The following is a 113889-nucleotide window of genomic DNA, read 5'->3' on the forward strand; positions in this document are numbered from 1 at the left end:
TGCTGTTCGGCGCCCTGGCTGGCCTGGGCATCGCGCACCTGCCCACCTGGCTGATCAGCGAGTACCTGCTGCGCGGCGACCTGCTGCCGCTGTTCTGCGAGAACGGGCTGCCCCCGGCCGAAACCAGCGGTGTCTATGCATTGCGCCTTGAACATGAAACGAACTCTCGCAGCCGTTTGCTGCTCGAATTCCTCAAGAGCCGCTTCAGCCCCATCCCTCCCTGGGACCTGGCACTGCAGAGCGAGCTGCGCTGGCAATAGCGCGCATAGCATGCGCGCCACCATTTCATGGACCAGATAGAAAGGAGCCGCATGAACGCCACCTCCAAAGCGCCCGTTTACGATGAGCTGCTGCTCGACAATCAGGTGTGCTTCGCCCTGCACTCCACGTCACTGCTCATGACCAAGGTGTACAAGCCACTGCTGCAGGCACTGGGCCTGACCTACCCGCAGTACCTGGCCATGCTGGTGCTATGGGAGCAGGACGGGCTGACCGTCGGCGAAATCAGCCATCGCCTGCTGACCGACCCCGGCTCGCTCACGCCCTTGCTCAAGCGCCTGGAAGCCGAGGGCCTGCTCAAGCGCACCCGCAGCCGCGAGGACGAGCGCGTGGTGATCGTGCAACTGACTGCCCAGGGGCGTGCCCTGCAAGCGCAGGCACGCTCGATACCGCCGTGCATCCTGGGCGCCAGCGGCCACTCGCTGGAGCGCCTGCAACGCTTGCAGGCCGAGCTGCTGGCGCTGCGCGACAACCTGCAGAACAGCCTCTGACGGCGCCGCAGCCGCGCACGCAGGGCATAAAAAAACCCGGCCTTGGCCGGGTTTTCGTGTTCGCGCAGATCGCCAGGTTTAAACCTTGGCGCGGCCCTTGTAGGAGCCACCTTCGCGGGTGTCGATCTCGATCCAGTCACCGATCTCGATGAAGTCGGCAACCGACAGCTCGGTACCGTTCTTCAGTTTGGCAGGCTTCATGACCTTGCCGGAGGTATCGCCACGGGCGGAACCTTCGGTGTAGTCGACCTGACGCACGATAGTGGTCGGCAGCTCTACGGAAACCAGGCGGTCTTCGAAGAATACGGCTTCGCACACATCGGTCATGCCTTCTTCAACGAAAGGCAGAACGCTTTCGATGTCTTCGGCGTTCAGCTCGTACATGGTGTAGTCGGTGGTGTCCATGAACGTGTAGGTGTCGCCGCTGATGAAGGACAGGGTCGCTTCTTTGCGGTCGAGGATCACGTCGTCCAGCTTGTCGTCGGCGCTGTAGACGGTTTCGGTCTTGTAGCCGGTCAGCAGGTTTTTCAGCTTGGTCTTCATGATCGCGCTGTTACGGCCCGATTTGGTGAATTCAGCTTTCTGAACCAGCCAAGGGTCGTTGTCGATACGGATCACGGTACCGGGTTTCAGCTCTTTACCAGTTTTCATTGCGAGATATCCGAATTTGGATGGATTTACAAAAATCGAGGCCGCATATCATAGCGAATTTCGACAAAACTGTACCAGCGCCGTGGCAAGGTCCGGCTGAGCGGCCTGCGCGGCGCACCAGCGCTCGGCGTGGGCGCTCAGTTCCGGCCAGTGCGCCAGCAGCTCGCGCCACGCCTGGCCCATGTCGCGATCCATGTTCCAGGCCCGCCACAGCGCCACCAGCGCGGCGGCTGCCGGGGCCGACAGGCCCTGGGTGTAATGGTCCAGAAAGGCCTCGAGCTTTTCCCAGTGGGCGTACTCTTCCTGCACATAGATATGCCACAGCAGTGGCCGCCCGGCCCACTGAGCACGCACGAACGAGTCCTCGCCGCGCACCGCATTGAACTCGCAGCACCACAGCAGCCGATCATAGTCATCCTGGCTGACGAAGGGCAGGATCTGCACCGTCAGCGCCCCACGCTGCGTCACACTGCCCACCCCCAGCCCGCTCTCGCCCAGCCAGGCCTGCACATCCCCCAGGATGCGCCCCTCGGGCACCAGCAGGTGACTGGGGCGGGTGTCGGCGGCCAGCACATCGAGCCAACTGGCCAGGCCCGGGTTCTCATAGGCGAACAACGAGATCAGCCGTGCACCCTCATGCACCCTCACGCCCAGGCCGCGCAGGAATGCCTGACGGGCCTGCGGGTCGTCTTCGAACGCCTTGCGCCGCGCCAGCAAAGTGGCTTCGCGCAGCAACCCGCCGGTACCGGGCGTGAACCCCGGAAAGAAGAACACCTTGCGCAGACCATTGGCCTGGGGCGACGGCAGGCCGTGGCAGCCTTCCACCCAGCCCTCGGCGCTCAGGTACTCCAGGTTCAGCCACACTGCCGGCACGGTGCGGTCCTGCATGGCCTGGACATAGGCCGCTGGCAAGTGGCAGCCGAAGGCGCCGATCACCACGTCCGGCACTGCCGTCGGCTGCCAGTCGGCCGGCCACAGGCACACCTCGACGCCTTGCTGCCATTGCTGCCGGGCCTGGGCGTCCGCCTCGGGGCACAGGCGCACGAAGGCCGCCAGTTCATCCACCCACAGGCGCACCGCCACGTCGTGTTCGGCCACCAGTTGCCGGGCCAGGCGCCAGGTGACGCCGATGTCGCCATAGTTGTCGACGACGCAACAGAAGATATCCCAGGTCGGTTTCATGGCAGGCACCTCGCGTTGAGCCGGAAACAAAAAGCGCCGATTGTCCGGGTTAATCATTGCAGACAACAGTAGCGAGGCTGAATAAAACCCGCGCTGCATGCGACAATCGCCGCCATTGTCCTGGCCAGGAGGCTGCCATGTCGTACCGTGCGCGTCGCCGTGAACTGAAAATTTCGCAAAACCCGCTGCAACTGATCCTGTGCGTGGCCATCGGCCTGTGGCTGGGTTTCGTCGCCATCATGCTGACCCTGTGGCTGGGCTGGCAGTACCTGCCCGACCTGCGCCAGCCACTGCACGAGGTGATCGCCCCGCCCGCGCCGGCCCTGGCGCCGCAGCAGTCGCCGGAGCAGAACCGCATGTTCGAGCAGTACAAGCAGATCCTGCACGATCAGGCGGTGCAGCAGGCCGAGGAGCAGGCCCAGGGCAGCCCGCGCAACCTGTCCAACCCCAGATGCCAGTTCTGGCTGCAACAGAACCGTACCGCCCCCACCGAGAAAAGCCGCGCCAATGTCCTTGAGTTCTGCAACTGAGATGAACAAGACCGACCTGCTGGCGCGCATCATCGAGCGCCTGGGCGTCGACCTCGACGTGGCGCAACGTGCTGCGCAGACCGCGTATGAGGCGGCCACTGCCGAGGAGAACATCGCCGAGAACAAGTACGACACCCTCGGCCTGGAAGCCTCGTACCTGGCCACCGGGCAGGCCCGGCGCATGGAGGAGATTCGCCAGGCACGGCTGGCGTACCAGCAACTGACCCTGCGCGACTACGACCCCGAGGCCGGCGTGCAACTGAGCAACCTGGTGCTGCTGGCCGACGAACAGGATCGCCAGCAGCGCGTGTTCCTGGGGCCGGAAGCGGCAGGGCTGAAAATCGGCGAAGGGCAGGCGCTGATCACGGTGATCACCCCGCGCTCACCTTTGGGGCAAAGCCTGATGGGCAAGCTCGAGGGCGACGAGGTGGTGCTGGTACTGGGCAATGGGCGCCAGGTCTACGAACTGGTGGAAGTGCTCTGAAGCACTTCGCTGGCTTGCCAGCAAAGAGGCTGCCACGGCTAATGGCTTGCCCTTGCCGCCAGGTTCTGCTCCAGCAACTGGACGAAGGCCCGCGCCGCCGGCGTCGGGGTGGTCGACCAGATCGCGTACAGGTGGCGCACCGGGGCATCGCACACCGGTACTGCGGCTACGCCCTTGAAGCCTGCGGCGATCCTTGCCGGCACCAGCCCCAGGGCCAGGCCACGCTGCACGAACTTCTCGATCAGGCCGATACTGCCCACCTCGAACTGCACCCGATGACGCACCCCTGCGGCGGCAAATGCCTCGTCGGTCTGTCGACGCGCGCCGCTGCCAGCCTGGAAGTCCACCAGAGGCTGGTCTTCCAGTTGCTCCAGCGCCAGACGCCCGATGCCTGCCAGCGGGTGCTGCAGCGGCAGCACCGCCACCAGCTCCTCGGCCGCCAGCAGGCGCGACGCCACCCCCGCCAGCGGCTCCCCCGGCCAGACGCCGATGAACGCCACATCCAGGCGCCGTTCGCGCACATCGGCAATCAGCAGCTCGCTCTTGCCGATCAGCCAGCGAATGTCCACCTGCGGGTACTGCCCGTGAAAACCGGCCAGCAGGTCCACCAGGTCCAGCTCGGTCAGCGAGCTGATCTCGCCGATGGACAAGCGCCCGCGCACTTCGCCACAGGCTGCGGCCACGTCCTCGGCGATGCGCCGGGTGGCCTCCAGCGCCGTGCGTGCGCTGAGCACGAAGGCTTCGCCGGCAGGTGTAAGGCGCACCCGGCGCGAGCTGCGCTCGAACAGCAAGGTGCCCAGTTGCGACTCCAGGCGCGCCACCTGATGACTCAAAGCCGACTGCACCACATGACAACGTTCGGCCGCACGGGTGAAACTACCGGTATCGGCCACCGCCAGCGCGTATTCGATCTGCTTGAGGTTCATCTTTCCATCTGCATAAGAGATTGATGGGATCTAAACGATTCATTGGCGTCATGCTAGCGCATTTTCGATAATGCACTCCCCTTCCCCCCTGACAACGAGACGGTCCATGGCCCCCGCCACAACTCACCTGAGCCGCGCCCTGATTCTGCTGATGGCCACCGCCACCGGCCTGGCCGTGGCCAGCAACTACTATGCGCAGCCCTTGCTGCACAGCATCGCTCAGCATTTCGGCCTGACCACCGCCACCGCCGGCAGCATCGTGATTGCCGCCCAGCTGAGCTACGGCGCCGGCCTGTTGCTGCTGGCGCCGCTGGGTGACCTGTTCGAACAACGCCGCCTGATCGTCAGCATGATCGCCATCGCCACGGTCGGCCTGCTGATCAGCGCCTTCGCCCCCAGCCTGATGTGGCTGCTGATCGGCACCACCCTGACCGGACTGTTCTCGGTGGTGGCGCAGGTACTGGTGCCGATGGCCGCCGGCCTGAGCGACCCGTCCGAGCGCGGGCGAGTGGTCGGCACGCTGATGAGCGGCCTGCTGCTGGGCATTCTGCTGGCGCGCACCGCTGCCGGGTTCATGGCGACCCTGAGTGACTGGCGCAGCATCTACCTGCTGGCCGCTGCGCTCATGGCCCTGAGCGCCATCGCCCTGGCCAGGGCCCTGCCCGAGCGCCACCAGCACGCCGGGCTCAAGTACCCCGCACTGATCGGTTCGGTGTTCCGCCTGTTCGTGGATGAGCCGGTGCTGCGCCTGCGCTCGTTGCTGGGGCTGCTGTCGTTCTGCCTGTTCGCGCTGTTCTGGACACCCCTGGCGTTTCTGCTGGCAGCCGAGCCTTACCACTACTCCGATGCGGTGATCGGGCTGTTCGGCCTGGCCGGTGCGGCCGGCGCCCTGGCCGCCAACTGGGCCGGGCGCCTGGCCGACCGCGGCAAGGGCTCGCTGGGCACCACCGTGGGGCTGCTGGCCCTGGTGCTGGCCTGGGTACCGCTGGCCTTCGCCCAGGTGTCGCTCGCCGCCCTGCTGATTGGCGTGCTGGTACTCGACCTGGCGGTACAGCTGGTGCACGTGAGCAACCAGAACGCGGTGATCGCCCTGCGCCCCGAGGCGCGCAACCGACTCAATGCCGGGTACATCACCTGCTACTTCATCGGTGGCGCACTGGGCTCGCTGCTGGGCACGCAGTTGTTCCAGGCCCACGGCTGGAACGGCATCGTGGTGGCGGGGCTGGTGATCGGCGGCGTGGCGCTGGTGGTGTGGCTGTGGGTGGAGCGCCGCTCGGCTCAGGTGAAGGCCGCCTAACGGCGTTCGCCAGCAAGGCTGGCTCCTACCCGCAGGCCCCCTTCAGGTAACATGGCGCCCCGCCTGCCGGCGCGCCTGTTGCTGGCCTTCAAGGAACCTGCGCATGACCCTGCACCACCCTCGCCTGCCCCTGGGGCTGCTGAGCCTCGGCCTGGCCCTGAGCTCGTCCACCACCCTGGCCGACAGCGGCATCACCCTCGCGCCCCTGAGCGTGTCCGATGTGCTCGAGGACGGCTACCAGCCACGCCAGGCCTCGGTGGCCGGCTTTGGCGCGGCGCCGTTGCTCGACACCCCCGCCTCGGTGTCGGTGTTCACCGAACAGTTGCTGCAGGACCGCCAGGTGCGCCTGCTCAGCGAGGTGCTGCAAAGCGATGCCTCGGTCGGCGAGAGCTATGCGCCCATCGGCTACTACGAGAACTTCAACGTGCGCGGCTTCGAACTGGACGCCGCCCACAGCTACACCATCAACGGCCAGACCATCGCCGGCGAGCAGAACGTGGCGCTGGAGAACAAGCAGCAGGTCGAGTTGCTCAAGGGGCTGTCGGGCCTGCAAAGCGGAGTAGCTGAACCCGGCGGGCTGATCAACTATGTGACCAAGCGCCCGCAGGATATCCGTTCGCTCACGGTATCGAGCACGGCCCTGGGCGAGCGCTACATCGCCACCGACCTGGGCGGCTGGTTTGGCAGCGAACGCCAGTTCGGCCTGCGCGCAAACCTGGCCCATGAAGATATCCGCTCCTACGTCGACCATGCCGACGGCCAGCGCGACTTCGCTTCGCTGGCCTTCGACTGGCAAGTGAACCCGGATGCGCTGCTGCAACTGGATGTCGAGTACCAGCAGCGCGAGCAGCGCTCGGTGCCCGGCTACCAGTTGCTCGGCGGCAACCGCCTGCCCCACGGAATCGACCCCGACGATCGCCTGGCCTATCAGCACTGGGCCAAGCCGGTGCAGATCGACTCGCTGAACCTGGGCGGTCGCTTCGAATACCGCTTCAGCGACACCTGGACCGGCAGCGTGAGCGCTTCGCGCAGCCGCGTGGTGATCGACGACTACAGCGCGTTCGCCTGGGGTTGCTACGGCGCCGCCAGCTGCGCAGGCTCGAAGGTGCCGAACTACTTCAGCCCCGAGGGCGACTACGACATCTACGACTACCGCAGCCCGGACGATACCCGGCGCACCGACGAGGCACAGGTCACTCTCAACGGCTTGTTTGCCCTGGCGGGCCTGGAGCACGAGCTGACGGTCGGCAGCAGCGCGCAACGGCGCACTGTCGACCAGCGACCGACGTTCAACGAGTGGATCGGCAGCGGCAACATCTACCAGCCTACGCCGGCACTGGAGCCCTTCGACGGCAGCCCGGGCCACCGCGAACGCCGCCTCGACAGCCGCCAGTACGGCCTGTTCGCCAGCGACCGGATCAGCTTCGACGAACACTGGCAGACGGTACTCGGTGCGCGCGTTGTACGCCTGGACGAGCAGGCCTTTGGTGAAGATGGCAACCTGCGCCGGCATACCCGGCAATATGAACTGCTGCCCAACGCCGCGCTGATCTACAAGCCGCGCGCGGACATTTCGCTGTACGTCAGCTACAGCAAGGGGCTGTCGTCGGGCAATGCCGCGCCGTGGTTCGCGCTCAACAGCCAGGACATCCTGGCCCCCACCACGTCACGCCAACTCGAACTGGGTATCAAGCGTGATTGGCAGCGCATGAGCCTGAGCGCGGCGCTGTTCCAGCTGCGCCAGGGGTATCAGTATGCCCAGCCGGATGGCAGCGGTGACTTCACCTACGTGCAGCAGGGGCAGCAGAAGAACACCGGCCTGGAGCTGGCGGCCAGCGGCTGGGTAACGTCGAACCTGCAGATCAACGCCAGTGCCGCGGCCATTCGTGCACGGGTCGGCGGCAGCGGCACGCGGGCGTACGACGACCATCAGGCGCTGAACGTGCCGAATCTGCGCGCGGCGCTGCAGGCCGACTACAGCCTCCCGGGAGTACCGGGGTTGGCGCTGCTGGGTGGGGCGCGCTACAGCGCGAGCAAGTATGCCAACCAGGCAGGTACGGTGGCGGTGGGTGGCTATGCGGTGTTCGACATTGGCAGCCGCTATCGCACGCGCATCGGCGGGTATGACACGGTGCTGCGCCTGACAGTGGATAACGTGTTCGATCGGCGCTACTGGAGGGACGCGGGGGAATATCTGGGCGACGGCTACCTGTTTCAGGGCGCGCCGCGAACTGCGCGGGTGTCGGCTGCTGTGAGCTTCTGAGAATGCGTTCGCCGGCAAGGCCGGCTCCTGCACAGGCGTTCGCGTTGCCTGCAGAAGCCAGCCTGGCTGGCGAACAGCGCGCCGCCGATCAGAACGGCTCGCTACCCTCGCGGAACTGCACTTCCAGTATCCCGGCGATTTCGCTCAGGTCGGCCGCCGCGGCCGGGGTGGTGATGAAGCCGCTGTAGCAGTCCTCCAGCGTCGACCAGTTCCACAGCACCAGGCCCTGCTTCTGAAGCTCGGCATGGGCCAGCACCATCAGTTGCGACACGCTGTGGTTTTCCAGGAAGTCTTCATCTTCCGGGTCATCCACGCCAAAGGTCACCTGGGCGTCACGTGCTTCTGCCAGTTGCTGGACGCTTTGCACGAACGACTCGGTGTCCTTCCAGTCGACGTAGAACACCGACTCCCAGTCGGCGATGTCCTTGACCATCCACATCAGTTGCTTGGGATCGTCCTCGAACTCTTCGATGTCATCCTCGTCCAGCTCCAGCTCGCGAAACGCCTGAAGATGCTCGGCGGCCATTTCGGGCGTGGGGCTGACAAGAGCAATCAATTGCTCGGCGGCAAGAATCTGCTGTTCGGAAAAGCACTCTGCAAGCATCTGAAACTTCCTTTTCAATGGCCCAACAAAAAGCCCCCGGACTCTTTCAAGTTCGGGGGCTCTTCGCGTATCTGAATATGGCGGTGAAGAAGGGATTCGAACCCTTGATACAGTTTCCTGTATACACACTTTCCAGGCGTGCTCCTTCAGCCACTCGGACACTTCACCGGTTCTCGCCAAGCTGTTCAGCCTGTCGAGGCGCGCTAATGTAGTCGAAAGCACTTTGAATGGCAAAGGTTTTTTTCAGAATATTCATGCGCTTAAGCCAGCAGTGGCAAAGCTGCCAATCTCTGGCGTGGTTCGGCTGTGGTCCATGCACGAAGCCCGTGGTGCCGGGGCCGGCGTGCTGCGCCTGACTCATCGGTCAGCCTTGGTGCTTTACCTGACCGCGGCAGCTGGGTAACGTCAGCCCCACTCCACCTAAAGGAACTCTGTCATGAGTGAGCTGGTTACCTACCAACTGGAAGACGGCATCGCGACGCTGACCCTGAACAACGGCAAGGTCAACGCCATTTCACCGGACGTGATCGCAGCCTTCAACGATGCACTGGACCGTGCCGTGCAGGATCGCGCCGTCGTCATCCTCACCGGCCAGCCGGGCATCCTCTCCGGTGGCTACGACCTCAAGGTGATGACCTCTGGGCCACAGGCCTCCATCGCGCTGGTGACCGCCGGCTCGACGCTCTCCCGGCGCCTGCTGTCGCATCCGTTCCCGGTGATCGTCGCCTGCCCTGGCCACGCCGTGGCCAAGGGTGCATTCCTGCTGCTGTCGGCCGACTACCGCATCGGCGTCGAAGGCCCGTTCCGCATCGGCCTGAATGAAGTGCAGATCGGCATGACCATGCACCACGCCGGCATCGAGCTGGCGCGTGATCGCCTGCGTCGCTCGGCCTTCCACCGCTCGGTCATCAATGCCGAGATGTTCGACCCGGCCAGTGCCGTGGATGCCGGCTTCCTCGACAAGGTGGTGCCGGTGGAGCAGTTGCACGCAACCGCCCTGGCAGCGGCGCAGCAACTCAAGACCATCAACATGAACGCGCACAAGAAGACCAAGCTCAAGGTGCGCAAGGCGCTGCTGGACCTGCTGGACGACGCGATCATTCGCGACCAGGAACACCCGGTCTGATAGCGGGTCGCGCCATTCGCCGGCAAGGCCGGCTCCTGCAGGGGACGCAACCGTTGCAGGAGCCGGCCTTGCCGGCGAAGCTTTAAGTTTGCCCCGGGCTGTGCACAACCGTACACTGCGCCGCGTTTTGTCCGGGGTTAACCACAATGCTGTTTCTGATCCGCATGCCCCTCCTGGGCCTGCATTTTGTTCTGGTGGGCATACTGGGTGTGCTCATCGGCCTGTGTCGGCCTTTCAACCCCGACAACAGCCGCGTGTTCGCGCGCCTGTATGGCTGGCCCGCCACCTGGCTGATGCGCCTGCAGGTACAGGCCGAAGTCGGCCCGCTGTTCGACCAGCCCCCGGGCTGCGTGATCGTGGCCAACCACCAATCCAACCATGACCTGTTCGTGCTCGGTCACGTGGTGCCGCCGCGCACGGTGTGCATCGGCAAGAAGAGCCTCAAATGGATCCCCCTGTTCGGCCAGCTGTTCTGGCTGGGCGGCAATGTGCTGGTCGATCGCAGCAACGCCTACCAGGCCCGACGCGCCATGCAGACCACCACCCGCACCCTGCAGGAACAGGACACCTCGATCTGGGTATTCCCCGAGGGCACGCGCAACGCCGGCGATCGGTTGCTGGCCTTCAAGAAGGGCGCGTTCCACATGGCCATCGAAGCCGGCGTGCCCATCGTGCCGGTGTGCGTGAGCCGCTACGCCAGGCGCCTGAACCTCAACGGCTGGCGCAAGCAGAAGGTGATCATCCGCTCGCTGGCGCCGATCTCCACCACCGGCATGACCCACCAGGATGTTCCCGCCCTGGCCGAGCAGTGCCGCGAACAGATGCAGCGCTGCATCGACCTGATGGAAAAAGAACTGCAGGCCAGCCGCGCAGTTGCCGATTTGTCGTAGTCATACCAAGCTAGGGGCATGACAACGGGGGAAAGGCACAACCATGGGTCGAGTCGTAGCGGCAGCGGTCTACAGCGCCGGTAGAAAAGTCACCAACATCAGCCTCGACGAGGGCGCCGAGTGGGCCAGCAAACCGGGGCACTTCGTGTGGATCGGGCTGGAAGAGCCCTCCGCGCAGGAACTGGCCAATCTGCAGCGCCAGTTCAACCTGCATGAACTGGCAATCGAGGATGCGCTGGAAAAGCACAGCCGGCCGAAGCTTGAAACCTTCGGCGATGCCTTGTTCATCGTGACCTATTCGCCGGTACGCCAGGACGGCAGGCTGGAGTTCATCGAAACGCATATCTTTGCCGGCAACGGCTACATCATCACCTGCCGCAACGGCCACTCCAAATCCTATGCCCTGGTACGCCAGCGATGCGAGGCCCGGCCGCTGCTGCTCGAGCACGGCGAAGACTTCGTGCTGTATGCACTGCTCGACTTCGTCACTGAAAACTACCAGCCGGTGAGCGAGGCGATTCACAGCGAGATCGAAGAGCTGGAAAACAACGTACTCAGCAGTTCGCTGCAGGAAGACGATATCCGCCGCCTGCACGGCCTGCGTCGCGACATCCTGCGCCTGCGCCGCTATGTGGCACCGATGGTCGAGATCAGCGAAGAGCTGCAGCGCCTGGCCTTCCCGTTCATCGACAAGAACATGCGCCCGTATTTTCGCGACGTGCAGATCCACGTGACGCGGCAGATGGAAGACCTGTCGAGCATCCGCGACATCGCCAGCCAGACCATCGAGATCGGCATGCTGCTGGAGTCGTCACGCCAGAGCATCACCCAGCGCAAGTTCGCCGCCTGGGCGGCGATCCTGGCCTTCCCCACCGCCGTGGCGGGTATCTACGGGATGAACTTTCAGAACATGCCGGAGCTGAGCTGGCACTACGGCTACTTCACCGTGCTGGGGGTCATCGCCCTGGGCTGCACGGCACTGTTCGCCAGCTTCAAGCGCTCCGGCTGGCTGTAGGCCTCAGGCGGCGCTGCCCTGTGGCTTGTGCGCGACAAAGCGCATCATCCACTCGGCCACCGTGGTGCCCTGGTGTTGCTGGTCGAGGCTGGCCACGCCCTTGCTGTAGACCTCCGGGCCCAGGTGCTGCTGGCGCAGCTCGAGCAAGGCACGGGAATAGTCGTAGATGAACTCGGGGTGGCCCTGGAAGCACAGCACCTGGTCGCCAATGTGATAGGCGGCATAGGGGCAGAAGTCGCTGGAGGCGATCACTGTGGCGTTTTCGGGCAACTGGGTAACCTGGTCCTGATGGCTGATCAGCAGGGTCAGTTCCTCCACCTGCGGGCTCATCCACGGCGCCTTGGCCGCCATCACGTAGCGGTGGGTTCCCACCCCCCAGCCCTGGTGCGCGCGCTCGCTGCGCCCGCCCAGCAACAGGGCCAGCAACTGGTGGCCGAAGCATACGCCCAGCAGCTTGTCGCCGCGCTTGTAGCGGTCCAGCAGAAAGGTCTTGAGCCTGGCGATCCACGGGTCGTCGCCAAACGAGTCGGCCTTGCTGCCGGTCACCAGGTAGGCGTCGAACACCTCGTCGTCGTCGGGGTATTCACCGTTCATCACGTTGTACACGCGAAATTCGGCGGCAATCGGCTGATGGGTGAACAGGTGCTCGAACATCCGTCCGTAGCCCTGATACTGATCGACCAGCTCGGGTCGCAGGACATCGGTTTCCAGGATGCAGATGCGTAACGACATAGATTTAGTCCCGAACGACATGAGGCACAAAGTGTCGCTAGAGCCTGCCGCGAATGGCGCTCGGAGGCAAGTGTTCACTCGGACGAACGGTCACACTGTGCAGGCCATGCCCCGGAGCGCACGCACGTGTCTAGCTGAAGGGATGGTCGCCGGATGGCCCTTGGCCTCATAGCCGTAGGGCCTTAGAACCAATTATTTAATACGAAAGCGTTCTAAAACACGGGTGACGTTGACCCTAAGGTTAGTTGTATATCGAAGCAAAGCAGGTCCGATGCGGGGGCAACGCGGACATTTCGACAGCGCTCGCGGGTTATCACGGACCCTGGCCAAGGACGCCACACGGCATTCAGGAATAACAACAAAAAGGCAGACCGCCATGTTCAAGCACTCCAAAGTACGTCAAGCCGGCCTCATCCTCTTCGCCACGACGCTGCTGCTGATCGTGCCCAACCTCACACGACTGTTCGGCTGAAGCCCACCCGTTCTGTAACCAGGCATCATCGCAACGCTGGTGTATCCTGCCGGCCTGAATGGTTGGAGAACGCCCGATGCGTCATTGCCTTGCCCTGATCCTGCTGTTGAGCCTGCCCCTGCACGCCGCACAGCTGACCCTGAACCTGGGCGGCGCCGAGCGCCAGTGGAGCACCGCTCAACTGCTGGCTCACCCGCAGGCGCGGGATATCCGCATCGACGGTGACGTTTCCTACAAGAAGACCATGCACTACCGCGCCGTGCCCATGGTGGCGCTGCTGGAGGGCGTAGCCCCCGGCGATCATCTGCAGGCCGTGGCGCTGGATGGCTTTGCCGCCGAACTGCCCGCTGCCCCGTTGCTCGGCAACGGCCCGGCACGCGCCTGGCTGGCCATCGAGGACCCCGCCCACCCATGGCCAGCCCTGAGCAAGGGCAAAGGCAGCGCCGGGCCCTTCTACCTGGTGTGGACCCAACCGCAGGCAGGCCGGATCAGCCCCGAACAATGGCCCTTCCAGCTTGCCACCATTCGCCGCCTGGCCCCTGTGGCATCGCGCTTCCCGGCACTGCTGCCAGACCCGCAACTGCGTGAGGACGACCCGGTCAACCTGGGCTTTGCCGTGTTTCAGAAAAACTGCCTGGCCTGCCACCGACTCAACGGTGCCGGCGATGCGCAGTTCGGGCCCGACCTGAACCTGCCCTTCAACCCCACCGAGTACTTCCAGCCGGCGTTCTTGCGCCGTTACATCCGTAACCCGCAAAGCCTGCGCCAGTGGCCACAGGCGCGCATGCCCGGCTTTGCCGAAACGGTGATCAGCGACGCAGAACTGGACCAGTTGCTTGGGTACCTGGCGCACATGGCCAGCCGCAAGCGGTCCGGGGTGGAAGTACCCTGAAAATGGATGGGGGCGGCATGGCCGCCCCGCGGATACACAGGTTCAGGCGAGCAGTCGCTCCTGCTTGACGCCCCAGCCCTGTATCTGGCCGCCCAAAGGGGAAACTGCCAGCTCGAAGTCATGCTCGAACTCGCCGATGCCGCCATAGGTGGCGAACATCAGTTTGCTCAACTCCAGCTGCCACCCCTCGTCGCTTTCGCGTACCTGGGTGTTGATCGATTCACCACGAAACTTGCCTGCGGCCCTGCGCGCCCGCTCCTCGTCCGGGAACACCGCATAGAACTCGATGGGATGGATCTGGGCAAAATCGAAACCGCCTTCTTTCATGCGGCGTAGAACCGTGCTGCTGATGTCCTCATACGGGCTGCTCATGAATCGTCCTCCTCGTCGCGATGGATAGACTTTCAGTGCATTACGCACTGACCCACCCTGCCAAACGTGGGTGGGCAACTCGAGCGGATGTAGCGGATGCAGCGATGGTTTAAGGGAAAAGGGCCGGCTGGGTAAATAACCCGTGACCCTGGCTGCAGACTAGCGCCAATCACCAGGGTATGCCAGTAGCGCGAGCGCTCAGGGCTGTTCTTTGATTTCCTTGATCTCCACGCCGCTGTCCTGCTTCAGCCATTCGGCAGTGGGCATCGACACGCGGCCCTCGAAATCATTGAGGTCCGCCTTGTCCACGACAGGATAGAGGTGGGCGCGAATCACCCGAGCCGCCTCTTCGATACTGGGCTGCTGCTCGGCGTCAAACGACAGCGAGGTCCTTTCGCCTTTCTGGTCAACAAAGGTAATTACCCACGCTTTCATTGGATTCTCCTCAGTAACGCGACTCAGGGTGAATCAGCCTTACCTTCCGTTGACCCCGCGCCTGGGCGGTTGTTCAGTCGGCCTGCGGCGCAAAACGATGGCCGCCCGGCAGCGCCCGGATGCTTTTCAGGGTCTGCAGCATATCGACGCGGGTGCGCTCGAACGCAAGCTGCGGCTGGGAATGATCATCGAGCACCGTCAGCCCTACGCCAGGCTGGTATCCAGTGGGCGGAGCGTCGCCGTCGAGCGTGAACGTTTCGTAATCCACCGGCTTGTGGTACGCATCATAGGCCTTGTAGCGCGCACCGCGAAGGTTGCCGTCGAGGGCGCCGACAAGCACGCGCAGCGGGCCGAAGATGTCGGTCTGGACGAGCGTTGGAAACCGCCTGGAGATCACCTGCTCCAACAGCTTCGGCATGAAATCGGCGTCTTTCCTGATCTCGCGCCCCATGCTCAGGCGGTGCAGCAGGTGCGGGTTGCCCACGGGGTTGAAGCCCAGCGTTATCGAATGATGCGGGGCGCCATCGTCGGCAATGAACCCGAACGGCAGGCAAAAGCCGCGCTGCTGCGGGATTTCGTATTGCTCGCGGGTTCGAAAGGCCGCCAGCAAGGCACGTGCCCTGGGCTCGACACGTTCCAGTGAGACCGGTACGCCGGCAGCGTCCGACCCTGCATGAAATACAAAGCGATAGATGCGCTGGTTACGCCAGAGATGGGCCGTCATCTCACCCGGCACCCAGTCGGCGAACGTATCTGCTATCCCCAGGTCCAGAAAGCGCTCTTGCTCGAACAATGCGTCGGTCGGCCACTTGGCCTGTTCCTCGAGATAAGCTGCGCGTTCAGCCTCCAGTTTGACGGTGGGGCGCCCCGTGGCCGAGAACTCGCGGATCATGTCGTTGAGTACGAACAACTCGGTGCTCACCCAGTTGATTCGCGTAATGGTGTCGTCCAGGGCGCGATGCTGTTCAAGCAACGCGGAATAGTCTTCGTCGTCAGCCTTTTTTGCATCGATCTGGGCTTGCAGCGCGTCGATCTGCGCACGTACCACGCGTGTTTGCGCCGAACCGCGATTAGGCCCGTGGATAAGCTGCAGGCGATCGAAGACATTGCGATCCGTCACGGGGCTGACTTCGATCTTCACCAGGTAGGTCTGCTCGGGTGTCACGCCCTCGCCATACATGATCTGCTGGCCACCCGGGGCGATGGTTGGGCGCACGGGGTCGAAGTCCGGCTTTTGCCAGTAGCCCCCGGCAAGGTGCCAGGCAATCTCCTTGGGCACATCGAACTGCACCCGCCCCATGCACTCGGTACGCCAACCCGGCGGCGTCTGGTAATCCGGCTCACCCAGCGCCGACAGGGGCGTTGCCAGCAACGCCAGCCACATCCAGCTCATGTGTAACGACTTCATGTACGTTTCCTTTTCTGTGCCACTTGCGGTGCGTTCGGCAGGGCCTGCACCTGCCCCAGTATCTCGACGGCTTCTGTCTCCAACAGCTTCAGGCTCAGGCCGTCGCGGCTGTGCAACTGGTCCACCTGCAGGATCATCGAAGGAACGGGCGTGGCGCCCAGGTGCGCTGCGCGCAGCTGGAATGTTTCGCGGCGATCCGTTTCGTGTTCGAGGTACCACTTGGTCAGCGTGGTGGTTTGCAGGATGGTCATCTGCCCCAGCCGGAACTGGCGTTCCGGCAGTTGCTCAAGTACGGGGAAATCAGCGCGATCGAGCGACAGGTCGGCGGCCCGCCGGGCCTCGAACTGCTCGCGCAGCGACTGGCTGGCCACCTGAAGGTCGTAGCGGACCGCCTCCTGGTGCCGCCCGAACCACGCGGCGCGCACCACATAGGGGGCTGTGCCGTCATCGGCCAGAAAGCCGAACGGCAGGCATATACCCGGTTGCCGAGGCACTTCGAAGGCGGCGCGGGGACGCAAGGCGGCGAGCACACGGCGCACATGCGGGTCCAGCCGCTGCAGCACCTGCTCGTTGCTCACTCCACGTTCGATGTAACCGAAGTTGAGCTTGTAGACGCGCGACTGGCGCCACAGCACCACGGTCAACCCATGCTCGTTGTACACCGCATAGCCATCCTCCAGGGCAAAGTCCGGCAGGACTTGCCACTTGAAGCGATCGGAGACGGGGTACCCCGCGTCTTCACGGTTGAGCCGCTCAAGCCGTGCCTGCAGCGTGTCCACTGGCCAGCCCTTGCCCGCGAAGTCGGCGATCATCGCCTCGAGCGACGCCCGCTCACCGGGGATCTTGTCGATGCGCTCGAAGGTGCGCGCTAGTGCCTTGTACCGTTCGTTCAAGGCGTAGTACTCGCTCGGCTTCTGGGCCTTTAGGTACGGGGTCATCAGGTTCCCGATGCGTGTCTGCTCGGCCATGATGTACTCGCCCTGCGCATTGGCCCGGCTCAGGACCAGACGATCCTTGAGGCGGTCGTACAGCTCACGGGTAGTGAGCGGGCTCACATCGATGGTGACCAGGTGCGATTCCCCGGAGAACACCGGCGCGCCATAGTCGGCCTGCCACGTATCGCCACCAGGCATGAAGCGGGCGAACGGCTCGCCCAGGCGAAGACCGCTCATTTGCCACTCCAGGCTGGCCGGTACCACAATGCGCGAGCGCCCTACACATTCCTGAGCCATCTGGGGCGCAGGCGATACGGCATCAGCCACCGCCTGGATCGAATGGCACAGGCAAACCAGCAACACGAACACACGCACGCAAACATCCTTTTTGCGGGACCGCTGTCGGCCCCTCTTGCTGAGGCGCGTGATTTGAGCACCCACGGCCCGAAAAGCCAAGACCCCGGCAAGCCGGGGTCCTGGTCAGTGCAACAGCCCGTGCGTCATTGCGGCGTGCTGTGGGTCACGCCGGCAGTGTTGTCCAGCAGGCTCTTGGTCGCGGTCTGGATGTAGGACTCCAGCTTGCGGCTCAATTGTGCCTGGTCCGGGCTTTCGATCACCTCGGCCTTGAAGTTGGCCCCAAGCTGGTAACGGTACATGCGCGGCGACATGTCCTTGGACTGGATCAGAATGCGATCGCCCTGCACCAGACCGACGATCTGCTCACTGCCCGATGGCTTGATCATGCCGATGCCTTCATCGCCGGCCGGCAGGTTGAGCAGGTCACGCCCCCAACACTGATGACGGGTTTCGCCCCCCAGTCGGCCCATGATGGTCGGCACGATGTCGACCTGGGTGCCCACGGTGTGGCTGACCGCACCGAACTTTTCCTGGATGCCCGGCGCAATCAGCAGCAGCGGCACGTTGAAGCGGCCCAGGTCCAGTTCGGTGACCTGCTGGGCATTGCCGAAGCCGTGGTCGCCGACGATCACGAACAGGGTTTCCTTGAAGTACGGCTCCTTGCGCGCCTTCTCGAAGAACTGGCCCAGCGCCCAGTCCGAGTAGCGCATGGCGGTCAGGTGCTCGTTCAGGCGGCCCTGGTCGGTCACCGGCTGCACCGGCAGGTCCTTGGGCAACGCATACGGAGTGTGGTTGGACAGGGTCTGCAGCAGGGCATAGAACGGCTTCTTGCCATAGTTGTGCGCAAGCTCCTGTGCGCCGCGGTCGAACATGTCCTGGTCGGACACCCCCCACGTCGGGTCGGAGAACACCGGGTTGACGAAGTCATTGCGGCCGATGAAGGTGGTCATGCCCTGGTTGCCGAAGAACCCGGACTGGTTGTCCCAGGCAAAGTCGCCGTTGTAAACGTACACGTCGTCATAGTCGCGGGCGCTGAGCAGCGCCGGCAGGCCGGACAGCTTGTGGCCGCCTTCCGGCGTCTGCATCAGGTATTCGAAGCCTGGCAGGTTCGGGAAGCAGGCCATGGTGGCGAACATGCCCTGGTGGGTATGGGTGCCGTTGGAGAAGAAACGGTCGAACAGCAGACCTTCCTTGGCCAGCTTGTCGAAGTACGGGGTGATGTTGGTGGTACTGCCCAGCGCGCCCACCGAGTGGCCGGCGAAGCTCTCCATCAGGATTACCACGACGTTCTTGATCGGCAGGCTGTTGGCCGCAGGCGGGGTGAAGTCACGGCGGATCGCCGTGCTGTCGGCATCCACCAGCTGGTCGTGCTCGGTCAGGATCATGTCGCGCACGGTCTGCTGGGCCTGGCTCTGGTCGAGGGTGGCCTTCCAGATGTTGCCGCGGTCTTCGCCAAAACGGCTGTGGGCGGCGTCGATCAGGGTCAGGGTGCCGTTAAGGCCCAGCTGGTTGACGAAATTGGAGTCGGTAGTGAACGCGTCACCCCAACGCATCGGCGGGCCCTGGCGCAAGGTGCCACGGGCGGCGATCACGGCCACCAGCAGGATCACCACGAATACCGCGCCACGCAGGTACCAGGGCGCCACGCTGCGCAGGCCGGCGACGTTGCTGGAGTACTCGCCGCGCGGGCGGGTAAGACGATCGATGCCCTTGAACAGCAGGCTCAGCACCCAGGTGCCAAAGGCCCAGGCCAGCAGGTAGCGCACCACCGGAAAGCCATACCAGAGCATGCTCAGAACGGTCTTGGGGTCTTCCTTCACATACTGGAACACCAGGCCGTTGAGGCGCTGGTGAAACTCGCGGTAGAAGTCCATCTCCATCAGGCCGAGGAACATCACCACGCTGGAAGCCAGGGTCAGCCATACGCGAAACAGGCCACGGGCGGCCATGGCGCGAGCGCTGAGGATCGCCAGCAGCAGCGGAATGCTCAGGTATACCACCACGCGCAGGTCGAAGCGCAGGCCGTTGAGAAAGCCTTCAGCGACGGTCGAGAGTGGGGTGTCGCCGATCATGTCGCTGTTGTAGAGCAGCAGCGCCAGGCGCACGAGGCTCAGCATCAGCATGATCACCAGGCCGCACAGCAGGGTATAGGCGAGGTGTGATTTGAGCGTTGGTTGCAGCAACGGGCGCGAAGCGGCTCGCTGATGACTCAAGGCATCCGTGTTAGCCATGGACAGGAAGATCCCTAGGGTTCAGATTTTTATGAGGGCCGGGACATTGCGTGGCCCTTGGACGAACGGAAATTCGCGCGCGGATTGTCAGCAATCGAATGTGAAAATTATGTTGAAAACCGCGCCTCGAACAATAGCTCAGTGTTCGGGTATCGTGTGGGCCAGACATGCCCGGAGCCACTCACCATGTACTTTCGCTACCACCCCAGCCCTATCGGCCAGTTGCTGCTGGCCGGTGATGAACAAGGTCTGCACCTGCTGCACATGGACAGCGCCCACCCCTGGCAACTGGCCGAAAGCTGGCAGCCGGCGGGCGCGCAGCTGGATACGGTAGCGCGACAGCTCGATGAGTATTTCGAAGGCCGGCGCCAGCGTTTCGAACTGCCCCTGGCGCCACGGGGTACCGAATTCCAACGTGCGGTGTGGTGGGCGCTGCAGCAGATTCCGTATGGCACCACCACCAGCTATGCACAACTGGCGCAGCGCGTCGGGCGGCCGAAGGCGATACGCGCGGTAGGCACGGCCAACGGCGCCAACCCGGTGGCGGTGATCGTGCCGTGCCACCGGGTGATTGGCAGCGACGGCAGCCTGACCGGGTTTTCAGGTGGCCTGGAGCGCAAGCAGCAGTTGTTGCAGCTTGAGGGCGCCTGGTTGATCTGAGCCGCCGCATCGCCGGGCAGGCCCACGCCCACAAGAGCCTGGACTGGCGCTACAGCCTTACGTTGCCCCGTGGCCCGGCAATCGCCCAGATGATAAGGCCCAGCACCGGCAGCAGCAGGATCAGCAGGATCCACAGCACCTTGGCCCCGCCACTGGCGCCGCTCTTGATCACGTTGATGATCGCCCAGATATCCAGCGCCAGAATGACCAGCCCCACCAACCCATTGAACGTCGACCCCATGGTGATACTCCCATGATTGAACCTGCCTTCAGCGTAGCTGGCTATCGGCCCCATATCGGCGAACCGCTCGTCGCACACGCCGCCCAGTGATTACACTCGATTGATCGACTCCGTACCACAGAGGCCTCCATGCCACCCGCCCAAAGCTCCGCCAACGCCAACCCGACCTCCCTGCGCAGCGCCTGGCTGCACCAGGTTCAGGCCACCCCATGGCTCAGTGCCGGCCTGGCCCTGAGCCTGCTCGCCGTGCTCGGCCTGCTGGTCGCCAGTGCCTGGAACGCGGTGCACGGCGACAACAAGGACAACCTGCACATGGCCCTGCTCGGCGGCCTGGCAGGGTTTGGCGCCACGGCGCTGGGCGCGGTGCTGGCGGTGGTGCTGCGCGACGTCAGCGCCCGCTCGCAGGATGTGATGCTCGGCTTCGCCGCCGGCATGATGCTCGCCGCCAGTTCGTTTTCGCTGATTCTGCCGGGCCTGGAGGCTGCGCGTGAAATCACCGGCAACGGACCTTTCGCGGCCTTGACCGTGGTGGTCGGCATGGGCCTGGGGGTGCTGCTGATGCTGGGCCTGGACCGCTTCACGCCCCATGAGCACGAAAGCACCGGCCCCTGCGGCCCACAGTCGGAACGCATCAACCGGGTGTGGCTGTTCGTGCTGGCGATCACCCTGCACAACCTGCCCGAGGGCATGGCCATCGGCGTGGGCTTTGCCAACGGCGACCTCAACGTGGGCCTGCCGCTGACCACCGCCATCGCCATCCAGGACATTCCCGAAGGCCTGGCCGTGGCACTGGCGTTGCGCGCCACCGGCCTGTCCAACCTCAAGGCTGCGCTGGTAGCGGTCGGCTCGGGGCTGATGGAGCCGATCGGGGCAGTGATCGGCCTGGGCATTTCCACCGGTTTCGCCATCGCCTACCCGGTGAGCATGGGCCTGGCGGCCGGAGCGATGATTTTCGTGGTATCCCACGAGGTGATCCCCGAAACCCACCGCAATGGCCACCAGACCTCGGCCACCCTGGGCCTGATGGGCGGCTTCGCGGTGATGATGTTCCTGGATACCGCGCTGGGCTAGACGTGTACCGCGACCCGCAGCGCCTCCAGGGCAGGCGCCGCGGCGATGCCGACCTCGGCGCACAGCTCCAGCACCCGCGGCACGTCGTTGCCGTACACCAGCACCATCTGCAATTCGTCGTCCAGCAACTGGCTGATGTTGACCAGGGTGTAGCCGCCGTTTTCCTTGTTCATGCTGCCCATCTGCACCTGGATGCGGTTGAGTGCCGTGAGCGGCTCGACCTTGACCAGTTGCTTGGGCTTGATGTTGAAGGCAACGTCCTTGCCGAACGAGTCGGTGATCTGCTGGAACAGGTCACTGTAGGTGTCGGCCTGGAACAGCACGGTATCGGGCAGGCTGCCGATCACCACCCACTCCCCCAGCGGGATCGGAAAGGTGTCGTCGTAGTTGATGTCGGGGTTGGCCGCCAGGAACGCCTGCGGGTCGGCATAGGCCTGCGCCGCTTCGTCGGCGATGCGCTCGATTTCGGCGTCCGGAAGGCAGCCGGAGCTGATTTTGCCGATGAGTTCGACCAGTTGGTTTTTCATGCGGGGGCCCTGCGAGGCGAAAAAAGTCGCCAAGGATAGCCGCAAAAGCCCCCTGGCAGTTAGCCGGCCAGCGCCTGCAACTGGGCGACGGTGTCGGGTGCGCCCATGGTTTGCGCGGCAACCAGTGCGGTGGCGCCCTGCGCGTCGCGGTGATTGGGGTTCGCGCCCTTGCCGAGCAAGTAGGTGACGATGGAGGTGCGGTTGAACATCGCGGCCAGCATCAGCGCGGTACGGCCATCGGCAGACGCTCCATCGATCAGCGCGCCCTTCTCCACCAGCAGCTCGATCATCGCCTGGTTGCCCTTGAAAGCGGCACCGGCAATCGGCAACTGGCCCTTGTCATTGGCAATCTGCGGGTCTGCGCCGTGCTCAAGCAGCACCCTCACCGCTTCAAGGTGGCCGTGGTAGCTGGCAAGCATCAGCAGCGTGTCGCCGTTGCCATTGCGAAGGTTGACCGGCAGGCCCTTCTCCAGCAGACGGCCAAGCATGTCGGCGTCCCCCTTGCGCGCCCGATCGAACACTTCTTCGGCAAAGGCTGCGGCTTCATCGTCGTTCATCGGGGTGGGGGTTGGGTGGTCGGTCATCGGGAACCTCCTGGCTGCGGTAGAGCCCAAGTCTTTGTCAGGGAAGGCTTTGGGTCAACCTCGCAAATCCCATGAGGACGACAGAGCGAATCTATTGGCCGCAAGGCACTGCAAAATGCACTGTGCAAATTGCACGACCATGCAGAATGCACGGCACCCATTGCGCACGACAACTTTAAGTCATTGTTTTATAAGATTTTTTTAATCAAGGAAAACTGGCACGGTCGCTGCACCTATCACTTCATGTCTGCCACACAACAGTCAGGAGCTGATATGGACCTCATCCAGCAAAAATTCGCCTCGGTATTTTCCGCCTACGACGTCACCACCCAGGCTCGCCCTGATGGCGGTGTACTGCTGACGTTGCGCGCCGCCGACGGCAAACAGGTCAAGCGCTCGATTTCGTATGGCCAGCTGCACAGTGCCGAGCAACTGTCGTGGGCGATCAGCGCGATTCGCCGCGACCTGGCCGAGCAGGCCAGCGAGCTGCCGGTGATCTCGATGCTGCAAAGCCAACAGCGGTTCGCACTACCGACCTATCGCTGAATCGCGTAGCGGCCTTTGCTGGCAAGCCAGTGCCCACAGGATCATCTTGGTTCCTGTGAGCGCTGGCTTGCAAGCCAGTGGCCTCGGCGTTATCAATCGTCCAATCGCGCGTAACGCTCGGCCAGCTTCTCCCCCGTGAACTGCGCCACCACCCCTTCAGGCTGATTGAACAGTCGCACCGCCACGAAGTGCGGGTTGTCCCCGCCATCGATCCATACCCGCAACCCCGCCGGCACCACGATCAGATCCCCCTTCTCGCACACCACCGCATGCACGTACTCCCCTGCCCGCACGCTGACCAGGCTGCGCCCGGCTGCGAAGAAACGCACCAGGTCATCCGAATACACATGTTCGTCCAGCAGTTCACTCATCGGATCGCCACTGGCGCTGATCACGTCGACGGCGCGGTAACCGCCTTCATGTTGCAGCCGGTCGATATGCGCCTGGTAGGCGGCCAGCACACCGGCCTGGCCAGTATCGGCCTGCACAGGCGACTGCGCCGTCCAGCGCTCGAACCTTACTCCCTGCTCGGCCAGTGTCGCGGCGATGTCTTCAAGGTGGGTCAGCACCTTGTTGGGAATGTCCGGGGTGGACTGGTGAAACACGCTCAGGCTGCTCATGGGGCCTTTCCTCTTTCATTCGAAACGCGATGATAACGGCTGCGACCAGCGCCGCGACGCTGGCAATACTAAAGGTGATGGTGGCGCCCAGGGCGTTCCAGCTGTAGCCCGAATACAGGGCACCCAGCGCACCGCCAGTACCGGCCAGGGCCGCATACAGCGCCTGCCCCTGGCCCTGCTGGCGAGCGCCGAAGCTGCGCTGCACGAAGGCGATGGCGGCCGCGTGAAAACTGCCGAACGTGGCGGCGTGCAGCAACTGGGCGAACAGCAGCACGCCCGGATACTCGGCAAAGGTCCCCAGCAGCCACCAGCGCAAGGCCGCCAGTAAGAGGCTCGCCAACAGCACCCGACGCAACGAGAACCGCGCCAGGATCCAGCTCATGGCCAGGAACATCAGCACCTCGGCCACCACCCCCAGCGCCCACAACATGCCGATGGTGCCGCGGGCATAGCCCAGGCGCTCCAGGTGCAGGGTGAGAAAGGTGTAATACGGGCCGTGACTCAACTGCATCAATGCCACGCACACGTAGAACGCGGCCACGCCAGGGCTGGCCAGTTGCCTGAGAAAGCCGCCACCATCGCTGCGCTCGTGCTGGCCTGGCGGCTGGGCATTGGGCACCCACAGGCTGGCCAGCACGATGCCGGCCATGATCGCCACCAGCGCCACCGGGTAGATGTCCAGGCTCAACCATTCGAACAATCGCCCCAGGGCCACCACGGTGAGGATGAAACCGATCGACCCCCACAGCCGCACCTGGCTGTAGCGCGCAGTCTGACCTTGCAGGTGGGCCAGGGTGATGACCTCGAACTGCGGCAGTACCGCATGCCAGAAGAACGCGTGCAGGGCCATTACCAGCGCCAACCAGGCGTAGCTCTTGGCCACGAAGATCAACGAGAAGCTGGCCAGGGTGCACAAGGCCCCCAGACGCACGATCAGCAGGCGCTGGCCGCTGCGATCGCCCAACCAGCCCCACAGGTTCGGTGCCACGCAGCGCATCAGCATGGGGATGGCCACCAACTCGCCGATGCGCGCGCTGGAAAACCCCAGGTGATCGAAATACAGCGCCAGAAACGGCGCTGTCGAACCCAGCAAGGCGAAATAGAACAGGTAGAAGCTGGACAGCCGCCAGTAGGGAATCGGCGCCACGGCTCAGCGGGCCGTGGCGTCGACGTCGGGCAGGTGCACTACAGCTGGCCCAGCACCGGGGTGGCTACCCGCACATCGGCGTTCTGGCCGCGGTGGCGCAGCAGGTGATCCATCAGCACGATGGCCATCATCGCCTCGGCGATAGGGGTGGCACGGATGCCGACGCAGGGGTCGTGACGGCCCTTGGTGATGACCTCCACCGGGTTGCCATCCACATCGATGGAACGGCCCGGGGTGGTGATGCTGGAGGTCGGCTTGAGTGCCAGGTGCGCAATGATCGGCTGCCCCGAGGAGATGCCCCCCAGGATGCCGCCGGCATTGTTGCTGAGGAACCCTTCGGGGGTGAGTTCGTCACGGTGTTCGGTGCCGCGCTGGGCCACGCTGTCGAAGCCGGCACCGATCTCCACGCCCTTGACCGCGTTGATGCTCATCAGCGCATGGGCCAGCTCGGCGTCGAGGCGGTCGAAGATCGGCTCGCCCAGGCCGGGCATCACGCCTTCGGCGACCACGGTGATCTTGGCACCCACCGAGTCCTGGTCACGGCGCAGCTGGTCCATGTAGGCCTCCAGCTCCGGCACCTTGTCCGGGTCGGGGCTGAAGAAGGCGTTGTGCTCCACCGACTCCCAGGTCTTGAACGGGATTTCGATAGGGCCCAGCTGGCTCATGTAGCCGCGGATGCGGATGCCCTGGGTGGCCAGGTACTTCTTCGCGATGGCACCGGCAGCCACGCGCATCGCGGTTTCACGGGCCGAGCTGCGGCCGCCGCCACGGTAGTCGCGCTCGCCGTACTTGTGGTGATAGGTGTAGTCGGCGTGGGCCGGGCGGAACAGGTCCTTGATCGCCGAGTAGTCCTTGGACTTCTGGTCGGTGTTGCGAATCAGCAGTCCGATGGCGCAGCCGGTGGTACGGCCCTCGAACACGCCAGAGAGAATCTCGACCTCGTCGGGCTCCTGGCGCTGGGTGGTGTGCCGGCTGGTACCGGGCTTGCGCCGGTCCAGGTCGTGCTGAAGATCGGCCAGCGAAAGCTCCAGGCCCGGAGGGCAGCCATCGACAATGGCGACCAGCGCCGGACCATGGCTTTCGCCAGCGGTGGTGACAGTGAACAGCTTGCCGTAGGTATTGCCGGACATGCAGGGCGCTCCGCGTTCAGCCTGATTTTTAACTGGATGGTAACAAGGCCAACCAGTATACGCAGGGTATACCCTTAGATCACCTCCAGGCGCGAACCTAATGCCGCCGGACGAGTCAAAACGCCACCTCCTCCCTAATGGCCTGATGATGCTGCGCACGTTCGCCCTGTTGTTCCTCCTGTTTACCGGCCTGGCCCAGGCCGCGGCCCCCACGGTACTGCAACGACCGATCAGCCTGGTGACCGACGACGGCACCCTGCAGGGCAGCCTGCTGTTGCCGCGCAGCGACACGCCGCCACCGGTGGTGCTGATCATCGCCGGCTCCGGCCCCACCGACCGTGACGGCAACAATCCCGCCGGCGGACGTATCGACAACCTCAAGCGCCTGGCCCTGCTGCTGGCCAACAACCGCATTGCCAGCGTGCGCTACGACAAGCGCGGGGTGGCCGCCAGCCACGCGGCAACCCCCGACGAGCGCAACCTCAGCGTCGAGCGCTATGTGGCCGATGCCGTTGCCTGGGGCCATCTGCTCAAGGCCGACCCGCGCTTCGGCCCGCTGATCGTGCTGGGTCACAGCGAGGGCGCACTGATCGCCAGCCTCGCGGCCGAACAGGCCGGCGCCAGCGCGGTAATTTCAGTGGCAGGCAGCGGGCGCCCGGTCGATCAGGTGCTGCGCGAGCAACTGGGTGAGCGCCTGCCGGCGACCGAGCGGGCCCAGGCCGTACGCCTGATCGAGCAGCTCAAGGCCGGCCAGCCCAGCACCCAGGTACCGCTGCACCTGCGCGACGTGTTTCGCCCCAGTGTGCAGCCGTACCTGATCTCGCTGTTTCGCCAGGACCCGGCCGCCGCCTTCGCCCGCCTCCACTTGCCGGCGTTGATCGTGCAGGGGCGCAACGACGTCCAGGTCGAGGTCGAGGATGCCGAGCGCCTGCACGCTGCCAAGCCGGACGCCGAACTGGCACTGATCGACGGCATGAACCACATGCTGCGCATCAGCCCGCGTGCCATGAGCCAGCAGCGCGACAGCTACAACAACCCCGAGCTGCCCCTGGCCAGTGCCCTGGGCGAGCGGATCGTCGAGTTCATTCGTCGATTGCCGGCGGCATGAAGCGAATTGGCGCAAATTGTGTCTCCAGTCTTGCGCAAAGCGGCCGATAAGCCGGTGCAGGCGTCGCCCTTGCGACCCGCCTGCTGTGCACAAAAGGACCGCCGTGATGACTGAAGCCACCCCCCAGGACGCCCCAGACGCGACCGACGAATCGCCAGCCCCGGAAGCGGCCCCGCTGCCCTGGGCGGACGTTGTGCCCGAGCATTTCCAGATGCTGCGCCTGTCCCCGCAGCCCACCGACCGCAACACCGGCGCGCGGCCGCTGCGCTTCGTGCAGTACGGTTATGCCGAACGGCACAACAAGACCCACAGCCTGCTGCGCATGGAAGTGCGCCTGCCTGGGCAGAAGGTGCGCAAGGAGCAGAATCGCCTGGATATCTGGGTGGACCATGAGTTGCACCAGATCAAGATCGGCCCCGACAGTGGCTTGCAGATCGAGCCGGTCAGCCGTGGCCTGGGGCGCTTCCTGTTGTCGCAGGCGGTGCACTGGGTACAGCGCAAGTGGTCGCACTACCGGGTCGAGGGCATGGCCCTGGCCAACAAGGACGCACTCAACGAAGACACACGCCTGCGCCGCGACCAGGTGCTGCGCAGCCATGGCCTGGAGGTCGAGTACGCCGATGCGCAGCACCTGAAGGGGCGCTGCGTGGAAGTCCAGGCAGGTCAGCTCAAGGGTGGCTGGAATACCGACAAGGTACAGAAGGTAGACATCCTGGATGCTGCGGGCATGCTGCAGCAGGCCGAGCAGAACCTGCAGGAGAAGGAAGCACAACTGCGCGAGCGCGATGAGCGGGTCAACAAGTACCGCCGCGAAGACAGCGGGTTGCGCTTCACCATCACCTGCCTGGTGGCCTTTGCGGTGTTCCAGGCCGGGCTGCTGATCTGGATTGCCACCAACCGCTGAAAGCGATGCGGGTCAAGCCCGCCCCAACACGGCAATGCGGCCCTGTTGGGGCGGGCTTGACCCGCGACAGGCTTGAAACCTGTATCCCTTACACCCGCGAAGCAAACAGCGCCTGATGCTGCCGGCATTGTTCGGCCGTGAGCATGAACACCCCGTGCCCGCCACGTTCGAACTCCAGCCAGGCGAAATCCACCTCCGGGTACAACTGCTCGACATGCACCTGGCTGTTGCCGACCTCGACGATCAGCAGGCCCTTCTCGGTCAGGTGATCCGCCGCCTCGGCCAGCATGCGCCGTACCAGGTCCAGACCGTCATTGCCGCAGGCCAGGCCCAACTCCGGCTCGTGGTGGTACTCCTGGGGCATGTCGGCGAAATCCTCGGCATCGACATACGGCGGGTTCGACAGGATCAGGTCGAAACGCTGCCCCGGCAACCCCTCGAACCCATCGCCCTGCACGGTGAACACACGTTCTTCAAGACCATGGCGCTCGATGTTCTGGTTGGCCACTTCCAACGCCTCGAACGACAGGTCGGCCAGCACCACCTCGGCCTCGGGGAACACGTCGGCGCTGACGATGCCGATGCAGCCGGAGCCGGTACACAGGTCGAGAATGCGCGCGGGTTCGGCAGCCAGCCATGGCTCGAAGCGTTTTTCGATCAGTTCGCCGATGGGGGAGCGCGGGATCAGCACGCGCTCGTCGACGATGAACGACATGCCACAGAACCACGCCTCGCCAAGCAGATACGCGGTCGGCACGCGTTCTTCGATACGTCGCTTGAGCAGGCGCTGCAGCTTGACCAGCTCGTCATCTTCAAGACGGCAATCGAGATAGGCGTCGGCCACTTCCCATGGCAGATGCACCGAACCCAGCACCAGCAGGCGTGCCTCGTCCCAGGCATTGTCGGCGCCATGCCCGAAAAACAGCCCCTGCTCATGAAAACGGCTGACAGCCCAACGGATGTGGTCGCGCAGGGTGCGCAGGCGGGAAGTGATCACGGGCAGACTCCTTTAAAGACGACCGGCAATTCTAACAGCCTGGAACACAAATGGGCCCGCCAATACGCCTCTGGCCGCAATTGTGCTCATGCCTGCAGGCCGCTATCCACGCCGCATGCACGCTAAGCCATTCACATAAGTCGCCAAGCAGGGGACAATAGGTGAAAAGCCCTATCCAAAGGAGCCCCTGATGTCCGTTCCAACGACGATGTTCCACCTCAGCGGTCGCGGTTATCCGCCGGCCAAGCTTAGCAACGCCAGCCTGGTGATTATCGATGCGCAAAAGGAGTACCTGAGCGGGCCCCTGGCGCTGTCGGGCATGGACGAAGCGGTGGCCAACATCGGCAAACTGCTCGAGGCTGCACGCAAGGCCGGCCGGCCCGTGGTGCATGTGCGCCACCTGGGCACCGTGGGTGGCCTGTTCGACCCACAGGGCTCGCGCGGCGAGTGGATTCCGGGCCTGGAGCCGCAGGGCGATGAAGTCGTCATCGAAAAACGCATGCCCAACGCCTTCAAGAACACCACCCTGCACGAGACGCTGCAGAAGTACGGCCACCTGGACCTGATCGTGTGCGGCTTCATGAGCCACTCCAGCGTCAGCACCACCGTGCGCCGCGCCAAGGACTACGGCTATCGCTGCACCCTGGTCGAAGACGGCTGCGCCACCCGCGACCTGCCGTTCAAGGACGGCGTGATTCCGGCCGCACAGATCCAGCAGAGCGAAATGGCGATCATGGCCGACAACTTTGCCTGTGTCGCACCCGTCAACAGCCTGATCTGACCACCCGACAGGCAAGTGGAACCACTCTGGGGCGTTCGGGTCCAACCCCGGATACCCTTTGAGGAAAGTCGGAATGAAGTTATCCAGTTTCGACGCCAGGCGCCTGCGTCCCCGGGAACAACGCAATTGGGGCGCACGCCTGGCCACGGCGTTCTCGGCACTGCTGGCGATACTCGGCGTGCTCCTGACCATGGCCGGCGTCGCTGGCCTGCTGGGCCATGCCGAGGCGCTGGGCGAGCTCAACAACAACCGCCCCGGCGCTGCCGTGGTGCTGGGCCTGGGCTTGCTGTCGCTGTACCTGGGCGTCTGGTCCTGGCGCCGCAGCCGGTTGCGCCTGCGCCGTGCCAGGGGGCTGAACCTGTCGCCGCACCTGATGAAGAAACACGATTGACTGCAACCCTGTGGGGAGTCGCGTAAACTGCGCCGCCCAGGCGGAGGCTTACATGCAAGACGACGATTTTTCCCTGTTCAAGAGCCAGATGCACGGCGTCAAGCCGATCCGGCATGATCGCGCCGACACCGGCAAACCCAAGGCCGACCGCAAGCAGCTGGCCAGCCTGCGCCAGGCCGCGACCGTGCGCAGCGACCAGACGGTGATCGACGGCCTATCCGATCAGTTCGTCATCGACGTGGGCCCGGAAGACGACCTGCACTGGAGCCGCGATGGCGTGCAGGAAAGCCAGATGCGCAAGCTCAAGCTTGGCCAGATCGGTTTCGAAGGCAGCCTGGACCTGCACGGCATGACCGTGGAGAAAGCCCGCGAGACCCTCTGGGCATTCCTGGCAGAGGCCACGCGCTTCGAGGTGCGCTGCGTGCGAGTCACCCACGGCAAGGCGGTGCGGCTCGATGGCAAGCGTCCGATGATCAAGAGCCACGTCAACACCTGGCTGCGCCAGCATGCCCAGGTACTGGGTTTTACCTCGTGCCAGGCGCGTCACGGCGGCACCGGCGCGGTGTATGTCATGCTCAAGCGGACCATGCTCGAAGGGCGTGACGAGTAACGCCGCGCTTGCAGCGCCGTCACAGCCGCCGTACCCTTCGCTTTTGCGATAAATCCCACAGGTAGATCCATGTCCCTGGAACAGCACTACACCGCGATTCTCGGCCAACTCGGCGAGGATGTTTCCCGCGAGGGCCTGCTCGATACGCCCAAGCGGGCTGCGAAGGCCATGAAGTACCTTTGCCGCGGCTACGACCAAACCCTGGAAGAGGTGACCAACGGCGCCTTGTTCAGCTCCGACAACAGTGAAATGGTCCTGGTCAAGGACATCGAGCTGTACTCGCTGTGCGAACACCACATGCTGCCGTTCATTGGCAAGGCGCACGTCGCCTATATCCCGAGCGGCAAGGTGCTGGGCCTGTCCAAGGTGGCGCGCATCGTCGACATGTACGCTCGCCGCCTGCAGATCCAGGAAAACCTCAGCCGCGAGATCGCCGAGGCGGTTCAGCAGGTGACCGGCGCGCTGGGCGTGGCCGTGGTGATCGAAGCCAAGCACATGTGCATGATGATGCGCGGTGTGGAAAAACAGAATTCGTCGATGATCACCTCGGTGATGCTCGGCGCCTTCCGCGACAATGCTGCCACCCGCAGCGAGTTCCTCAGCCTGATCAAGTAATCGGCCGAGGTTCTGCGAGCCGACCTGCCCAGGTCGGCTTTTTTCATTGTGAGGAGTTGCCATGATCGTCAAAGCACTGCGGGTTGGCCTTGGCCAGCTGATCGTCTTCCTCGACTGGGTCAGCCGCCCGAGCAAGCTCAAGCGTGATGCGGCCGCCCAGGCGAATGTCGAGCAGCAGGCCAAGGGGCTGAGCCTGTATCAGTTTCACGCTTGCCCCTTCTGCGTGAAGACCCGCCGTACACTGCACCGCCTGAACGTGCCGGTGGCACTGCGTGACGCGAAGAACAACGAACAGGATCGCCAGGCCCTGCTGGAGCAAGGCGGCAAGATCAAGGTGCCGTGCCTGCGCATCGAGGAAGACGGCAAGACCACCTGGATGTACGAGTCCAAGGTGATCATCGACTACCTGAACCAGCGGTTCTCGGCGGTCTGACAGCGCTTGGCCGGCAGGGCTGCTCCCTGCCGGCAAAACACCATCAATCGATCATGGGCACATGCCGCGGATGCGAGGCCACGCGTTCCAGCCAGGCGCGAATCTTCGGGTAATCATTCAGCAGGAAGCCGGCTTCGTGGGCCACATGGGTGTAGGCATACAACGCCACATCGGCAATCGAGTACTGGTCACCGACCAGGTAGGGCGTTTCCTGCAACTGTTTCTCCATCACCTTCAGCGCCTTGTGCCCGCCCTTCTGCAACGACTTGTATTCATCGACACGATCTTCGGGCATGCCCAGATAGAACTGGATGAAACGTGCCACGGCAATGTAGGGCTCATGGCTGTACTGCTCGAAGAACTGCCACTGCAGCACTTGCGTACGTAAACGCGGTTCACTCGGCAGGAACAGGCTACCTTCGGCGAGGTAGTTAAGAATGGCGTTGGACTCCCACAGATAACTGCCGTCCTCCAACTCCAGCACCGGCACTTTGCCGTTAGGGTTCTTGACCAGAAACTCAGGGCGCTCGGTCTCGCCATTGAGGATGTTCACGGGACACCATATGTACGGAATATCAAGCAAGTGCAACATCAGCTTGACCTTGTAGCAGTTGCCCGACTGGTAATCCCCGTAGACCTTGTACATTGTTCCCCCCTCTCCAAAGCTGAAACGAAACCGCCGTCCATAGTTGGCGACTGTACGGTTAAATGCAATGGTTGCTGTATGGCAAAACTCGCCCTATCGCAGCGTAGTCTGAAAAACCCGCTTACACCCGCACAAGGATTACTGCATGCCTGACGCCACCTCTGCGCCAATGCGTCCGCTGGCCGACACCTCCCCCTCGGCGGTGGTCGCCGGTTTCATTGCCATGCTCACGGGCTATACCAGCTCGCTGGTGCTGATGTTCCAGGCGGGCCAGGCGGCCGGCCTGACCACCACGCAGATTTCCTCGTGGATCTGGGCGCTGTCGATCGGCATGGCGGTATGCAGCATTGGCCTTTCACTGCGATATCGCACGCCCATCACGGTCGCCTGGTCGACCCCCGGCGCAGCCTTGCTGATCACCAGCCTGGGCGGCGTGAGCTATGGCGAGGCAATCGGCGCCTACATCACCTGCGCCGTACTGGTGGTGATCTGCGGGCTCACAGGCAGTTTCGAACGCCTGGTACGGCGCATTCCGGCATCGCTGGCCGCGGCCCTGCTGGCCGGCATTCTGTTCAAGATCGGCAGCGAGATCTTTGTTGCGGCCCAGCATCGGACCGCCCTGGTGCTGGGGATGTTCTTCAGCTACCTGCTGATCAAGCGGTTGTCGCCGCGCTATGCGGTACTGACCGCGCTGGTGGTGGGCACCGCGATCGCCGCAGTGATGGGGTTGCTGGACTTCAGCGGCTTCCACCTGGAGGTGGCGACACCGGTATGGACCACGCCGTCGTTCTCGCTGGCCGCGACCATCAGCATCGGCATCCCCCTGTTCGTGGTGGCGATGACTTCACAGAACATGCCGGGTGTGGCGGTGCTGCGTGCGGACGGGTACCAGGTACCTGCCTCGCCGCTGATTTCAGTGACGGGCCTGGCCTCGCTGCTGCTGGCCCCGTTCGGCTCGCACGGCATCAACCTGGCGGCCATCAGCGCCGCGATCTGTACCGGGCCGCATGCCCATGAAGATCCGAGCAAGCGGTACACCGCGGCGGTCTGGTGCGGGATTTTCTATGGTATTGCCGGCGTGTTCGGCGCCACCCTGGCGGCACTGTTCGCCGCGTTGCCCAAGGAGCTGGTGCTGTCGATTGCCGCACTGGCGCTGTTCGGCTCGATCATGAACGGCCTGACGGTCGCGATGAGCGAGGCCAGGGAGCGCGAGGCGGCCTTGATCACATTCATGGTCACGGCCTCGGGCTTTACCCTGTTCTCGATCGGCTCGGCGTTCTGGGGGATTGTGGCGGGGGTACTGACGCTGATGATCCTGAACTGGCGCAAGCCTGCCTGATCGACACGGGAGGGCCTGGCCCTCCCCTGCCCCACCCGCTAGATAGCGGTGGCACCACCATCGATTGCCAGAGCCTGGCCAGTGGTGAATGCCGCACCGTCGCTGCACAGGTACAGGACCGCTGCAGCGACTTCCTCGACCTTGCCCACGCGGCCGACCGGGTGCATGGCGGCGGCGTATTCAGCCTTGCGTGGATCGGCCTCGTAGGCACGGCGGAACATGTCGGTGTCGATCACCGCCGGGCACACCGCATTCACCCGGATCAGTTTCTTGGCGTACTCGATGGCGGCCGACTTGGTGAGCCCGATCACGGCATGCTTGGATGCGCTGTAGATGCTCATCTTGGGCGCAGCCCCCAGGCCGGCGACCGATGCGGTGTTGACGATCGCACCGCCGCCCTGGGCGAGCATCAGCGGCAACTGGTGCTTCATGCACAGCCACACGCCCTTGACGTTGACGCCCATGATCGCATCGAATTCGGCTTCGCTGCCGTCGGCCAGGCGCCCCTGCTCGATTTCTATACCGGCATTGTTGAAGGCGTAGTCCAGACGACCGTATGCCTCGACAGTGCGCGCCATCAACTGCTGCACGTCCTGCTCGCGGGTAACGTTGCAAGGTACGAACAGTGCCTGGCCGCCGGCGGCCTGAATCAACCCGACCGTGTGTTCGCCACCGGCGACGTCCAGGTCTGCCACCACGACCTTCAGGCCTTGTGCGGCGAATGCCAGCGCCGTGGCCCGGCCGATGCCGGCGCCGGCCCCGGTGACCAGGGCAACCTGGCCGGAAAAAGTCATGCTCATCGATAACTCCCGCAACGTAGTGAGGACAATGGCGGGAGTCTAGTCATCGGCGGTGGCTCCTGGGCAGCATCATCAGGCACGCAGTGAACACACCATCGAACCGGGTGATTTTAGCTGCTAGGCTCAATCATCCAGATGGATCAATCACCATTCGCCACAAGGCTGGACCTTGCCGATTTGCCGATGCAGGCCTATCAACAGGGTTTGCCTTCCAGAGAGAACCTTGCCATGACTGACAGGACCAACCGCCGATTCCTGCTTGCCAAGCGCCCCACCGGGGCAGTGACACGTGATGACTTTACCTTTGAAACCGTGCCTGTGAGCGAGCCTGTCGAGGGACAGGTAGTGGTGAAGAACCTGTACCTGTCGCTGGACCCGGCCATGCGCGGGTGGATGAACGAGGGCAAGTCCTACATTGCGCCTGTAGGTATCGGCGAGGTCATGCGCGCACTGGGTGTCGGTGAAGTGGTGGCGTCCAGGCACCCTGACTATGCCGTGGGTGATACGGTGAGCGGAGCCCTTGGTGTACAGGATTACTTCATTGGCGAGCCCAAGGGCCTGCATAAGGTCGACCCTAGGCTGGTACCGTTGCCACGCTATCTCTCCGCCCTGGGCATGACCGGAATGACGGCCTACTTTGCCCTGCTGGAAGTGGGTGAGCCCAAGACGGGCGAAACCGTGGTGATCTCGGGTGCAGCGGGAGCGGTCGGCAGCATTGCCGGGCAGATCGCCAAGCTCAAGGGCTGTCGTGTGGTCGGGATTGCCGGCGGCGAGCAGAAATGCCGCTACCTGGTCGATGAACTGGGCTTTGACGGGGTTATCGACTACAAGGCCGAAGACGTACTGGAGGGACTCAAGCGCGAGTGCCCAAAAGGGGTGGATGTGTACTTCGACAACGTCGGCGGGGACATCCTCGATGCAGTGCTCAGTCGCCTGAATTTCAAGGCGCGGGTGGTGATCTGTGGTGCCATCAGCCAGTACAACAACAAGCAGGCGGTCAAGGGCCCGGCCAACTACCTGTCGCTGCTGGTAAACCGCGCGCGCATGGAAGGTTTCGTAGTGATGGACCATGTGGCCAAGTACGGCACCGCAGGCAACGAAATTGCCGGCTGGCTGGCCAGCGGCAGGCTCAAGAGCAAGGAGGATGTTGTCGAGGGGCTGGAGACCTTTCCCGAAGCGCTGCTGAAGCTGTTCAGCGGGGAAAACTTTGGCAAGCTGGTGTTGAAGGTATAAGGGGAACGCCTTCGCCAGCAAGGCCGGCTCCTCCTTGTAGGAGCCAGCCTTGCTGGCGAAAAACCGGGTCGCTTAGCCGCGAATTTCGGCTACCACTGCAGCCAGCGCTTGAGCAGGGTCAGCCGCCTGACTGATCGGGCGACCGATTACCAGGTAGTCGGAGCCGGCGTCCAGCGCCTGGCGCGGGGTAAGGATACGACGCTGATCGTCCAGGGCGCTGCCGGCAGGACGAATGCCCGGAGTCACCAGCTGCAACGACGGGTGCGCGGCCTTCAGGGCCGGGGCTTCCAGGGCGGAGCACACCAGGCCGTCCATGCCGGCCTTCTCGGCCAGGGCGGCCAGTCGCAGCACCTGCTCCTGCGGCTCGATGTCCAGGCCAATACCGGCGAGGTCTTCACGCTCCATGCTGGTCAGCACGGTCACACCGATCAACAGCGGCTGTGGCCCGCTGCGCTGGTCCAGCACGTCGCGACAGGCCGCCATCATGCGCAGGCCGCCAGAGCAGTGCACGTTGACCATCCACACGCCCATTTCGGCTGCGGCCTTCACGGCCATGGCGGTGGTGTTGGGGATATCGTGGAACTTGAGGTCCAGGAACACTTCGAAGCCCTTTTCACACAGGGTTTCAACGATGCCCGACGCACTGCTGGTGAACAGCTCCTTGCCGACCTTGACCCGACACAGCGCGGGGTCCAGCTGATCGGCCAGTTTCAGGGCGGCGTCACGGGTAGGGAAATCCAGGGCGACGATGATAGGCGTCTGACAGGCGGACATGGGCAGGCTCTCTGGGCAAGTCGAAATCGGCGCGCATTGTAGCCGATGCGCAGTGCCAATGGGGGCCGGTGATCGCGAATTCGCCCCCAGGTGGTGGGCCTCTTATACTTGAACCATCGACGCTCGTGTCGAGTCCAACATCACAGAGGCGGCGCCATTCGCCGTCGATAAGGAGAAGCTCATGCCCTGGTATGCCTGGTTGATCTTGCTGGTTGCCATCGGCTCGATTGTCGGTGGCTTGATGATGCTGCGTGATACGGCGAAGAAGCTGCCCTTGACCGAAGAGCAACTCAAGCGCGTGCATGAGCGCAATGCCGAAGCCGATGCCAAGGACGCGCAAGACCGATAAGCGTGGCGCTTCCCCGCCTTCTGCAGGCGCCGGCATTGCCGGCGATGGGCCCATGCCATTTGATGATAAAAACGGATCGAGCATTGCCCGACCCGCCCCTCCTCAGGTCACTTGACCGCCAGTTTTTCCCGGTTGCGCTCGATCAGCGCCTGGCCGATCCCCTTCACCTCCAGCAACTCATCCACTGACTCGAACGCGCCGTTGGCTTCGCGGTAGGCCACGATCGCTTCAGCCTTGGCCTTGCCGATACCTGCGAGCGACGACTGCAGTGTCGCCGCATCGGCAGTGTTCAGGTTGACGGTGGTTGAGGCGAGCGCTGCGCTGACTGTAGTGACTGGCAAGTCGCCCGCGGCCTTGGTGGCCGCCGCAAACGACGGCAGCGAGAACGCGCTGAGCAGCGCGAGCAGCAGAGAAACAAGAAAGGTATTGCGCATAACGGTGGCACTCCTTGGTGTGTGAGCTTGCTAAGGCAGCGATTCCTTGGCTGCCTGTAAAACCTAGCGGCTCAAGAACAACTGATCCACAGTCAAGGTCAAAAGGATTCAAACAAGATGTGAAAGAAATGTAAAAATGTGTAGGAAATGTTACCGTTTTGGCCGTCGAAAAACTCTTACACGGGATGTGCAGCGGTGCGCGAAGGGAAGAACAAGCTGGTTGATGGATTTCCGTTTACATTCAAGCATCATCGCTCGACAGTTCATCTGAACGCGCCTGTGAGCACTGCGCTGGCGGCAACGCTTACGCTGTTGCTTGGCCAGGAACGCCCGTCAAACCGGACAAGCGCGCCACTATCTACAGGCGATAGCCCATTGTTTGCCAAGCGCCAAGCGATTGAGACCCTCCCAAAGAGGATCCGCTTTACGCGCGGTACCCGCAAAAGCTGTGGCATGTTCGACTGGCCAATCGAAGAGCTGATAAACACTGCGGAAGCGCACCGCCGCGGCGCGAGTGTGCCCGGCGTGGTTGGCTATGGGTATACCAGGTCACGCATGGGGTTGATGAATGACTTCGTCATCATCACAGAACTGTTGCAGAACTACACAGACGGCTATCAGTGGATACTCGCCAAGCCTGAAGAAGTGGAGCGGGTGATCGGTGCGGCGTTCGAGTTGTTGCTTTCGCTGAACAGCAGCGGGATCTATCACATGGATCTATGGGCGGCGAATGTGATGATGTGTAACGACGGGGTGGGGGCAACGCATGCGATCGATTTAGAGAATTGCTTTGCCGCCGCACCACGGTTTTTGAGTGAAACCCTGGGCTTTCAACTGGGGTTCTTCTATCGCAGAGAGGTAGGGGGGCTGGTTGGGGAGTCGGCGTACGACGCTTTAGTAGCGCGAGCCCTGGAAACCTGCGAGGGGATTAATCGGGAACGATTTCATGCTGTGTACCAAATGGCCAAGCACCATCATATTGGTCGCAAGGAACGACGGGATATTTTTTTGAGTGGGCGAGTGGTATTGGGGTGACGACGGGGCGCAGCCCCGCGTGACCATTCTTTTTGCGCGATCAAATCTTTATAGAGCCGGAGAGCGGAGATGGCATAATTCAGGAATACGGTAATAGTCGGTGAGTGGGTGACTTATGAGCAATCTGACGGAATTTAGGCCACTACCCGTCTCGGAGCTATAGCGGTAGCTCGAATATTAATTGAATCAATAAATTCTACCTCCTTACATCACTAATACCCCCAATGGGGATACCCTATACAAACGCCCGTCAAAAGACGGGCATTTGTTTGAGCCATTTGTTACACCATCCTTCTCTACAATTAGGGGTTGTGATTGTGCATCGTCGAGCGCCACGAGACCGCTAACAAAATTGCAATCGGAAGCCAGAATACGGTCCAGTAATCTCCTGGGCGAGTAAAGACTCGTTCGACATCTGTCATCATGGAAATCAGCGCGAAAATCAACGCAGGTGTCGCTAGACGCACCCACTTATCTTTGCGTAACTTCAACGCTTTGTAGGCGACTCCTAACAGTCCGGCAGCCATCAAAGCAAGCGAAATCAGACCACTATCATATACCTGTTGAAAATAAAGACTGTGTGCATGGGGAGAAATCAAATCCCGGTCAGGCCAAACATAATTAAATGGTGTTCCCAAACCATGCCCCACCAACCAATGTCCCGGCATGGTTGAAAAAAAGTAATCCCATATCGGGCCACGGCCAGACAACTGACGTTTAGTGACCTCAAATATTAAATTATCCCACCACATAAACGTCGCTATCGCCGCAAGAATTGCACTTCCCACAAAGAACAACCAGCCACGGCGAGAGTTTTGCAATATTACAACAGCTAGGCAGCTCGCGGCCACGCCGAACCATGCCCCGCGGGTATAGGTCAACAACACATAAATCACAAGTATGCAAAAAGCTAACAGCCAAAAAGCACAGGAAAGTATATTCCTTCTTCTATCTAATGCAAAACCCAATGCCCACGTTGCTGCCGCACCATGAAAAATACCTGCTGCTACGGGCCAGCCATAATTTGCAAAGTCCCGTATCCCCGACCGGTCGATTCGGAATGCCCGATAGGCAAGCGGTTGCTCCAATACCAAAAACTGATAAATTAAACTAACCAATGCTCCAAGCGTGATCATGGCGACACCTGCCATCAATACACGCAGTAACGTCGACTCATCACGGCGCATGAACAGTAGAATCGATACCAAATAAAGGGCAATGAATAAGCCACGCTTCATCAAGGAAAATGCTGGGTCTTCTGAACCCGTTGACCAGAGAACGCTAATCGCTCCCCAGAGCAAAAAGCACGTCCAAGGAAGATACTCCCAACTGAAAGCAGAAAACGCCCTTCGAAAAGCAATGTCCAAGAAAAAAATGGCGGCAGGCAACAGCAGCCAGATGTAAACCTGAGTATTTTGAGCACTGTTTGACTCTAGCCAAACCTTTCCGCTCAGCTGAACAAACAAACCAATTGCTAATATCCAAACAACACTTCGCGACCAAAACGAACTGCCTCTATTCTGTTTCAAATCCATGCTGCCGCCTTCCCAAAGTTCCCGATAAACCGCTATCAAAAAGCATTCTTATTGATAAAACCCTTGAGCGCCGTGAGAAATATTATTCTTACATCCAACGAAAGCGACCAATTGTCAATATACCAGAGGTCAAACTCCACGCGCTTCTGCATTTTCTCCAGCGTATCAGTCTCCCCTCTATATCCGCTTACCTGTGCCCACCCGGTAATGCCTGGCTTGACTTTGTGTCTCTGCATGTAAGACTCAACCAGATCTTTATAATATTCATTGTGCGCCAGCGCATGTGGGCGCGGACCGACAATCGACATGCGCCCCTGCAGGACGTTGAAGAATTGAGGCAGTTCATCAAGGCTGGTACGACGCAAGAACGCACCCACACGGGTCACTCGCGCGTCATTACGCTTAGCTTGGGTCAATGTTCCGCTATTTTCGTCGTGCACAACCATGGAACGAAACTTGTAAACCTTGAATCGTTTACCGTTGATCCCCATCCGCATCTGTTTGAACAGAACGGGACCTGGAGAGGTAACCTTTATTACCAGTCCAATGATCATACATAGCGGCAGAATCATCAGACTGATCAGGCCACCAATCAGGACGTCTTCCAATCTTTTAATAACTCGTGCAGGGCCATCCATCGGGCTGCAACTTAAGTCTAAAGAGTAAACACCTGCAATGCGGCTGACCTTGTGATTCAGCAAGGGTATATCACCCCACTCGGGTATAAATCGCACAGCAACGGTGTAGTGGCGCAGTGCATAGAGAATAGAGCGCACAGCACCGCCTTCGCTCAGCGGCAAGCACAACCAAACTTCATGAACGCCATGCTCATTAACTTTTTCGACTAATGTCTCCAGCCATTGACCGCCAGCATTGTACGTCAAGTTTTTCTCAACTTTGAATCCGTACTCCCCCAGAGCTTGACCTGCATTCAGTTGCCCTGCAGACTCGCCCCCCGAGTCCACCAGCAATACTGACTTGAGATTCATTCCGGATGAACGCAACTGCCTAAGAAGGAAAAAAACAAAGACTCTTAACAAGAGACACAGCGAACCACCAATAACCAATATCGCAGTGAACCAGATACGAGAATAGTTTTCAGACAACTTCAAAAAAAAGGTAAGGGATAAAATAATTCCAGTAGCGGCTAGCCAGCACATTAATAAGACACTAAACTGCCGGGCGAAGGAATACCCCCTTTGCGATCCATACACACCACCAAACGACATACATAACACCACGACAACACTGGTAACCAGGGTCGCCGTACTGTATCGACCGCTCATTTCAAATGAGTTATAACGATACCAATAGGCCAGCACGCCAGCTATTACAACCACACCCAAGTCAAGCAGAGCGACAAATAAGGGTACAGGATAGCGCTCTGCAAATGTTGGATGGTAACGCTGAATGACTTGCATGTTATCTTATAACCCTAAGATATAGATTTTTTATAAAAAAATAAAAAATACAAATTCTATAAATTACAAACGCTCGCTGACTACCTAGCTGTCCAAATGCCCTAAGGATTCAGGCACACCCAGCCTTGTACGGAAACGTCGCGAGTAGATCATGTTCACCATGAATCTAACGACGGTATCCGTTAGGGTTATTTTTTTGCCACCTCCATGCATCTTTCATCATTTCCTCTAAGCCTCGTTCCGCTCGCCAGCCTAGCTCATTTTCCGCCTTCGAGACATCTGCCCAACATTCTGCGATGTCACCGGGGCGGCGAGCCGTCACACTATAGGGTATTACCAGACCACTGGCAGCCTGAAATGCATCGAGCAGCTCAAGGACGCTGTAGCCTTTGCCCGAGCCAAAATTCCAAATATGAAAACCTGCACGCAACTCAATGGCTTGAAGTGCCTTGAGGTGGCCATTCGCAAGGTCTACAACATGCACATAGTCACGCACCCCAGTGCCGTCGCGGGTCGGGTAATCGTTGCCAAATACTTTCAGCTCAGCAAGCTTGCCAATAGCCACTTGGCCAAGGTAGGGCACGAGATTATTGGGAATACCCAAAGGGTCCTCACCAATCAACCCGCTAGTGTGTGCACCGACAGGATTAAAGTAACGAACAGTGGCGATACTCCATCGACTGTCGGCCTTGGCCATATCCGACAATATCTCCTCGACCATCAGTTTTGATCGACCATATGGATTGGTAGGGGTAGCAATGGGAGTAAGCTCACTCAGTGGCATGCGCCCTGAATCCCCATAAACCGTGGCAGATGAACTGAAGACCAGACGAAAAACGCCCGCTTTATACATGGAGTTGAATAAACTCACACTCCCAGAGACATTATTAGAAAAGTACTTAATCGGTGATTTTACGCTTTCACCTACCGATTTTACTCCGGCACAGTGAATCACTGATTCAATCTGATACGTTGCGAAGAGACGATCCAAAACCTTGGCATCACAGATGTCACCTTTTACAAAAAAAGGTGCTGCACCCGTATAGCTCCCCACACGCTCTATTGACTCGACAGAAGCGTTTGAAAGATCATCCAACACCACAACATTCAAACCACTTTCCAGCAGCGACAGGACAATATGAGAGCCTATGTAACCAGCTCCGCCGGTTACTAGAATATATTTCCCCACGCCTGTCTCCCTACCTTTTTTCATAGTTTTATCTTGATGGCTCTCTACGCAGCATGATACGTATATCACTATACGCGACCATACTTGTCTTCAAATCGCACGATGTCATTTTCACCCAAATAAGAGCCCGATTGAACCTCAATCAACTCCAGCGGAATGACGCCTGGATTCTCCAAGGCATGGACCTGGCCAATGGGTATGAAAGTCGATTGATTTTCGGTCACAAGGTACACTTTTTCGCCATTCGTGACTTTAGCTGTGCCACTGACAACAATCCAATGTTCCGCACGGTGATGATGCATCTGAACCGAAAGCTTGGCGCCCGGCTTGACGGTAATCCGCTTGACCTGATACCTGTGGCCTGCGTCAACGGAGTCATACACGCCCCAAGGGCGGTACACCTCACGATGATTGACGTGTTCATTGCGGCCCGACGACTTTAATCTGGAAATCAGGGTTTTAACATCTTGCGCACAAGACTTATCAGCGATCAGTACCGCATCCTTGGTCTCAACGATAACTAAATCCTTGACACCAAGCGTCGCGACTAGCCGATGGTCAGAGTGAATATAGCTGTCGGACGTCGCCTCGCAAATAACGTCACCCTTGCTCACATTCCCCCATTCATCTTTGCTCCCCAACTCCCAAAGTGCGGACCACGACCCGACATCACACCAGCCTGCGTCCAATGTAACCATCACGGCTTGATCAGTATGTTCCATAACAGCGTAGTCAATGGACTCATCAGGGCATTCCAGGAACGCTTCTTTGTCTACCCGTGTAAAATATAGATCCTGCGCACCTTTCGACAGCGATAAACGACAGGCTTCAAGAATATCTGGTCTGAATATTTCGAGCTCTTCCAGGTAACGTTTTGCTCGGAACATGAACATTCCACTGTTCCAATAATGCAAGCCTCCCGCCACATAGGTCTCTGCTGTTGAGATATCTGGTTTCTCTACAAACGCGTCGACAAGGAACCCACTTTCCCCAATGGACTTCCCCTTCTTGATATAACCATATCCCGTTTCCGGCTTGATCGGGACAATTCCAAACGTCACCAACTTTCCCGCCACCGCATGAGCAACAGCAGTGTTCAAAGCACCTTGGAAAGCGTTTATATCTTGAATAAAGTGATCTGCTGCCAACACCAGCAGTATGGGATCTTCTTCCTGATTGCATAAGTTCAAGGCGGCAAGCGCTATAGCGGGAGCTGTATTACGACCTTCTGGCTCAAGAATTATATTTGATTGTTCCAAGCCAATTTGGCGTAACTGTTCTGCCGCCAGAAACCGATGCTGTTCATTGCATATAATTAACGGCGGTGCCATCTCCACGCCTTTCAATCGCTGACACGTATCCTGCAGCATTGAAATGTTCTCTTTCACCAACGGTATAAACTGTTTTGGGTGAAGCTCACGTGACAATGGCCACAACCTGGACCCGTAACCACCCGCTATAACGACAGCATGTAACATAATAGATTCCTACGCTATGAAATCAAACTAGAAGCATAAACCTCTGTCATCCTACATAGTCATCAGAAACTCATAAAATAGCCCGCGCCTTCCAGCGCGGGGACATCGAAAATCCCCTCAACCCCTCACGGAGTCAATATTTTCCACGTACCATCTGTAAGCATCACGCAATCCATCTTCCAACGTGATTCGAGCTTTCCACCCCAACGATTGTATTCGTTGAACATCGAGCAACTTTCTGGGCGCACCATCTGGCTTAGAGGTATCAAACACAAGCCTGCCAGAGAAGCCCGTCACTTTGGCAAGTGTCTGCGCAAGCTCACGTATTGTGCAATCGACGCCTGTTCCAACGTTGATATGAGACAGCATATCCTGTGTTGCACCTTGATACTGCTGCCTGTCTAACTCCATCACATGCACACATGCTGCTGCCATGTCATCAACGTGTAAAAATTCCCGCATCGGACTACCACTTCCCCAGATGGAGATTTCGTCGTCCTGTCGCACTACAGCCTCGTGATAACGTCGAAGCAAGGCGGGAATCACGTGGCTATTCAGCGGGTGATAGTTATCATTAGGACCATATAGATTTGTCGGCATGACGCTGCGATAGTTTCTACCGTGTTGACGATTGTAACTTTCGCATAACTTTATTCCCGCAATCTTTGAAATAGCATAAGGCTCATTCGTCGACTCTAACGCACCGGCTAACAATGCCTCTTCGTTCATCGGCTGCGGCGCATGCTTTGGATAGATGCATGAGGAGCCTAAAAACAACAGGTTCTGCACATTATTATTATGCGCCGCACTTATAACATTCGCCTCGATCATTAAATTATCGTATATAAAATCAGCAGGGTATGTGTTGTTAGCGTGAATACCGCCAACTTTAGCTGCTGCAAGATAAACCTGATCAATTTGGTTTTCCGCGAAAAACTGTTGAACTGCGCGCTGGTCAACCAAATTCAGTTCATCTTTCGTTGCAGTCAGTATGTTGACGTAGCCTCGTTCAACCAACTGTCTTACGATCGCTGCGCCCACCATACCCCGATGACCAGCAACAAATATTTTCTGATCGAAATTCTGCATTATTTCTAGTTCTCCACTGCCACAGAAACGTCATATCCGTGCTGTTTCAGCAGCGCGTGCCGTTGGGCAATCTTCAAATCTTCCGAAACCATCTCCGCGCACATCTCTTGCACCGTTATTTCTGGAACCCATCCCAGCTTCTCTTTGGCCTTGGTAGGGTCCCCGAGAAGCGTTTCAACTTCGGTCGGCCGGAAATAACGAGGGTCCACACGCACAATGATATCCCCCACCTTGAGAGCCGGGGAGTGAGTACCATCAATTTTTTCGACAATCGCACGCTCCTCAATGCCTTCCCCTTCAAACCTGAGGGTCACACCGAGCTCTTCTGCCGACCATCGAATGAAATCTCGCACCGAATACTGAACACCGGTAGCAATTACAAAATCATCAGCTACATCCTGTTGCAACATCATCCATTGCATACGCACGTAATCCTTGGCATGCCCCCAATCGCGCAAGGCGTTGAGATTACCGAGGAACAAACATTGCTCCAATCCCAATGCGATATTCGCCAAGGCTCTGGTAATCTTGCGTGTCACGAAAGTTTCACCACGCCGGGGAGACTCATGATTGAACAGGATACCGTTACATGCGTACATACCATAGGCTTCACGATAGTTTACCGTTGCCCAGTAGGCGTACAGTTTGGCCACTGCGTAGGGGGAGCGTGGGTAAAAAGGCGTTGTTTCCTTCTGCGGTGTTTCTTGCACCAGCCCGTACAGCTCAGACGTCGACGCCTGGTAGAAACGTGTCTTCTTTTCGAGCCCCAAAAGTCGGATGGCTTCAAGAATACGCAATGTTCCTATAGCATCGACGTCAGCTGTATACTCTGGAGACTCAAAGCTAACCGCCACATGTGATTGCGCACCGAGGTTGTATACTTCGTCAGGCTGAATATCTTGAATGATACGGGTTAGGTTAGACGAATCCGTCAAGTCGCCATAGTGCAGTACAAAGTTTCGGTTATCGACATGCGGATCTTGATAGATATGATCAATACGTTGCGTGTTAAAAGAAGAGGCACGACGCTTCAGGCCATGAACTTCATAGCCTTTTTCGAGCAAGAACTCAGCGAGGTACGATCCATCTTGCCCCGTTACACCGGTAATAAGCGCCTTCTTTTTGTTCATTTTTCCATCCTGATCAATCATCAAAAATTCTATTAAGAGTGTGCTTTACTTCTTCAATAGCTGACGGACTGCGTAATAGATAAACCAGCTATTTGTCGACAGATAACGCTTAAATAAACGTTTTGGCTCACTACTAAGACGGTGTAGCCACTCCAACCCCGAATGCTGCATCCACAGCGGCGCGCGCTTTATGACCCCTGCGTGGTAATCAAATGCCGCCCCTACTCCAATCATCACGGCATTGACTCTGTCGCGATGCTCGGCCATCCACAGCTCCTGTTTGGGGCAGCCCAAGCTAACCCAAACAGTTTTCGCACCAGATGTGTTGATAGCCTCGACGATCTGTTCATCCTCCTGCGCTGTCAGCTGACGGAACGGCGGCGAATAAGCGCCCGCGATCACCAAGCCAGGCATGCGCTCAGGCAGCACCTTGGTAAGAATGTCCAACGTTGACTGTGCACCGCCGTACAAATAGACCGGTTCACCACACGTAGCCGCTTCAGACAGGTACTTCCACATTAAATCCGGACCATTGATGCGCGCCTGCCCCTCAACGCCTAACCGACGCATCAGCCAAGCCACCGGAGCGCCGTCGGGAGTGGCCAAGTCAGCGTTGCGCACGACGTCGCCAAACTCTCGATCTTGCGTGGCCGTTACCACGGAATGCACGTTGCAAATACAGACGTAATAGCCTTTCCCCGTCTGTGCCATTTCGGCAACACTATCGAGGACGCTGGGCCAGCTCAGTACATCAATAGGCACGCCAATGACAGAGCTTGTAGTACGTTGCCTGCATCCCAATTGTTCACTCATTGCGCGAAACCCTAATTGCCTGCGTATAGATGTCCATCAACATTGAATAGTTGGCGTCTTCAGTATAATTGCTTTCAAATGCCCGCCTGGCGCCTTTACCCAAACGCTCCAATAATGTCGGCGTCGACCAGGCCTCACGTACAACCTGCAGCAGTGACTGGGGGGTCGCGGGGCGGAATACCACGCCATTGTCGCCGTCTTGTACGATAGAAGCCAGCGGTCCTATATCCGATACGGCTGCTGGTGTACCAAACGCAAAGGCCTCTCGGATCACCATCGGGAAACCTTCGAACCACTCCGACGGTAAAATTTGTAGGCACGCATGGGCAATCTGATATTCGGCTTCCTGTGACGATACTTGCCCAAGAAATCGAATGGGCAGGCCACGTGCCATCAGCTCAAGCTCGGGTCTTAGCGCTCCGTCCCCCACAATACGAAGCTCAGGTGCCGAAGCCCCCCATTCCTGCCATGCCCGCAGCAGAGAAACGACCCCTTTTTCAGCCGTCAAGCGACCGACGAATACGACATAAGGCTGGCGCTGCTCCCACGATACAACCTTAGGATTACCCGGGTAAAAGTTGGGTTTCACGTGCACTTTTTCACGTGGCAACCCTGCCGTTATCATCAGCTCTTTTTGAAACTCCGACAGCGCAATGAATGCATCTACCTGATGTGTCCAGGTACCTAAAGCACGATGCAGTTCGACGTTTATTGCCATGGGAATCGTCGCGACACGGCTATTTCGATAGCATCCGTGAAGCAGAGACGGTAACGCCGAGTGCCTATCAATGCACTCTGTACATACACGCCCCTCGCGCATCGGTATCGCAGCCGGACAAAACAATCGATAGTTGTGCAAAGTAAGGACACGAGCAGCGCGTTTGCCTATCGCATGGAAGACAGCCGGGGACAGCAAAGGAAAGGTATTGTGAACGTGCACAATATCAGGCTTGAAGGAATTAACAGCACTGCAAATGTCACGCTTTATACCAAGGCTCCAAGGTGTACCCAGTGCGGCCTTGACTACGCCAATCTTACCCTGTGCTGTAATTGCATCACTGTGCTTAGTAAAAAGTCGCACATCATCACCCCGACTAGCTAACAACATTTTCTCAGCCTCGAAAACCTGGTTTTCGCCCGAGGGAGTTGCTGAACTGTAGAAGTTATGCGTTAGAAGAACTCGCAACGTGCTGGCCCCTTATTAATTTTTCGCAAATAAAAATGGTGATAGCGATGCCTGACTGCGTAAAAAACACTCAGCAGGCATCGTATACCACCACCTACAGCACAACCTTAACTAAACCTCACCCAGCCATCCGCGAATTGTGGGTTCATCCAACTCGCTCACATTGCTCACGTTGGTGCTGCCAAGGCTGTCAAATAGACCAGCCACCTTTCCGCGTCCACCTACCTGATAGTCAATCCCATAAACATCCAAACCACTCGACAAACCAAATATGCAGGCATGAAACCTCATCGCGAGTAAATGAGTACATTGACCCAGCATATCAAGCATGATCGGAACACCGGGCTCATACTCGACGACATAATAATCGCGACTTGGCAGGACACCCTTGACCACTTGGTAAAAGGAACTAAAGTCAGAAAAACCGTAAGTGTCTGGGTTGAACGGAATGAACACCACCGCCCACTCGGCGCCCAGTTGGTTGATCACAGAAGTCACGTTCCGGGTCATACTGTCCACTATGCGACCCACACTGCCTTCGCTACCTTTTGTAGCGTAAGCACTCCAAATAGGCCGTAAATTGACGAACAATACTTTCTCACGCCCGGCGATATAATCTTTCAGCGAAGAAAGCTCTGTTCTTTCACGAGCACTGTAATTGATCTGGGGAAGCATAAACCTGTAGTAGTGAAGGTAATCAAACGCAGGATCCTGATCAACCTTTAAAACTTCAATTTTATTGTAAAATGGCAAACTTTCAAAATTGCTCTTGCTACGCAATGTAATTTGCTTGGCAAGCAGCAACATCAAAGAAGCAAAATATTTGCTTACTGTTCTTTTGTACGGCCCTAGACCGACCCCCTCGACAACAAAAGGAATCTTTTTCCACGTAGCCAGAAGAGAGGCATAAAGATAGAAACTCAAATTAACAGGTATATCCATGATTGGCCCGCCTGCGTACACCAGACCATCGCTTTGACCCAATGCAGTTCGTAAACTGCTACGCGAAAGCTTTACCACGGAAAAATCCACGCCATCAATTTTCAACGACTGAACCCACTTTTGAGTTCGGTCGGGCCTGAAGCTGAGAATGAAAAACTTTTGAGTCTGAAATTGTTTTTTCAGCCTCAATATCACACCACCAAGAATAGCGGCATCACCAACGTGCTCCCCACCGTAGGCACCCATAATGGTGACTACCGGCATCGCGTCCAGCGCTAAACCTTTAGGTGCTTTGATTTTTCTCAGCAGTGCAAAGGGGGCAATGGCCACAGCATTAAGAAGATTATCCGCCAACCGCAAAACCTTCCTAACAACAACGGTACCTTTCCACTGATTAATTTTATAGGCGAGGATAGAAAAGGGGCTCCAGGCACCGCTTTGATCATGGATACAGCTATCACAGTATTTATTTTTTGTAACTTCTCTAGCGACTTCAATCCCCTTCTCCGAAATACTGAAGTCGGATGCTCGCAGATCCTCAACTACTGCCGTTTTAGCAACCGAACAGGGGTAGAGCGCCAATTTCGATGTTAGCAACATGCCTTGATCTTTAAAGTAGCAGGGCATGGCTCTTGCGCCACCACCGGATGAAAGCCATCGCTGCATCCGACTATAGTAAAGCTTCCTCGACAGCGACCTGGTTTGAGCTAGCAATTCGCCAGAAGAAAAGAAGTCCGCGACAAAGGAGCGCTCTTCATTATCAATGAATACTTCAGAGCGATCAGCATTGTAGAGACGCTCAATATTTGTTGCTAATCTAAAGATTATTTCTATATTTTTATCACGCGCATAATCCAATGCAAGTTGCATCGAATAAACGTTCATTGTTGAGATCGTGTACTGAAGCTGAAGCTTCACATTCAACGCTTGTGCTATCTCGATAGTTTTAGTGGCCTTTGAAAATGCACCACTGATGCCTCTAATCAGGTCATGACGCTCACCGTACCCATCAATGGATATGTTCAAACTAAACGAAATACCTCTGCGCTGAACAATCTCCTTAATCAAGGGAAGAAATCGTCTCCATCGCGAGTTACTGTAGCCGTGCGAAGTAATAGAAAGTGTTTCGAGTAATGGGAGAGCATCTACGATAGCACCGACACACCTGACGAGGTCTTTGCGTAACGTCGGCTCACCGCCTGATATCCCTAGATGCTTAACTTTCGAAAACCTTGAATGAGACAACACTTTTGTTATCTCTTCCGGGCTTATTTCGTCCACAATATTGTTCTTCCAGATGTTACACATCGTGCATCTGGAATTACAGTTGTCCGTGATAGGAAAATTAACGACCCTTACATCCCGATTCAAACCAGCATAATCCTTCAGGTATTCTAAAACCTTCAAAACTTTCAACGGGTCCACCTCGAAATTCTTTTATCGTTAACAAAAAATATATATAGGAAGAGCGCACTCAGCGCATAGGCAGCAGCCATTGAGACCAAACTATCGGTCACACCAACGCCACCCTCACCAAAGCTATAGAAGCCAAACAGAAATGATAATTTCACTGCGACCGCGACCGCCAAAGATGCGATAACACTGGCTTGCTTTCCCAGCACACGTAAATTTGACTGCAGTAAAGAAATCACAATCATTGCGAATACGATTAGCGCGAAAGCAGCCCACATGAAAATCCCCTCAGATGTACCATGCAACAATGTACCATAAAGGATAGCAGCCACCGGGGTGACAATCAGGGTAATGGTCAAAGGCGCAACCCATACTTCGAGATAAGTCACTTTATAGCCCCCCCCCTTTGAAAATACGAAATTAATCATCGCACCAGATATCTGCTGTATTGGCGACAATAGCATTAGCAGTTTTCGTACCTCCACAATCGCAGCAGGGCTTCCCAGGCTTGCAAGAAACAGGTAGATGCCGTTTGATGGAAACCATAGCAACGGCACAAGCATGACTGATTTGGCCAACGCTGGTGGGTCAGCAAATATACTGAAAACATTATCCTTGAACGATTCATTTTTTTTCTTGATCGTGAGTAGTGACAAGTAAATGAGCGCCATGCAGTTAACCAGACAAACCAGCATCAACACGTCAACATAGACATTACACACGTATGCACTTAACGATGCGAGCGTCCCGACCACCAACGTTGCAGCGACGGAATATTTAACGCGCTTACTATCAAGGACACAAACACGCCTAATGACCCATAGCACACTGCTCGTAAACATGACCATGGCAAGCCAAAATCCACCTGCATAGGTGAACCACAATAAAAAATACAGAACCACACTGGCTATAAACAGCAACATACAAAGCACAAAAAAATCATTCGCGCTAAATAAGCGATCACTGGAAAACAGCAAGCGCTCCACCTTAATAGCGAAACCGAAATTCAATAAAAACGCTGCCGCTGAGATCATGATCGCGTACTGAGCAACATCATCTACATCAAATCTATAATCAAGAACGATAAATACAATAAAATTGACCGCCGAAAATAAAAATTGATCAACTATATACAGAATCTTTTCTTTCATTTTTTGACCACGAGAACAAAGCAAGAGAAAAGAACCAAAATGTCAGCACCGTATAAACGCCTCCAAATATAGTCATTGTTACACAACCAAGAATCAACGGTAAAGACAGAGCGGCAAGGTAGATATCTGGACTATTCTGCCTGCAGGCGAGATTCCTTAGAATAAGCTTCACTGCCTTGTAGAAAACAACAGACATCAGCAGAAGTGAAAGCACACCACCGGAAAGAAAGCTTTCGATTAGCGCATTGTGAGTATGCGGGGGCAGCCAGTAACTCTGAGTGAAATTGAGTCTGTAATACTCTTTGACACCCTCAACAAAACCGACACCTAGATACCAATGATCTAACGCGCCTTGCAGACCGACCTCCGCGACAACGCTTCGATTATTAAGCGTCAGAAGGTCATACAGCGGCCGCTCACCCTTCCCAATCAATGGCAATAAACGCTCAACAAAAAACTCATAGAAAAGTAATAATAAAGGGATGACAAATATCATACAAACCGCGCAAAGCAACGCTCTATCCATGACATTAAAGTTTAATAAAACCCATAGACAAATGGCAATTGCAACGGAAAACTGGGCCGTTCTGCTTCCTGTAAAATACAATGCCACGCCAAAAAACAAGCAACACATTAGAATCAAAAACTTTTTCAGCGTGGTGCGAGCCCTGCCCATCAAGTAGAGACTGGACAACATTCCAGAGGCGAATACCATCCCGATAAAATTTGGGCTGTATGCGTTTCCTCCAAGGCGAAAACGACCTTGCGTTTCCAAGGCATAAAAGTGATTCGGGGAAATGACTAGTCCGATGGCTATCATTATCACGATAGCAACGGCTGCCATTTGCACCCAACCAGCGAAAACTCTAACCGCCGCGTCCCGACCTTCAAGCCTGATTGTTTTATCAACTATATCTAATGCAAACAAAAGCAAAATATATTCGCACAACCGATAGAAACCTGTGACTCCAACGCCGTTCACTACGAGGCTCAACGTCAGAATAATCATGTAACAGAACAAAAGCTTCATGAGAGGAGACGGATGAGCAAACACTCGGCGAAACAATCTAGGCTTCAACAAACATACCGTAAGAATGCAAAATAAAAACCAAGCGACTCTGACCACCTTGTCAAGCGTGTTGTCAATCCCGGTGTCCAGGCCTGTCTTATCAACAACTGATAAATTGAAAGGCGTCAGCGAAATGAGAAGCACTATTAGTGTATCGACTTTCAGCTTCCATCCAGCAGTGCTGCTTTCCAGTTTTTTATCTAGATTCTCATCCACCGCACTGTCACTCACCTAGTAAATCAATCCACTGTCGTTCAACACCACGAAACGGAACAAGCAATCCAGTTTCCTAATGATTAATCGATGAAAAGTACGCCACACTGCAGGGCGTTCAAATTTTCTCCCCTGCTCCGCACCTTGGCTACTTGAGCACGCCTCTGACACTGCTCCAGAAAGCCAGTGAGCGTCACCCAGCGGCTCATCCGTCCGTTCTCCACTCGCCCATAACAAGAGGAGTGTTAACAACGGCCCAATTCCCTCCCGAGGTATACATGGCAGAACGTACCCTGGTTACTTGATCATTTGGTCGTCAAACCTAGCCAGTATGCTAACGAACGAAGCGGAAGGTGATGACTTGCTGGATACGCGGAGGACCACTGCAAAAATTCTACACCAGCTACTCGTGATGCCCTAGCCAAACAGTGTTGCCCAACGCTATCGCCATCATTATGGCATCACCTATAGAGACGGCAGTGCTAGTCTCAGCCATTGAAGCATTACAGGCTTGCGCCCTCGTCGCCTCAATGACGTTAATCTCTACAGTGCGGGTAAAGAGGAGCGAGCATCGGCAGCTACACTATGTGGCTTAGCGGCCGACTGCGTCTGACTGCCGCGGCGAGTATGGACGGCATTGCGTAGAATCGCGAGGAATAGACCTATACCCGCCCCCAGTATCAGCCCTAATGCTATCCATAAAAGTTTTTGGGGGGCGACCGGATTAACCGGTTCGACGGCAAATCGATCAATGCTCACCAAGCGTAACTGGCTCAGGTCCGTGGAAATATTTTCCAGTCGAATACGTTCAGCACGCAGGGGCTCTACCCCTTTCAGAAATATTTCTTCATTTTCACGCTTGCGCAACACTTCAACCTGCCGATTGCTGATCAACAGCGAAAGCTCTCTACGGATTTGCGCAATTCGTGGATCAGCAAAGTCATCTGACCGGCGCTTACGTAATACCTGACGCTCCGCTTCAAGCGCATCGGTACCCATGAAGTAAAGTGGTATTTGCTGGTTGTTGACCTCAGTGCGAATTACATTGCCTGATGCTTCACTATCAGCCATAGATGATGGGGTCGACGGCTTCTTCAGTCCGAGCGAGCGCGCAATATTGATGGCTTCGTCAAGCACAGAAATTCGGTCTTCCCGGCGCTGCTTAAGTTGTACACGCAGCGCCTTAAGTTCATCTTGCAACAAGGCACGACTGAGGCTGTCGCTCTCTAGCAGCTCTGCGATATTGCTTTCTTTGGTAGCATCATAATCTGCGCGCGCTGCTACCAACTTGGCATCCACTTCCTTAAGCCGATTACCGATGATAATTTTCAAGTCATCTGACACTTGACGACGCTCGTTTTCGATTGCGTAGTTGACGAGTTCGTTCAATACGTCATGCCCGCGCACCCCTTCTGGATATCGCATTTGGAAACCGATATATGCACTGAGCAAGTCTGCTTTCTTTGGATCCGGCTGTACCAACTTTAATGCATTGCGATTAAAGTCTTCAAATGCCTGCTCTGCGGTATATCCTGGTCGGGTGAACGCAGCCTGCAAATCGGGGTTAGATCGAAAATAACCAAGACGTGTTTCGTACGAGTCGAGCGCCGCTCCGACACGAATCAATGCGGTGCTTGGAGGCAAAGAGTAAATTTCAGAACGGTTCAGTGCGTCCAACTCATTCAGCGCAGCAGGACGCAATATAGTACTGACTTCATACTCAGGCGTGACGGTATAAGCGAACAGCGCTCCAATCACGCCAAAGAATAGTGAACAGATCACAATGAGCTTTCTTTGGCGCCATACCGCTTGCAACAGGGTCAGAATATCAAATTCGTCGCTAGTCACTACTGAGGGGATACGAGAAATACTTGCCAAACGAAGGTCCGCCTGAATAAAAAGAGACATTCGCCCAGAAACAGGCACGCAACTCTTCGCTATCGACACCTTCGCCGAACTAAGCACTCGAAATCATCCCTGTCGCTAAGCGACGAGAGTATTGTGCCAGCTAACTGCGCACGTTGCCACCTGACAGTCGGCAATCAGGAATGATTTACATTAGCGGTTGCTTGTCATTTTTTTGGGGTGCTCGACCAGACGCGACGGAAAAGCGCCAATGTGATTCCTAGCCCAGCACCTGCCAACACGCCTAAAAACACGACAATAAATCTTTTGGGTTTGATGGGGCTATCAGGTAAATCGAGTGCGCCGTCCTGGCGGTACACCCCCACTACGCTAGGGTCGACTTCCAGAGAGCGATAGAACGATTCCTGAGATTGCTGCTCACGGAGGTTGCTGATAAAAGGGTCATCCGAGCCACGCTTCTGCAGATTCTCAATTTCAGCCTGTAGTGCTTTACTGCCTCGCATGTAGGTCAGGGCCCCATCCATCCCGGCGGAGACCTCAGTTGAGAGGTTCCCAGAAATGATGGGCGGTCGTTCCAGGTTAATCGATTTGGCAATCGTCAACGCTTCCTCCAGTTGCGCAATCTGGTCGTCGCGTAGTCTCTTCGCATTTTCCCTCGCCGTTGTTATCTGACGCTCAAGGTTGTTCGCTTTGACTGAAGCATCTGCCTTGAGATCCTTTAGGATTTCGAGCTTTGCTCGATACCCTGCCATTTCCCCATATTGCACCGCCCAGCTAACAGCTAGATTTGGGTCTGGCATATTGACAGTAATAGCGAAACGCGTCGGAATTTCCTTGTTCGCAATAGTCACTTTCAGCACTTTGCTCAGATCCTCATACAGCTCATCTTGGGAGCCTAGGCGCTCTTGAGCGCTCAGTGCCGGCAGGTAGACGTCCTGAAAAAACCTACGACGCAACGACTCCGACTGCAAATTACGTACATACACATCATAGACGTCCTTCACCGTCAGCATTCCCAGCTCGGAATCTCCCCCACGTCCGTAATTCAGATGCGCAATGTCATTCTGCGATGGCGGCTGCACGAACACCTTGGCCTCGTACACCGGCGTCGCCAGCAGCGCATAAGCTACAGCCGCCCCACCGACAACCAATGTCGTCAGAATGATGAGCAGCTTTTGTTGCCAGAGCCCACGGATCAGCTCAATCAAGTCGATCTCGTCATCTCTTACGACACGTTCACGGTGGTTGGACATTTATTATGTAATTCCTTAAACCCAAATTTTCGTTTGAGACCGGTGCAAGCTAAAAAGCAAGTCGTGAAAGCCTGATATCAATTGCACATCAACTTGGTTTATTTCGTTACCAAACCATAGCTTAGTGCCGTTTATCAAACCTGCACGCCCATCTGACGTATTTTCGTACGCAGCCAGCCCGATGCGGCACATCGAAATACGAGCGCGCAATCAGCCAAGAAGTTCCCTTCAACTCCTCGTCAAGTTCTCACCTACTACAACCTCGACCACCCCGCACTCATGCTATCAAAGTCTTGCAAAAAGCCTGCTCTGCGCGTGTACCCCCACGCACCAACCGAACCTGCTCAGGCCACACCTACATGCCCGTAACAAACTCGACCAACCCTGCATGCACGGAATATCCACTCAGGGTCGCCACCTTCGCCCTTTGTTTCATGCATTTCGCAATCCAGATTTACCGTTACGACACCTTGCGCATCTTCGCTGGCTTGAATCAACGCCTCTGGTTCACCCTTGCCCTGATACCCCAAAAAAACTCCTAGTGCCGCGAATCGCCAAGCATAGCTTTGAGGTAATTCACGATGTGCTCACCCTTACATATGCTATTGCCCAAGGCAGGCCCGTGATGGCCAGGTGGCTCGCACCCTGACATGCTTCGATCGTGATCAACTGACGAGAATGCAAGGGCCGCCTGCCCTACTCCAGTTGCTGGCCACGCATCGTCACCCCAGAATTCATTGAGCTCGCGATAATCCTAGGTAAAGAAGCTGGCTAGTGGCGACTCGAGATTGATCGGTAACTGCGGCCAATCTACCGCCTGCCGGTTACAGCGCAGTCGCTCATCTGCACTCAATGACCTAGATGCAGGACGACCTCGATCTCGTACAGCTGCTTCTGGGTGCGCTCTGCACTGAGAGCTGGTATGAGCAAAGTGCCGTGCCCACCATAGCCCGTTCGATCATGCGTTCAATGCGCTGACTGCGCGCTCCACATCGCGCTTGACCGAGGCAGCACCAAAGACCAACGCATCCTCTGGGACCAACGGCAGCAACTTTGCGGTAGGGTGGTTGAAATTAATCGGGCAACTGAAACCCGCAGACAGCAAATCCGGAGTACGGCCTACATTATCGAGGTGATTGCGAGTAAGCAGCGGCGCCTTAATGCCACCTATAGGAAGGTCAATGCATGCAGCTTCCGCCTGGAACAGGCTGCAGTCGATCAATATGCTGCAGTTGGCGTTTAGGTGCAGTTGATGGCAAGAGCCTGTGGCACCTTGAGTGGCGCCGTGTTCGGTGGCTGTAGGATGTATCATTAGGGCACGTTGTCCGGTGTGTTTTATGGAGGGCCATTACTCCATAAAACACGGGCACTGCCCCGTGGGCAATTCAGTCAGTAGCTGTAGGAAGGCTCTACTTTGGATAATAGATGGATGCACGCGGGCCCGATTTACTGATCACTGCGTCGCATGCGACCTCTGGCACGCACTGCAACATATGCCCCCATCACCGGCCCAACCAGCAACCCACCCACCAAGGCAACCAGCACCACAACCGACAACGGCAACGCCGGCGCAGCCCACCCAAACAGCACCAATGCCACCGACTGCTGGTTCTCCAGCACAAACAGCAGCACCACCGCCGCAACGGCCAGCACCACCAGCGCCAGCACTACACGCTTGAGGTTACGCATGACTTGCTCCTTGCTCAGCGGCCATCATGCGCCCTCCTCCTCATCGTTGACCCGATCACGCAACTCTTTACCGGGCTTGAAATGCGGCACGAACTTGCCGTCCAGACTCACCGACTGCCCCGTCTTCGGGTTACGACCCAGGCGCGGCGCCCGGTAATGCAGCGAGAAGCTGCCAAAGCCGCGGATCTCGATTCGATCCCCTGTAGCCAGGCACTGGGACATCTGCTCAAGCATGGTCTTGATGGCCAGCTCCACATCCTTCGATGAAAGCAGCCCTTGATGGGTGACAATACGTTCGATCAGCTCCGACTTCGTCATATTTTTCCCTTCTTTATCAAGCAGCTAGATCATTGCTTACTCTGTTTGTAGCACGCCCTAGCTGATTTGAACAGGGTGGTTCTTGACTTAATAAAATTTTCAAGATTTGCACACAAGGGTGACAAGTGAGTGCCGCTGCCCGCAGGTGAGGCGGGGCAAGGGATTGGCGCATTTGCTTCGCCCTGACGTGGACGAATCCGCCCTGGCGGAACACAGGAAGGCATGGGACCCCCTGCAGACTCATCCGCAAACAGACATGAATCGCAGGCACAAAAAAGGGCGACCGAAGTCGCCCTTTTTAATGATCAAGCAGAACTCAGTTCTGTTTGGCCATTGCTTCGCGCAGCAGTGCAGCCATGGTGGTATCGGCAGCAGCTTCCGGAGCGGCTTTCAGGCTCTGGATTGCTTCTTTCTCTTCAGCATCGTCTTTCGACTTGATGGAGAGGTTGATTACGCGGCTCTTGCGGTCAACGCTGATGATCTTGGCTTCAACTTCTTCGCCTTCCTTCAGGACGTTACGCGCGTCTTCAACGCGGTCACGGCTGATTTCGGAAGCTTTCAGAGTGGCTTCGATATCGTCGGCCAGGGTGATGATAGCGCCCTTGGCGTCAACTTCTTTAACGATACCTTTTACGATAGCGCCTTTGTCGTTGACAGCAACGTAGTTGGAGAACGGATCGTCTTCCAGCTGCTTGATACCCAGGGAGATACGCTCGCGCTCTGGGTCAACCGACAGGATGACGGTGTCCAGCTCGTCGCCCTTCTTGAAGCGACGCACGGCTTCTTCGCCCACTTCGTTCCAGGAGATGTCGGACAGGTGAACCAGACCGTCGATGCCGCCGTCCAGACCAATGAAGATACCGAAATCGGTGATCGACTTGATGGTGCCGGAGATCTTGTCGCCCTTGTTGAACTGGCCAGAGAAGTCTTCCCATGGGTTCGACTTGCACTGCTTGATGCCCAGGGAGATACGACGACGCTCTTCGTCGATGTCCAGAACCATGACTTCCACTTCGTCGCCGACTTGTACGACTTTCGAAGGGTGGATGTTCTTGTTGGTCCAGTCCATTTCGGAAACGTGTACCAGGCCTTCCACGCCTTCTTCCAGCTCTGCGAAGCAGCCGTAGTCGGTCAGGTTGGTGACGCGCGCCATGACGCGGGTGCTTTCTGGGTAACGTGCCTTGATAGCAACCCATGGGTCTTCGCCCAGTTGCTTCAGGCCCAGCGAAACGCGGTTACGCTCACGATCATACTTCAGTACCTTGACGTCGATCTCGTCGCCAACGTTGACGATTTCCGACGGGTGCTTGATACGCTTCCAGGCCATGTCGGTGATGTGCAGCAGGCCATCAACGCCGCCCAGGTCAACGAATGCGCCGTAGTCGGTGAGGTTCTTGACGATACCTTTGACTTGCTGGCCTTCCTGCAGCGATTCCAGCAGAGCTTCGCGCTCGGCGCTGTTTTCGGCTTCCAGGACACTGCGACGGGAAACGACAACGTTGTTGCGCTTCTGGTCCAGCTTGATGACCTTGAATTCCAGCTCTTTGCCTTCGAGGTGGGTGGTGTCGCGCACTGGGCGGACATCAACCAGGGAGCCCGGCAGGAACGCACGGATACCGTTAACGTCGACAGTGAAGCCGCCTTTAACCTTACCGTTGATAACGCCCTTGACCACTTCTTCGGCGGCGAAAGCTGCTTCCAGAACAATCCAGCACTCGGCGCGCTTGGCTTTTTCACGGGACAGCTTGGTTTCGCCAAAGCCGTCTTCGACCGCGTCCAGCGCAACGTGAACTTCGTCACCGACCTTGATGGTCAGCTCGCCAGCTTCGTTGTAGAACTGCTCGAGCGGGATGACGCCCTCGGACTTCAGACCGGCGTGGACAGTAACCCAGTCACCGTCGATATCGACAACGATACCGGTGATGATCGCACCTGGTTGAAGGTTGAGGGTTTTCAGGCTTTCTTCAAAGAGTTCTGCAAAGCTTTCGCTCATTTTAATTCCTGTAGATTAGGGCGAGACATACGCCCATCAGCCACATTCCAGACAATGTGGGTTTCGTTCATATAAAGGGAAAGCCTGCAGGACGTTGACTGGTGCCCCTGCATGCCGCCCTGTATCAGGCGATATCGCGAAGTGCGATCTCGCTTCTGATGCGTTGCAACACCTGTTCGATGGACAATTCCGTGGAATCCAGCTGGATTGCATCGGCCGCCGGCTTGAGCGGGGCCACTGCGCGCTGGGTGTCGCGCTCATCACGCGCACGTATCTCATCTAGCAGACTCGACAGACTAACATCATCGCCCTTGCCCTTCAACTGCAAGTAACGACGACGCGCCCGCTCCTCGGCGCTGGCCGTGAGGAAAATCTTCAAGGGCGCGTCTGGGAACACCACCGTCCCCATGTCGCGCCCATCGGCGATCAGGCCGGGAGACTCCTGAAACGCCCGCTGGCGCTGCAGCAGCGCATCACGCACCGCCGGCAGCGAAGCCACCATCGATGCGCCAGCGCCCACGGTTTCGGTACGGATCACATTGCTCACATCATCCCCCTCGAGGATGATCTGCTGCAACTTGCCCGGCTCGGCGGCGATGAACTGCACGTCCAGATGGGCGGCCAGCTTGACCAGCAGCTCTTCATTGGTCAGGTCGACACCGTGGTTGCCGGCGGCGAATGCCAGTAGGCGGTACAGAGCCCCGGAATCCAGCAGCTTCCAGCCCAGCTCGCGGGCCAGCATGCCGGCAACGGTACCCTTGCCAGAACCGCTAGGCCCGTCGATGGTGATGACCGGTGCCAGCGCGTTCACGACTTGCCCTCTTCAGCTACGCGGATGCCGACTTCGGCACACAGCGCGAGGAAGTTGGGGAACGAGGTGGCGACGTTGGCACAGTCATGGATGCGAATCGGCGCGCAAGCGCGCAGCGAGGCGACGCTGAAGGCCATGGAGATACGGTGGTCGCCATGCCCATGCACTTCGCCGCCACCGATGCTGCCGCCGTCGATGATGATGCCGTCCGGGGTAGGTTCGCACTTCACGCCCAGCGCCAGCAGGCCGTCGGCCATGACCTGGATGCGATCCGACTCCTTCACCCGCAGCTCTTCGGCGCCGCGCAGCACGGTACGCCCTTCGGCACAGGCCGCAGCCACGAACAGCACCGGGAACTCGTCGATCGCCAGGGGCACCAGGTGCTCCGGAATCTCGATACCCTTGAGCCTGGCGCCGCGCACTCGCAGGTCGGCTACCGGCTCGCCGCCGACTTCACGCTGGTTTTCCAGGGTGATGTCGCCGCCCATCAGCTGCAGAATGTCGATGACACCAGTGCGGGTCGGGTTGATGCCGACGTGCTCCAGTACCAGCTCCGAACCCTCGGCAATCGAGGCCGCGACCAGGAAGAAGGCCGCCGAGGAGATATCGGCCGGCACCTCGATGTGGGTGGCGGTCAGCTTGCCACCGGACTCCAGCGAGGCGGTAGGGCCATCGACGCTCACGCTGTAGCCAAAACCGCGCAGCATGCGCTCGGTATGGTCACGGGTAGGCGCAGGCTCGGTGACGGTAGTCTTGCCCTGGGCATACAGGCCGGCCAGCAACAGGCAGGATTTGACCTGGGCACTGGCCATCGGCAGTTTGTAATCCAGCGCCTTGAGCGTATGGCCACCGCGGATGGTCATCGGCGGGCGGCCCTCGGCGGCGGTCTCGATGACCGCACCCATTTCGCGCAGCGGGTTGGCCACACGGTTCATCGGGCGCTTGGACAGCGAAGCATCGCCGGTCAGCACGGTGTCGAACGGCTGCGCGGCCAGCAGGCCGGACAGCAGGCGCATCGAGGTACCCGAGTTGCCCAGGTAGATCGGGCCAGGCGGCGGCTTGAGGCCATTGAGCCCCACCCCGTGAATGGTCACGCGACCATGGTGCGGGCCTTCGATGACCACGCCCATGTCGCGGAACGCCTGCAGGGTCGCCAGCGCATCCTCACCCTCGAGGAAGCCTTCCACCTCGGTGGTGCCTTCGGCCAGGGAGCCGAGCATGATCGAGCGGTGGGAAATCGATTTGTCGCCTGGTACGCGAATACGGCCGGACAGGCGGCCACCAGGTTGTGCCAGGAAAATCAGGTCGTTGGAGTTCATAGCGTCCACATAGGCCCGACGGGCCAGGATTTTACTGAAATGCTCGCGGGCAACCCGAGCGCGGGTGAAAACGCCCAGCAGCTGGTGCCCATCCCCTGCATCGACCGCGTCGCGCAAGGCGTCGAGGTCGCTGCGAAATGTATCCAGTGTGCGCAGGACAGCCTCGCGGTTGGCGAGGAAGATGTCATGCCACATGACCGGGTCGCTTCCGGCGATTCTTGTGAAATCGCGGAACCCACCGGCAGCGTAACGGAAGATATCGAGGTTTTCATTGCGCTTGGCCAGCGAATCGACCAGGCCGAAAGCCAGCAGATGCGGCAGATGACTGGTTGCCGCCAGCACTTCGTCGTGGCGCTCCACCTGCATGTGCTCGACATCGGCATCCAGTGCACGCCACAGGCGATCGACCAGCGCCAGGGCGGCCGGGTCGGTTTCTGCCAGCGGCGTGAGAATCACCTTGTGGCGACGGAACAGGGCGGCATTGGAGGCCTCCACCCCACTCTGCTCGGAGCCCGCGATCGGATGGCCAGGTACGAAACGCGGCAGTTTCTCGGCAAAGGCTTCGCGCGCAGCACGCACCACGTTGCCCTTGGCGCTGCCCACATCAGTCAGCACCGCCGCACCCAGGTCAAGCTGCGCCAGGCGCGCCAGGAGCTTTTCCATGGCCAGGATCGGCACCGCCAGCTGGATCACGTCAGCCCCGACACAGGCCGCAGCCAGGTCCTCTTCACAACGGTCGACCACACCCAGCTCGACCGCCAGCTTGCGCGACTGCGGGTCCAGGTCGACACCGACCACCTCGCGGCACAGGCCACTTTCGCGCAGGCCCTTGGCGAACGAGCCGCCAATCAGGCCCAGGCCCACCACCACCAGCCGGCCAATGACGGGCCCGCCTTGCTTTACGACTTCAACCACGGAGCAGGACCCTGTTCAGAACATCACGCATTGGCATACCTCAGAGCACCGCCTTCGGATACGAGCCCAGTACCTTCAGGGCCACCGCCTCCTGGCTGATCTGCTCCAGCACCGCCTTGATCAACGGGTCACGATGGTGGCCGACGAAGTCGATGAAGAACACGTAGGTCCACTTGCCGCTGCGCGAGGGACGGGTCTCGATGCGGGTCAGGTCGATGCCGTTCTCGTGGAACGGTACCAGCAGTTCGTGCAACGCACCCGGCTTGTTGCTCATCGAAACGATGATCGAGGTCTTGTCATCACCGGTCGGTGGCACTTCCTGGTTGCCGATCATCAGGAAGCGCGTGGCATTGTCCGGACGGTCTTCGATTTTCTCCGCCAGGCGTGTCAGACCGTACAGCCCGGCCGCCATGTCACCGGCGATCGCCGCCGAATTCCACTCGCCCTTGACCCGCTTGGCAGCTTCGGCATTGCTCGATACCGCCACCCGCTCGACGTTCGGATAATGAGCATCCAGCCACTTGCGGCACTGGGCCAGCGACTGGGCGTGGGAGTAGATACGGCTGATGCTGTCGGTCTTGGTATTCTCGCCAACCAGCAGGTGGTGGTGAATGCGCAGCTCGACTTCGCCGCAGATCACCATGTCGTGCTCGAGGAAGCTGTCCAGGGTGTGGTTGACCGCACCTTCGGTGGAGTTTTCCACAGGCACCACGCCGAAATTGACCGCGCCGGCGACCACTTCGCGGAATACCTCGTCGATGGCCGCCATCGGCTTGCTGATCACGGCATGGCCAAAGTGCTTCATGGCTGCGGCCTGGGTAAAGGTGCCCTCAGGCCCCAGGTAGGCGACCTTGAGCGGTTGCTCCAGGGCCAGGCACGACGACATGATTTCACGGAACAGCCGGGCCATTTCCTCGTTGCCCAGCGGGCCCTTGTTGCGCTCCATCACGCGCTTGAGCACCTGCGCCTCGCGCTCGGGCCGGTAGAACACCGGCACCTCGCCTTCTGCCAGGGTCGCAGTCTTGACCCGGGCGACTTCCTGGGCGCAGCGCGCACGGTCGCTGATCAACTCGAGGATCTTCTCGTCGAGGCTGTCGATGCGCACGCGCAGGGCCTTGAGTTCCTGTTCGGACATCAGGCGTGTTCCTTCTCGAATTCACCCATGTAGGCCACCAGTGCCTCCACGGCATCCAGGCCCAGGGCGTTGTAGATCGAGGCACGCATGCCGCCCACCGAACGGTGACCCTTGAGGTTGAGCAGGCCACGCTCGTCGGCGCCCGCCAGGAACGCCTTGTCCAGGCGCTCGTCGGCCAGGCGGAACGGCACGTTCATCCAGGAACGGGCATTGCTGCTGATCGGGTTGGTATAGAAGTCGCTCTTGTCGATGAAGCCGTACAGGCGGTCCTTCTTGGCGCGGTTGCGCTGCTCCATGGCAGCGACACCGCCCTGCTCCTTGAGCCACTCGAACACCAGGCCCGAGAGGTACCAGGAATAGGTTGCCGGGGTGTTGTACATCGAGCCGTTGTCGGCCGCGACCTTGTAGTCGAGCATGGTCGGGCAGCTGCTGCGGGCACGGCCCAGCAGGTCTTCACGCACGATCACCACCACCAGGCCGCTGGGGCCGATGTTCTTCTGCGCACCGGCGTAGATCAGACCGAACTGCGACACGTCGACCGGACGCGAGAGGATGTCCGAGGACATGTCCACCACCAGCGGCACGTCACCGGTCTGCGGCACCCAGTCGAACTCCAGACCACCGATGGTCTCGTTCGAGGCGTAATGCAGGTAGGCAGCGTCCTTGGTCAGGTTCCACTCGTTCTGACCCGGGATGGCCAGGTAATCGTAAGGCTTGGCGCTGGCGGCGACATTGATGTTGCCATAGCGACGCGCTTCCTCGATCGCCTTTTTCGACCAGATGCCGGTCTCGATGTAGTCGGCCGTACCGCCCTCGGGCAGCAGGTTCAACGGGATCTCGGCAAACTGCTGGCTGGCGCCGCCCTGCAGGAACAGCACCTTGTAGTTGGAGGGGATGGACATCAGGTCGCGCAGATCCTGCTCGGCCTTCTCGGCAATGGCCACGTAGTCGTCGCTACGGTGGCTCATCTCCATGACCGACAGGCCTTTGCCGCGCCAGTTCAGCATTTCTGCCTGGGCACGCTGCAGCACAGCTTCAGGAAGCGCAGCAGGGCCTGCGCAGAAGTTAAAGGCTCGTTTGCTCACATCCACTCTCGCTCTGCTCTTGATGTCTGTGGGAGCAGACACCGCAGTGGCGGGCCTGCCCGCCCCCACAGCCGCTCCCATAGGTTGCGCTACTACAATTTATTCCTGCGGCGTCTCTTCGTCAGCTGCAGCGTCCAGTGGCGACCCTTCGCCGGCGTCCACGTCAGCCTCGGCATCCGCCACGAAGTCTTCGTCGTCTTCCTCGTCGGACGGCTCCTGCACTCGCTCCAGACCCACCAGGGTCTCGTCGCTGGCCAGCTTGATGAGCGTCACGCCCTGGGTATTGCGGCCCAGGCTGGAGACTTCGCCGACACGGGTACGCACCAGGGTGCCCTGGTCGGAAATCAGCATGATCTCCTCGCCTTCCTGCACCTGTACCGCACCGACCAGACGGCCGTTGCGATCGTTGCTGACCATGGCAATGACGCCCTGGCCACCACGCTTGTACTCGGGGAACTCGGCGATGGCGGTACGCTTGCCGAAACCACGCTCGGAAGCGGTGAGGATCTGGCTGCCTTCTTCGGGGATGATCATCGAAATCAGCTTCTGCCCCTCGGCCAGGCGCATGCCGCGCACACCGCGGGCAGTACGCCCCATGGCACGCACGTCGGACTCCTTGAAGCGGGTGACCTTGCCGGCATCGGAGAACAGCATGACCTCGCGCTCACCATCGGTGATGGAGGCGGAAATCAGGATGTCGCCTTCGTCCAGCTCCAGCGCGATCAGGCCGACACTGCGCTGACGACTGAACTGCTCCAGCGGGGTCTTCTTCACGGTGCCGTTGGCGGTGGCCATGAAGATGAAGTGGCCTTCGGTGTACTCCTCCACCGGCAGCATGGTGGTGATGACCTCGCCCTCGCCCAGCGGCAGCAGGTTCACCAGCGGACGGCCACGTGCGGCACGCGACGCCTCGGGGATCTCGTAGGTCTTGAGCCAGTACACCTTGCCCTTGCTGGAGAACAGCAGCAGCGTGGTGTGGCTGTTGGCGACCAGCAGGTGCGAGATGTAGTCCTCGTCCTTGACGCCGGTGGCCGACTTGCCCTTGCCGCCACGGCGCTGGGCCTGGTAGGCCGCCAGCGGCTGGGTCTTGGCGTAGCCGCCGTGGGAGATGGTCACCACGCGGTCTTCTTCCGGGATCATGTCACCCAGGGTCAGGTCCAGGCGTGCATCGAGAATCTCGGTGCGGCGCACGTCGCCATATTCGGCGCGGATCAGCTCCAGCTCTTCGCGGATCACTTCCATCAAGCGCTCGGCGTTGTTCAGGATGCGAATCAGCTCGCCGATCTGCTTGAGAATCTCCTGGTACTCGGCCAGCAGCTTCTCGTGCTCCAGGCCGGTCAGGCGGTGCAGGCGCAGGTCCAGGATGGCCTGGGCCTGTTCGGGCGAAAGGTAGTACTTGCCATCACGCAGGCCGTACTGCTCGTCGAGGGTTTCCGGGCGGCAGGAATCGGCGCCGGCGCGCTCGACCATCACCTGCACGGCGCTGGACTCCCACGGCGTGCCGATCAGCGCTTCCTTGGCCTCGGACGGCGTCGGCGAAGCCTTGATCAGGGCGATGACCGGGTCGATGTTGGACAGTGCGACCGCCTGGCCCTCGAGGATATGACCGCGTTCACGGGCCTTGCGCAGCTCGAACACGGTACGGCGGGTGACCACCTCGCGGCGGTGACGCACGAACGCCTCGAGCAGGTCCTTGAGGTTCAGCACCCGCGGACGGCCGTCGATCAGCGCCACGATGTTGATGCCGAACACGGCCTGCAGCTGGGTCTGGGCATAGAGGTTGTTGAGGATCACCTCCGGCACTTCGCCACGGCGCAGCTCGATGACGATGCGCATGCCGTCCTTGTCGGACTCGTCGCGCAGCTCGGTGATGCCCTCGAGTTTCTTTTCCTTGACCAGCTCGGCGATCTTCTCGATCAGCCGCGCCTTGTTCAGCTGGTACGGCAGCTCGGTGATCACGATCTGCTGGCGGCCACCGACCTTGTCGATGTCCTCGACCGTCGAGCGGGCACGCATGTAGATGCGCCCGCGACCGGTGCGGTAGGCCTCGATGATGCCCTGGCGACCGTTGATGATCGCGGCAGTCGGGAAGTCCGGCCCCGGGATGAACTGCATCAGCTCATCGACCGTGATGTCGGCGTTGTCGATCAGCGCCAGGCAACCGTCGATGACTTCACCGAGGTTGTGCGGCGGAATGTTGGTCGCCATGCCCACGGCAATACCGCTGGAACCGTTGACCAGCAGGTTCGGGATCTTGGTCGGCATGACCGCCGGAATCTGCTCGGTGCCGTCGTAGTTGGGCACCCAGTCGACGGTTTCCTTGTGCAGGTCTGCCAGCAGCTCGTGCGCCAGCTTGGTCATGCGCACTTCGGTGTATCGCATGGCCGCGGCATTGTCGCCGTCCACCGAACCGAAGTTGCCCTGGCCGTCCACTAGCAGGTAGCGCAGCGAGAACGGCTGGGCCATACGGACGATGGTGTCGTAGACCGCGGTATCACCGTGGGGGTGATACTTACCGATCACGTCACCGACCACACGGGCGGATTTCTTGTACGGTTTGTTCCAGTCGTTACCCAGTTCACTCATCGCAAACAGAACGCGGCGATGCACGGGCTTCAAGCCATCACGCGCATCGGGCAGTGCACGCCCGACAATGACGCTCATCGCGTAGTCGAGGTAGGACTGTCTCAGTTCGTCTTCGATATTGACCGGTAGGATTTCTTTGGCCAGTTCGCCCATGAGAAGCCTGATTCCTTTTTCTGGTGAAACCTCGTCACATCCATATGGGACGAACGAAGCTCGCCGCTGCAAGCAGATGACCGGCAGCGACTTACGACAAATCAACGAGTTATGCCATGGATCTGCGCAGTAAAGACCGCCTCGGGAGGCGGTCTTGGAAACCGTCGGATGTTACCACAGTCCCGATAGGCTTGGGAGTATGGCAAACCGCCGCCCGATCTGAGGCCGGCTTGCCGGCAAAGGGCGCGGCGCGGACCTCAATGCAACCGCTTGCGGCACATCAACTGCGCCATTTTGGCCGTGTCCGGACGCTCGACGATGCCCTTTTCGGTCACGATCACGTCGATCAGGTCTGCCGGCGTCACATCGAACACCGGGTTGAAGGCCTCTACCCCGGCCCCGACCCGTTCGCCGCCCACCTCCAGCAGCTCGCTGGCATCCCGCTCCTCGAGCATCACCTCCTCGCCACTGGCCAGATTGAGGTCGATGCTCGAACTGGGCGCCACCACCATGAAGCGAACCCCATGGTGCATGGCATTGACCGCCAGCTGGTAGGTGCCGATCTTGCTGACCACGTCGCCATTGGCAGTGATGCGGTCGGCGCCGACGATCACCCAGGTGATGCCCTTGGTCTTCATCAGGTGCGCGGCGGCGGAATCGACGCCGATGGTCACCGGCACCCCTTCGCCGGCAAGCTCCCAGGCGGTCAGCCGCGACCCTTGCAGCCAGGGCCGGGTCTCGGCCACATACACCCGCTCCACCATGCCTTCCAGGTACGCGGCGCGAATCACCCCCAGCGCAGTGCCGAACCCGCCCGTGGCCAGCGCGCCGGCATTGCAGTGGGTGAGGATGGCCTGCTCGCTGCCCTGGTGCCTGCGAATCAGCTCGGCGCCCAGCTGGGCCATGGTCAGGTTGGCTTCACGGTCGCTTTCGTGGATGGCCTCGGCTTCGGCCAGCATGATCGCCAGCACGTCATCCCCGGCCTTGATCCGCAACAGCCGCTCGCGCATGCGGTTCAGTGCCCAGAACAGGTTGACGGCTGTGGGACGGGCTTCGCCCAGCAGCTCGAAGTCCTCTTCCAGAGCCATTTCCCAGTCATCGCCATCCGCCAGGCGCTGGCGCAGCGCCAGCACCAGGCCATAGGCCGCACTGATGCCGATGGCCGGGGCGCCGCGCACCACCATGGTGCGGATGGCCTCGGCCACCCCGACGGCGTCGTTATACGCCAGCCAGCGCTGCTCGAACGGCAGCGCACGCTGGTCGAGCAGATACAGGGCACCATCCCGCCAATCGATGGCCGTCACCTTCTCCGCAGCCAACAGTCGATCGCGCATGCCTCACCCCGTCATTCGGACATCAAAAGCGCACGATTATAACGAGCCCCAGCCGCGGACGCTCGGGTATACTTCGCCCCCACCTTCCGCGATACCGGGATTTTCGCACATGCCCAAGCCTGCCCCTCCCCTCGACCTGTTGCTCCTGCCCTCGTGGCTGGTGCCCGTCGAACCGGCCGGGGTGGTACTCAAGGGCCACGGCATCGGTATCCGCGACGGCCTGATCGCCTTCATCGGCCCGCGCGAAGACGCCTTGCGCCTGCAGGCCACCGAGGTGCGCGAGCTGCCCGGCTGCCTGCTCGCCCCCGGCCTGATCAACACCCACGGCCACGCCGCGATGACGCTGTTTCGCGGCCTGGCCGACGACCTGCCGCTGATGACCTGGCTGCAGGAGCACATCTGGCCCGCCGAAGCCCGCTGGGTCGATGAAGCCTTCGTGCGCGACGGCACCAACCTGGCCATTGCCGAACAGCTCAAGGGTGGCATCACCTGCTTCTCGGACATGTACTTCTTCCCCAAGATCGCCAGCGAATGCGTGCACGACAGCGGCATGCGCGCGCAGATCGCAGTGCCGTTGCTGGACTTCCCGATTCCCGGCGCCCGCACCTTCGACGAAGGCCTGCACCTGGGCGTGGAGCTGTTCGGCGACCTGCGCCACCATCCGCGCATCACCGTGGCCCTGGGCCCGCACGCACCGTACACGGTCAGCGACGCCAACCTTGAAAAGGTTCGGGTGATCGCCGAAGAGCTGGACGCGCCGGTGCACATGCACCTGCACGAGACCGCCTTCGAGGTGCAGCAGTCCATCGATCAGTGCGGCGAGCGGCCATTGGCGCGCCTGGCACGCATCGGCCTGTTGGGCCCGCGCCTGCAGGCCGTGCACATGACCCAGGTCAGCGACGACGACCTGGCCCTGCTGGTAGAAAGCAACACCAGCGTGGTGCACTGCCCTGAATCCAACCTCAAGCTGGCCAGCGGCTTCTGCCCGGTGGAACGCCTGTGGCAGGCTGGCGTCAACGTAGCCATCGGCACCGATGGCGCCGCCAGCAACAACGACCTCGACCTGCTGGGCGAAACCCGTACAGCGGCCCTGCTGGCCAAGGCCGTGTCAGGTTCGGCCAGCGCCCTGGATGCCCATCGCGCCTTGCGCATGGCAACCCTCAACGGCGCCCGCACCCTGGGCCTGGAGGCCGTAACCGGCTCGCTGGAGCTGGGCAAGGCTGCCGACCTGGTGGCATTCGATCTGTCGGGCCTGGCCCAGCAGCCGATCTACGACCCGGTCTCGCAACTGGTGTATGCCAGCGGGCGGGACTGCGCAAGACATGTCTGGGTGGCCGGCCGGCAACTGCTCGATGAGCGCCGCCTCACCCGGCTCGACGAACAGGCCCTGCATGCCAGCGCCTGTGACTGGGGCCAGCGTATCGGCGGCCAGCACGAATAACCCGTCGGCAGCCACGGCTGCCGACCTGTAGCGAATTATCAAAGTTTCTGAGGACCGTTCCATGAGCAACGTCGACCACGCCGAAATCGCCAAATTCGAAGCCCTGGCCCACCGCTGGTGGGACCGCGAGAGCGAATTCAAGCCACTGCACGACATCAATCCACTGCGGGTCAACTGGGTCGACGAGCGTGTCAAGCTGGCCGGCAAGAAAGTGCTCGACGTCGGTTGCGGCGGCGGCATTCTCAGCGAGGCCATGGCCCTGCGGGGTGCCACCGTCACCGGCATCGACATGGGTGAAGCGCCGCTGGCCGTCGCCCGCCTGCACCAGCTGGAGTCCGGCGTCGAGGTGGAATACCGGCAGATCACCGCCGAAGCCCTGGCCGAGGAAATGCCCGAGCAGTTCGACGTGGTCACCTGCCTGGAGATGCTCGAGCACGTACCCGACCCCTCCTCGGTGATCCGCGCCTGCTACCGCATGGTCAAGCCCGGTGGCCAGGTATTCTTCTCCACCATCAACCGCAACCCCAAGGCCTACCTGTTCGCCATCATCGGTGCGGAATACATCATGAAGCTGCTGCCGCGCGGCACCCATGACTTCAAGAAATTCATCCGACCGTCCGAACTGGGCGCCTGGAGCCGCGAAGCGGGCCTGAGCGTCAAGGACATCATCGGCCTGACCTACAACCCGCTGACCAAGCACTACAAACTGGCCAGCGACGTCGACGTCAACTACATGATCCAGACCCTGCGCGAGGAATGAGCATGCGTTTGCGAGCAGTACTTTTCGACATGGACGGCACCCTGCTCGACACGGCGCCGGATTTCATCGCCATCTGCCAGGCCATGCTGGCCGACCGCAGCCTTCCGGCAATCGACGACGAACGGATTCGCGAGGTGATTTCCGGTGGCGCCCGAGCCATGGTCGCCGCCGCGTTCGCGATGAGCCCCGAAGCCCCCGAGTTCGAGGCGCTGCGCCTGGAATTCCTCGAGCGCTACCAGAAGGATTGCGCGGTGCACAGCAAGCTGTTCGACGGCATGGCCGAGCTGCTGGCCGACATCGAAAAAGGCAACCTGCTGTGGGGCGTGGTCACCAACAAGCCGGTACGCTTCGCCGAGCCGATCATGCAGCAGCTGGGCCTGGCCGAGCGATCTTCGTTGCTGATCTGTCCGGATCACGTGAAGAACAGCAAGCCCGACCCCGAGCCGCTGATCCTGGCCTGCAAGACCCTGAACCTGGACCCGGCCAGCGTGCTGTTCGTGGGTGACGACCTGCGCGACATCGAGTCGGGCCGCGACGCCGGCACCCGCACCGCAGCGGTGCGCTACGGCTATATTCATCCAGAGGACAACCCCAACAACTGGGGCGCGGACGTGGTGGTCGATCATCCGCTGGACCTGCGCAAGGTGCTCGACAGCGCCCTGTGCGGCTGCTGATCGCCGACACCCGCCAAAAGCTTCGCCGGCACGGCCGGCTCCTGCAACACCGCATCGATTTGTAGGAGCCGGCCGTGCCGGCGAATGCCTCACCACGATCTCGAGGGAATCCCATGTTCGACTACACCGCCCGCCCCGGCCTGCTCAACGGCCGGGTCATCCTGGTCACCGGCGCCGGTCGCGGCATCGGCGCCGCTGCTGCCAAGGCCTACGCTGCCCATGGCGCCACGGTACTGCTGCTGGGCAAGACCGAAGCCAACCTCAACGAGGTGCACGACCAGATCACCGCAGCCGGCCATCCGGCACCGGTGGTCGTGCCCTTCAACCTCGAAACCGCCCTGCCCCATCAGTACGATGAGCTGGCAGTGATGGTGGAAAACGAATTCGGTCGTCTCGACGGGCTGCTGCACAACGCCTCCATCATCGGCCCGCGTACCCCGCTGGAGCAGTTGTCGGGCGAGAACTTCATGCGCGTCATGCACATCAACGTCAACGCCATGTTCATGCTCACCAGCACCCTGCTGCCGCTGCTCAAGCTGTCGGAGGATGCCTCGGTGGTGTTCACCTCCAGCAGCGTCGGGCGCAAGGGCCGGGCCTACTGGGGTGCCTATGGCGTATCGAAATTCGCCACCGAAGGCCTGATGCAGACCCTCGCCGACGAGCTGGAGAACGTTGCCCCCGTGCGCGCCAACAGCGTCAACCCGGGCGCCACACGCACCAGCATGCGCGCCCAGGCCTACCCTGCCGAGGCACCGGAGAACAACCCGCTGCCCGAGCAGATCATGCCGGTCTACCTCTACCTGATGGGCCCGGACAGCAAGGGCATCAACGGCCAGGCGCTCAACGCACAGTAGCCCTCAGGCACCGACCAGGGCCGAGCGCGACCGGGCAGTGGAGCCCGGCTCGGCCTGTGGGGACTGCTCCAGCTGCAGACAGCGCTCCAGAAACAGGTACATGTAGTCGTAGCTCTTGCAGATCGCACGACGCAGCTGGGTCTGCAGCGCCTGTGGTGGGTTGTTGCCCGCCAGCGTGCAGATGATCTCCAACGCCTCCCAAGGGTGCTCGTCGTCATACTGCGCGTGCATCCTCAGCCATTTCATGGCGCGTTTGCGCCCGCTTTCGGGAAAGCCGTTGGCGTAGGTATCCGTCGAACACACCAGCGCCGACCATTCCCCCACCGCGCCTTCGATCGCATAGTTGGTCGCGGCCATGGCCACGATCAGCGAATCGGCCGCACAGGTATGCCAGCACCAGTCACTCAGCGCCTGCAACTCGGTCGGCACGTTCTGCTCGTTCAGATCGTCCAGGCTGACCCCGTGCGCCTGGGCCCAGTGCACCCAGTAGTCGGCATGGTTGAGCTCGACACGGATATTGCGCATCAGCCAGCGACGCGCCATGTCTTCCCCCGGGTGGCGGGCAAAACTGGTCTTGGCCAGGTTCTGCGCCATGTACACCGAAAACTGTTCGACTACCGGCCAGCCGCCGATCAGATACTGGCGCAGGGTGCGCTGGCTCAGCTTGCCGTCGCGCAGGCGGTGATAGATTTCATGCTCTACCACCCGCTGCTTGCTCGCACTGCAATCCTCGATCAGTTTCTGAGCCCAGAGTGGGTAACTTTGCGCGTCCATCAATGGACCCACTCGCTCAAATGCATCAATCACTGTCATATCCCTACATCCTTGTGATTTGAAGTGAACGCTCAGCGAAACGTCCCCGGCGTCCTGAACAGCAAGGGTCGCGAACGGATACGCCGGCGTTGCAAGCTTTCACAGGTGAACACCTGCGGCCGCTCGATCAGGTAGCCCTGGGCGTAATCGACACCAATTTCATGCAGCGCCTGCTCGATCAGGGGCGTCTCGACAAACTCGGCAATGGTGCGCTTGCCCATGACGTGGCCAATATGGTTGATCACTTCGACCATAGCCCGGTTAATCGGATCGTCAAGCATGTCCTTGACGAAACTCCCGTCGATTTTCAGGAAGTCCACGGGCAGGTGTTTGAGGTAGGCAAACGACGACATCCCGGCGCAGAAGTCGTCCAGCGAAAAGTGGCAACCCAGCCCTTTCAATTCGTTGATGAAACGAATGGCGCTGCCCAGGTTGGCAATCGCACTGGTTTCGGTGATCTCGAAACAGATCATTTCAGGCGGTATGGCGTACTCGACGAACTGGCGCTGCAGATAATCCAGAAACTTGTCATCGCCGATGCTGCTGCCCGACAGGTTGATGGCGCACATTGCCAATGGCCCCTTTCGCCCCTCATCCAGAGCCTGGCGAATCACCTTGAACACTCTGTTCACCACCCAGCGATCCAGGGCCGTCATGAGCCCATAGCGTTCGGCGGCCGGGATGAAGCTGTCGGGCAGGATGATGCGCCCGCTCTCATCATGCAGGCGCAGCAGTATTTCCAGATGACCGGCATCCGACTCACCGGCCGCCAGTGGCGCGATTTCCTGGGCATACAGGCAGAAGCGGTCTTCCTCCAGGGCGATGTGCAGGCGCTGGATCCAGGCCATCTCGCCAAAGCGCAGGGACAGCTCGGTGTCGTCGGGGTGGTACACCTGCACCCGGTTGCGCCCCTTCTCCTTGGCCATGTAGCACGCCATGTCGGCCGCACGCAGCGAGGCCTCCAGCGTATGGGGTGCCAGTTGCAGGTGGACCAGGCCCACGCTCACGGTGGTCATGAACGGGCGCCCCTTCCACACGAAGTGCAGGCTCTGCACGGTCTGGCGCAGATTCTCGGCAATGCGCTCGGCCTGCTCGGGCAGGCAGTTCTCCAGCAGGATACCGAACTCGTCGCCGCCCAGGCGCGCCAGGGTATCGCCCTCGCGAACGCCCGCCTGCAGCACCGCGCAAATGTGACGCAGCAATTCGTCGCCCGCCGCATGGCCACAGGTGTCGTTGACCAGCTTGAACTGATCCAGGTCCAGAAACAGCAGGGTGTGGCGCGCCGCCTGGCGGCCCAGGTCGCCCAGCGCCAGCTCCAGCCGGTATTCGAATTCGCGCCGGTTGGCCAGCCCGGTGAGGGCATCATGGGTGGCCTGCCACGACAGGTTGGCGATGTACTGGCGCTCCTGGGTCATGTCGTGCAGCACCAGCACGATGCCACTGACCTGACCGTCACTGATGATCGGCGAGCCCACCAGGGCCACCGACACGGTGCTGCCGTCCAGCCGCTGGATCAGCTTGGCGTGCTCGCTGCCGCCCTTGAGGGTACCGCTCAGAATGCGCTCGGTAAGGGACAGGCTGTCTTTTTCGGCGTTGTCGTCCAGCAGGCTGAACAGCGCCGCCAGCGGCAGGCCCTGGGCCTGTCCGGCGCTCCAGTGGGTCAACTGCTCGGCGGCAGGGTTCATGTAGGCGATACAGCCCTCGACATCGGTGGTGATCACCCCATCGCCAATCGACTGCAAGGTGATCTGCGCCCGATCCTTCTCCACCTGCAGGGCACTGGCAAAGGCCTGGCGCTGCGCCAGCAGCTTGTGCGTACGCAGGCAGGCCAGCGCAATCAGAAACAGTGCCGTGGCCAGGTTGACCACCAGCAGCAGGCGCAACAGCATACGCGATCCTTCGCCCAGGGCATCGCTGAACGCCATGGCGGCGGGGGTTACCGCCTCGTTGATCGCGGCTATCTCACCCTTCCAGGCTGCAACCCGCTGCGCAGTGACATTCCCGGTGACGATACCCTGGTGGATCCGGTTGGCCAGCGCATCCAGCTGCTGCAGGTAGTCGTCCCCCACCGACCAGCGTTCGATGGCGCGTTCCATGTAGCTGACATGACGGAAATTCAGGTAGAGCCAGATGACGCTGTCGATGTCATCCGGGTGGTTGCCGCCCCTGAGGATGCCCTGGCGCGCAGCGGCCAGGTCCAGGGGCTTGGCATCCAGCGCGGTGCGCAGCTGGTGACCACCCTGGGGGATGGCGATGGCCTGCCGGTACTTCTGGTAGGCCGCCTCGTCGCGGCTGTCGGTATACAGGCTCAGGAAGTAGATGGCGTCCTTCTGCCCCTTGGACCACAGGCTCTCGCCCGCCACATAACCGCGCACGGCCGACAAGGCATAGAGGCTGATGCCCCCCAGCAAGGCCTGGAACAGTACGACCGCCACAAAAGGCCAGATGATGCCCAACAACCTGGGCGCTTCGAGAGTCCGTTTCTGCTTCATGAGGTCCCTTGCAGCAATGCGCAGCCCGATGAGTCTCATCCTGCACAGACACAGCCTAGGCCATTTGCCACCTGCCATCAGGCCCTTTTTCACCTGTACAACAGTTGTACAGTAGAAGGCCCTCAGCTCTGTTGCAAATGCCCATAGAGCTTGGCGTACAACCCGCCCTCGGCGATCAGCTGCTGGTGACCGCCATCCTCGGCGACATGCCCGCCGTCGAACACCAGCACGCGGTCGGCCTGCTTCACTGCCGACAGGCGGTGAGCGATGATCAGGGTGGTACGGGCGCTGAGGAAGCGGCTCAGCGCCTGGTGCAGGTTGTACTCGGTGGCCGCGTCCAGCGCCGAGGTGGCCTCATCGAGAATGACGACCTTGGGCTCGGCCAGCACCATGCGCGCAATCGCCAGACGCTGGCGCTGCCCGCCGGACAGACGCACGCCCGAACGTCCCACCACACTGTCCAGGCCCTGCGGCAGCGCGGCGATGGTGGCGTCGAGCTGGGCAATGCGCAGCGCCTGCCAGCAGGCCTCATCGGTACTCTCGCGGCCCATGGTCAGGTTGGCGCGCACGGTGTCGTTGAACAGCGACGGGTGCTGCAACACCACCGCCACATGCTCGCGCAGGGTTTCCAGGCCGATCTCCTGCAAGGTCGAACCGCCGAAGCGGATGCTGCCGGCCTGGGCGCTGTACAGGCCCAGCAACAGCTGCACCAGGGTGCTCTTGCCGCCGCCGCTGGCGCCGACGATGGCCACCTTCTCGCCGGGTGCGATGGACAGGTTCAACTGGTCCAGCACCGGCTCCTCGCCATAGCCGAAACGCAGCCCGCGCACCTCGATGCCCACGGTGGTCTGCCCCGCGAAAGGGTCGATGCCGCCGGGATACTGCGGCTCGTCGCTGCGCGCCAGCAGCTCGTTGATCCGGCTCAGCGCACCACCTGCCGCGTAGTAGGCGTACTGCAGGTTGAGCAACTGCTCCACCGGGCCGATCATGAACCACAGGTAGCTGAACACCGCCAGCATCTGGCCGATGCTGAGGTCGGAAAACAGCACCGTGAGCATGGCCGCTGCGCGAAAGATGTCGATGCCGAACTGGAACAGCAAGCCACTGGCGCGGCTGCTGGCATCGCTCTTCCATTGCGAGGACACCGCATAGTTACGCACCTCCTGGGCACGCATGCCCAGGCGCCCGAGAAAGTAGCCCTGGCGGTTGCCGGCACGGATTTCCTGGATCGCATCCAGGGTTTCGGTCAGTGCCTGGGTGAAGCGCGAGGTGCTGTCGTTCTCGAGTTTCTTCAGGTGCTTGACCCGCTTGCCCAACTGCACCGTGGCAAAGATCACCAGCGGGTTGAACAGCAGGATCAGCAGCGCCAGCTGCCAGTGCATCCACAACAGGATCGCCGAGGTGCCGGCCAGCGTGAGCATGGCCACCAGAAAGCGGCTGAGGGTTTCACCGACGAACTTGTCCACGGTGTCCAGATCGGTGACCAGGTGCGTGGTCACCGTACCGCTGCCCAGGCTCTCGTACTCGCTCAGCGAGATGCGCTTGAGCCGCTCGATCAGGCGGATGCGCAGCCGGTAGACGATGTCCTTGGCCAGCCCGGCGAACAGCTTGGCCTGCACCACGTTGAAGGCCAGTGCCGCACAGCGCAGCGTCAGGGTGAAAACCAGCATCAGGCCGATGTAGCCGGCCGCCACCTGCCAGCTGACGGGCAGCAGGTTGTTCATCCACTTGAGCGCCGCATCGCCGTGCCCCAGCAGCACTTCGTCGACCAGCAACGGCAGCAGCAGCGGAATCGGCACACTGCACAGGGCCGCCAGCACGGCCACGCCGTTGGCAGTCCACAGGGCTTTCTTGTGGTGTTGCGCCAGGCGCCGGATCTCGGCCCAGCTCAAGCGATCGACAGGTGCCGGCGTCGGCCCGGGCACCGGGTCGGGGGAGCCAGGCAGGTCAAGCATTGACCGCATGCTCCAGCCAGCGCCCCAGCAGCGGCTGCAGCGCCCCCAGGGCCTGGTAGCCGTTGGTCAGCAGGGCCAGTTGGCCATTGCGCTCGGCGAGCAGGGTCGGGAAGCCCGCGATGCCCAGGTCCTGCACCCAGGTGAAGTCGGCGGCGGTGGCGCTGCGGGTGTCGCCGCTGCTGAAGGCCTCGGCGAAGGCGGCGCGGTCGAAACCGGCCTGCTCGGCCAGTTCCACCAGCTTGACCGGCAGGGTCACGTCTTCGCTGCGCTGGTAGAACGCCTGCTGGATCATCCCCAGCAGCGTCCAGGCCCGCTGCGGGTCGAGGCTGCGTGCAGCCACCAGCGCGCGGCAGGCAGGTTCGGTGTCGTAGACAAAGCCTTCGGGCATCGCGCCCTCGAGCTGGAACGGCTGGCCGGTGGCCTGATTGACCGCCTGCCAGTGTTCAAGAATGTAGCGCCGGGTGGAGGCATCCAGCGCACTGCTGCCCGAGCGCAGGCCGCCGGGCACCAGGTGGGTGTCCACGCCGGCCTCGCGCGCCTGCCGTATCAGGGCCTCGGCCACGGGTGCGAAACCCCAGCACCAGGAGCACATCGGGTCCATTACATACAGCAGGCGAGCGGTCATCCATCACACCTCGGCTTTGCGATAGTTGTGGCCGATCGGGTGCGGCATGTTGCGGGCCTTGGCCAACTCGATCTGCTTCTGCCGATCGATGGCGCTGCGCCGGGTCTTCTCGCTCAGGCTGTCCCAGCAATGCGGGCAGCTGATGCCTGGCGAATAATGCTCGGAGGCCCGTTCTTCCACGCTGATCGGGGTACGACAGGCGTGGCACTGGTCGTAGTCGCCTTCGCTGAGGTCGTGACGCACGGTCACGCGGTTGTCGAAGACAAAGCAGTCGCCCTGCCAGCGCGTTTCTTCCTGGGGGACCTCCTCGAGGTACTTCAGGATGCCACCCTTAAGATGATAGACCGCTTCGAAACCCTCGCCGAGCATATAGCTGGAGGCTTTTTCGCAGCGGATGCCACCGGTGCAGAACATCGCCACCTTCTTGTGCCGGGCAGGGTCGAAGTTGGCCTTGATGTACTCGGGAAACTCGCGAAAGGTGGTGGTCTTGGGGTCGATGGCGCCCTCGAAGGTACCAATCGCCACTTCATAGTCGTTGCGGGTGTCGATCAGCAGCACTTCGGGGTCGCTGATCAGCGCGTTCCAGTCCTTGGGCTCGACATAGGTACCGACCGTCCGGTTCGGGTCCACGCCCGGCACGCCGAGGGTCACGATCTCTTTCTTGAGCTTGACCTTGGTGCGGTAGAACGGCTGTTCGTCGCAGTACGATTCCTTGTGATCGATGTCCACCAGGCGCGCATCGCTGCGCAGCCAGGCCAGCAGGCCATCAATACCTTCGCGGGTACCCGACACGGTGCCGTTGATACCCTCTTCGGCCAGCAGCAGGGTGCCCTTGACCCCGTTGCGCTCCATGGTCTCGAGCAGCGGCTCGCGCAGCTCGACGTAATCTTTCAGGGTGACGAACTTGTACAGCGCCGCCACGACGATAGCTTGGGTCATGCCTTGATTCTCCAGGTGGTCACCCTCGCAAAGGGCGGACCGGGTCGACAATAAAAAACGCGCCGACAGGCGGCGCGTTGCGGATTCTAGCAAAAACCTGAAAGGGATTTCAGTGTTTGCTGCCTCCGGCGCAGGTGGGCGAAGCCGGCGCGCTGCCGACTTTCTGCCATTCCTGCGGGGTGTAGGTATGCAACGCCAGGGCATGGAACTGCCCCATCAGGTCACCCAGGGTGGCGTAGACCTTCTGGTGGCGCTTGACGCTGTTCAAGCCATCGAACTGTTCGCTGACCAGCACGGCCTTGTAGTGGGTCTGCTGGCCCCGGCTGTGCATGTGGCTCTCGTCCAGCACCTCGAGGTGCTGCGGGGCGAGCGCCGCCAGGCTCTGTTCGATCTTCTGCTGCATCGACATGCTGGGCTCCGCTTAAGGTTTCTTGGCCGGTGCGGCCGCCTTGCCGGCGGACGGGTCCAGCTCGTTGGTCATGTCGGCCAGCAGCTTGTTGACCACCGGCACGGCGCTTTCAAGCTTCTGCTGGGTCAGCTGGGCCGACTGCTGGGTAACGGCAGGCATCTTTTCCAGGACTTTCTTGCCCAGTGGCGACTGGTAGAAGGCGACCAGGTCCTTGAGCTCGGATTCGCTGAAGGTGCTGGTGTACAGCTTGATCATGTCCGGCTTGAGCTTGTTCCAGCCGATGGCCTGGTCCAGGGCGGCGTTGGCCTTGGCCTGGTAGGTTTCAAGCACGGCCTTTTTGGACGCCGGCGCCTTGGTCTGCTCGAAGCGCTGGGCAAACATCTGCTGCACCTGCATGTAGACCGGGGTACCCAGTTTGTCGGCGTGCGCCATCACCAGGAATTTTTCAGCGCTGGCGTTGTGGCTGGCGGTATCGGCGAGTGCCTGGCCGCTGGCGCAGACCAGCGCGACAGCCGTGCAGAGGGCGCGAAGACGGGTCATCGAAATTCCTTAAAATAAAAAGAGGGCGTACCCAGAGTAGAGCATTCTGCGCCGACTGGGGCAGCCTGCTCAAGAGGGACGACAGGCAATGGAACCGCCATGCCGAATCAGGGCCTAAACTGCGCAAACAAGCCATTGAAGGAGTGCGTACCGCATGAGCCGTATCGAAACTGACAGCCTGGGCCCGGTTGAAGTTCCTGACGAGGCCTACTGGGGTGCCCAGACCCAGCGCTCGCTGATCAACTTTGCCATCGGCAAGGAACGCATGCCGCTGGCGGTACTGCACGCGCTGGTGCTGATCAAGAAAGCCGCAGCGCGGGTCAATGACCGCAACGGCGACCTGCCGGCCGACATCGCCCGCCTGATCGAACAGGCCGCCGACGAGGTGCTGGCCGGCGAGCATGACGACCAGTTCCCGCTGGTGGTGTGGCAGACCGGCAGCGGTACCCAGAGCAACATGAACGCCAACGAAGTGCTGGCCGGGCGCGCCAACGAGCTGGCCGGCAAGGGCCGCGGCGGCAAGGTGCCGGTGCACCCCAACGACCACGTCAACCGCTCACAGAGCTCCAACGACTGTTTCCCGACCGCCATGCACATTGCCGCTGCACAGGCGGTCAACCAGCAACTGCTGCCGGCCATCGCCGAGCTGTCGGGCGGGTTGGCCGAACTGGCTGCACGCCACATGCAACTGGTCAAGACCGGGCGAACCCACATGATGGACGCCACCCCGATCACCTTCGGCCAGGAGGTCTCGGCCTACGTGGCCCAGCTGGACTACGCCCAGCGCGCCATCCGCGCGGCGCTGCCGGCGGTGTGCGAACTGGCCCAGGGCGGTACCGCCGTGGGTACCGGGCTGAACGCGCCGCACGGGTTTGCCGAGGCGATCGCCGCCGAGCTTGCCGCCTTGTCGGGGCTGCCGTTCGTCACCGCGCCCAACAAGTTTGCCGCGCTGGCCGGGCACGAGCCGCTGATCACCCTGGCCGGTGCGCTGAAAACCCTGGCCGTGGCCCTGATGAAGCTGGCCAACGACCTGCGCCTGCTCGGCTCCGGGCCGCGCGCGGGGCTGGCCGAGGTGCGCCTGCCGGCCAACGAGCCGGGCAGCTCGATCATGCCCGGCAAGGTCAACCCGACCCAGTGCGAGGCACTGTCGATGCTGGCCTGCCAGGTGCTGGGCAACGACACCACCATCGGCTTTGCCGCCAGCCAGGGCCACCTGCAGCTCAACGTGTTCAAGCCGGTGGTCATCCACAACCTGCTGCAGTCGATCGAACTGCTGGCCGATGGCTGCCGCAACTTCCAGCAGCACTGCGTGGCGGGCATCGAGCCAGACCCGCAGCAGATGGCCGAGCACCTGGAGCGCGGGCTGATGCTGGTGACGGCGCTCAACCCGCATATCGGTTACGACAAGTCGGCGCAGATCGCCAAGAAGGCCTACGCCGAAGGCACCACCTTGCGCGAGGCGGCGCTGGAACTGGGGTATCTGACCGATGCGCAGTTCGATGAATGGGTAAGGCCGGAGCAGATGCTCGAGGCCGGCGGCAAAGGCTGAAAAAAGCTCTGCTACGCAGCCCGTCGCGGGTCAAGCCGCTCCCACAAGGCTGATGGAGTGCCTGTGGGAGCGGGCTTGCCCCGCGATGCGGCCAATGATCACTTCTTGTCTTTCTTGAACGCCGCCTCCAGCGCCTCGTTGATGGTGCGCAGCACCTTCACTCGCGCCCAACGCTTGTCATTGGCCTCCACCAGCGTCCAGGGCGCCACTTCGGTGCTGGTGCGGTCGACCATGTCGCCCACCGCCTCGGAATACGCGTCCCACTTGTCGCGGTTGCGCCAGTCTTCCTCGGTGATCTTGAAGCGTTTGAACGGTATCTGCTCGCGCTCCTGAAAACGCTCAAGCTGGGTCTGCTCGTCGATCGACAGCCAGAACTTGACCACCACCACGCCAGCGTCGTGCAGTTGCTCCTCGAAATCGTTGATCTCGCCATAGGCGCGCATCCAGTCGGCCTGGCTGCAAAAACCCTCGATACGCTCCACCAGCACCCGCCCGTACCACGAGCGGTCGAACACCGTGAACTTGCCGCGCGCCGGAATGTGCCGCCAGAACCGCCACAGGTAGGGCTGCGCCCGCTCCTCCTCGGTAGGGGCGGCAATCGGCACGATGCGGTACTGACGCGGGTCCAGCGCGGCGGCCACGCGCCGAATGGCACCGCCCTTGCCCGCCGCGTCGTTGCCCTCGAACACCGCCACCAGCGCGTGGCGACGCATGCGCTTGTCACGCAGCAGGCCCGCCAGACGGGCCTGCTCGACAATCAGCTGCTCCTGGTAGTCGTTCTTGTCCAGGCGCAGGGTCATGTCCAGGCTGCCCAGCAGGCTGCGTCCGTCGATGGATTCGCCCAGCGGCGCGATGTTGGTCTGGCGCCCCAGGGTCTTGGCCTTCAAGGCGTTCTGCAGGCCCTCGAGCAGGATCTTGCCCACTGCCAGGCTGCGGTAGTTCGGGTCCACGCCCTCGATGATGTGCCAGGGTGCATAGTCACGGCTGGTGCGGCGCAGCACCCGTTCGCCGAAGCGCACGAACCGGTCATAGGTCTGCGATTGCTGCCAATCCAGCGGGCTGATCTTCCAGCTGTGCAGCGGGTCATCCTTGAGCGACTTGAGCCGCGCCTTCATCTGCTTCTTGGACAGGTGAAACCAGAACTTGAAGATCAGCGCGCCTTCGTCGCACAGCATCTTTTCCAGCCGTTCGGCACCGTTGATGGCCTGGTCGAGCACCGCGTCCTTGAACTGGCCATGCACCCGCCCCTGCAGCATCTGGCTGTACCAGTTGCCGAAGAAGACGCCCATGCGCCCCTTGCTCGGCAAGGCCCGCCAGTAGCGCCAGGCCGGCGGCCGGGCCAGCTCCTCGTCGGTCTGCTGGTCGAAGGTGCGCACCTCGATCAGGCGCGGGTCCATCCACTCGTTGAGCAGCTTGACGGTTTCGCCCTTGCCGGCCCCCTCGATGCCATTGATCAGCACGATGACCGGAAAGCGAGACTGCTGCTTGAGCTCGAACTGGGCTTCGAGCAAGGCTTCGCGCAACGCCGGCACTTCGGCGTCATAGGTTTCTTTGTCGATGGCGTGACCAATTTCGGCGGATTCGAACATACCAGGCTCCCTTCTTGGATAAGCAAGACTAGCGGATCACGCAGCCCTTTGTCGCAAGGCGATCGGCTAGAATGCACGCTTCGCTGTTGCCGAGCCGAACATGAACGACACCCCCGCCACCCCGACCCAGTACGCCCAGATCGAGTGGGATGAACAGGGCCGCCCGTATTCACGCCAGTACGACGACATCTATTTCTCCAAGGAGCAGAGCCTGGAGGAAACCCGTCATGTGTTCATCGAGCAGAACGACCTGCGCCAGCGCTTCGCCGCGATGGCCGACGGCAGTTGCCTGGTGATCGGGGAAACCGGCTTCGGCACCGGCCTGAACTTCTTCTGCGCCTGGCAGGTGTTCGCCGACTATGCACCGGCCGGGGCACGCCTGCATTTCGTCAGCGTCGAAAAATACCCCCTCAGCCATGCCGACCTGGCCAAGGCCCTGGCCCTGTGGCCCGAGCTGACGCCGTTCAGCCAGCCACTGCTGGCGCAGTACGTGGCGGTGCACGAAGGTTTCCAGCAGTTCGTCTTCGACCAGGGTCGGGTGACCCTGACCCTGATGATCGGCGATGCGCGGGAACAGCTGCCGCAGTTGGACGCCTCCATCGACGCCTGGTTTCTCGATGGCTTTGCCCCGGCCAAGAACCCCGACATGTGGACCCCCGAGCTGTTCGCCCAGCTCGGCCGCCTGTCGGCGCCGGGTGCCACCCTTGGCACCTTCACCAGCACCGGCTGGGTGCGTCGCGGGCTGATTGCGGTGGGCTTCAAGATGAAGCGCATTCCGGGTATCGGCAAAAAATGGGAAGTGCTGCGCGGCGCATTCACCGGCTGGCCTGCCGAGCAACCGCCGCTCGCGCCGGTTGCCCCATGGTTCGCGCGCCCCGCGCCGCTGGCCGGCCCCCGCGAGGCGCTGGTGATCGGCGCCGGCCTGGCCGGTTGCGCCACCGCCGCCAGCCTGGCGGCGCGCGGCTGGCAGGTACGCCTGCTGGAGCGCCACGCCGCCCCTGCTGGTGAAGCCTCGGGCAACCCCCAGGGCGTGCTGTACCTGAAGCTGTCGGCCCACGGCACCGCACTGTCGCGGCTGATCGTCGCCGGCTTCGGCTACACCCGCCGCCTGCTCGAACAGTTGCAGCGCGGCACCGACTGGGACGCCTGCGGGGTGCTGCAACTGGCCTTCGACGACAAGGAAGACCAGCGCCAGATCAAGCTCGACCAGGCGTTCAGCGACACCCTGCTGCGGCGCCTCGACCAGCCGCAGGCCGAAGCCGTGGCCGGGGTCGGCCTGCCCAGTGGCGGTCTGTACTACCCCGAGGGCGGCTGGGTGCATCCGCCCGCGCTGTGCCAATGGCAGGCCGGGCAACCGAACATCACCCTGCTGCCCCACCATGACGTGGTACAGCTGCGCAAGGTCGACGGCTTGTGGCAGGCATGGGACGGCGAGCGCCTGCTGGCCAGCGCGCCGCTGGTGGTGCTGGCCAGCGCAGCGGACATCCATCGTTTCGAGCCGTGCGCCGAGCTGCCGCTCAAGCGCATCCGCGGGCAGATCACCCGCCTGCCGGCCACCAACGCCAGCCGCGCGCTGGGCACCGTGGTGTGCGCCGACGGTTACGTCGCGCCGCCGCGCCTGGGCGAACACACCCTGGGGGCGAGCTTCGACTTCCACAGCACCGACCTCGCCCCCACCGCTGCCGAACATGCGAGCAACCTGGAGCTGCTGCGGGAAATCTCCGGCGACCTGGCAGAACGCCTTGGCGCTGCCGAGCTGGAACCGGCCAGCCTGCAGGGCCGCGCGGCGTTTCGCTGCACCAGCCCCGACTACCTGCCGATCGTCGGCCCGCTGGCCGGCAAGGCGGCGTTCAACCAGGCGTATGCCGTGCTCGGCAAGGACGCGCGACAGCTGCCGGACACTCCGTGCCCCTGGCTGGAGGGCCTGTATGTGAACAGCGGCCATGGTTCGCGCGGCCTGATCACCGCGCCTCTGGCGGGTGAACTGATCGCCGCCTGGGTCGACAACGCACCCTTGCCGGTGCCGCGCGACGTGGCCGAGGCCTGCCACCCGAATCGTTTCATGTTGCGCGAACTGATACGCGGCAAGGGCAAGCAAGGCTGAAGGCTTATAACAGATTGATCTAAAACTCACAGGATCCGCACCGGTCAGTTCCTATGTGCCCGAATTCAGGGCACCTTCCCCAACGGAAAAACCGGTAAGGACTTATGTGCGGATTAGCTGGAGAGTTTCGTTTCACCCCTGTAGCCAACACACCACGCCCGGCGGACCTGGCCGCGGTCGAACGGATGACCCATCACCTGGCGCCCCGCGGCCCGGATGCCTGGGGCTTCCATAGCCAGGGGCCCATCGCCCTGGGCCATCGGCGCCTGAAGATCATGGACCTGTCCGACGGCTCGGCCCAGCCCATGATCGACAGCCAGCTGGGCCTGTCGCTGGCATTCAACGGCGCCATCTACAACTTCCCCGAACTGCGCGCCGAACTCGAAAGCCTGGGCTATGCCTTCTACTCGGACGGCGACACCGAAGTGCTGCTCAAGGGCTACCACGCCTGGGGCGCCGATCTGCTGCCGCGCCTGAACGGCATGTTCGCCCTGGCGATCTGGGAACGTGACAGCCAGCAGCTGTTCCTCGCCCGCGACCGCCTGGGGGTCAAGCCGCTGTACCTGTCGCGCACCGGCGAACGCCTGCGCTTCGCATCGAGCCTGCCGGCCCTGCTCAAGGGCGGCGACATCAACCCGGTGCTCGACCCGGTGGCACTCAACCACTACCTGAACTTCCACGCCGTGGTACCCGCCCCGCGGACCCTGCTGGCGAACATCGAAAAGCTGCCACCGGCCACCTGGATGCGCATCGACGCCCAGGGCCGCGCCGAGCAGCACGTGTGGTGGAACCTGCACTACGGCCCACGCACCGATGAACAGCACCTGACCCTGGAAGACTGGCGCGACCGCGTGCTCGACAGCACCCGCGAAGCCGTTGCAATCCGTCAGCGCGCGGCCGTGGATGTCGGCGTGCTGCTCTCGGGCGGCGTCGACTCCAGCCTGCTGGTCGGCCTGCTGCGCGAAGTCGGGGTCGAGGACCTGTCGACCTTTTCCATAGGCTTTGAAGATGCCGGCGGCGAACGTGGCGACGAGTTCCAGTATTCGGACCTGATCGCCAAGCACTACGGCACACGCCACCACCAGTTGCGCATCGACGAGCGCGAAATCATCGAGCAACTGCCGGCCGCGTTCCGCGCCATGAGCGAGCCGATGGTCAGCCACGACTGCATCGCCTTCTACCTGCTCTCGCGGGAAGTGGCCAAGCACTGCAAGGTGGTGCAGAGCGGCCAGGGTGCCGACGAGCTGTTCGCCGGCTACCACTGGTACCCGCAGGTGGACGGCGCCAAGGACCCGTACGCGGCCTACCGCGAGGCCTTCTTCGACCGCAGCTACGACGAGTACCGCGACACCGTGCAGCCGGCCTGGCTGCTGAGCAATGACGCCGCCGGCGACTTCGTGCGCCAACACTTCGCCCAGCCCGGCGCCAGCGCGGCAGTCGACAAGGCCCTGCGCCTGGACAGCACGGTGATGCTGGTCGACGACCCGGTCAAACGGGTCGATAACATGACCATGGCCTGGGGCCTGGAGGCTCGCACGCCGTTCCTCGACTACCGGCTGGTGGAGCTGTCGGCGCGGGTGCCGGCCCAGTTCAAGCTGCCCGATGGCGGCAAGCAGGTGCTCAAGGAAGCCGCGCGACTGGTCATCCCCAGTGAAGTCATCGACCGCAAGAAGGGCTACTTCCCGGTACCGGGCCTCAAGCACCTGCAAGGCGCCACCCTGGACTGGGTACGCGAGCTGCTGCTGGACCCGAGCCAGGACCGCGGCCTGTTCAACCCGGCCATGCTCGACCGCCTGCTCAGCGACCCGCATGGGCAACTGACGCCGCTGCGCGGCTCCAAGCTGTGGCAACTGGCCGCGCTGAACCTGTGGCTCAGCGAACAAGGAATCTGATCGATGAAAGCCCATGCCTCACCCTATGGCCAGCGCCTGCTGCGCGGCCAGGTGCCGTCCTATGAACGCCTGCAGGCGCAACTGGCCGGCGACGGCAGCGACCCGCACGACCAGCCGCGCTGGTTGCATTGCGGTTGGGGCCGGCTGCTGATCGGCCACACCTACCCCGACCCGGCCAGCCTGGCGGCGGCCCTGGCCAAGGAGCAGCCCGGCGAGCGCGATATCGCGCTGTACGTGGCCGCCCCCCAGCAGGTACTGGCCCAGGCGCCGCAACAGCTGTTTCTCGACCCCTCCGACACCCTGCGCCTGTGGTTCAGCGACTACCGCCAGGCGCAGCGGGTGTTTCGCGGCTTTCGTATCCGCCGCGCACAGAGCGACAGCGACTGGGCAGCCATCAACGAGCTGTACGTGGCCCGTGGCATGCTGCCGGTCGACCCGGCGCTGATCACTCCGCGCCACCAGGGCGGCCCGGTGTACTGGCTGGCCGAAGACGAGGACAACGGTGCGGTGATCGGCAGCGTGATGGGCCTGAATCATCAAAAGGCCTTCGACGACCCGGAGCACGGCAGCAGCCTGTGGTGCCTGGCCGTGGACCCCAACTGCACTCGGCCCGGGGTCGGCGAAGTACTGGTACGCCACCTGATCGAACACTTCATGAGCCGCGGGCTGAGCCACCTCGACCTGTCGGTGCTGCACGACAATCGCCAGGCCAAGCGGCTGTACGCCAAGCTGGGCTTTCGCACCCTGCCCACCTTCGCGGTCAAGCGCAAGAACGGCATCAACCAGCCGCTGTTCCTGGGGCCGGGGCCGGAGGCCGGGCTCAACCCCTATGCGCGAATCATCGTCGAGGAAGCCTACAAGCGCGGCATCGATGTGCAGGTGGACGATGCCACCGCCGGGCTGTTCACCCTCAACCACGGCGGACGCCGGGTGCGCTGCCGCGAGTCGCTCAGCGACCTGACCACCGCCGTGAGCATGACCCTGTGCCAGGACAAGAGCCTGACCCACAAGGTGCTCGAAACCGCCGGCCTGAGCCTGCCGGCGCAACAGCTGGCGGGCAACGCCGCCGACAACCTGGCCTTTCTGGAAGACCACGGCGCGGTGGTGGTCAAGCCGCTGGATGGCGAACAGGGCAACGGCGTGGCGGTCAACCTGACCTGCCTGCAAGACCTGGACGCCGCCATCGAGCACGCGCGCCAATACGACAGCCGCGTGCTGCTGGAAAGCTTTCATGAAGGGCTGGACCTGCGCATCGTGGTCATCGGCTACGAGGTGGTGGCCGCCGCGATTCGTCACCCGGCCTCGATCGTCGGCGACGGCCAGCACGCCATCGGTGCGCTGATCGAAGCCCAGAGCCGCAGGCGCCAGGCCGCCACCGGTGGCGAAAGCAAGATCCCGCTCGACGCCGAGACCCAGCGCACCCTGCACGCCGCCGGGGTCGACTACGACACCATTCTGCCCGCCGGCCAGCGCCTGGCCGTACGGCGTACCGCCAACCTGCACACCGGCGGCTGCCTGGAAGACGTCACCGCACGCCTGCACCCGACCCTGGTGGATGCCGCCGTGCGGGCCGCCCGCGCCCTGGACATTCCGGTGGTCGGCCTGGACCTGATGGTCAAGGCCGCCGACCAGCCCGACTACGTGTTCATCGAAGCCAATGAACGGGTGGGCCTGGCCAACCACGAACCCCAACCCACTGCCGAACGCTTCGTCGACCTGCTGTTCCCGCACAGCCGGCCGGTGCCGTGACAACGCCCCACGAGGAGTCCGCATGCCTGATCAATTGCCCGAACCGGACCTGACCTATCTGCAGAAGGTCCTGCTGGAAATGCTCGCCATCCCCAGCCCCACCGGCTTCACCGACACCATCGTGCGCTACGTGGCCGAGCGCCTGGAAGAACTGGGTATCCCCTTCGAGCTGACCCGGCGCGGCACCATCCGCGCCACCCTCAAGGGCCGCAAGAGCTCGCCCGACCGCGCCGTTTCGGCGCACCTGGACACCATCGGCGCCAGCGTGCGCACCTTGCAGGACAACGGCCGTCTGGGCCTGGCCCCGGTCGGCTGCTGGTCGAGCCGTTTCGCCGAGGGCAGCCGGGTCAGCGTGTTCACCGACACCGGCGTGTTTCGCGGCAGCGTGCTGCCGCTGATGGCCAGCGGGCACGCCTTCAATACCGCGGTCGACCAGATGCCGGTCAGCTGGGAGCACGTCGAGCTGCGCCTGGATGCCTACTGCACCACCCGCGCCGACTGTGAAACCCTGGGCATCGGCATCGGTGACTTCGTGGCCTTCGACCCGTTGCCCGAGTTCACCGAAAGCGGCCATATCAGCGCCCGTCACCTGGACGACAAGGCCGGCGTCGCGGCGCTGCTGGCCTCGCTCAAGGCCATCGTCGAAAGCGGCATCCAGCCACAGATCGACTGCCATCCGCTGTTCACCATCACCGAAGAAACCGGCTCGGGGGCCGCCGCCGCATTGCCGTGGGACGTCAGCGAATTCGTCGGCATCGACATCGCCCCGGTCGCCCCCGGCCAGCACTCCAGCGAACACGCGGTCAGCGTGGCCATGCAGGACTCTGCCGGCCCCTACGACTACCACCTGTCGCGCCACCTGCTGAGCCTGGGCCGCGAGCACAACCTGCCGGTGCGCCGCGACCTGTTCCGCTACTACTTCAGCGACGCGCATTCGGCGATCACCGCCGGGCATGACATCCGTACCGCGCTGCTGGCGTTCGGCTGCGACGCCACCCACGGCTACGAGCGCACCCATATCGACAGCCTGGCTGCCCTCAGCCGCCTGCTCAGCGCCTACCTGCTCAGCCCGCCGGTGTTCGCCAGCGATTCCAAGCCCACCGGCAGTTCGCTGGAAAGCTTCAGCCACCAGCTGGAACACGACGCACAAATGGAAAGTGATACCCGCGTACCGGCGGTGGACAGCCTGGTTGGCCAAAAAGGCTAGCCACATGCAGGCCACATGCAGGAAAGGTTTCGCGTAGCATGTGCGAAACCTTTCCTGATTCTGTAGCTTTTTTATGTTGATACCCTACGACCAGCTCGAAGCCGACACCCTCACCCGCCTGATCGAAGACTTCGTCACCCGCGACGGTACCGACAATGGCGACGACACCCCGCTGGAAACCCGTGTACTGCGCGTGCGCCAGGCGCTGGCCAAGGGGCAGGCGGTGATCCTGTTCGACCTGGACAGCCAGCAGTGCCAACTGCTCGCCAGGCATGAAGTGCCCCGCGAGCTGCTCGACGATCAGTGATCAGGCGCCCAGGCCGCCCTTGCCCAGTTGCTCGGCGATACGCCGATAGATTTCTGCACGGTGCACCTCCACATCGCGTGGTGCGCAGATGCCGAAACGCACCGTGTTGCCGTCTACCGACAGCACCTTGATCTTGATGTCGTCATCGATGGTGATGACCTCGCCGACTTCGCGCCCTATGACCAGCATTCTCCAATCCTCCACATCAGGGGAGAGTGAAGACTGAACCGGGTGCTGAAACGGTTCAACGCTCTGACAGGCAAATAGACAATTCCCACAACTTTGCGGGAATTTGCCTACAAGATCCTACCCGCTCAGCTGTTTTGCAGACGTGGTCCGATCACGATGATGGTGGCGCCGATCACGCACAGCAACGCACCGAGCCAGTCGCTGCCCATCGGCCGGGCACGCTCCACCACCGCCAGCCACAGCAGCGAAGTGACGATATAGATGCCGCCATAGGCGGCGTAGGCGCGCCCGGCGTAGGCCGCCTCGACGCGGGTCAGCAGCAGGCCGAACAGGGTCAGGCTGAGCAGCGCGGGGGCGATCCACCAGCCGCTCTTGCCCAGCCGCAGCCACATGTAGAAGGCATAACAGCCGGCGATCTCGAACACCGCCGCCAGAAAGAACCACACATAATTCATCACGTCCGCTGCTACCCGCGCAAAAGCGCCTAGCATACCGTAGCGAACAGCCTACGCCTGCGTCTGACGCCCCTTGGCACGCATTCGCACGGCCATCTCGGCCATTTCGTCATACAGCGCCTGCGGGTCGCGCTGCTTGAGCTGCCAGGCCAGGCGCCCCTGCTCGTGGGGCAGAATCATGAAGTCACCGCGCGCCACCCCCTCGTAGATGTAGCCGGCAATGTCGCTGGCACTGATCGGCGAGCTTTCCAGCAGTTTGCCCACCTGGGCCTTCATTGCCGGGGTGGGGCCGCGGAACGAATCCAGCAGGTTGGTCTGGAAGAACGACGGGCACACCACATGCACCGCCACCTGTTGCTGGCGCAGCTCCACCAGCAGGCTTTCGGACAGCGCCACCACCCCGGCCTTGGCCACGTTGTAGTTGCTCATGGCCGGCCCCTGCATCAGCGCCGCCATGGACGCGATGTTGATGATGCGGCCCTTGCTGCGTTCGAGCAGCGGCAGGAACGCCTTGCAGCCCTTGACCACGCCCATCAGGTTGATCGCGATCTGCCAGTCCCAGTCTTCCAGCGACAGCTCGGCAAAAAAACCGCCCGACGCCACCCCGGCGTTGTTGACGATCACATCGATGCCGCCGAGCTTTTCTTCGCAGGCCTGGGCCAGGGCGGTGAGCTGGCTGTAGTCGCGCACGTCGCAACGCTGGACGAAGCCCTCGCCGCCCGCCTCGCGCACCAGCGTGAGGGTCTGCTGCAGGCCGGCCTCGCCGATGTCGCTCAGGGCCAGTTGCCAACCCTCGCGGGCCCAGCGCAGGGCAATCTCGCGGCCAAGGCCGGACCCGGCGCCAGTGATCATCATGCGGTTTTGCATAGCCGGATGCCTTGTTCCTGAAGTTGAAGGCCAGTGTAGCGAAGGGTGCAGCGACGCCCACGCTGTATCAGGATGCTGAATGGCGCGGGCAAACACATATCGAACTAAACTTTTAGTTGCCTGTGGGAGTCCGAATTAACAGGCGGACATGAAGGTCATGACCGAAGAGATGGATCGCAACTGCACACGCTGATTACCGTACTCAACAAAAGGACTCTGCCATGGGCACCATACTTATCATCATCCTGATTTTGCTGTTGATCGGTGGCTTACCCGTTTTCCCGCACTCCAGAAGTTGGGGCTACGGCCCGTCCGGCATCATTGGTACCGTGCTGATCATCCTGTTGATCCTGTTGTTGCTCGGCAAGATATAGAAACCCGGGGGTGCAATGGCCCCCACATAAAAAAACGGCCCGAAGGCCGTTTTTTTATTGCTCAGGACTCAGTGCGAAACAGCACCGCTTGCCCCCAGGCCGGTTTGCGACCGGACAAACTGCGGGAAGAACAGCGCACGCTCGTCATCCGCTGCCTTGGACTTGTCGGTAACCGAGAAGAACCAGATACCGGCAAAGGCAATCAGCATCGAGAACAGCGCCGGGTACTCATACGGGTAGATGGCTTTCTCGTGACCCAGGATCTGCACCCAGATGGTCGGACCGAGCACCATCAGGCCCACCGCACTTACCAGCCCCATCCAGCCGCCGATCATGGCGCCACGGGTGGTCAGCTTCTTCCAGTACATCGAAAGCAGCAATACCGGGAAGTTGCAGCTGGCCGCGATCGAGAACGCCAGGCCGACCATGAACGCGATGTTCTGGCTTTCGAACAGGATACCCAGGCCGATGGCCAGCACACCCAGTGCGACGGTGGTGATCTTCGACACGCGGATCTCGTCCTTGTCGTTGACCTTGCCCTTGCGCCATACGCTGGCATACAGGTCATGGGACACCGCCGAGGCACCGGCCAGGGTCAGGCCGGCAACCACTGCCAGGATGGTGGCGAAGGCCACTGCCGAGATGAAGCCCAGGAAGATGCTGCCGCCCACGGCGTCGGCCAGGTGCACCGCAGCCATGTTGTTGCCGCCCAGCAAGGCGCCTGCTGCGTCCTTGAAGTCCGGGTTGGTGCTGACCAGCAGGATCGCGCCGAAGCCGATGATGAAGGTCAGGATGTAGAAGTAGCCGATGAAGCCGGTTGCATACAGCACGCTCTTGCGCGCTTCCTTGGCGTCGCTCACGGTGAAGAAGCGCATCAGGATGTGCGGCAGGCCAGCGGTACCGAACATCAGCGCCAGGCCCAGCGAGAACGCGGAGATCGGGTCTTTGACCAGGCCGCCCGGGCTCATGATCGCCTCACCCTTGGGGTGAACCTTGATCGCCTCGGAGAACAGCGCATTGAAGTCGAAGTTGACGTGCTTCATCACCATCAGCGCCATGAAGCTGGCACCGGACAGCAGCAGCACCGCCTTGATGATCTGTACCCAGGTGGTTGCGAGCATGCCGCCGAACAGCACGTACATGCACATCAGGATACCCACCAGGATGACCGCCACGTGGTAGTCCAGGCCGAACAGCAGCTGGATCAGCTTGCCGGCGCCGACCATCTGCGCGATCAGGTAGAACGCCACCACCACCAGCGAGCCGGAGGCTGACAGGGTGCGGATCTGCTTTTGCCCGAGGCGATACGAGGCCACGTCGGCAAAGGTGTACTTGCCCAGGTTGCGCAGGCGTTCGGCGATCAGGAACAGAATGATCGGCCAGCCCACCAGGAAGCCGATCGAGTAGATCAGGCCGTCGTAGCCGGAGGTGTATACCAGTGCGGAAATACCCAGGAAGGAGGCTGCCGACATGTAGTCGCCGGCAATCGCCAGGCCGTTCTGGAAGCCCGTGATTCGCCCGCCTGCGGCGTAGTAGTCAGAGGCCGACTTGTTACGCTTTGAAGCCCAGTAGGTGATGCACAGGGTGGCACCGACGAAGGCGACGAACATCAGGATCGCCGAGACGTTCAGGGGTTGTTTGTGCACCTCGCCGGTCAGGGCGTCGGCGGCCCAGACGGCAGGCGCGAAAGCGCCAAAGGCCAGTGTTGCCAGTAGACGCCGGATCATTGCTGAGCCTCCTTCAGGATCGCGTTGTTCAGCTCGTCGAACTCACCATTGGCACGACGTACGTAGATGCCGGTCAGCACGAAAGCCGAAACGATCAGACCCACACCCAGCGGGATACCCCAGGTAATCGAGGAGCCGGGGCTGAGCTTGGCACCCAGAATCTGCGGGCCGTAGGCAATCAACAGGATAAAGGCGGCGTAGAGGCCGAGCATGATCGCCGAGAGAATCCAGGCGAAGCGTTCACGTTTTGAAACCAGCTCCTTGAACCGCGGGCTGTTTTGTATCGAGAGATAAATGCTGTCGTTCATTGTTTTTGTCCTCGCAGCACAGATTGGGTAGTACCACGCCACTTTATGCTGCCTTGGGACGCACTCCAGACGACCTTAGTCTTAGATGTAAAACTCTTTTACCGGCTACGTAACAGCCGCCCATGCAAAGGGCCGCGCGGTGGCAAAACACCGCGCGGCCCTGGAAGGTGCCAGATAGAGGCCTTAGGCCATTATTTTGCGGTCCACTCGGCGACCCGCTCGGGGTGCTTGGCGACCCACTCCTTCGCCGCAGCGTCCGGCTTTGCGCCTTCCTGAATGGCCAGCATGACTTCGCCGATCTCGTCCTTGGATTGCCACGAGAACTTCTTCAGGAACGCTGCGACTTCCGGCGCCTTCGTATCGAGTTCCTTGCTGCCGATGCTGTTGACCGTCTCGGCGGCGCCGTACACGCCTTTGGGGTCTTCGAGAAAGCGCAGCTTCCACTTGGCGAACATCCAGTGCGGCACCCAGCCGGTGACCACGATGGGCTGCTGCTTGGCGTAGGCGCGCCCCAGTTCAGAGGTCATGGCAGCGCCGGAGCTGGCCTGCAGCTTGTAGCCGGCAAGGTCGTAGTCCTTGATCGCCTGGTCGGTCTTGAGCATCACCCCGGACCCGGCGTCGATGCCGACGATCTTCTTCTTGAAGCCGGCATCGCTTCCGAGGTCGGCGATCGACTGCGCCTTGACGTATTCGGGCACGATCAGGCCAATCCTGGCGTCCTTGAAGTTGGGGCCGTAGTCGACCACGTTGTCCTTGTTCTTGGCCCAGTATTCGCCATGGGTCACCGGCAGCCAGGCCGACAGCATCGCATCGAGCTTTCCGGTGGCCACCCCCTGCCACATGATGCCGGTGGCCACCGGCATCAGCTTGACGTCATAACCGAGCTTCTGCTTGATCACCTCGGCCGCCACATGGGTGGTCGCCACGCTGTCGGACCACCCATCGACGTAGCCGATGCTTACTTCCTTGGCCATGGCCAGGCTGGTGCCCATGGCCAGTATCAGGGCAGTGCCCGCCCCCAGGAGTCGTCGCATTTTCATCAAAGCATCCCCTCGTCACGTCACGGAACCTGCATCATCAACCGCCACTGGCGGCCAACCTGCTCTGTCAGCGACGTCGAAACATCGAGAAACGACATCACAACGCCAGCCAGGCCCGCTACCGGCCGGCATTTGCAGGTAGTATTGGCGGCTTTGTTTCCTGACCGGTCCGCGCCATGCCCTCGACTGCCCGCTTCCCGCTGCTGCCCTACCTGTTTGCCTGCCTGCTTGGCCTGTTCGCGTTGGGCGGGCTCTGGTACGGGCTCGGCAAGCCGGTATCGCTGCCGGACGCCGCCAGCCCCACGCACAAGTTGCAATGCGTCTCCTACACGCCCTTCGACAAGGACCAGTCGCCGTTCGACCAGCCCTTCACCCTGCGTCCGGAGCGCGTGGAGGCTGACCTCGCCCTGCTTGCACAGCGCTTCGAATGCATCCGCACCTACTCGATGACGGGCCTGGAAGCGATCCCGCAGCTGGCGCGCAAGTACGGCCTGAAGGTGATGTTCGGGGCCTGGGTGAGTGCCGACCCGCTGGTCACGGCCAAGGAGATCAAGGCCCTGATCGCCACCGCCAATGCCAACCCGGACATCACCCGCGCCGTGATCGTGGGCAACGAGGTGCTGTTGCGCAAGGAAGTGACGGGCGATCACCTGGCCGATCTGATCCACCAGGTGAAAAGCCAGGTGCAGGTACCGGTGACCTACGCCGACGTGTGGGAGTTCTGGCTGCAGCATCCACAGATCGCGCCGCAGGTGGACTTCGTGACCATTCACCTGCTGCCCTACTGGGAAGATGATCCCAAGGGCATCGACGATGCGCTGGCCCACGTAGGCGAGATCCGCCAGGTGTTCGGCAACCGCTTCGCGCCCAAGGACGTGATGATCGGCGAAACCGGCTGGCCCAGCGAAGGGCGCCAGCGCGAGACCGCCCTGCCCAGCCGGGTCAACGAAGCGCGCTTCATTCGCGGGTTCGTCGCCATGGCCGAGCAGAATGGCTGGAATTACAACCTGATCGAAGCCTTCGACCAGCCGTGGAAGCGCGCCAGCGAAGGCGCGGTGGGCGGTTACTGGGGGCTGTACGATGCCGACCGGCAGGACAAGGGCATACTCGAAGGCCCGGTGAGCAACCTGCCGTTCTGGCCGCAGTGGCTGGGCATCGGCGTGCTGCTGTTCGCCGCCACCCTGGCCCTGGCCGGGCCGGTGCGCGGCGTGCGTGGCGCCCTGGCGCTGCCCTTGCTGGCCGCACTGGGGGCCGCCAGCCTGGGGTTGTGGGGCGAGCTGGTACGGGTCAACAGCCGCTTCGTTGGCGAGTGGTTGTGGGCCGTGCTGCTGGCGGGGCTCAACCTGGTGGTACTGGCCCATGGCGCGCTGGCGCTGGCACAGCGCAGTGGCTGGCGTGAGCGCCTGTTCGCCTGGCTGCAGGCGCGTGCCGGCTGGTGGGTGATGGCGGCCGGCTTCGCGGCGGCGGTGAGCATGCTGGCGCTGGTGTTCGACCCGCGCTACCGCAGCTTCCCGAGCCCGGCGCTGGTGCTGCCGGCGGTGGTGTACCTGCTGCAACCGGTGCGGGTAGCGCGCGCCGAGGTGGCCTTGCTGACCTTCATCGTCGGCGCCGGGATTGCGCCGCAGCTGTTCATCGAGGGCTTGAGCAGCCAGCAGGCGCTGGTGTGGGCCCTGGTGAGCGCGCTGATGACCGCGGCGCTGTGGCGCTGCCTGCGGATCAGGCAGGGCTGAGCGTCGGCTCTTCGCCGGCAAGGCCGGCTCTGCAGGGAGGCGTTGAACCCGATAGGCGCCGGCCTTGCCGGCGAACGATACAGCGTAAGCCTCAGGCCGTGCGCCGCACCAGCCGCAACCCCGCCAGCACCAGCGCGAACGCCGCCAGGCTCACGGTGTACAGCGCCAGTGCCGGCAGCCCGAACACCAGGGACAGCACCGCCAGCCACCAGCCGGCCCGACGCGGCACCAGCGTCGCCACCACGGCCAACCCCAGGGCGACCCAGCCCAGCACCCGCAAGTGGATCATCAGGCCCAGCGTGGCGCGCAACTGGCACTCCCAGCTCACCTGGGGCGAGCTGCACACACCGACCCACCTGACATCCTCCATGAAGCCGTAACGCACCCCATAGCAGGCCGCAGCCCACAGCGACAGGCACACAAGCAAGGCAATCAGCGGCAAACGGCGGGACATGACAACTCCGGAAACAGGAAAACGGCGCCCAGCATAATCCCCCACCGGGCCTGTGCAAGGCAAAAGCGGCGGCCTGAGCTACTTTTATCAGCAAAGAAACAAAACCCGCTGTTGCCCTGGCACTGGCCCGCACGGCAACATCGGGGACGGTAAATGCCGGGGCACAAGGCAACTTTGCCGATAGCACGAGTGTCCTAGCCTGCAGTACACACTTTGCCTTGCCTTTCCTGGGGATCCGTCATGCTTCGATCACTGCGCCTTGCTGCCCTGCTGGGTGGCCTCTTGATGAGTGCGGCCGCGTCTGCGGTGGATGTCGATGCGGCCACCTATGGCTACCCGCTGACCAATCCCTTCGAGGCGACGATCGCCTCCACACCGCCCGACCTGCGCCCCGAACTGCCGACCGACGATGACATCGATCAGTCCGACTACAGCCTCAACCTGCGCCCCGAACGCGAGTTCACCCTTCCGGACAACTTCTGGGCGGTCAAGAAGCTGCGCTATCGCCTGGCCCGACAGGACCACGAGGCGCCGCTGATCTTCCTGATCGCCGGTACCGGCGCGCCCTACACCAGCAGCCTCAACGAGTACCTCAAGCGCCTCTACTACAAGGCCGGCTACCACGTGGTGCAGCTGTCCTCGCCCACCAGCTTCGACTTCATCAGCGCCGCCTCGCGCTTCGCCACCCCGGGCGTGAGCGCCGAAGACGCCGAAGACCTGTACCGGGTGATGCAGGGCGTGCGCGCCCAGCACCCGCGCCTGCCTGTCAGCGAGTACTACCTCACCGGCTACAGCCTCGGTGCCCTCGACGCAGCCTTCGTCAGCCACCTGGACGAAACCCGGCGCAGCTTCAACTTCAAGCGCGTGCTGCTGCTCAACCCGCCGGTCAACCTCTACACCTCGATCAGCAACCTCGACAAGCTGGTGCAGACCGAGGTCAAGGGCGTGAACAACAGCACCACCTTCTATGAACTGGTGCTGACCAAGCTCACCCGCTACTTCCAGCAAAAAGGCTACATCGACCTCAACGACGCACTGCTCTACGACTTCCAGCAGTCGCGCCAGCACCTGAGCAACGAGCAGATGGCGATGCTGATAGGCACCTCGTTCCGCTTCTCGTCCGCCGATATCGCCTTTACCTCCGACCTGATCAACCGCCGCGGCCTGATCACCCCGCCCAAGTACCCGATCACCGAAGGCAGCAGCCTCACGCCGTTCTTCAAGCGTGCGCTGCAATGCGACTTCGACTGCTACCTGACCGAGCAGGTCATCCCCATGTGGCGCGCGCGCACCGATGGCGGCAGCCTGCTGCAACTGATCGACCAGGTGAGCCTGTATGCCCTCAAGGACTACCTGCAAAACAGCCCGAAAATCGCCGTGATGCACAACGCCGACGATGTGATCCTGGGCCCCGGCGACATCGGCTTTCTGCGCAGCACCTTTGGCGACCGCCTGACCCTGTACCCGCATGGCGGGCACTGCGGCAATATCAATTACCGCGTCAACAGCGACGCGATGCTGGAGTTTTTCCGTGGTTAAAAAACTTCTGATCGTGACGGCGTTGCTCGCCGCAGGCCTGGTACAGGCCGATGAGATCCCGGCGCGAGCCAGCGTGATCGAAGCCGACGGCTTCACCGATCCGCTCAAGGAACTCAAGTTCAACCCCGGCCTGGACCAGCGCGAGTTCGAGCGTTCGACCCTGACCGCGCTGAACGTCTACGACCCGTTCGAGTCGGTGAACCGCCGGCTGTACCACTTCAACTACCGCTTCGACCAGTGGGTGTTCCTGCCGGTGGTCAATGGCTACCGCTACATCACCCCAAGCTTCGTGCGCACCGGGGTCAGCAACTTCTTCAGTAACCTGGGCGATGTGCCCAACCTGCTCAACAGCCTGCTGCAGTTCAAGGGCAAGCGCTCGATGGAGATCACCGCGCGCCTGCTGTTCAACACCACCCTGGGCGTCGCCGGCCTGTGGGACCCGGCGACCAAGATGGGGCTGCCGCACCAGAGCGAAGACTTCGGCCAGACCCTCGGCTTCTATGGCGTGCCGGACGGCCCGTACCTGATGCTGCCGATCCTGGGCCCGTCGAACCTGCGCGACACCGGCGGGCTGGTGGTGGACTACAGCGCCGAGAACTGGATCAACTTCCTCAACATGGCCGAGGTCAGCAGCGACAACCCGGAGGTCTGGGTACTGCGCGCCATCGACAAGCGCTATACCACCAGCTTTCGCTACGGCCAGCTGAACTCGCCGTTCGAGTATGAAAAGGTGCGATACGTGTACACCGAGGCACGCCGCCTGCAGATCGCCGAGTAGCGCTCAGGGCCGGGGCAGCGGCAGGCCGAGAAAGCGGCACAGCTCGCCCTGCTTGGTCAGCGCGTCGCGCCGGCCCAGTTCGATCAGCTCGCTGCAATAGCCGGCTTCGAACAACAGGTAGCTGAGCACCCCGGCGCCGCTGGTCTTGGTCGCCCCCGGGCCGCGCAGGAACATGCGCAGCGCGGCGGGCAGTTCGCGCCGATGGCGGGCGGCGATCTCGTCCAGCGGCTGGCTGGGCGCAACCACCAGCACCTCCACCGGGGCCAGGCCCAGGCGCCGGGGCTGCACATCGCTGGGCAGCAGGTGGCTCAGGTGGTTGAGCCGCTGCAACAGCTCCAGGTCGTCTTCCAGGCTGTCGATGAACGTGCTGTTGAGCAGGTGCCCGCCGATCTGCGCCAGGCTCGGCTGCTTGCCGCTGAACACCCGCTCGCGTGGATCACCCGGCGTCGGCCCCTGGGGGTTGCCGCTGACCCCCACCACCAGCACGCGGTTGGCGCCCAGGTGCAGCGCCGGGCTGATCGGCGCCGACTGGCGCACCGCACCGTCACCATAGAATTCGTGGCCCAGCCTGATCGGCGCAAACAGCAACGGGATGGCCGAACTGGCCAGCAGGTGCTCGACGCTCAGGCGGGTCGGCATGCCGATGCGTCGATGGCGCAGCCACGGGTCGATGGCGCCCTTGCCCTGGTAGAAGGTCACCGCCTGGCCCGACTCGTAGCCGAACGCGGTCACCGCCACCGCGCGCAGGTGCTGCTGGTCGATGGCATGGCCGATGCCGTCCAGGTCCAGGTGCTGGTTGAGCAGTTTGCGCAGCGGCGAGCTGTCGAGCAGCGCCACCGGTACCTGGGCCCCCAGGCCCAGCAGGCTGTGGCCGACGAAGCGGCTGGCCTGGCGGATCACCCCGGGCCAGTCGCTGCGCAGTACCTGGTGGCTGCGAAAGCCCTGCCAGAAGCCGGTGAGGCGGCGGATGGCGTCGGCAAAATGCATCGCACCGCTGGCCAGGGTCACCGCATTGATGGCCCCGGCCGAGGTGCCGACGATCACCGGGAACGGGTTGCCGGCGCCGGCGGGCAGCAGGTCGGCGATGCCGGCGAGCACGCCGACCTGGTAGGCGGCACGGGCGCCACCGCCCGAGAGAATCAGGCCGGTGACCGGTTGGGGTGCTGGCATGGGGTACTCCCTGAGATCCCTATCGACTGCATCGCGGGCCAAGCCCGCTCCCACAGGTTTGTGGCTACCCTTGTGGGAGCGGGCTTGACCCGCGATAGCCACCCCACGATTGTCCTAGTACAGCTTGGGCGCCCCCGGCGGGCGCGACTTGAAGCGTCGGTGTGCCCACAGGTACTGCTCGGGGCATTCACGCAGCACCGACTCGATCCACTGGTTGATGCGCAGACAGTCGGCCTCTTCGCTCTCCCCCGGAAAATCCTGCAGCGGCGCATGGATCACCAGCCGGTAGCCACTGCCGTCCGCCAGGCGCTGCTGGGTGAACGGGATCACCCGCGCCCGCCCCAGGCGGGCGAACTTGGTGGTGGCGGTCACGGTAGCCGCCTCGATCCCGAACAGCGGCACGAACACGCTCTGCTTGGCGCCGTAGTCCTGGTCGGGCGCATACCAGATGGCGCGCCCCGAGCGCAGCAGCTTGAGCATGCCGCGCACGTCCTCGCGCTCCACGGCCAGCGAGTCGAGGTTGTGCCGCTCGCGCCCACGGCGCTGCACGAAGTCGAACAACGGGTTCTTGTGCTCGCGGTACATGCCATCGATGGTGTGTTCCTGGCCCAGCAGCGCCGCACCGATCTCCAGCGTGGTGAAGTGCAGGGCCATCAGGATGGCCCCCTGCCCGTCACGCTGCGCCGCCTGCAGGTGCTCCAGCCCCTCGATGTGCGCCAGGCGCGCCAACCGGGCCTTTGGCCACCACCAACTCATGGCCATTTCGAAGAAGGCGATGCCGGTGGAGGCGAAGTTTTCCTTGAGCAGACGGGTTCGTTCGACAGACGGTAATTCGGGGAAACACAGTTCCAGGTTGCGCGCAGCAATGCGTCGACGGTCACCGGCAACACGGTACATCAGCGCGCCCAGCAGGCGGCCCAGCACCAGCAAAGCCCGGTAGGGCAGCTGCACGATCAGCCACAGCAGGGCCAGGCCCAGCCACAGCGGCCAGAAGCGTGGATGAAGAAAATAAAGGCGAAAACGCGGGCGATCCATTAAACATTCCGCAAAGACGATGGCCGGGCATTCTACAACGGTTCGCTGCGGGTTGCGGCTAACCGGCGTTCTCGTTATAAGTCTGAGCACTTTTTCGTAACAAGCTGCCTTATGCCAACCATGAGCCAAACCCAGACGCCAGACCAAGCCCCCGTGTTCCAGCTCAAGGGCAGCATGCTCGCCATCACGGTGCTCGAGCTTGCGCAGAACGACCTCGAAGGCCTCGATCGGCAACTGGCGGCCAAAGTCGCCCAGGCCCCCAACTTCTTCAGCAACACCCCGCTGGTGCTGGCGCTGGACAAGCTGCCGGCCGGCGAAGGCGCGGTCGACCTGCCCGGGCTGATGCGCGTATGCCGCCACCATGGCCTGCGTACCCTGGCCATTCGCGCCAGCCGTATCGAGGACATCGCCGCCGCCATTGCCATCGACCTGCCGGTGCTGCCGCCGTCCGGTGCCCGCGAACGTGCGCTGGAGCCTGCGGTGGAGGTGCCACCGGCGCCCAAGCCCGAGCCGGCCCCGGCCCCGCCGCCGGAGCCTGCGGTAAAACCGACAAAAATCATCACCTCGCCGGTGCGTGGCGGCCAACAGATCTATGCTCAGGGCGGCGACCTGGTGGTACTGGCTTCGGTCAGCCCCGGTGCGGAACTTCTGGCCGATGGCAACATCCATGTTTACGGCGCGATGCGCGGTCGCGCCCTCGCCGGTATTAAGGGCAATACCAGGGCACGTATTTTCTGTCAGCAGCTGACCGCCGAAATGGTCTCGATCGCCGGGCAGTACAAGGTGGCCGAAGACCTGCGTCGCGACCCGTTGTGGGGGGCCAACGTGCAGGTCAGCCTGTCCGGTGACGTGTTGAACATCACCCGTCTTTAACGGATACTTGCCGCCATTTTCAGCGCAACTTTTCCATATGTTGCCGGTTTGGATATTTCTGGGACCTCAACGTCCTTTTTCTTTAGGGGTGATACACCTTGGCCAAGATTCTAGTGGTTACATCCGGCAAGGGTGGTGTGGGTAAGACCACCACCAGCGCCGCTATCGGTACCGGCCTTGCACTGCGCGGCCACAAGACGGTCATCGTCGACTTCGACGTCGGCCTGCGTAACCTCGATCTGATCATGGGCTGCGAACGCCGCGTGGTGTACGACTTCGTCAACGTGGTCAACGGCGAAGCCAACCTGCAGCAGGCCCTGATCAAGGACAAGCGCCTCGAGAACCTGTACGTGCTGGCCGCCAGCCAGACCCGTGACAAGGATGCGCTCACGCTCGAAGGCGTGGAGCGGGTCCTGATGGAGCTCAAGGAGCAATTCGAATACGTGGTCTGCGACTCGCCGGCCGGTATCGAGAAAGGCGCCCACCTGGCCATGTACTTCGCCGACGAAGCCATCGTGGTGACCAACCCGGAAGTCTCCTCGGTACGTGACTCGGACCGCATGCTGGGCCTGCTGGCCAGCAAGTCGCGACGCGCCGAGAAGGGCGAAGACGCGATCAAGGAACACCTGCTGATCACCCGCTACCATCCAGAGCGCGTGAGCAAGGGCGAAATGCTCGGTGTCGAGGACGTCAAGGAAATCCTCGCCGTCGCGCTGCTGGGCGTGATCCCCGAATCCCAGGCGGTGCTCAAGGCATCCAACCAGGGCGTGCCGGTGATCCTCGACGACCAGAGCGATGCCGGCCAGGCCTACAGCGACACCGTCGACCGCCTGCTGGGCAAAACCGTGGAACACCGGTTCCTCGATGTACAGAAGAAGGGATTCTTCGAGCGCCTGTTTGGAGGCAACTGACCAATGAACCTTTTTGACTTCTTTCGTGCCAACAAAAAAGTAAGCACCGCGTCGGTCGCGAAAGAGCGTCTACAGATCATCGTGGCGCACGAGCGCGGCCAGCGCAGTACTCCGGACTACCTGCCAGCCTTGCAGAAGGAACTGGTCGAGGTGATCCGCAAGTACGTCAACATCGGCTCGGATGATGTGCACGTCGCTCTGGAGAACCAGGGCAGCTGCTCCATCCTGGAACTCAATATCACCCTGCCCGATCGTTGATCGGCGCACAGGGGTAACCTGCCACGGCGGCGGCCGGGCCCGGGCTCATACAGCCCGGGCCCGGCCGCCGCCGTTGGCGTTTGCAGAGAACACGCAATGCCGCTGTCCAACGTTCACATCCTTCACCAGGATGCCGCCATCCTGGTGGTCAACAAGCCGACCCTGCTGCTGTCCGTGCCGGGGCGCGCCGACGACAACAAGGATTGCCTGATCACCCGCCTGCAGGAAAACGGCTACCCCGACGCCCTGATCGTGCACCGTCTGGATTGGGAAACCTCGGGGATCATCCTGCTGGCGCGCGACGCCGACAGCCACCGCGAGCTGTCGCGCCAGTTCCATGACCGTGAAACCGAGAAGGCCTACACCGCACTGTGCTGGGGCCAGCCTGCGCTGGACAGCGGCAGCATCGACCTGCCGTTGCGCTACGACCCGCCCACCAAGCCACGGCACGTGGTGGACCACGAGCAGGGCAAGCATGCGCTGACCTTCTGGCGCATCGTCGAGCGCTGTGGCGATCATTGCCGGGTGGAGCTCACGCCGATTACCGGGCGTTCACACCAGTTGCGCGTGCACATGCTGTCGATCGGGCATCCGCTGCTGGGGGATCGACTGTACGCCTACCCCGAGGCCCTGGCGGCGCATGAGCGGTTGTGCCTGCATGCCAGCATGCTGAGCTTCACCCACCCGGTGAGCGGCGAACGACTGCGCTTCGAGTGCCCGGCGCCGTTCTGATACACCGCGGCGCGGCCATCGCGGGTCAGCCCGCTCCCACAACGATCACCCTGAACGCTGTGGGAGCGGGCTTGCCCCGCGATAGGGCCCACGCAAATCCGTGATCAATACGTTAAACTCGCGCCACTGCTGTCTGGAGTGACCTATGCGCGATGCACTGAACCAAGGCCTGATCGACTTTCTCAAGGCCTCCCCCACGCCGTTCCACGCCACCGCCAGCCTGTCGCAGCGCCTCGAGGCCGCCGGCTACCAGCGCCTGGACGAACGTGACAGCTGGGCCACCACGCCCGGCGGACGCTACTACCTGACCCGCAACGACTCCTCGATCATCGCCATCAAGCTCGGCCGCCATTCGCCGCTGCTCGACGGCATTCGCCTGGTCGGCGCCCACACCGACAGCCCCTGCCTGCGCGTCAAGCCACAGCCCGAACTGCAACGCCAGGGCTTCTGGCAGCTGGGCGTGGAAGTCTACGGAGGCGCCCTGCTGGCCCCCTGGTTCGACCGCGACCTGTCGCTGGCCGGGCGCGTGACCTTCCGCCGCGACGGCAAGGTCGAAAGCCAGCTGATCGACTTCAAGCAGCCCATCGCGGTGATCCCCAACCTGGCGATCCACCTCAACCGCAGCGCCAACGAAGGCTGGGCGATCAACCCGCAGACCGAGCTGCCACCGATCCTGGCCCAGGTGGCCGGTGACGAGCGCGTCGACTTTCGCGCCCTGCTCACCGAGCAACTGGCCCGCGAACATGGCCTGAACGCCGACGTGGTGCTGGACTACGAGCTGAGCTTCTACGACACCCAGGACGCCGCCGTGGTCGGCCTGCATGGCGACTTCATCGCCGGCGCGCGGCTGGACAACCTGCTGTCGTGCTACGCCGGCCTGCAGGCCCTGCTGGCCGCCGACAGCGACGAGACCTGTGTACTGGTGTGCAACGACCACGAAGAGGTCGGCTCCAGCTCCGCCTGCGGCGCCGACGGCCCGATGCTGGAACAGACCCTGCGCCGCCTGCTGCCCGACGGTGACGATTTCGTCCGGGCCATCCAGCGCTCGCTGCTGGTGTCGGCCGACAATGCCCACGGCGTGCACCCCAACTACGCCGACCGGCACGACGGCAACCACGGGCCCAAGCTCAACGCCGGCCCGGTGATCAAGGTCAACAACAACCAGCGCTACGCCACCAACAGCGAAACCGCCGGTTTCTTCCGCCACCTGTGCATGGCCGAGGAAGTGCCGGTGCAGAGCTTCGTGGTGCGCAGCGACATGGGCTGCGGCTCGACCATCGGCCCGATCACCGCCAGCCACCTGGGTGTGCGCACGGTGGACATCGGCCTGCCGACGTTTGCCATGCACTCGATCCGCGAGCTGTGCGGCAGCCAGGACCTGGCGCACCTGGTCAAGGTGCTGACCGCGTTCTACCTGAGCCGCGATCTGCCCTGACCTGACAGGCCTGCGCCCACAGCACTGCGGTGATCGCCAAACAGGCGCCGTACCTGTGGGCGCTGGCTTGCCAGCGAAGAGGCCACGACTGACCCCCATCAACCCGCGCGCAAACATTTGGCGCTATGCTTGCCCATCATTACACCTCCTACAGCATAAGGACCTTGCGCATGTCCGAGTTTCAAACGATGTTCCTCCCGGTGATCGCCGGGTTGATCCTGCTCACCGTCGGCTTCAGCATGCGCGAGCGCAACAGCGGGGTGCTGATGATGTGGATCGGCATGCTGGGCATCCTGGGCATCATGGTGTGGAAGATCCTCGAGAAACTCACCTGACAAATGCTCTACACTCGGGCGATTGAGTGTTCGAGGTTGATCGTCCGGTGCCTGCCTTCCTGCGTTTCCTGTCCCTGCTGCTGATTCTGTTCCTGCCCCTGGGCCACGCACACGCGGCCGGCCTTCCGGGCCTGCTTGGCGGTTCGAGCAAACCCCAGCCCGAGGCGACTGAACCCCTCGCGCAATCGCTCGACGATGTCATCAAGAACCTCGAGAACGACCAGCAACGCAGCAAGCTGCTGGCCGACCTGAAGAAGCTGCGCGACGCCACCAGGCAAGCCCAGCCCAGTGCCGAGCAAGGTGTGCTGGGCCTGATCGGCACCACCTTCAACGAACTGGAAAAGCAGTTCAGCGGCGAGGCCAGCCCGTTCAACCGCTGGAGCCGCGAACTGGAACTGGCCCAGATCGAGCTCAGTGCGCGGGTGGTGCCGGTGCATGAATGGCCGACGATCCTGTTCGGTTTCGCCGCCATCATCGCGCTCTGGAGCCTGCTGGCCTACGCGCTGAACTGGGTCAGCCACCAGGTGCGCCTGCGCTTCGGCCTCACCGAAGAGCTGCCGCAACACCCGCGCACCTGGGACCTGGTGCGCTTCGCCCTGCGCAAGCTCGGGCCTTGGCTGGTGGCGCTGATCATCACCGTGTACCTGAGCTTTGCCCTGCCCTCGTCGCTGGGCAAGTCGATGGCCATGGTACTGGCCTACGCCCTGGTGGTCGGCACCTGCTTCTCGGCCATCTGCGTGATCGCCTTCTCGCTGCTCGATGGCCCGCACCGCCACCGCGCCCTGTACATCCTGCGCCACCGCGCGTTCCGTCCGCTGTGGCTGATCGGCAGCTTTGCCGCCTTCGGCGAGGCGATGAACGACCCACGCATGGCCGCCGCCCTGGGCGACCACCTGGCGCACACCCTGGCGACCCTGGCCAACATTCTGGCGGCGCTGTCCACCGGGCTGTTCATCCTGCGCTTTCGCCGCCCCATCGCGCACCTCATTCGCAACCAGCCGCTGTCTCGGCGCCTGACGCGCCGCGCCCTGAGCGACACCATCGAGATCCTCGGCACCTTCTGGTACCTGCCGGCCCTGGTGCTGGTGGGCATTTCGCTGTTCGCCACGTTCGTGTCCGCCGGCGACACCAGCACGGCCCTGCGCCAGTCGCTGATGTGCACGGTGCTGGTGGTGATGTGCATGGTGGTCAATGGCCTGGTGCGCCGCCATGCGCTCAAGCCGCAGCGGGCCAACCGGCGCCAGGCGGTCTACGCCGAACGCCTCAAGAGCTTTGGCTACACCCTGGTGCACCTGCTCATCTGGCTGGTGTTCATCGAGCTGGGCCTGCGGGTATGGGGCTTCTCGCTGATCGGTTTCACCGAGGGCGAAGGCCACGAGGTGGCGGTGCGCGTGTTCGGCCTGGCCGGTACGCTGATCGCCGCCTGGCTGGTGTGGATCCTCAGCGACACCGCCGTGCACCACGCACTGACCCGCTCGCGCAAGGGCCTGGCCAATGCCCGTGCGCAAACCATGATGCCGCTGATCCGCAACGTGCTGTTCGTGGCCATCTTCATCATCGCGGTGATCGTGGCCCTGGCCAACATGGGCATGAACGTCACGCCGCTGCTGGCCGGTGCCGGTGTGATCGGCCTGGCCATCGGCTTTGGTGCGCAATCGCTGGTGGCCGACCTGATCACCGGCCTGTTCATCATCATCGAGGACTCCCTGGCCATCGATGATTATGTGGATGTAGGCGGCCACCTGGGGACCGTCGAAGGCCTGACCATCCGTACCGTGCGCCTGCGCGACATCGACGGCATCGTGCACACCATCCCGTTCAGCGAGATCAAGAGCATCAAGAACTACTCGCGCGAATTCGGCTACGCGATCTTCCGCATCGCCATCCCCTACAACATGAGCATCGACAAGGCCATCGGCCTGGTTCGCGACGTGGGCCAGAAGATGCGCAGCGATCCGCTGCAACGGCGCAATATCTGGTCGCCGCTGGAGTTCCAGGGGGTAGAGAGCTTCGAGTCCGGCTCGGCGGTGCTGCGCGCGCGCTTCAAGACCGCGCCGATCAAGCAATGGGAGGTGTCGCGGGCATTCAACCTGGCGCTCAAGCGCCAGCTCGACGAAGCCGGGCTGGACCTGGCTACCCCGCGTCTTTCGGTGCAGGTGGTGACCGCCGGCGGTGGCCCCGCGCAGGACACCGCCCCCGCCGACAGCAACGCCTAGCCCGCCTCGGCCACGATGCGAATCGCATCGTGGCGCCAGTACTCCAGGTCGCAGTCGATCAGCCGCCCGTGCTGGTCGCTGTTGACCCGGGTGATATGCAGGCCGGCACTGCCGGCCGACACCTTCAGTGCCATCGCCGCCGCTACCGGCAACGCGGTGGGCAGCGTCTCGAAACGCACCCGGCCATAGGCGATGCCGTAGTGCAGCGCGTACAGCTCGGTCAGCGACTGGCTCAGGTCGAAATCCAGAATCCCGGCAAAGTACTCGGGGTTGAGGTAGTGCTCGGCATAGAGCACCGCGCGCCCATCGATACGCCGCAGGCGGCAGATCTGGATCACGCTGGACAGCGCCGGCAATTGCAGGCGCGCACAGATCGCCGCCGGCGCCGGCTGCAGCCGGGCCGACAACAGTTCGGTAGCCGGCTGTCGGCCCTGGTCGCGCACCATGGCATGGAAGTGGCTGCGCTCGATCAGGTCATAGCTCAGGCGCTGGGGCGCCACGAACCAGCCACGGCGTTCCTCGCGGTAGATCAGCCCGCAGGCCTCCAGTTGCACCAGCGCCTCGCGCAGGGTGATACGCGTGGTATCGAACACCTCGCTGAGCTTGCGTTCGGCCGGCAACTTGCAGCCGGGCGCCAGCAGGCCATGCTCGATCTGCTCTTGCAGGGCATTGCATATGGCTGTTACTGCACGCGTGGGCAGTCGATGCATCAAGGGTTACCTATCTGGACTAGTCCAGCCTGGTGCGTGTGCCAGAACGGCGCAGCAACGATGGCCGGGCGGAGTAACCAAAGCCTAGGCAATCCACATGAACGGCACATGACAGCGCGCCGGACGGTCACGCACAGGCCCGGTCGAGTGCGGTCAAGGCGTTGCGGATCAAGCACTTGAAACTGGTCTACGCTCTATTTTCAGGGCCGCTGCACACACCTGGCGCGGCGCCTTCGACATCAAACTGTCATGCAACCGGCCTACCTTGGCTCGGGTATTGCTGACCTAGACCAACCGAATCGAAACCCTCTCAGCGTTTTGCACGGCACCCATCAAGGAGCTTCGGATGAAACAGCTTTTTCTGGCCTCACTGTTAGGCACCAGTATTGCCCTGTGCACCTCGGCCATGGCCGCGGACACCGACCTCAAGGCCCTCGAGGACGCCGCCCGCAAGGAAGGCGTCGTCAACAGCGTCGGCATGCCCGATGCCTGGGCCAACTGGAAGGGCACCTGGGCGGACCTGGCGAGCAAGTACGGCCTCAAGCACATGGACACCGACATGAGCTCGGCCCAGGAAGTGGCCAAGTTCGATGCCGAGAAAGACAACGCCAGCGCCGATATCGGCGACGTCGGCGCCGCCTTCGGCCCCATTGCGCTGGCCAAGGGCGTGACCCAGCCGTACAAGCCCAGCACCTGGGAGCAGATACCGACCTGGGCCAAGGACCAGGACGGACACTGGGCACTGGCCTATACCGGCACCATCGCCTTCATCATCAACAAGCAGCTGGTCAAGGAAGAAGACATTCCCAAGACCTGGCACGACCTGGAAAAGGGCAAGTACAAGGTCGCCATCGGTGACGTCGGCACCGCTGCCCAGGCGGCCAACGGCGTACTGGCTGCAGCCATTGCCTACAAGGGCGACGAGTCCAACATCGAGCCGGGCCTGCAACTGTTCACCAAGCTGGCCCAGCAGAAGCGCCTGTCGCTGGCCAACCCGACCATCCAGACCCTTGAGAAGGGCGAGATCGAGGTCGGCGTGGTGTGGGACTTCAACGGCCTGAGCTACCGCGAGCAGATCGACCCGAAACGCTTCGAGGTGCTGATCCCGTCCGACGGCTCGGTGATGTCCGGCTACACCACCATCATCAACAAGTACGCCAAGCATCCGAACGCCGCCAAGCTGACCCGTGAATACATCTTCAGCGATGCCGGGCAGACCAACCTGGCCATCGGCCATGCGCGGCCGATTCGTGCCGAGCACCTGAAGCTGCCGGCGGACGTGCAGGCCAAGCTGCTGCCCAACGAGCAGTACGCGCCGGCGCAGCCGATCAAGGATGCAGCGGCATGGGAAGCCACCTCCAAGGCCCTGCCGCAGAAGTGGCAGGAGCAGGTCATCATCGAGATGGAGTGAAACCATCGCGGGTCAGGCCCGCTCCCACAAGGAGCGGGCTTGACCCGCGATGTGGTCATCGCTGTCACCGGAGCCACCCATGAACCACAACGTCATCCTCGTCATCCTCGACGGCCTCAACCACCAGGTGGCCCACCACGCCATGGGCCACCTGCATGCCTATGTAGAAGCAGACCGCGCTGCCCTGTACCGCCTGGAATGCGAGCTGCCGGCACTGTCGCGACCACTCTACGAATGCATCCTCACCGGTGTGCCGCCGATCGACAGCGGCATCGTGCACAACAACGTCACGCGCCTGTCCACCCAACGCAGCATTTTCCACTACGCCCGCGACGCCGGGCTGAGCACCGCCGCCGCGGCCTACCACTGGGTCAGCGAGCTGTACAACCGCTCCCCTTTCGAACCGCTGCGTGACCGCCACACCCATGCGCCGAAACTGCCGATCCAGCATGGCCTGTTCTACTACGCCGACCACTACCCCGACTCGCACCTGTTCGCCGACGCCGAGTACCTGCGGCGCAAGCACGCACCGAACTTCCTGCTGGTGCATCCGATGAACATCGACGATGCCGGGCACAAGCATGGCCTGGACAGCAGCCAGTACCGCAACAGCGCACGCAGCGCCGATATCCTGCTGGCCGACTACCTCAGCACCTGGCTGCAGGACGGCTACCAGGTGCTGATCACCGCCGACCACGGCATGAACAACGACCGCTCGCACAACGGCGTGTTGCCCGAGGAGCGCGAAGTGCCGCTGTTCGTGTTCGGCGACCGGTTCAGCCTCGACCCGGCCGCCAAGCCCCTGCAGACCGAACTGTGCGGCACCGTATGCGAACTGCTCGGCATCCCCCACGACAAGCCGGTATGCCGGGAGCTGCTCTCGTGAACTCGATCACCCGTGGCAAATGGCTGGCGCTGTTGTGCCTGCTGCCCTTCGCGGTATTTTTCATCATCTTCCAGATCGCCCCGCTGACCTGGGTGGCCGTGCACAGCCTGCAGGCCGAAAGTGGTTGGGGCCTGGACAATTTCAGCAAGGTGCTGGGCTCGAAGTTCTACCGCCAGGCCATCCAGCACAGCCTGGAGATCAGCTTCTGGTCGAGTCTGTTCGGCATCCTGATCGCCATCCTGGGCAGCTATTCGCTGCGCAAGGTGGACTCGCGCCTGCGCGACTTCGTCAACGCCTTCGCCAACATGACCAGCAACTTCTCCGGCGTGCCGCTGGCCTTCGCCTTCATCATCCTGCTTGGCTTCAACGGCGCGCTGACCCTGCTGCTCAAGCAGGCCGGGATCATCGAGGACTTCAACCTCTACTCCAAGACCGGGCTGATCATCCTCTACACCTACTTCCAGATCCCGCTGGGCGTACTGCTGCTGTACCCGGCGTTCGACGCCCTGCGCGAAGACTGGCGCGAATCGGCCGCCCTGCTGGGCGCCAGCGCCTGGGACTACTGGCGCCTGATCGGCCTGCCGGTGCTGACCCCGGCGCTGCTGGGCACCTTCGTGATCCTGCTGGCCAACGCACTGGGCGCCTACGCCACGGTGTACGCACTGACCACCGGCAACTTCAACGTGCTGCCGATCCGCATCGCCGCGCTGGTGTCCGGCGACATCTCGTTGGACCCGAACCTGGCCAGCGCGCTGGCGATGATCCTGGTGGGGCTGATGACCCTGGTCACGCTGGTGCACCAGTGGCTGTTGAAGAGGAGCTACCATGTCTCGCGCTGAATCGGGCCCGGCCGGGCTCTACCACCGCGTGGTGGTGTACGTACTGTTCGTGATCCTGCTGCTGCCGCTGGCCGGCACCCTGCTC

The 113889-nt window shown here is 61.5% G+C and carries 109 protein-coding genes, 1 tRNA gene and 2 pseudogenes (1 of these 112 only partly in view); 49 read left to right on the forward strand and 63 right to left on the reverse strand.

Annotation, left to right across the window (positions count from 1 at the left end):
* Both JZZ72_RS08250 and JZZ72_RS08255 read left to right on the forward strand, forming a co-directional pair.
* Positions 1-260, forward strand: a pseudogene (locus JZZ72_RS08250) (LysR family transcriptional regulator); the annotation flags it as partial.
* Positions 261-311: 51 nt separating this feature from the next.
* Positions 312-770 (forward strand): MarR family winged helix-turn-helix transcriptional regulator, encoded by a 459-nt coding sequence (locus tag JZZ72_RS08255; RefSeq protein WP_043862734.1) that lies wholly within the window; start codon positions 312-314, stop codon positions 768-770.
* Between the two features lie 78 nt (positions 771-848).
* Here the strand turns inward: JZZ72_RS08255 and JZZ72_RS08260 are convergent, their stop codons facing one another.
* Together JZZ72_RS08260 and earP are read right to left on the reverse strand one after the other, a co-directional pair.
* Positions 849-1421 (reverse strand): elongation factor P, encoded by a 573-nt coding sequence (locus JZZ72_RS08260; protein WP_043862733.1) that lies wholly within the window; start codon positions 1419-1421, stop codon positions 849-851.
* Positions 1422-1469: 48 nt separating this feature from the next.
* Positions 1470-2603: an elongation factor P maturation arginine rhamnosyltransferase EarP gene (gene earP, locus JZZ72_RS08265; protein WP_210014276.1), complete on the reverse strand. Its 1134-nt coding sequence runs from the start codon at positions 2601-2603 to the stop codon at positions 1470-1472.
* Positions 2604-2740: 137 nt separating this feature from the next.
* On the opposite strand from earP, the gene JZZ72_RS08270 reads away from it, so the two are divergent.
* Together JZZ72_RS08270 and JZZ72_RS08275 are read left to right on the forward strand one after the other, a co-directional pair.
* Complete coding sequence (locus JZZ72_RS08270) at positions 2741-3133, forward strand: hypothetical protein (protein WP_058541059.1); 393 nt, start codon at positions 2741-2743, stop codon at positions 3131-3133.
* A 1-nt stretch (position 3134) separates the two neighbouring features.
* Entirely contained in the window at positions 3135-3617 is a 483-nt protein-coding gene (locus JZZ72_RS08275) for a GreA/GreB family elongation factor (RefSeq protein WP_043862730.1), read from the forward strand.
* A gap of 38 nt (positions 3618-3655) precedes the next feature.
* On the opposite strand, the gene JZZ72_RS08280 is transcribed toward JZZ72_RS08275, so the two are convergent.
* Positions 3656-4543: a LysR family transcriptional regulator gene (locus JZZ72_RS08280; protein ID WP_054915830.1), complete on the reverse strand. Its 888-nt coding sequence runs from the start codon at positions 4541-4543 to the stop codon at positions 3656-3658.
* A gap of 106 nt (positions 4544-4649) precedes the next feature.
* On the opposite strand from JZZ72_RS08280, the gene JZZ72_RS08285 reads away from it, so the two are divergent.
* Together JZZ72_RS08285 and JZZ72_RS08290 are read left to right on the forward strand one after the other, a co-directional pair.
* A complete protein-coding gene (locus JZZ72_RS08285; RefSeq protein WP_210014277.1) occupies positions 4650-5840 on the forward strand; it encodes an MFS transporter in 1191 nt (396 codons plus the stop codon).
* Positions 5841-5943: 103 nt separating this feature from the next.
* The gene (locus JZZ72_RS08290) at positions 5944-8103 is read left to right on the forward strand and encodes a TonB-dependent siderophore receptor (RefSeq protein WP_210014278.1); all 2160 of its coding nucleotides are present in this window, start codon (positions 5944-5946) and stop codon (positions 8101-8103) included.
* A gap of 88 nt (positions 8104-8191) precedes the next feature.
* Here JZZ72_RS08290 and JZZ72_RS08295 read toward each other — a convergent pair whose 3' ends face one another.
* The 3 genes from JZZ72_RS08295 to JZZ72_RS08305 all read right to left on the reverse strand — a co-directional run bounded on the left by JZZ72_RS08295 (position 8192) and on the right by JZZ72_RS08305 (position 9068).
* Positions 8192-8707 carry a DUF6630 family protein gene (locus JZZ72_RS08295; protein ID WP_043862726.1) on the reverse strand — a complete coding sequence of 172 codons (516 nt, stop codon included), beginning with the start codon at positions 8705-8707 and terminating at the stop codon, positions 8192-8194.
* Positions 8708-8785: 78 nt separating this feature from the next.
* A tRNA-Ser gene (locus JZZ72_RS08300) sits at positions 8786-8875 on the reverse strand.
* Positions 8871-9068 (reverse strand): hypothetical protein, encoded by a 198-nt coding sequence (locus JZZ72_RS08305; RefSeq protein WP_143516616.1) that lies wholly within the window; start codon positions 9066-9068, stop codon positions 8871-8873. Before JZZ72_RS08305 ends, JZZ72_RS08300 begins: the two co-directional genes overlap by 5 nt.
* A 75-nt stretch (positions 9069-9143) precedes the next feature.
* Between JZZ72_RS08305 and JZZ72_RS08310 the strand changes: the two genes are divergently transcribed.
* From JZZ72_RS08310 to JZZ72_RS08320, 3 genes are all read left to right on the forward strand, one after another.
* A complete protein-coding gene (locus tag JZZ72_RS08310) occupies positions 9144-9833 on the forward strand; it encodes a crotonase/enoyl-CoA hydratase family protein (RefSeq protein ID WP_043862725.1) in 690 nt (229 codons plus the stop codon).
* A 146-nt stretch (positions 9834-9979) separates the two neighbouring features.
* Positions 9980-10723: a lysophospholipid acyltransferase family protein gene (locus JZZ72_RS08315; protein WP_043862724.1), complete on the forward strand. Its 744-nt coding sequence runs from the start codon at positions 9980-9982 to the stop codon at positions 10721-10723.
* Positions 10724-10766: 43 nt separating this feature from the next.
* The gene (locus JZZ72_RS08320; RefSeq protein WP_043862723.1) at positions 10767-11738 is read left to right on the forward strand and encodes a magnesium and cobalt transport protein CorA; all 972 of its coding nucleotides are present in this window, start codon (positions 10767-10769) and stop codon (positions 11736-11738) included.
* Positions 11739-11741: 3 nt separating this feature from the next.
* Here the strand turns inward: JZZ72_RS08320 and JZZ72_RS08325 are convergent, their stop codons facing one another.
* On the reverse strand, positions 11742-12470 hold the full coding sequence (locus JZZ72_RS08325) for an amidotransferase (RefSeq protein ID WP_210014279.1): 729 nt from the start codon (positions 12468-12470) through the stop codon (positions 11742-11744).
* Between the two features lie 548 nt (positions 12471-13018).
* Here JZZ72_RS08325 and JZZ72_RS08330 point away from each other — a divergent pair.
* Positions 13019-13834, forward strand: a complete 816-nt coding sequence (locus JZZ72_RS08330) for a c-type cytochrome (protein WP_210014280.1) — start codon at positions 13019-13021, stop codon at positions 13832-13834.
* A gap of 42 nt (positions 13835-13876) precedes the next feature.
* Here the strand turns inward: JZZ72_RS08330 and JZZ72_RS08335 are convergent, their stop codons facing one another.
* From JZZ72_RS08335 to JZZ72_RS08355, 5 genes are all read right to left on the reverse strand, one after another.
* Positions 13877-14206 (reverse strand): ribonuclease E inhibitor RraB, encoded by a 330-nt coding sequence (locus tag JZZ72_RS08335; RefSeq protein WP_043862720.1) that lies wholly within the window; start codon positions 14204-14206, stop codon positions 13877-13879.
* A 198-nt stretch (positions 14207-14404) separates the two neighbouring features.
* Positions 14405-14641: a hypothetical protein gene (locus JZZ72_RS08340; RefSeq protein WP_043862719.1), complete on the reverse strand. Its 237-nt coding sequence runs from the start codon at positions 14639-14641 to the stop codon at positions 14405-14407.
* Positions 14642-14714: 73 nt separating this feature from the next.
* The gene (locus JZZ72_RS08345; RefSeq protein ID WP_210014281.1) at positions 14715-16049 is read right to left on the reverse strand and encodes a T6SS immunity protein Tli4 family protein; all 1335 of its coding nucleotides are present in this window, start codon (positions 16047-16049) and stop codon (positions 14715-14717) included.
* Positions 16046-17221 carry a hypothetical protein gene (locus JZZ72_RS08350; protein WP_152644119.1) on the reverse strand — a complete coding sequence of 392 codons (1176 nt, stop codon included), beginning with the start codon at positions 17219-17221 and terminating at the stop codon, positions 16046-16048. Before JZZ72_RS08350 ends, JZZ72_RS08345 begins: the two co-directional genes overlap by 4 nt.
* 263 nt (positions 17222-17484) lie before the next feature.
* The gene (locus tag JZZ72_RS08355) at positions 17485-19572 is read right to left on the reverse strand and encodes an LTA synthase family protein (RefSeq protein ID WP_210014282.1); all 2088 of its coding nucleotides are present in this window, start codon (positions 19570-19572) and stop codon (positions 17485-17487) included.
* 186 nt (positions 19573-19758) lie between these two features.
* Between JZZ72_RS08355 and JZZ72_RS08360 the strand changes: the two genes are divergently transcribed.
* A complete protein-coding gene (locus JZZ72_RS08360; RefSeq protein WP_054915836.1) occupies positions 19759-20232 on the forward strand; it encodes a methylated-DNA--[protein]-cysteine S-methyltransferase in 474 nt (157 codons plus the stop codon).
* Positions 20233-20281: 49 nt separating this feature from the next.
* Here the strand turns inward: JZZ72_RS08360 and JZZ72_RS08365 are convergent, their stop codons facing one another.
* Positions 20282-20473 (reverse strand): PLDc N-terminal domain-containing protein, encoded by a 192-nt coding sequence (locus tag JZZ72_RS08365; protein ID WP_043862715.1) that lies wholly within the window; start codon positions 20471-20473, stop codon positions 20282-20284.
* 129 nt (positions 20474-20602) lie between these two features.
* Between JZZ72_RS08365 and JZZ72_RS08370 the strand changes: the two genes are divergently transcribed.
* Positions 20603-21544: a ZIP family metal transporter gene (locus JZZ72_RS08370; protein WP_043862714.1), complete on the forward strand. Its 942-nt coding sequence runs from the start codon at positions 20603-20605 to the stop codon at positions 21542-21544.
* Here the strand turns inward: JZZ72_RS08370 and JZZ72_RS08375 are convergent.
* Both JZZ72_RS08375 and JZZ72_RS08380 read right to left on the reverse strand, forming a co-directional pair.
* Positions 21541-22071, reverse strand: coding sequence for a hypothetical protein (locus JZZ72_RS08375; protein ID WP_043862713.1), 531 nt, complete (start codon positions 22069-22071; stop codon positions 21541-21543). The genes JZZ72_RS08370 and JZZ72_RS08375 overlap by 4 nt on opposite strands.
* Before the next feature lie 59 nt (positions 22072-22130).
* A complete protein-coding gene (locus JZZ72_RS08380) occupies positions 22131-22655 on the reverse strand; it encodes an ankyrin repeat domain-containing protein (RefSeq protein ID WP_054915837.1) in 525 nt (174 codons plus the stop codon).
* Positions 22656-22928: 273 nt separating this feature from the next.
* Between JZZ72_RS08380 and JZZ72_RS08385 the strand changes: the two genes are divergently transcribed.
* The gene (locus JZZ72_RS08385; protein ID WP_043862711.1) at positions 22929-23201 is read left to right on the forward strand and encodes a DUF3509 domain-containing protein; all 273 of its coding nucleotides are present in this window, start codon (positions 22929-22931) and stop codon (positions 23199-23201) included.
* Between the two features lie 92 nt (positions 23202-23293).
* Here the strand turns inward: JZZ72_RS08385 and JZZ72_RS08390 are convergent, their stop codons facing one another.
* The 3 genes and pseudogenes from JZZ72_RS08390 to aroC form a co-directional block, all read right to left on the reverse strand.
* Positions 23294-23821: an acireductone dioxygenase gene (locus JZZ72_RS08390; RefSeq protein ID WP_123752749.1), complete on the reverse strand. Its 528-nt coding sequence runs from the start codon at positions 23819-23821 to the stop codon at positions 23294-23296.
* A 4-nt stretch (positions 23822-23825) separates the two neighbouring features.
* A pseudogene (locus JZZ72_RS08395) lies at positions 23826-24968 on the reverse strand (MFS transporter); the annotation flags it as partial.
* A gap of 38 nt (positions 24969-25006) precedes the next feature.
* A complete protein-coding gene (gene aroC, locus JZZ72_RS08400; RefSeq protein WP_043862708.1) occupies positions 25007-26098 on the reverse strand; it encodes a chorismate synthase in 1092 nt (363 codons plus the stop codon).
* A 145-nt stretch (positions 26099-26243) separates the two neighbouring features.
* Here aroC and JZZ72_RS08405 point away from each other — a divergent pair, with 145 nt between their 5' ends.
* Entirely contained in the window at positions 26244-27206 is a 963-nt protein-coding gene (locus JZZ72_RS08405; protein WP_210014283.1) for an alpha/beta hydrolase, read from the forward strand.
* A 106-nt stretch (positions 27207-27312) separates the two neighbouring features.
* The gene (locus JZZ72_RS08410; RefSeq protein ID WP_054915840.1) at positions 27313-28110 is read left to right on the forward strand and encodes a hypothetical protein; all 798 of its coding nucleotides are present in this window, start codon (positions 27313-27315) and stop codon (positions 28108-28110) included.
* Positions 28111-28198: 88 nt separating this feature from the next.
* Here JZZ72_RS08410 and prmB read toward each other — a convergent pair whose 3' ends face one another.
* Positions 28199-29107 carry a 50S ribosomal protein L3 N(5)-glutamine methyltransferase gene (prmB, locus tag JZZ72_RS08415; RefSeq protein ID WP_054915841.1) on the reverse strand — a complete coding sequence of 303 codons (909 nt, stop codon included), beginning with the start codon at positions 29105-29107 and terminating at the stop codon, positions 28199-28201.
* Between the two features lie 190 nt (positions 29108-29297).
* Here prmB and JZZ72_RS08420 point away from each other — a divergent pair, with 190 nt between their 5' ends.
* The 5 genes from JZZ72_RS08420 to JZZ72_RS08440 all read left to right on the forward strand — a co-directional run bounded on the left by JZZ72_RS08420 (position 29298) and on the right by JZZ72_RS08440 (position 31937).
* Positions 29298-29888 carry a cysteine hydrolase family protein gene (locus tag JZZ72_RS08420; RefSeq protein ID WP_054915842.1) on the forward strand — a complete coding sequence of 197 codons (591 nt, stop codon included), beginning with the start codon at positions 29298-29300 and terminating at the stop codon, positions 29886-29888.
* Between the two features lie 73 nt (positions 29889-29961).
* On the forward strand, positions 29962-30279 hold the full coding sequence (locus JZZ72_RS08425) for a hypothetical protein (protein ID WP_043862703.1): 318 nt from the start codon (positions 29962-29964) through the stop codon (positions 30277-30279).
* A 52-nt stretch (positions 30280-30331) separates the two neighbouring features.
* Positions 30332-30889, forward strand: a complete 558-nt coding sequence (locus JZZ72_RS08430) for a Smr/MutS family protein (RefSeq protein WP_043862702.1) — start codon at positions 30332-30334, stop codon at positions 30887-30889.
* 69 nt (positions 30890-30958) lie between these two features.
* Positions 30959-31504 (forward strand): GTP cyclohydrolase I FolE, encoded by a 546-nt coding sequence (gene folE, locus JZZ72_RS08435; protein WP_054915843.1) that lies wholly within the window; start codon positions 30959-30961, stop codon positions 31502-31504.
* A 61-nt stretch (positions 31505-31565) separates the two neighbouring features.
* Entirely contained in the window at positions 31566-31937 is a 372-nt protein-coding gene (locus JZZ72_RS08440) for a glutathione S-transferase N-terminal domain-containing protein (RefSeq protein ID WP_043862700.1), read from the forward strand.
* Positions 31938-31980: 43 nt separating this feature from the next.
* On the opposite strand, the gene JZZ72_RS08445 is transcribed toward JZZ72_RS08440, so the two are convergent.
* Positions 31981-32583 (reverse strand): glutathione S-transferase family protein, encoded by a 603-nt coding sequence (locus JZZ72_RS08445; RefSeq protein ID WP_210014284.1) that lies wholly within the window; start codon positions 32581-32583, stop codon positions 31981-31983.
* Positions 32584-32728: 145 nt separating this feature from the next.
* Here JZZ72_RS08445 and JZZ72_RS08450 point away from each other — a divergent pair, with 145 nt between their 5' ends.
* Positions 32729-33922, forward strand: coding sequence for a benzoate/H(+) symporter BenE family transporter (locus JZZ72_RS08450; protein WP_210014285.1), 1194 nt, complete (start codon positions 32729-32731; stop codon positions 33920-33922).
* A 38-nt stretch (positions 33923-33960) separates the two neighbouring features.
* On the opposite strand, the gene JZZ72_RS08455 is transcribed toward JZZ72_RS08450, so the two are convergent.
* Positions 33961-34722: an SDR family oxidoreductase gene (locus JZZ72_RS08455; RefSeq protein ID WP_054915845.1), complete on the reverse strand. Its 762-nt coding sequence runs from the start codon at positions 34720-34722 to the stop codon at positions 33961-33963.
* Positions 34723-34950: 228 nt separating this feature from the next.
* On the opposite strand from JZZ72_RS08455, the gene JZZ72_RS08460 reads away from it, so the two are divergent.
* Positions 34951-35955, forward strand: a complete 1005-nt coding sequence (locus JZZ72_RS08460) for an NADP-dependent oxidoreductase (protein WP_210014286.1) — start codon at positions 34951-34953, stop codon at positions 35953-35955.
* 72 nt (positions 35956-36027) lie between these two features.
* On the opposite strand, the gene pyrF is transcribed toward JZZ72_RS08460, so the two are convergent.
* Entirely contained in the window at positions 36028-36729 is a 702-nt protein-coding gene (gene pyrF / locus JZZ72_RS08465) for an orotidine-5'-phosphate decarboxylase (protein ID WP_054915847.1), read from the reverse strand.
* A gap of 181 nt (positions 36730-36910) precedes the next feature.
* Between pyrF and JZZ72_RS08470 the strand changes: the two genes are divergently transcribed.
* On the forward strand, positions 36911-37078 hold the full coding sequence (locus tag JZZ72_RS08470; RefSeq protein ID WP_078479756.1) for a DUF2897 family protein: 168 nt from the start codon (positions 36911-36913) through the stop codon (positions 37076-37078).
* Between the two features lie 107 nt (positions 37079-37185).
* On the opposite strand, the gene JZZ72_RS08475 is transcribed toward JZZ72_RS08470, so the two are convergent.
* Positions 37186-37512: a ComEA family DNA-binding protein gene (locus tag JZZ72_RS08475; RefSeq protein ID WP_210014287.1), complete on the reverse strand. Its 327-nt coding sequence runs from the start codon at positions 37510-37512 to the stop codon at positions 37186-37188.
* A gap of 195 nt (positions 37513-37707) precedes the next feature.
* Between JZZ72_RS08475 and JZZ72_RS08480 the strand changes: the two genes are divergently transcribed.
* Positions 37708-38547, forward strand: coding sequence for a BUD32 family EKC/KEOPS complex subunit (locus JZZ72_RS08480; RefSeq protein WP_238596409.1), 840 nt, complete (start codon positions 37708-37710; stop codon positions 38545-38547).
* Between the two features lie 302 nt (positions 38548-38849).
* Here JZZ72_RS08480 and JZZ72_RS08485 read toward each other — a convergent pair whose 3' ends face one another.
* The 22 genes from JZZ72_RS08485 to mtnA all read right to left on the reverse strand — a co-directional run bounded on the left by JZZ72_RS08485 (position 38850) and on the right by mtnA (position 69633).
* Positions 38850-40082 (reverse strand): O-antigen ligase family protein, encoded by a 1233-nt coding sequence (locus JZZ72_RS08485; protein ID WP_210014288.1) that lies wholly within the window; start codon positions 40080-40082, stop codon positions 38850-38852.
* A gap of 35 nt (positions 40083-40117) precedes the next feature.
* Positions 40118-41503 carry an undecaprenyl-phosphate glucose phosphotransferase gene (locus JZZ72_RS08490; protein WP_078479760.1) on the reverse strand — a complete coding sequence of 462 codons (1386 nt, stop codon included), beginning with the start codon at positions 41501-41503 and terminating at the stop codon, positions 40118-40120.
* Positions 41504-41669: 166 nt separating this feature from the next.
* Entirely contained in the window at positions 41670-42716 is a 1047-nt protein-coding gene (galE, locus tag JZZ72_RS08495; protein WP_078479761.1) for a UDP-glucose 4-epimerase GalE, read from the reverse strand.
* A gap of 44 nt (positions 42717-42760) precedes the next feature.
* Positions 42761-44170, reverse strand: coding sequence for a mannose-1-phosphate guanylyltransferase/mannose-6-phosphate isomerase (locus tag JZZ72_RS08500; protein ID WP_078479762.1), 1410 nt, complete (start codon positions 44168-44170; stop codon positions 42761-42763).
* A 117-nt stretch (positions 44171-44287) separates the two neighbouring features.
* Positions 44288-45259, reverse strand: coding sequence for a GDP-L-fucose synthase (fcl, locus tag JZZ72_RS08505; protein WP_146094988.1), 972 nt, complete (start codon positions 45257-45259; stop codon positions 44288-44290).
* A 5-nt stretch (positions 45260-45264) separates the two neighbouring features.
* Positions 45265-46389 carry a GDP-mannose 4,6-dehydratase gene (gene gmd, locus JZZ72_RS08510; protein ID WP_078479808.1) on the reverse strand — a complete coding sequence of 375 codons (1125 nt, stop codon included), beginning with the start codon at positions 46387-46389 and terminating at the stop codon, positions 45265-45267.
* A 45-nt stretch (positions 46390-46434) separates the two neighbouring features.
* The gene (locus tag JZZ72_RS08515) at positions 46435-47202 is read right to left on the reverse strand and encodes a WecB/TagA/CpsF family glycosyltransferase (RefSeq protein WP_078479764.1); all 768 of its coding nucleotides are present in this window, start codon (positions 47200-47202) and stop codon (positions 46435-46437) included.
* Entirely contained in the window at positions 47195-48388 is a 1194-nt protein-coding gene (locus JZZ72_RS08520) for a glycosyltransferase family 4 protein (RefSeq protein ID WP_153046061.1), read from the reverse strand. Before JZZ72_RS08520 ends, JZZ72_RS08515 begins: the two co-directional genes overlap by 8 nt.
* Positions 48389-48499: 111 nt before the next feature.
* A complete protein-coding gene (locus tag JZZ72_RS08525; protein ID WP_078479766.1) occupies positions 48500-50755 on the reverse strand; it encodes a radical SAM protein in 2256 nt (751 codons plus the stop codon).
* Positions 50743-51894, reverse strand: a complete 1152-nt coding sequence (locus tag JZZ72_RS08530) for a hypothetical protein (protein ID WP_148071536.1) — start codon at positions 51892-51894, stop codon at positions 50743-50745. Before JZZ72_RS08530 ends, JZZ72_RS08525 begins: the two co-directional genes overlap by 13 nt.
* Positions 51866-53194 (reverse strand): O-antigen ligase family protein, encoded by a 1329-nt coding sequence (locus tag JZZ72_RS28080; protein WP_123752754.1) that lies wholly within the window; start codon positions 53192-53194, stop codon positions 51866-51868. The genes JZZ72_RS08530 and JZZ72_RS28080 overlap by 29 nt, the downstream gene beginning before the upstream one ends.
* 525 nt (positions 53195-53719) lie before the next feature.
* Positions 53720-55141 (reverse strand): Wzz/FepE/Etk N-terminal domain-containing protein, encoded by a 1422-nt coding sequence (locus JZZ72_RS08540; RefSeq protein ID WP_238596411.1) that lies wholly within the window; start codon positions 55139-55141, stop codon positions 53720-53722.
* A 107-nt stretch (positions 55142-55248) separates the two neighbouring features.
* Positions 55249-56295: an LPS O-antigen chain length determinant protein WzzB gene (locus tag JZZ72_RS08545; RefSeq protein ID WP_078479770.1), complete on the reverse strand. Its 1047-nt coding sequence runs from the start codon at positions 56293-56295 to the stop codon at positions 55249-55251.
* 1446 nt (positions 56296-57741) lie between these two features.
* A complete protein-coding gene (locus tag JZZ72_RS08550; protein WP_210014289.1) occupies positions 57742-57984 on the reverse strand; it encodes a lipopolysaccharide assembly protein LapA domain-containing protein in 243 nt (80 codons plus the stop codon).
* A 24-nt stretch (positions 57985-58008) separates the two neighbouring features.
* Complete coding sequence (gene ihfB, locus JZZ72_RS08555) at positions 58009-58302, reverse strand: integration host factor subunit beta (protein WP_043862681.1); 294 nt, start codon at positions 58300-58302, stop codon at positions 58009-58011.
* A gap of 316 nt (positions 58303-58618) precedes the next feature.
* Positions 58619-60295 (reverse strand): 30S ribosomal protein S1, encoded by a 1677-nt coding sequence (rpsA, locus tag JZZ72_RS08560; protein ID WP_043862680.1) that lies wholly within the window; start codon positions 60293-60295, stop codon positions 58619-58621.
* A 124-nt stretch (positions 60296-60419) separates the two neighbouring features.
* Positions 60420-61106 (reverse strand): (d)CMP kinase, encoded by a 687-nt coding sequence (cmk, locus tag JZZ72_RS08565; protein WP_043862679.1) that lies wholly within the window; start codon positions 61104-61106, stop codon positions 60420-60422.
* On the reverse strand, positions 61103-63340 hold the full coding sequence (locus tag JZZ72_RS08570; protein WP_043862678.1) for a bifunctional prephenate dehydrogenase/3-phosphoshikimate 1-carboxyvinyltransferase: 2238 nt from the start codon (positions 63338-63340) through the stop codon (positions 61103-61105). The genes cmk and JZZ72_RS08570 overlap by 4 nt, the downstream gene beginning before the upstream one ends.
* Before the next feature lie 40 nt (positions 63341-63380).
* On the reverse strand, positions 63381-64475 hold the full coding sequence (gene pheA / locus JZZ72_RS08575; RefSeq protein WP_043862677.1) for a prephenate dehydratase: 1095 nt from the start codon (positions 64473-64475) through the stop codon (positions 63381-63383).
* Entirely contained in the window at positions 64475-65560 is a 1086-nt protein-coding gene (serC, locus tag JZZ72_RS08580; RefSeq protein WP_043862751.1) for a 3-phosphoserine/phosphohydroxythreonine transaminase, read from the reverse strand. The genes pheA and serC overlap by 1 nt, the downstream gene beginning before the upstream one ends.
* Positions 65561-65659: 99 nt before the next feature.
* A complete protein-coding gene (gyrA, locus tag JZZ72_RS08585; RefSeq protein ID WP_054915857.1) occupies positions 65660-68299 on the reverse strand; it encodes a DNA gyrase subunit A in 2640 nt (879 codons plus the stop codon).
* A gap of 257 nt (positions 68300-68556) precedes the next feature.
* Positions 68557-69633, reverse strand: coding sequence for an S-methyl-5-thioribose-1-phosphate isomerase (gene mtnA, locus JZZ72_RS08590; protein ID WP_210014290.1), 1077 nt, complete (start codon positions 69631-69633; stop codon positions 68557-68559).
* Between the two features lie 109 nt (positions 69634-69742).
* Between mtnA and JZZ72_RS08595 the strand changes: the two genes are divergently transcribed.
* The 4 genes from JZZ72_RS08595 to JZZ72_RS08610 all read left to right on the forward strand — a co-directional run bounded on the left by JZZ72_RS08595 (position 69743) and on the right by JZZ72_RS08610 (position 73362).
* Positions 69743-71074 (forward strand): TRZ/ATZ family hydrolase, encoded by a 1332-nt coding sequence (locus JZZ72_RS08595; RefSeq protein ID WP_210014291.1) that lies wholly within the window; start codon positions 69743-69745, stop codon positions 71072-71074.
* A gap of 61 nt (positions 71075-71135) precedes the next feature.
* A complete protein-coding gene (gene ubiG, locus JZZ72_RS08600) occupies positions 71136-71834 on the forward strand; it encodes a bifunctional 2-polyprenyl-6-hydroxyphenol methylase/3-demethylubiquinol 3-O-methyltransferase UbiG (RefSeq protein ID WP_043862673.1) in 699 nt (232 codons plus the stop codon).
* A gap of 2 nt (positions 71835-71836) precedes the next feature.
* On the forward strand, positions 71837-72508 hold the full coding sequence (mupP, locus tag JZZ72_RS08605; RefSeq protein ID WP_043862672.1) for an N-acetylmuramic acid 6-phosphate phosphatase MupP: 672 nt from the start codon (positions 71837-71839) through the stop codon (positions 72506-72508).
* 113 nt (positions 72509-72621) lie between these two features.
* Positions 72622-73362: a YciK family oxidoreductase gene (locus JZZ72_RS08610; protein ID WP_054915860.1), complete on the forward strand. Its 741-nt coding sequence runs from the start codon at positions 72622-72624 to the stop codon at positions 73360-73362.
* Between the two features lie 3 nt (positions 73363-73365).
* On the opposite strand, the gene JZZ72_RS08615 is transcribed toward JZZ72_RS08610, so the two are convergent.
* The 7 genes from JZZ72_RS08615 to JZZ72_RS08645 all read right to left on the reverse strand — a co-directional run bounded on the left by JZZ72_RS08615 (position 73366) and on the right by JZZ72_RS08645 (position 81135).
* Positions 73366-74169, reverse strand: a complete 804-nt coding sequence (locus JZZ72_RS08615; RefSeq protein WP_054915876.1) for a TenA family transcriptional regulator — start codon at positions 74167-74169, stop codon at positions 73366-73368.
* Positions 74170-74207: 38 nt separating this feature from the next.
* Positions 74208-76667 (reverse strand): EAL domain-containing protein, encoded by a 2460-nt coding sequence (locus JZZ72_RS08620; protein WP_210014292.1) that lies wholly within the window; start codon positions 76665-76667, stop codon positions 74208-74210.
* A gap of 122 nt (positions 76668-76789) precedes the next feature.
* Complete coding sequence (locus JZZ72_RS08625) at positions 76790-78622, reverse strand: ABC transporter ATP-binding protein (protein ID WP_100634467.1); 1833 nt, start codon at positions 78620-78622, stop codon at positions 76790-76792.
* On the reverse strand, positions 78615-79247 hold the full coding sequence (locus tag JZZ72_RS08630; RefSeq protein WP_043862668.1) for a DsbA family protein: 633 nt from the start codon (positions 79245-79247) through the stop codon (positions 78615-78617). The genes JZZ72_RS08625 and JZZ72_RS08630 overlap by 8 nt, the downstream gene beginning before the upstream one ends.
* 3 nt (positions 79248-79250) lie before the next feature.
* Positions 79251-80186: an oxygen-dependent tRNA uridine(34) hydroxylase TrhO gene (gene trhO / locus JZZ72_RS08635; RefSeq protein WP_043862667.1), complete on the reverse strand. Its 936-nt coding sequence runs from the start codon at positions 80184-80186 to the stop codon at positions 79251-79253.
* A gap of 109 nt (positions 80187-80295) precedes the next feature.
* Positions 80296-80595, reverse strand: coding sequence for a BolA family protein (locus tag JZZ72_RS08640; RefSeq protein ID WP_043862666.1), 300 nt, complete (start codon positions 80593-80595; stop codon positions 80296-80298).
* 12 nt (positions 80596-80607) lie between these two features.
* A complete protein-coding gene (locus JZZ72_RS08645) occupies positions 80608-81135 on the reverse strand; it encodes a DUF2059 domain-containing protein (RefSeq protein WP_043862665.1) in 528 nt (175 codons plus the stop codon).
* Between the two features lie 154 nt (positions 81136-81289).
* Here JZZ72_RS08645 and JZZ72_RS08650 point away from each other — a divergent pair, with 154 nt between their 5' ends.
* Positions 81290-82684: a class II fumarate hydratase gene (locus JZZ72_RS08650; protein ID WP_210014293.1), complete on the forward strand. Its 1395-nt coding sequence runs from the start codon at positions 81290-81292 to the stop codon at positions 82682-82684.
* Positions 82685-82782: 98 nt separating this feature from the next.
* On the opposite strand, the gene pap is transcribed toward JZZ72_RS08650, so the two are convergent.
* Entirely contained in the window at positions 82783-84273 is a 1491-nt protein-coding gene (gene pap / locus JZZ72_RS08655; protein ID WP_054915862.1) for a polyphosphate:AMP phosphotransferase, read from the reverse strand.
* A gap of 100 nt (positions 84274-84373) precedes the next feature.
* Here pap and mnmC point away from each other — a divergent pair, with 100 nt between their 5' ends.
* The 5 genes from mnmC (at position 84374) to JZZ72_RS08680 (ending at position 91532) form a co-directional block, all read left to right on the forward strand.
* A complete protein-coding gene (mnmC, locus tag JZZ72_RS08660) occupies positions 84374-86377 on the forward strand; it encodes a bifunctional tRNA (5-methylaminomethyl-2-thiouridine)(34)-methyltransferase MnmD/FAD-dependent 5-carboxymethylaminomethyl-2-thiouridine(34) oxidoreductase MnmC (RefSeq protein WP_210014294.1) in 2004 nt (667 codons plus the stop codon).
* Positions 86378-86481: 104 nt separating this feature from the next.
* Positions 86482-88269, forward strand: coding sequence for an N-acetylglutaminylglutamine amidotransferase (locus JZZ72_RS08665; protein WP_210014295.1), 1788 nt, complete (start codon positions 86482-86484; stop codon positions 88267-88269).
* Between the two features lie 3 nt (positions 88270-88272).
* The gene (ngg, locus tag JZZ72_RS08670) at positions 88273-90018 is read left to right on the forward strand and encodes an N-acetylglutaminylglutamine synthetase (protein WP_210014296.1); all 1746 of its coding nucleotides are present in this window, start codon (positions 88273-88275) and stop codon (positions 90016-90018) included.
* A 22-nt stretch (positions 90019-90040) separates the two neighbouring features.
* A complete protein-coding gene (locus JZZ72_RS08675) occupies positions 90041-91225 on the forward strand; it encodes an osmoprotectant NAGGN system M42 family peptidase (RefSeq protein WP_043862659.1) in 1185 nt (394 codons plus the stop codon).
* Between the two features lie 73 nt (positions 91226-91298).
* Positions 91299-91532 carry a YheU family protein gene (locus tag JZZ72_RS08680; protein ID WP_043862658.1) on the forward strand — a complete coding sequence of 78 codons (234 nt, stop codon included), beginning with the start codon at positions 91299-91301 and terminating at the stop codon, positions 91530-91532.
* Here the strand turns inward: JZZ72_RS08680 and csrA are convergent, their stop codons facing one another.
* The 3 genes from csrA to JZZ72_RS08695 all read right to left on the reverse strand — a co-directional run bounded on the left by csrA (position 91533) and on the right by JZZ72_RS08695 (position 93043).
* A complete protein-coding gene (gene csrA, locus JZZ72_RS08685; RefSeq protein WP_043862657.1) occupies positions 91533-91721 on the reverse strand; it encodes a carbon storage regulator CsrA in 189 nt (62 codons plus the stop codon).
* A 125-nt stretch (positions 91722-91846) separates the two neighbouring features.
* On the reverse strand, positions 91847-92179 hold the full coding sequence (locus JZZ72_RS08690) for a YnfA family protein (RefSeq protein ID WP_054915866.1): 333 nt from the start codon (positions 92177-92179) through the stop codon (positions 91847-91849).
* 48 nt (positions 92180-92227) lie between these two features.
* Positions 92228-93043, reverse strand: coding sequence for an SDR family oxidoreductase (locus JZZ72_RS08695; RefSeq protein WP_054915867.1), 816 nt, complete (start codon positions 93041-93043; stop codon positions 92228-92230).
* Positions 93044-93264: 221 nt separating this feature from the next.
* Here JZZ72_RS08695 and JZZ72_RS08700 point away from each other — a divergent pair, with 221 nt between their 5' ends.
* Complete coding sequence (locus tag JZZ72_RS08700; protein ID WP_010224169.1) at positions 93265-93417, forward strand: DUF3309 family protein; 153 nt, start codon at positions 93265-93267, stop codon at positions 93415-93417.
* A gap of 68 nt (positions 93418-93485) precedes the next feature.
* Here JZZ72_RS08700 and JZZ72_RS08705 read toward each other — a convergent pair whose 3' ends face one another.
* The 3 genes from JZZ72_RS08705 to JZZ72_RS08715 form a co-directional block, all read right to left on the reverse strand.
* On the reverse strand, positions 93486-95144 hold the full coding sequence (locus tag JZZ72_RS08705; RefSeq protein WP_043862654.1) for a cation acetate symporter: 1659 nt from the start codon (positions 95142-95144) through the stop codon (positions 93486-93488).
* Positions 95141-95452 carry a DUF485 domain-containing protein gene (locus JZZ72_RS08710; protein ID WP_043862653.1) on the reverse strand — a complete coding sequence of 104 codons (312 nt, stop codon included), beginning with the start codon at positions 95450-95452 and terminating at the stop codon, positions 95141-95143. The genes JZZ72_RS08705 and JZZ72_RS08710 overlap by 4 nt, the downstream gene beginning before the upstream one ends.
* 191 nt (positions 95453-95643) lie before the next feature.
* Positions 95644-96492, reverse strand: coding sequence for a glycine betaine ABC transporter substrate-binding protein (locus JZZ72_RS08715; protein WP_054915868.1), 849 nt, complete (start codon positions 96490-96492; stop codon positions 95644-95646).
* Positions 96493-96668: 176 nt separating this feature from the next.
* Here JZZ72_RS08715 and JZZ72_RS08720 point away from each other — a divergent pair, with 176 nt between their 5' ends.
* Complete coding sequence (locus JZZ72_RS08720) at positions 96669-98222, forward strand: glycoside hydrolase family 17 protein (protein WP_210014297.1); 1554 nt, start codon at positions 96669-96671, stop codon at positions 98220-98222.
* Positions 98223-98313: 91 nt separating this feature from the next.
* On the opposite strand, the gene JZZ72_RS08725 is transcribed toward JZZ72_RS08720, so the two are convergent.
* Complete coding sequence (locus JZZ72_RS08725) at positions 98314-98676, reverse strand: hypothetical protein (RefSeq protein ID WP_043862650.1); 363 nt, start codon at positions 98674-98676, stop codon at positions 98314-98316.
* A 240-nt stretch (positions 98677-98916) separates the two neighbouring features.
* Between JZZ72_RS08725 and JZZ72_RS08730 the strand changes: the two genes are divergently transcribed.
* Together JZZ72_RS08730 and JZZ72_RS08735 are read left to right on the forward strand one after the other, a co-directional pair.
* Positions 98917-100215 (forward strand): serine/threonine protein kinase, encoded by a 1299-nt coding sequence (locus JZZ72_RS08730; protein ID WP_043862649.1) that lies wholly within the window; start codon positions 98917-98919, stop codon positions 100213-100215.
* Positions 100208-100993, forward strand: coding sequence for an MlaA family lipoprotein (locus tag JZZ72_RS08735; protein WP_054915870.1), 786 nt, complete (start codon positions 100208-100210; stop codon positions 100991-100993). Before JZZ72_RS08730 ends, JZZ72_RS08735 begins: the two co-directional genes overlap by 8 nt.
* Before the next feature lie 3 nt (positions 100994-100996).
* On the opposite strand, the gene JZZ72_RS08740 is transcribed toward JZZ72_RS08735, so the two are convergent.
* Together JZZ72_RS08740 and JZZ72_RS08745 are read right to left on the reverse strand one after the other, a co-directional pair.
* A complete protein-coding gene (locus JZZ72_RS08740; RefSeq protein WP_043862647.1) occupies positions 100997-102163 on the reverse strand; it encodes a patatin-like phospholipase family protein in 1167 nt (388 codons plus the stop codon).
* Between the two features lie 114 nt (positions 102164-102277).
* Positions 102278-103198, reverse strand: a complete 921-nt coding sequence (locus JZZ72_RS08745) for a lipid A biosynthesis lauroyl acyltransferase (protein ID WP_043862646.1) — start codon at positions 103196-103198, stop codon at positions 102278-102280.
* Between the two features lie 120 nt (positions 103199-103318).
* On the opposite strand from JZZ72_RS08745, the gene minC reads away from it, so the two are divergent.
* The 7 genes from minC to JZZ72_RS08780 all read left to right on the forward strand — a co-directional run bounded on the left by minC (position 103319) and on the right by JZZ72_RS08780 (position 109958).
* Positions 103319-104071, forward strand: a complete 753-nt coding sequence (minC, locus tag JZZ72_RS08750) for a septum site-determining protein MinC (RefSeq protein WP_370409160.1) — start codon at positions 103319-103321, stop codon at positions 104069-104071.
* A 98-nt stretch (positions 104072-104169) separates the two neighbouring features.
* On the forward strand, positions 104170-104982 hold the full coding sequence (gene minD, locus JZZ72_RS08755) for a septum site-determining protein MinD (RefSeq protein ID WP_054915873.1): 813 nt from the start codon (positions 104170-104172) through the stop codon (positions 104980-104982).
* A 3-nt stretch (positions 104983-104985) separates the two neighbouring features.
* Positions 104986-105240 carry a cell division topological specificity factor MinE gene (gene minE / locus JZZ72_RS08760; protein WP_019693048.1) on the forward strand — a complete coding sequence of 85 codons (255 nt, stop codon included), beginning with the start codon at positions 104986-104988 and terminating at the stop codon, positions 105238-105240.
* Between the two features lie 96 nt (positions 105241-105336).
* Complete coding sequence (locus tag JZZ72_RS08765; RefSeq protein ID WP_054914663.1) at positions 105337-105972, forward strand: RluA family pseudouridine synthase; 636 nt, start codon at positions 105337-105339, stop codon at positions 105970-105972.
* 145 nt (positions 105973-106117) lie between these two features.
* Positions 106118-107407, forward strand: coding sequence for a M18 family aminopeptidase (locus tag JZZ72_RS08770; protein WP_054914664.1), 1290 nt, complete (start codon positions 106118-106120; stop codon positions 107405-107407).
* A gap of 170 nt (positions 107408-107577) precedes the next feature.
* Positions 107578-107742 carry a hypothetical protein gene (locus JZZ72_RS08775; RefSeq protein ID WP_167400231.1) on the forward strand — a complete coding sequence of 55 codons (165 nt, stop codon included), beginning with the start codon at positions 107578-107580 and terminating at the stop codon, positions 107740-107742.
* A gap of 47 nt (positions 107743-107789) precedes the next feature.
* Positions 107790-109958 (forward strand): mechanosensitive ion channel family protein, encoded by a 2169-nt coding sequence (locus tag JZZ72_RS08780; protein WP_054914665.1) that lies wholly within the window; start codon positions 107790-107792, stop codon positions 109956-109958.
* On the opposite strand, the gene JZZ72_RS08785 is transcribed toward JZZ72_RS08780, so the two are convergent.
* A complete protein-coding gene (locus JZZ72_RS08785) occupies positions 109955-110668 on the reverse strand; it encodes a UTRA domain-containing protein (protein ID WP_043859984.1) in 714 nt (237 codons plus the stop codon). The two genes, JZZ72_RS08780 and JZZ72_RS08785, sit on opposite strands and share 4 nt — an antisense overlap.
* Before the next feature lie 346 nt (positions 110669-111014).
* Between JZZ72_RS08785 and JZZ72_RS08790 the strand changes: the two genes are divergently transcribed.
* The 4 genes from JZZ72_RS08790 to JZZ72_RS08805 form a co-directional block, all read left to right on the forward strand.
* The gene (locus JZZ72_RS08790; RefSeq protein WP_043859983.1) at positions 111015-112079 is read left to right on the forward strand and encodes an ABC transporter substrate-binding protein; all 1065 of its coding nucleotides are present in this window, start codon (positions 111015-111017) and stop codon (positions 112077-112079) included.
* 79 nt (positions 112080-112158) lie between these two features.
* Positions 112159-112965, forward strand: a complete 807-nt coding sequence (locus tag JZZ72_RS08795) for an alkaline phosphatase family protein (protein WP_054914666.1) — start codon at positions 112159-112161, stop codon at positions 112963-112965.
* Complete coding sequence (locus tag JZZ72_RS08800; RefSeq protein ID WP_177332933.1) at positions 112944-113804, forward strand: ABC transporter permease; 861 nt, start codon at positions 112944-112946, stop codon at positions 113802-113804. Before JZZ72_RS08795 ends, JZZ72_RS08800 begins: the two co-directional genes overlap by 22 nt.
* On the forward strand, positions 113791-113889 hold the start of the coding sequence (locus tag JZZ72_RS08805) for an ABC transporter permease (RefSeq protein ID WP_054914667.1). The gene runs 699 nt beyond the window's last position; only the first 99 of its 798 coding nucleotides appear in the window; its start codon is at positions 113791-113793; the stop codon falls past the right edge of the window. Before JZZ72_RS08800 ends, JZZ72_RS08805 begins: the two co-directional genes overlap by 14 nt.

Source organism: Pseudomonas palmensis (genome assembly GCF_017848315.1).
Taxonomy (GTDB): Bacteria; Pseudomonadota; Gammaproteobacteria; order Pseudomonadales; family Pseudomonadaceae; genus Aquipseudomonas; species Aquipseudomonas palmensis.

Excerpts from the sequence above, each read along its gene's own strand:
- ihfB (WP_043862681.1), bottom strand. The coding sequence starts at position 58,302 with ATGACGAAGTCGGAGCTGATCGAACGTATTGTCACCCATCAAGGGCTG.
- JZZ72_RS08275 (WP_043862730.1), top strand. The coding sequence starts at position 3,135 with ATGAACAAGACCGACCTGCTGGCGCGCATCATCGAGCGCCTGGGCGTC.
- JZZ72_RS08450 (WP_210014285.1), top strand. The coding sequence starts at position 32,729 with ATGCCTGACGCCACCTCTGCGCCAATGCGTCCGCTGGCCGACACCTCC.
- mtnA (WP_210014290.1), bottom strand. The coding sequence starts at position 69,633 with ATGCGCGATCGACTGTTGGCTGCGGAGAAGGTGACGGCCATCGATTGG.
- JZZ72_RS08800 (WP_177332933.1), top strand. The coding sequence starts at position 112,944 with ATGCCGGGAGCTGCTCTCGTGAACTCGATCACCCGTGGCAAATGGCTG.
- JZZ72_RS08625 (WP_100634467.1), bottom strand. The coding sequence starts at position 78,622 with ATGCTTGACCTGCCTGGCTCCCCCGACCCGGTGCCCGGGCCGACGCCG.
- JZZ72_RS08515 (WP_078479764.1), bottom strand. The coding sequence starts at position 47,202 with ATGAGTGAACAATTGGGATGCAGGCAACGTACTACAAGCTCTGTCATT.
- mnmC (WP_210014294.1), top strand. The coding sequence starts at position 84,374 with ATGAACGACACCCCCGCCACCCCGACCCAGTACGCCCAGATCGAGTGG.
- JZZ72_RS08320 (WP_043862723.1), top strand. The coding sequence starts at position 10,767 with ATGGGTCGAGTCGTAGCGGCAGCGGTCTACAGCGCCGGTAGAAAAGTC.
- JZZ72_RS08425 (WP_043862703.1), top strand. The coding sequence starts at position 29,962 with ATGAAGTTATCCAGTTTCGACGCCAGGCGCCTGCGTCCCCGGGAACAA.
- gyrA (WP_054915857.1), bottom strand. The coding sequence starts at position 68,299 with ATGGGCGAACTGGCCAAAGAAATCCTACCGGTCAATATCGAAGACGAA.
- JZZ72_RS08330 (WP_210014280.1), top strand. The coding sequence starts at position 13,019 with ATGCGTCATTGCCTTGCCCTGATCCTGCTGTTGAGCCTGCCCCTGCAC.
- aroC (WP_043862708.1), bottom strand. The coding sequence starts at position 26,098 with ATGTCCGGCAATACCTACGGCAAGCTGTTCACTGTCACCACCGCTGGC.
- JZZ72_RS08640 (WP_043862666.1), bottom strand. The coding sequence starts at position 80,595 with ATGTCGATGCAGCAGAAGATCGAACAGAGCCTGGCGGCGCTCGCCCCG.
- JZZ72_RS08500 (WP_078479762.1), bottom strand. The coding sequence starts at position 44,170 with ATGTTACATGCTGTCGTTATAGCGGGTGGTTACGGGTCCAGGTTGTGG.
- JZZ72_RS08470 (WP_078479756.1), top strand. The coding sequence starts at position 36,911 with ATGCCCTGGTATGCCTGGTTGATCTTGCTGGTTGCCATCGGCTCGATT.
- JZZ72_RS08550 (WP_210014289.1), bottom strand. The coding sequence starts at position 57,984 with ATGCGTAACCTCAAGCGTGTAGTGCTGGCGCTGGTGGTGCTGGCCGTT.
- JZZ72_RS08355 (WP_210014282.1), bottom strand. The coding sequence starts at position 19,572 with ATGGCTAACACGGATGCCTTGAGTCATCAGCGAGCCGCTTCGCGCCCG.
- JZZ72_RS08785 (WP_043859984.1), bottom strand. The coding sequence starts at position 110,668 with ATGCATCGACTGCCCACGCGTGCAGTAACAGCCATATGCAATGCCCTG.
- JZZ72_RS08545 (WP_078479770.1), bottom strand. The coding sequence starts at position 56,295 with ATGTCCAACCACCGTGAACGTGTCGTAAGAGATGACGAGATCGACTTG.
- JZZ72_RS08315 (WP_043862724.1), top strand. The coding sequence starts at position 9,980 with ATGCTGTTTCTGATCCGCATGCCCCTCCTGGGCCTGCATTTTGTTCTG.
- JZZ72_RS08765 (WP_054914663.1), top strand. The coding sequence starts at position 105,337 with ATGCCGCTGTCCAACGTTCACATCCTTCACCAGGATGCCGCCATCCTG.
- JZZ72_RS08475 (WP_210014287.1), bottom strand. The coding sequence starts at position 37,512 with ATGCGCAATACCTTTCTTGTTTCTCTGCTGCTCGCGCTGCTCAGCGCG.
- trhO (WP_043862667.1), bottom strand. The coding sequence starts at position 80,186 with ATGACCCAAGCTATCGTCGTGGCGGCGCTGTACAAGTTCGTCACCCTG.
- JZZ72_RS08360 (WP_054915836.1), top strand. The coding sequence starts at position 19,759 with ATGTACTTTCGCTACCACCCCAGCCCTATCGGCCAGTTGCTGCTGGCC.
- JZZ72_RS08365 (WP_043862715.1), bottom strand. The coding sequence starts at position 20,473 with ATGGGGTCGACGTTCAATGGGTTGGTGGGGCTGGTCATTCTGGCGCTG.
- JZZ72_RS08650 (WP_210014293.1), top strand. The coding sequence starts at position 81,290 with ATGAGCCGTATCGAAACTGACAGCCTGGGCCCGGTTGAAGTTCCTGAC.
- JZZ72_RS08730 (WP_043862649.1), top strand. The coding sequence starts at position 98,917 with ATGCTTCGATCACTGCGCCTTGCTGCCCTGCTGGGTGGCCTCTTGATG.
- JZZ72_RS08390 (WP_123752749.1), bottom strand. The coding sequence starts at position 23,821 with ATGAGCAGCCTGAGCGTGTTTCACCAGTCCACCCCGGACATTCCCAAC.
- minE (WP_019693048.1), top strand. The coding sequence starts at position 104,986 with ATGAACCTTTTTGACTTCTTTCGTGCCAACAAAAAAGTAAGCACCGCG.
- JZZ72_RS08745 (WP_043862646.1), bottom strand. The coding sequence starts at position 103,198 with ATGGATCGCCCGCGTTTTCGCCTTTATTTTCTTCATCCACGCTTCTGG.
- JZZ72_RS08705 (WP_043862654.1), bottom strand. The coding sequence starts at position 95,144 with ATGATCCGGCGTCTACTGGCAACACTGGCCTTTGGCGCTTTCGCGCCT.
- minC (WP_370409160.1), top strand. The coding sequence starts at position 103,319 with ATGAGCCAAACCCAGACGCCAGACCAAGCCCCCGTGTTCCAGCTCAAG.
- JZZ72_RS08430 (WP_043862702.1), top strand. The coding sequence starts at position 30,332 with ATGCAAGACGACGATTTTTCCCTGTTCAAGAGCCAGATGCACGGCGTC.
- JZZ72_RS08280 (WP_054915830.1), bottom strand. The coding sequence starts at position 4,543 with ATGAACCTCAAGCAGATCGAATACGCGCTGGCGGTGGCCGATACCGGT.
- JZZ72_RS08490 (WP_078479760.1), bottom strand. The coding sequence starts at position 41,503 with ATGCAAGTCATTCAGCGTTACCATCCAACATTTGCAGAGCGCTATCCT.
- JZZ72_RS08420 (WP_054915842.1), top strand. The coding sequence starts at position 29,298 with ATGTCCGTTCCAACGACGATGTTCCACCTCAGCGGTCGCGGTTATCCG.
- JZZ72_RS08700 (WP_010224169.1), top strand. The coding sequence starts at position 93,265 with ATGGGCACCATACTTATCATCATCCTGATTTTGCTGTTGATCGGTGGC.
- JZZ72_RS08410 (WP_054915840.1), top strand. The coding sequence starts at position 27,313 with ATGACTGAAGCCACCCCCCAGGACGCCCCAGACGCGACCGACGAATCG.
- gmd (WP_078479808.1), bottom strand. The coding sequence starts at position 46,389 with ATGAACAAAAAGAAGGCGCTTATTACCGGTGTAACGGGGCAAGATGGA.
- JZZ72_RS08795 (WP_054914666.1), top strand. The coding sequence starts at position 112,159 with ATGAACCACAACGTCATCCTCGTCATCCTCGACGGCCTCAACCACCAG.
- JZZ72_RS08385 (WP_043862711.1), top strand. The coding sequence starts at position 22,929 with ATGGACCTCATCCAGCAAAAATTCGCCTCGGTATTTTCCGCCTACGAC.
- JZZ72_RS08695 (WP_054915867.1), bottom strand. The coding sequence starts at position 93,043 with ATGCAAAACCGCATGATGATCACTGGCGCCGGGTCCGGCCTTGGCCGC.
- JZZ72_RS08725 (WP_043862650.1), bottom strand. The coding sequence starts at position 98,676 with ATGTCCCGCCGTTTGCCGCTGATTGCCTTGCTTGTGTGCCTGTCGCTG.
- JZZ72_RS08375 (WP_043862713.1), bottom strand. The coding sequence starts at position 22,071 with ATGAAAAACCAACTGGTCGAACTCATCGGCAAAATCAGCTCCGGCTGC.
- ngg (WP_210014296.1), top strand. The coding sequence starts at position 88,273 with ATGAAAGCCCATGCCTCACCCTATGGCCAGCGCCTGCTGCGCGGCCAG.
- JZZ72_RS08790 (WP_043859983.1), top strand. The coding sequence starts at position 111,015 with ATGAAACAGCTTTTTCTGGCCTCACTGTTAGGCACCAGTATTGCCCTG.
- JZZ72_RS08405 (WP_210014283.1), top strand. The coding sequence starts at position 26,244 with ATGATGCTGCGCACGTTCGCCCTGTTGTTCCTCCTGTTTACCGGCCTG.
- JZZ72_RS08455 (WP_054915845.1), bottom strand. The coding sequence starts at position 34,722 with ATGAGCATGACTTTTTCCGGCCAGGTTGCCCTGGTCACCGGGGCCGGC.
- JZZ72_RS08620 (WP_210014292.1), bottom strand. The coding sequence starts at position 76,667 with ATGAAGCAGAAACGGACTCTCGAAGCGCCCAGGTTGTTGGGCATCATC.
- folE (WP_054915843.1), top strand. The coding sequence starts at position 30,959 with ATGTCCCTGGAACAGCACTACACCGCGATTCTCGGCCAACTCGGCGAG.
- JZZ72_RS08295 (WP_043862726.1), bottom strand. The coding sequence starts at position 8,707 with ATGCTTGCAGAGTGCTTTTCCGAACAGCAGATTCTTGCCGCCGAGCAA.
- JZZ72_RS08290 (WP_210014278.1), top strand. The coding sequence starts at position 5,944 with ATGACCCTGCACCACCCTCGCCTGCCCCTGGGGCTGCTGAGCCTCGGC.
- JZZ72_RS08255 (WP_043862734.1), top strand. The coding sequence starts at position 312 with ATGAACGCCACCTCCAAAGCGCCCGTTTACGATGAGCTGCTGCTCGAC.
- rpsA (WP_043862680.1), bottom strand. The coding sequence starts at position 60,295 with ATGAGCGAAAGCTTTGCAGAACTCTTTGAAGAAAGCCTGAAAACCCTC.
- JZZ72_RS08675 (WP_043862659.1), top strand. The coding sequence starts at position 90,041 with ATGCCTGATCAATTGCCCGAACCGGACCTGACCTATCTGCAGAAGGTC.
- pyrF (WP_054915847.1), bottom strand. The coding sequence starts at position 36,729 with ATGTCCGCCTGTCAGACGCCTATCATCGTCGCCCTGGATTTCCCTACC.
- csrA (WP_043862657.1), bottom strand. The coding sequence starts at position 91,721 with ATGCTGGTCATAGGGCGCGAAGTCGGCGAGGTCATCACCATCGATGAC.
- JZZ72_RS08740 (WP_043862647.1), bottom strand. The coding sequence starts at position 102,163 with ATGCCAGCACCCCAACCGGTCACCGGCCTGATTCTCTCGGGCGGTGGC.
- JZZ72_RS08310 (WP_043862725.1), top strand. The coding sequence starts at position 9,144 with ATGAGTGAGCTGGTTACCTACCAACTGGAAGACGGCATCGCGACGCTG.
- JZZ72_RS08775 (WP_167400231.1), top strand. The coding sequence starts at position 107,578 with ATGTCCGAGTTTCAAACGATGTTCCTCCCGGTGATCGCCGGGTTGATC.
- galE (WP_078479761.1), bottom strand. The coding sequence starts at position 42,716 with ATGAAAAAAGGTAGGGAGACAGGCGTGGGGAAATATATTCTAGTAACC.
- JZZ72_RS08715 (WP_054915868.1), bottom strand. The coding sequence starts at position 96,492 with ATGAAAATGCGACGACTCCTGGGGGCGGGCACTGCCCTGATACTGGCC.
- JZZ72_RS08665 (WP_210014295.1), top strand. The coding sequence starts at position 86,482 with ATGTGCGGATTAGCTGGAGAGTTTCGTTTCACCCCTGTAGCCAACACA.
- JZZ72_RS08285 (WP_210014277.1), top strand. The coding sequence starts at position 4,650 with ATGGCCCCCGCCACAACTCACCTGAGCCGCGCCCTGATTCTGCTGATG.
- JZZ72_RS08770 (WP_054914664.1), top strand. The coding sequence starts at position 106,118 with ATGCGCGATGCACTGAACCAAGGCCTGATCGACTTTCTCAAGGCCTCC.
- fcl (WP_146094988.1), bottom strand. The coding sequence starts at position 45,259 with ATGCAGAATTTCGATCAGAAAATATTTGTTGCTGGTCATCGGGGTATG.
- JZZ72_RS08380 (WP_054915837.1), bottom strand. The coding sequence starts at position 22,655 with ATGACCGACCACCCAACCCCCACCCCGATGAACGACGATGAAGCCGCA.
- JZZ72_RS08440 (WP_043862700.1), top strand. The coding sequence starts at position 31,566 with ATGATCGTCAAAGCACTGCGGGTTGGCCTTGGCCAGCTGATCGTCTTC.
- pheA (WP_043862677.1), bottom strand. The coding sequence starts at position 64,475 with ATGTCCGAACAGGAACTCAAGGCCCTGCGCGTGCGCATCGACAGCCTC.
- JZZ72_RS08370 (WP_043862714.1), top strand. The coding sequence starts at position 20,603 with ATGCCACCCGCCCAAAGCTCCGCCAACGCCAACCCGACCTCCCTGCGC.
- pap (WP_054915862.1), bottom strand. The coding sequence starts at position 84,273 with ATGTTCGAATCCGCCGAAATTGGTCACGCCATCGACAAAGAAACCTAT.
- JZZ72_RS08595 (WP_210014291.1), top strand. The coding sequence starts at position 69,743 with ATGCCCAAGCCTGCCCCTCCCCTCGACCTGTTGCTCCTGCCCTCGTGG.
- JZZ72_RS08325 (WP_210014279.1), bottom strand. The coding sequence starts at position 12,470 with ATGTCGTTACGCATCTGCATCCTGGAAACCGATGTCCTGCGACCCGAG.
- JZZ72_RS08680 (WP_043862658.1), top strand. The coding sequence starts at position 91,299 with ATGTTGATACCCTACGACCAGCTCGAAGCCGACACCCTCACCCGCCTG.
- JZZ72_RS08630 (WP_043862668.1), bottom strand. The coding sequence starts at position 79,247 with ATGACCGCTCGCCTGCTGTATGTAATGGACCCGATGTGCTCCTGGTGC.
- JZZ72_RS08610 (WP_054915860.1), top strand. The coding sequence starts at position 72,622 with ATGTTCGACTACACCGCCCGCCCCGGCCTGCTCAACGGCCGGGTCATC.
- JZZ72_RS08720 (WP_210014297.1), top strand. The coding sequence starts at position 96,669 with ATGCCCTCGACTGCCCGCTTCCCGCTGCTGCCCTACCTGTTTGCCTGC.
- JZZ72_RS08305 (WP_143516616.1), bottom strand. The coding sequence starts at position 9,068 with ATGAGTCAGGCGCAGCACGCCGGCCCCGGCACCACGGGCTTCGTGCAT.
- JZZ72_RS08260 (WP_043862733.1), bottom strand. The coding sequence starts at position 1,421 with ATGAAAACTGGTAAAGAGCTGAAACCCGGTACCGTGATCCGTATCGAC.
- JZZ72_RS08645 (WP_043862665.1), bottom strand. The coding sequence starts at position 81,135 with ATGACCCGTCTTCGCGCCCTCTGCACGGCTGTCGCGCTGGTCTGCGCC.
- JZZ72_RS08485 (WP_210014288.1), bottom strand. The coding sequence starts at position 40,082 with ATGGATTTGAAACAGAATAGAGGCAGTTCGTTTTGGTCGCGAAGTGTT.
- JZZ72_RS08350 (WP_152644119.1), bottom strand. The coding sequence starts at position 17,221 with ATGAGCGGTCTTCGCCTGGGCGAGCCGTTCGCCCGCTTCATGCCTGGT.
- ubiG (WP_043862673.1), top strand. The coding sequence starts at position 71,136 with ATGAGCAACGTCGACCACGCCGAAATCGCCAAATTCGAAGCCCTGGCC.
- JZZ72_RS08340 (WP_043862719.1), bottom strand. The coding sequence starts at position 14,641 with ATGAAAGCGTGGGTAATTACCTTTGTTGACCAGAAAGGCGAAAGGACC.
- JZZ72_RS08445 (WP_210014284.1), bottom strand. The coding sequence starts at position 32,583 with ATGTACAAGGTCTACGGGGATTACCAGTCGGGCAACTGCTACAAGGTC.
- JZZ72_RS08270 (WP_058541059.1), top strand. The coding sequence starts at position 2,741 with ATGTCGTACCGTGCGCGTCGCCGTGAACTGAAAATTTCGCAAAACCCG.
- earP (WP_210014276.1), bottom strand. The coding sequence starts at position 2,603 with ATGAAACCGACCTGGGATATCTTCTGTTGCGTCGTCGACAACTATGGC.
- JZZ72_RS08710 (WP_043862653.1), bottom strand. The coding sequence starts at position 95,452 with ATGAACGACAGCATTTATCTCTCGATACAAAACAGCCCGCGGTTCAAG.
- JZZ72_RS08530 (WP_148071536.1), bottom strand. The coding sequence starts at position 51,894 with ATGAAAGAAAAGATTCTGTATATAGTTGATCAATTTTTATTTTCGGCG.
- JZZ72_RS08335 (WP_043862720.1), bottom strand. The coding sequence starts at position 14,206 with ATGAGCAGCCCGTATGAGGACATCAGCAGCACGGTTCTACGCCGCATG.
- JZZ72_RS08345 (WP_210014281.1), bottom strand. The coding sequence starts at position 16,049 with ATGAAGTCGTTACACATGAGCTGGATGTGGCTGGCGTTGCTGGCAACG.
- JZZ72_RS08460 (WP_210014286.1), top strand. The coding sequence starts at position 34,951 with ATGACTGACAGGACCAACCGCCGATTCCTGCTTGCCAAGCGCCCCACC.
- mupP (WP_043862672.1), top strand. The coding sequence starts at position 71,837 with ATGCGTTTGCGAGCAGTACTTTTCGACATGGACGGCACCCTGCTCGAC.